This window comes from Clostridium ragsdalei P11, from assembly GCF_001675165.1.
Classification (GTDB): Bacteria; Bacillota; Clostridia; order Clostridiales; family Clostridiaceae; genus Clostridium_B; species Clostridium_B ragsdalei.
Window position 1 is genome coordinate 1 of record NZ_LROS01000013.1, and the last position, 87,224, is coordinate 87,224.

The 87,224-nt window shown below is 30.3% G+C and carries 80 protein-coding genes, 1 tRNA gene, 2 pseudogenes and 2 riboswitches; of the genes and pseudogenes, 54 read left to right on the top strand and 29 right to left on the bottom strand.

Features of this window, described 5'->3' with window-relative positions:
- Positions 1 to 355: 355 nt before the first annotated feature.
- Together CLRAG_RS20485 and CLRAG_RS07295 are read left to right on the top strand one after the other, a co-directional pair.
- Positions 356 to 463, top strand: a pseudogene (locus tag CLRAG_RS20485) (D-2-hydroxyacid dehydrogenase); the annotation flags it as partial.
- Positions 459 to 641 carry an NAD(P)-dependent oxidoreductase gene (locus CLRAG_RS07295; RefSeq protein WP_242872107.1) on the top strand — a complete coding sequence of 61 codons (183 nt, stop codon included), beginning with the start codon at positions 459 to 461 and terminating at the stop codon, positions 639 to 641. The pseudogene CLRAG_RS20485 and the gene CLRAG_RS07295, both read left to right, overlap by 5 nt.
- A 47-nt stretch (positions 642 to 688) precedes the next feature.
- On the opposite strand, the gene CLRAG_RS07300 is transcribed toward CLRAG_RS07295, so the two are convergent.
- The 3 genes from CLRAG_RS07300 to CLRAG_RS07310 are packed head-to-tail and all read right to left on the bottom strand — an operon-like array spanning position 689 to position 1,765.
- Complete coding sequence (locus tag CLRAG_RS07300; protein WP_065077810.1) at positions 689 to 1,261, bottom strand: manganese catalase family protein; 573 nt, start codon at positions 1,259 to 1,261, stop codon at positions 689 to 691.
- A gap of 12 nt (positions 1,262 to 1,273) precedes the next feature.
- On the bottom strand, positions 1,274 to 1,528 hold the full coding sequence (locus CLRAG_RS07305; RefSeq protein WP_065077811.1) for a spore coat protein CotJB: 255 nt from the start codon (positions 1,526 to 1,528) through the stop codon (positions 1,274 to 1,276).
- Positions 1,529 to 1,567: 39 nt separating this feature from the next.
- Positions 1,568 to 1,765 carry a spore coat associated protein CotJA gene (locus CLRAG_RS07310; protein WP_065077812.1) on the bottom strand — a complete coding sequence of 66 codons (198 nt, stop codon included), beginning with the start codon at positions 1,763 to 1,765 and terminating at the stop codon, positions 1,568 to 1,570.
- A 582-nt stretch (positions 1,766 to 2,347) separates the two neighbouring features.
- On the opposite strand from CLRAG_RS07310, the gene CLRAG_RS07315 reads away from it, so the two are divergent.
- Positions 2,348 to 2,824, top strand: a complete 477-nt coding sequence (locus CLRAG_RS07315) for a spore coat protein (RefSeq protein ID WP_065077813.1) — start codon at positions 2,348 to 2,350, stop codon at positions 2,822 to 2,824.
- A gap of 248 nt (positions 2,825 to 3,072) precedes the next feature.
- The gene (gene moaA / locus CLRAG_RS07320; RefSeq protein WP_065077814.1) at positions 3,073 to 4,041 is read left to right on the top strand and encodes a GTP 3',8-cyclase MoaA; all 969 of its coding nucleotides are present in this window, start codon (positions 3,073 to 3,075) and stop codon (positions 4,039 to 4,041) included.
- On the opposite strand, the gene CLRAG_RS07325 is transcribed toward moaA, so the two are convergent.
- Together CLRAG_RS07325 and CLRAG_RS07330 are read right to left on the bottom strand one after the other, a co-directional pair.
- On the bottom strand, positions 4,042 to 4,854 hold the full coding sequence (locus tag CLRAG_RS07325) for a lecithin retinol acyltransferase family protein (RefSeq protein ID WP_065077815.1): 813 nt from the start codon (positions 4,852 to 4,854) through the stop codon (positions 4,042 to 4,044).
- A gap of 34 nt (positions 4,855 to 4,888) precedes the next feature.
- Complete coding sequence (locus CLRAG_RS07330) at positions 4,889 to 5,464, bottom strand: hypothetical protein (protein ID WP_065077816.1); 576 nt, start codon at positions 5,462 to 5,464, stop codon at positions 4,889 to 4,891.
- 147 nt (positions 5,465 to 5,611) lie between these two features.
- Between CLRAG_RS07330 and CLRAG_RS07335 the strand changes: the two genes are divergently transcribed.
- Genes CLRAG_RS07335 through CLRAG_RS07345 form a run of 3 tightly spaced genes read left to right on the top strand, consistent with a single transcriptional unit; the run spans position 5,612 to position 7,411 of the window.
- Positions 5,612 to 6,214, top strand: coding sequence for a DUF2953 domain-containing protein (locus CLRAG_RS07335; RefSeq protein WP_065077817.1), 603 nt, complete (start codon positions 5,612 to 5,614; stop codon positions 6,212 to 6,214).
- A 16-nt stretch (positions 6,215 to 6,230) separates the two neighbouring features.
- On the top strand, positions 6,231 to 6,593 hold the full coding sequence (locus CLRAG_RS07340; RefSeq protein WP_063554087.1) for a GerW family sporulation protein: 363 nt from the start codon (positions 6,231 to 6,233) through the stop codon (positions 6,591 to 6,593).
- A gap of 23 nt (positions 6,594 to 6,616) precedes the next feature.
- Positions 6,617 to 7,411, top strand: a complete 795-nt coding sequence (locus CLRAG_RS07345) for a Cof-type HAD-IIB family hydrolase (protein ID WP_065077818.1) — start codon at positions 6,617 to 6,619, stop codon at positions 7,409 to 7,411.
- Between the two features lie 47 nt (positions 7,412 to 7,458).
- Here CLRAG_RS07345 and CLRAG_RS07350 read toward each other — a convergent pair whose 3' ends face one another.
- From CLRAG_RS07350 to CLRAG_RS07360, 3 genes are all read right to left on the bottom strand, one after another.
- The gene (locus tag CLRAG_RS07350; protein WP_065077819.1) at positions 7,459 to 9,615 is read right to left on the bottom strand and encodes a YhgE/Pip domain-containing protein; all 2,157 of its coding nucleotides are present in this window, start codon (positions 9,613 to 9,615) and stop codon (positions 7,459 to 7,461) included.
- Between the two features lie 649 nt (positions 9,616 to 10,264).
- A complete protein-coding gene (locus CLRAG_RS07355) occupies positions 10,265 to 10,660 on the bottom strand; it encodes a DUF1634 domain-containing protein (RefSeq protein WP_065077820.1) in 396 nt (131 codons plus the stop codon).
- Positions 10,661 to 10,663: 3 nt separating this feature from the next.
- A complete protein-coding gene (locus CLRAG_RS07360) occupies positions 10,664 to 11,500 on the bottom strand; it encodes a sulfite exporter TauE/SafE family protein (RefSeq protein WP_065077821.1) in 837 nt (278 codons plus the stop codon).
- A 131-nt stretch (positions 11,501 to 11,631) separates the two neighbouring features.
- On the opposite strand from CLRAG_RS07360, the gene CLRAG_RS07365 reads away from it, so the two are divergent.
- Together CLRAG_RS07365 and CLRAG_RS07370 are read left to right on the top strand one after the other, a co-directional pair.
- Complete coding sequence (locus tag CLRAG_RS07365) at positions 11,632 to 12,504, top strand: LysR family transcriptional regulator (protein ID WP_065077822.1); 873 nt, start codon at positions 11,632 to 11,634, stop codon at positions 12,502 to 12,504.
- Positions 12,505 to 12,526: 22 nt separating this feature from the next.
- Positions 12,527 to 12,958 (top strand): hypothetical protein, encoded by a 432-nt coding sequence (locus CLRAG_RS07370; RefSeq protein ID WP_065077823.1) that lies wholly within the window; start codon positions 12,527 to 12,529, stop codon positions 12,956 to 12,958.
- Between the two features lie 75 nt (positions 12,959 to 13,033).
- Here the strand turns inward: CLRAG_RS07370 and CLRAG_RS07375 are convergent, their stop codons facing one another.
- On the bottom strand, positions 13,034 to 14,341 hold the full coding sequence (locus tag CLRAG_RS07375; protein WP_065077824.1) for an aminotransferase class V-fold PLP-dependent enzyme: 1,308 nt from the start codon (positions 14,339 to 14,341) through the stop codon (positions 13,034 to 13,036).
- 272 nt (positions 14,342 to 14,613) lie between these two features.
- Positions 14,614 to 16,245 (bottom strand): aspartate 4-decarboxylase, encoded by a 1,632-nt coding sequence (aspD, locus tag CLRAG_RS07380; RefSeq protein WP_065077825.1) that lies wholly within the window; start codon positions 16,243 to 16,245, stop codon positions 14,614 to 14,616.
- A 176-nt stretch (positions 16,246 to 16,421) separates the two neighbouring features.
- On the opposite strand from aspD, the gene sdaAB reads away from it, so the two are divergent.
- Positions 16,422 to 17,105 (top strand): L-serine ammonia-lyase, iron-sulfur-dependent subunit beta, encoded by a 684-nt coding sequence (gene sdaAB, locus CLRAG_RS07385; protein ID WP_065077826.1) that lies wholly within the window; start codon positions 16,422 to 16,424, stop codon positions 17,103 to 17,105.
- Between the two features lie 3 nt (positions 17,106 to 17,108).
- Positions 17,109 to 17,981 (top strand): L-serine ammonia-lyase, iron-sulfur-dependent, subunit alpha, encoded by an 873-nt coding sequence (gene sdaAA, locus CLRAG_RS07390; protein ID WP_065077827.1) that lies wholly within the window; start codon positions 17,109 to 17,111, stop codon positions 17,979 to 17,981.
- Between the two features lie 130 nt (positions 17,982 to 18,111).
- Here the strand turns inward: sdaAA and CLRAG_RS07395 are convergent, their stop codons facing one another.
- On the bottom strand, positions 18,112 to 18,315 hold the full coding sequence (locus CLRAG_RS07395; RefSeq protein WP_013239953.1) for a cold-shock protein: 204 nt from the start codon (positions 18,313 to 18,315) through the stop codon (positions 18,112 to 18,114).
- A 334-nt stretch (positions 18,316 to 18,649) separates the two neighbouring features.
- Positions 18,650 to 19,285, bottom strand: coding sequence for a hypothetical protein (locus CLRAG_RS07400; protein WP_065077828.1), 636 nt, complete (start codon positions 19,283 to 19,285; stop codon positions 18,650 to 18,652).
- A 165-nt stretch (positions 19,286 to 19,450) separates the two neighbouring features.
- Between CLRAG_RS07400 and CLRAG_RS07405 the strand changes: the two genes are divergently transcribed.
- The 3 genes from CLRAG_RS07405 to cbiM all read left to right on the top strand — a co-directional run bounded on the left by CLRAG_RS07405 (position 19,451) and on the right by cbiM (position 22,638).
- A complete protein-coding gene (locus CLRAG_RS07405) occupies positions 19,451 to 20,434 on the top strand; it encodes a lipoate--protein ligase (RefSeq protein WP_065077829.1) in 984 nt (327 codons plus the stop codon).
- 72 nt (positions 20,435 to 20,506) lie between these two features.
- Positions 20,507 to 21,358 carry a lipoyl synthase gene (lipA, locus tag CLRAG_RS07410; protein ID WP_065077830.1) on the top strand — a complete coding sequence of 284 codons (852 nt, stop codon included), beginning with the start codon at positions 20,507 to 20,509 and terminating at the stop codon, positions 21,356 to 21,358.
- 281 nt (positions 21,359 to 21,639) lie between these two features.
- Positions 21,640 to 22,638, top strand: a complete 999-nt coding sequence (gene cbiM, locus CLRAG_RS07415; protein ID WP_065077831.1) for a cobalt transporter CbiM — start codon at positions 21,640 to 21,642, stop codon at positions 22,636 to 22,638.
- A 46-nt stretch (positions 22,639 to 22,684) separates the two neighbouring features.
- On the opposite strand, the gene CLRAG_RS07420 is transcribed toward cbiM, so the two are convergent.
- Positions 22,685 to 23,836, bottom strand: coding sequence for an aminotransferase class V-fold PLP-dependent enzyme (locus tag CLRAG_RS07420; protein WP_065077832.1), 1,152 nt, complete (start codon positions 23,834 to 23,836; stop codon positions 22,685 to 22,687).
- 246 nt (positions 23,837 to 24,082) lie between these two features.
- Positions 24,083 to 24,189, top strand: a riboswitch (TPP riboswitch).
- A 125-nt stretch (positions 24,190 to 24,314) separates the two neighbouring features.
- On the opposite strand from CLRAG_RS07420, the gene thiC reads away from it, so the two are divergent.
- The 5 genes and pseudogenes from thiC (at position 24,315) to addA (ending at position 33,852) form a co-directional block, all read left to right on the top strand.
- Positions 24,315 to 25,628 carry a phosphomethylpyrimidine synthase ThiC gene (gene thiC / locus CLRAG_RS07425; RefSeq protein WP_065077833.1) on the top strand — a complete coding sequence of 438 codons (1,314 nt, stop codon included), beginning with the start codon at positions 24,315 to 24,317 and terminating at the stop codon, positions 25,626 to 25,628.
- Positions 25,628 to 26,850, top strand: a pseudogene (locus CLRAG_RS21380) (amidophosphoribosyltransferase); the annotation flags it as partial. The gene thiC and the pseudogene CLRAG_RS21380, both read left to right, overlap by 1 nt.
- 233 nt (positions 26,851 to 27,083) lie before the next feature.
- The gene (gene thrC, locus CLRAG_RS07440; protein WP_065077836.1) at positions 27,084 to 28,574 is read left to right on the top strand and encodes a threonine synthase; all 1,491 of its coding nucleotides are present in this window, start codon (positions 27,084 to 27,086) and stop codon (positions 28,572 to 28,574) included.
- A gap of 386 nt (positions 28,575 to 28,960) precedes the next feature.
- The gene (locus tag CLRAG_RS07445; RefSeq protein WP_065077837.1) at positions 28,961 to 30,025 is read left to right on the top strand and encodes a sensor domain-containing diguanylate cyclase; all 1,065 of its coding nucleotides are present in this window, start codon (positions 28,961 to 28,963) and stop codon (positions 30,023 to 30,025) included.
- A gap of 104 nt (positions 30,026 to 30,129) precedes the next feature.
- A complete protein-coding gene (gene addA, locus CLRAG_RS07450; RefSeq protein WP_242872105.1) occupies positions 30,130 to 33,852 on the top strand; it encodes a helicase-exonuclease AddAB subunit AddA in 3,723 nt (1,240 codons plus the stop codon).
- Between the two features lie 381 nt (positions 33,853 to 34,233).
- Here the strand turns inward: addA and CLRAG_RS07455 are convergent, their stop codons facing one another.
- Positions 34,234 to 35,946, bottom strand: a complete 1,713-nt coding sequence (locus tag CLRAG_RS07455; RefSeq protein WP_065077838.1) for a methyl-accepting chemotaxis protein — start codon at positions 35,944 to 35,946, stop codon at positions 34,234 to 34,236.
- 193 nt (positions 35,947 to 36,139) lie between these two features.
- Between CLRAG_RS07455 and CLRAG_RS21225 the strand changes: the two genes are divergently transcribed.
- Positions 36,140 to 36,262, top strand: coding sequence for a hypothetical protein (locus tag CLRAG_RS21225; protein WP_275507572.1), 123 nt, complete (start codon positions 36,140 to 36,142; stop codon positions 36,260 to 36,262).
- 18 nt (positions 36,263 to 36,280) lie between these two features.
- Here CLRAG_RS21225 and CLRAG_RS07460 read toward each other — a convergent pair whose 3' ends face one another.
- The 3 genes from CLRAG_RS07460 to CLRAG_RS07470 all read right to left on the bottom strand — a co-directional run bounded on the left by CLRAG_RS07460 (position 36,281) and on the right by CLRAG_RS07470 (position 38,301).
- On the bottom strand, positions 36,281 to 36,919 hold the full coding sequence (locus CLRAG_RS07460) for an amino acid ABC transporter permease (protein WP_065077839.1): 639 nt from the start codon (positions 36,917 to 36,919) through the stop codon (positions 36,281 to 36,283).
- A 20-nt stretch (positions 36,920 to 36,939) separates the two neighbouring features.
- Positions 36,940 to 37,746: an amino acid ABC transporter substrate-binding protein gene (locus CLRAG_RS07465; RefSeq protein ID WP_065077840.1), complete on the bottom strand. Its 807-nt coding sequence runs from the start codon at positions 37,744 to 37,746 to the stop codon at positions 36,940 to 36,942.
- Positions 37,747 to 37,944: 198 nt separating this feature from the next.
- Positions 37,945 to 38,301 carry a winged helix-turn-helix transcriptional regulator gene (locus tag CLRAG_RS07470; protein ID WP_065077841.1) on the bottom strand — a complete coding sequence of 119 codons (357 nt, stop codon included), beginning with the start codon at positions 38,299 to 38,301 and terminating at the stop codon, positions 37,945 to 37,947.
- A 223-nt stretch (positions 38,302 to 38,524) separates the two neighbouring features.
- Here CLRAG_RS07470 and CLRAG_RS07475 point away from each other — a divergent pair, with 223 nt between their 5' ends.
- Positions 38,525 to 39,151, top strand: a complete 627-nt coding sequence (locus tag CLRAG_RS07475) for a flavodoxin family protein (protein WP_065077842.1) — start codon at positions 38,525 to 38,527, stop codon at positions 39,149 to 39,151.
- Positions 39,152 to 39,298: 147 nt separating this feature from the next.
- On the opposite strand, the gene CLRAG_RS07480 is transcribed toward CLRAG_RS07475, so the two are convergent.
- Positions 39,299 to 40,258 carry a LysR family transcriptional regulator gene (locus CLRAG_RS07480; protein ID WP_065077843.1) on the bottom strand — a complete coding sequence of 320 codons (960 nt, stop codon included), beginning with the start codon at positions 40,256 to 40,258 and terminating at the stop codon, positions 39,299 to 39,301.
- Between the two features lie 117 nt (positions 40,259 to 40,375).
- Here CLRAG_RS07480 and uppS point away from each other — a divergent pair, with 117 nt between their 5' ends.
- Entirely contained in the window at positions 40,376 to 41,008 is a 633-nt protein-coding gene (uppS, locus tag CLRAG_RS07485) for a polyprenyl diphosphate synthase (RefSeq protein ID WP_242872106.1), read from the top strand.
- Positions 41,009 to 41,210: 202 nt separating this feature from the next.
- On the opposite strand, the gene CLRAG_RS07490 is transcribed toward uppS, so the two are convergent.
- A complete protein-coding gene (locus tag CLRAG_RS07490; RefSeq protein ID WP_242825683.1) occupies positions 41,211 to 41,645 on the bottom strand; it encodes a MarR family winged helix-turn-helix transcriptional regulator in 435 nt (144 codons plus the stop codon).
- Between the two features lie 398 nt (positions 41,646 to 42,043).
- Between CLRAG_RS07490 and CLRAG_RS07495 the strand changes: the two genes are divergently transcribed.
- The 3 genes from CLRAG_RS07495 (at position 42,044) to CLRAG_RS07505 (ending at position 44,680) form a co-directional block, all read left to right on the top strand.
- Complete coding sequence (locus CLRAG_RS07495) at positions 42,044 to 43,414, top strand: MATE family efflux transporter (RefSeq protein ID WP_065077845.1); 1,371 nt, start codon at positions 42,044 to 42,046, stop codon at positions 43,412 to 43,414.
- 217 nt (positions 43,415 to 43,631) lie between these two features.
- Positions 43,632 to 43,991 (top strand): CidA/LrgA family protein, encoded by a 360-nt coding sequence (locus CLRAG_RS07500; RefSeq protein WP_065077846.1) that lies wholly within the window; start codon positions 43,632 to 43,634, stop codon positions 43,989 to 43,991.
- The gene (locus CLRAG_RS07505) at positions 43,988 to 44,680 is read left to right on the top strand and encodes an LrgB family protein (protein WP_065077847.1); all 693 of its coding nucleotides are present in this window, start codon (positions 43,988 to 43,990) and stop codon (positions 44,678 to 44,680) included. The genes CLRAG_RS07500 and CLRAG_RS07505 overlap by 4 nt, the downstream gene beginning before the upstream one ends.
- Before the next feature lie 122 nt (positions 44,681 to 44,802).
- On the opposite strand, the gene CLRAG_RS07510 is transcribed toward CLRAG_RS07505, so the two are convergent.
- From CLRAG_RS07510 to thiD, 4 genes are read right to left on the bottom strand one after another with little or no spacing between them, the layout of a single operon-like run.
- A complete protein-coding gene (locus CLRAG_RS07510) occupies positions 44,803 to 46,047 on the bottom strand; it encodes an HAD-IIA family hydrolase (RefSeq protein ID WP_065077848.1) in 1,245 nt (414 codons plus the stop codon).
- 33 nt (positions 46,048 to 46,080) lie between these two features.
- A complete protein-coding gene (gene thiE / locus CLRAG_RS07515; protein ID WP_065077849.1) occupies positions 46,081 to 46,692 on the bottom strand; it encodes a thiamine phosphate synthase in 612 nt (203 codons plus the stop codon).
- Positions 46,683 to 47,492, bottom strand: coding sequence for a hydroxyethylthiazole kinase (gene thiM, locus CLRAG_RS07520; RefSeq protein ID WP_065077850.1), 810 nt, complete (start codon positions 47,490 to 47,492; stop codon positions 46,683 to 46,685). Before thiM ends, thiE begins: the two co-directional genes overlap by 10 nt.
- 30 nt (positions 47,493 to 47,522) lie before the next feature.
- Positions 47,523 to 48,326: a bifunctional hydroxymethylpyrimidine kinase/phosphomethylpyrimidine kinase gene (thiD, locus tag CLRAG_RS07525; protein WP_065077851.1), complete on the bottom strand. Its 804-nt coding sequence runs from the start codon at positions 48,324 to 48,326 to the stop codon at positions 47,523 to 47,525.
- A 128-nt stretch (positions 48,327 to 48,454) separates the two neighbouring features.
- A riboswitch (TPP riboswitch) is annotated at positions 48,455 to 48,556 on the bottom strand.
- Between the two features lie 221 nt (positions 48,557 to 48,777).
- On the opposite strand from thiD, the gene CLRAG_RS07530 reads away from it, so the two are divergent.
- The 4 genes from CLRAG_RS07530 to CLRAG_RS07545 all read left to right on the top strand — a co-directional run bounded on the left by CLRAG_RS07530 (position 48,778) and on the right by CLRAG_RS07545 (position 52,296).
- Positions 48,778 to 49,191: a universal stress protein gene (locus CLRAG_RS07530; protein ID WP_013239932.1), complete on the top strand. Its 414-nt coding sequence runs from the start codon at positions 48,778 to 48,780 to the stop codon at positions 49,189 to 49,191.
- Positions 49,192 to 49,452: 261 nt separating this feature from the next.
- Positions 49,453 to 50,475, top strand: coding sequence for a spore photoproduct lyase (gene splB, locus CLRAG_RS07535; RefSeq protein ID WP_065077852.1), 1,023 nt, complete (start codon positions 49,453 to 49,455; stop codon positions 50,473 to 50,475).
- Positions 50,476 to 50,492: 17 nt separating this feature from the next.
- Complete coding sequence (locus CLRAG_RS07540) at positions 50,493 to 51,230, top strand: ABC transporter ATP-binding protein (protein ID WP_065077853.1); 738 nt, start codon at positions 50,493 to 50,495, stop codon at positions 51,228 to 51,230.
- A gap of 4 nt (positions 51,231 to 51,234) precedes the next feature.
- Positions 51,235 to 52,296 carry an ABC transporter permease gene (locus CLRAG_RS07545; protein WP_065077854.1) on the top strand — a complete coding sequence of 354 codons (1,062 nt, stop codon included), beginning with the start codon at positions 51,235 to 51,237 and terminating at the stop codon, positions 52,294 to 52,296.
- On the opposite strand, the gene CLRAG_RS07550 is transcribed toward CLRAG_RS07545, so the two are convergent.
- On the bottom strand, positions 52,291 to 53,025 hold the full coding sequence (locus tag CLRAG_RS07550; protein WP_065077855.1) for a DUF434 domain-containing protein: 735 nt from the start codon (positions 53,023 to 53,025) through the stop codon (positions 52,291 to 52,293). The two genes, CLRAG_RS07545 and CLRAG_RS07550, sit on opposite strands and share 6 nt — an antisense overlap.
- A gap of 178 nt (positions 53,026 to 53,203) precedes the next feature.
- On the opposite strand from CLRAG_RS07550, the gene CLRAG_RS07555 reads away from it, so the two are divergent.
- The 9 genes from CLRAG_RS07555 to CLRAG_RS07595 all read left to right on the top strand — a co-directional run bounded on the left by CLRAG_RS07555 (position 53,204) and on the right by CLRAG_RS07595 (position 60,503).
- Positions 53,204 to 54,457 (top strand): hypothetical protein, encoded by a 1,254-nt coding sequence (locus tag CLRAG_RS07555; RefSeq protein WP_065077856.1) that lies wholly within the window; start codon positions 53,204 to 53,206, stop codon positions 54,455 to 54,457.
- 51 nt (positions 54,458 to 54,508) lie between these two features.
- Positions 54,509 to 55,201, top strand: a complete 693-nt coding sequence (locus tag CLRAG_RS07560) for a response regulator transcription factor (protein ID WP_065077857.1) — start codon at positions 54,509 to 54,511, stop codon at positions 55,199 to 55,201.
- Positions 55,191 to 56,639, top strand: coding sequence for a sensor histidine kinase (locus CLRAG_RS07565; RefSeq protein WP_065077858.1), 1,449 nt, complete (start codon positions 55,191 to 55,193; stop codon positions 56,637 to 56,639). The genes CLRAG_RS07560 and CLRAG_RS07565 overlap by 11 nt, the downstream gene beginning before the upstream one ends.
- Before the next feature lie 50 nt (positions 56,640 to 56,689).
- The gene (locus tag CLRAG_RS07570) at positions 56,690 to 57,040 is read left to right on the top strand and encodes a helix-turn-helix transcriptional regulator (protein ID WP_063554056.1); all 351 of its coding nucleotides are present in this window, start codon (positions 56,690 to 56,692) and stop codon (positions 57,038 to 57,040) included.
- A 62-nt stretch (positions 57,041 to 57,102) separates the two neighbouring features.
- The gene (gene clpP, locus CLRAG_RS07575; RefSeq protein ID WP_065077859.1) at positions 57,103 to 57,687 is read left to right on the top strand and encodes an ATP-dependent Clp endopeptidase proteolytic subunit ClpP; all 585 of its coding nucleotides are present in this window, start codon (positions 57,103 to 57,105) and stop codon (positions 57,685 to 57,687) included.
- Positions 57,688 to 57,879: 192 nt separating this feature from the next.
- Positions 57,880 to 58,212, top strand: a complete 333-nt coding sequence (locus CLRAG_RS07580; protein ID WP_065077860.1) for a PadR family transcriptional regulator — start codon at positions 57,880 to 57,882, stop codon at positions 58,210 to 58,212.
- 1 nt (position 58,213) lies between these two features.
- Positions 58,214 to 58,870: a permease prefix domain 1-containing protein gene (locus CLRAG_RS07585; RefSeq protein WP_065077861.1), complete on the top strand. Its 657-nt coding sequence runs from the start codon at positions 58,214 to 58,216 to the stop codon at positions 58,868 to 58,870.
- Between the two features lie 4 nt (positions 58,871 to 58,874).
- Positions 58,875 to 59,834 carry a DUF4097 domain-containing protein gene (locus CLRAG_RS07590; RefSeq protein ID WP_065077862.1) on the top strand — a complete coding sequence of 320 codons (960 nt, stop codon included), beginning with the start codon at positions 58,875 to 58,877 and terminating at the stop codon, positions 59,832 to 59,834.
- Between the two features lie 54 nt (positions 59,835 to 59,888).
- The gene (locus CLRAG_RS07595) at positions 59,889 to 60,503 is read left to right on the top strand and encodes a methyltransferase family protein (RefSeq protein ID WP_083985595.1); all 615 of its coding nucleotides are present in this window, start codon (positions 59,889 to 59,891) and stop codon (positions 60,501 to 60,503) included.
- A gap of 126 nt (positions 60,504 to 60,629) precedes the next feature.
- Here CLRAG_RS07595 and CLRAG_RS07600 read toward each other — a convergent pair whose 3' ends face one another.
- Positions 60,630 to 62,012 carry an aspartate kinase gene (locus tag CLRAG_RS07600; protein ID WP_065077863.1) on the bottom strand — a complete coding sequence of 461 codons (1,383 nt, stop codon included), beginning with the start codon at positions 62,010 to 62,012 and terminating at the stop codon, positions 60,630 to 60,632.
- Between the two features lie 321 nt (positions 62,013 to 62,333).
- Between CLRAG_RS07600 and CLRAG_RS07605 the strand changes: the two genes are divergently transcribed.
- From CLRAG_RS07605 to CLRAG_RS07640, 8 genes are all read left to right on the top strand, one after another.
- Entirely contained in the window at positions 62,334 to 63,977 is a 1,644-nt protein-coding gene (locus CLRAG_RS07605) for a sigma-54 interaction domain-containing protein (RefSeq protein ID WP_065077864.1), read from the top strand.
- 201 nt (positions 63,978 to 64,178) lie between these two features.
- Positions 64,179 to 65,582, top strand: coding sequence for a sodium:solute symporter family protein (locus CLRAG_RS07610; protein WP_065077865.1), 1,404 nt, complete (start codon positions 64,179 to 64,181; stop codon positions 65,580 to 65,582).
- The gene (locus tag CLRAG_RS07615; RefSeq protein ID WP_065077866.1) at positions 65,582 to 65,818 is read left to right on the top strand and encodes a hypothetical protein; all 237 of its coding nucleotides are present in this window, start codon (positions 65,582 to 65,584) and stop codon (positions 65,816 to 65,818) included. The genes CLRAG_RS07610 and CLRAG_RS07615 overlap by 1 nt, the downstream gene beginning before the upstream one ends.
- A gap of 22 nt (positions 65,819 to 65,840) precedes the next feature.
- On the top strand, positions 65,841 to 66,383 hold the full coding sequence (locus CLRAG_RS07620) for a hypothetical protein (protein WP_065077867.1): 543 nt from the start codon (positions 65,841 to 65,843) through the stop codon (positions 66,381 to 66,383).
- A gap of 13 nt (positions 66,384 to 66,396) precedes the next feature.
- A complete protein-coding gene (locus CLRAG_RS07625) occupies positions 66,397 to 67,977 on the top strand; it encodes an HAL/PAL/TAL family ammonia-lyase (RefSeq protein ID WP_338030854.1) in 1,581 nt (526 codons plus the stop codon).
- Positions 67,978 to 68,144: 167 nt separating this feature from the next.
- Positions 68,145 to 69,293: an MFS transporter gene (locus CLRAG_RS07630; RefSeq protein WP_065077869.1), complete on the top strand. Its 1,149-nt coding sequence runs from the start codon at positions 68,145 to 68,147 to the stop codon at positions 69,291 to 69,293.
- A 175-nt stretch (positions 69,294 to 69,468) separates the two neighbouring features.
- Positions 69,469 to 69,894, top strand: a complete 426-nt coding sequence (locus CLRAG_RS07635; RefSeq protein WP_065077870.1) for a YjdF family protein — start codon at positions 69,469 to 69,471, stop codon at positions 69,892 to 69,894.
- Positions 69,895 to 70,105: 211 nt separating this feature from the next.
- The gene (locus CLRAG_RS07640) at positions 70,106 to 70,318 is read left to right on the top strand and encodes a helix-turn-helix transcriptional regulator (RefSeq protein WP_065077871.1); all 213 of its coding nucleotides are present in this window, start codon (positions 70,106 to 70,108) and stop codon (positions 70,316 to 70,318) included.
- A 50-nt stretch (positions 70,319 to 70,368) separates the two neighbouring features.
- Here the strand turns inward: CLRAG_RS07640 and CLRAG_RS07645 are convergent, their stop codons facing one another.
- The 4 genes from CLRAG_RS07645 to CLRAG_RS07660 form a co-directional block, all read right to left on the bottom strand.
- Positions 70,369 to 71,289: a PfkB family carbohydrate kinase gene (locus CLRAG_RS07645; protein WP_065077872.1), complete on the bottom strand. Its 921-nt coding sequence runs from the start codon at positions 71,287 to 71,289 to the stop codon at positions 70,369 to 70,371.
- Positions 71,282 to 72,682, bottom strand: coding sequence for a purine-cytosine permease family protein (locus CLRAG_RS07650; RefSeq protein ID WP_065077873.1), 1,401 nt, complete (start codon positions 72,680 to 72,682; stop codon positions 71,282 to 71,284). Before CLRAG_RS07650 ends, CLRAG_RS07645 begins: the two co-directional genes overlap by 8 nt.
- A 25-nt stretch (positions 72,683 to 72,707) precedes the next feature.
- On the bottom strand, positions 72,708 to 73,697 hold the full coding sequence (locus CLRAG_RS07655) for an ADP-ribosylglycohydrolase family protein (protein ID WP_065077874.1): 990 nt from the start codon (positions 73,695 to 73,697) through the stop codon (positions 72,708 to 72,710).
- Between the two features lie 167 nt (positions 73,698 to 73,864).
- Positions 73,865 to 74,569, bottom strand: a complete 705-nt coding sequence (locus CLRAG_RS07660; RefSeq protein WP_065077875.1) for a GntR family transcriptional regulator — start codon at positions 74,567 to 74,569, stop codon at positions 73,865 to 73,867.
- A 307-nt stretch (positions 74,570 to 74,876) separates the two neighbouring features.
- Between CLRAG_RS07660 and CLRAG_RS07665 the strand changes: the two genes are divergently transcribed.
- The 8 genes from CLRAG_RS07665 (at position 74,877) to pglX (ending at position 87,116) form a co-directional block, all read left to right on the top strand.
- The gene (locus tag CLRAG_RS07665; protein ID WP_065077876.1) at positions 74,877 to 76,319 is read left to right on the top strand and encodes an MFS transporter; all 1,443 of its coding nucleotides are present in this window, start codon (positions 74,877 to 74,879) and stop codon (positions 76,317 to 76,319) included.
- Positions 76,320 to 76,325: 6 nt separating this feature from the next.
- Positions 76,326 to 77,267, top strand: a complete 942-nt coding sequence (locus tag CLRAG_RS07670) for a hydroxyacid dehydrogenase (protein ID WP_065077877.1) — start codon at positions 76,326 to 76,328, stop codon at positions 77,265 to 77,267.
- A 160-nt stretch (positions 77,268 to 77,427) separates the two neighbouring features.
- Positions 77,428 to 77,514 (top strand) — tRNA-Leu (locus CLRAG_RS07675).
- Positions 77,515 to 77,936: 422 nt separating this feature from the next.
- Entirely contained in the window at positions 77,937 to 78,848 is a 912-nt protein-coding gene (locus CLRAG_RS07680) for an Abi family protein (RefSeq protein ID WP_083985597.1), read from the top strand.
- Between the two features lie 214 nt (positions 78,849 to 79,062).
- A complete protein-coding gene (locus tag CLRAG_RS07685; RefSeq protein WP_065077878.1) occupies positions 79,063 to 79,671 on the top strand; it encodes a DUF1819 family protein in 609 nt (202 codons plus the stop codon).
- Positions 79,672 to 79,751: 80 nt separating this feature from the next.
- Positions 79,752 to 80,336 (top strand): DUF1788 domain-containing protein, encoded by a 585-nt coding sequence (locus tag CLRAG_RS07690; protein ID WP_065077879.1) that lies wholly within the window; start codon positions 79,752 to 79,754, stop codon positions 80,334 to 80,336.
- A 26-nt stretch (positions 80,337 to 80,362) separates the two neighbouring features.
- Positions 80,363 to 83,929, top strand: a complete 3,567-nt coding sequence (gene brxC, locus CLRAG_RS07695; protein WP_065077880.1) for a BREX system P-loop protein BrxC — start codon at positions 80,363 to 80,365, stop codon at positions 83,927 to 83,929.
- 64 nt (positions 83,930 to 83,993) lie between these two features.
- A complete protein-coding gene (gene pglX / locus CLRAG_RS07700; protein WP_083985599.1) occupies positions 83,994 to 87,116 on the top strand; it encodes a BREX-1 system adenine-specific DNA-methyltransferase PglX in 3,123 nt (1,040 codons plus the stop codon).
- Positions 87,117 to 87,224: the final 108 nt, after the last annotated feature.

Below are 87,224 nucleotides of genomic sequence, written 5' to 3' on the forward strand. Positions count from 1 at the left end.
ATTTGAGCATCCTCGATATCTCATAGTAACCACAGCTAATACTAATCTAGTAAATTTAGAATTCGTAGTGTTTTTTAGCTCAATTAAATCTTCAATTTTATAATCATACAGTGATTCTATTTCAAATGATTTTCTTCCCATAATTAAAACTCCTTTCTCCGTACATTTAGTATTTGGAGAAGAATTTTAATTATTCTGTATAAGTTAATATTTTAGTTAGAAACCCTATATAGAGTATCTAAACGAAAAATAAACTTATACGCAAAAATATTTCTGTGTATAAGTTTATTTTTTAGGTTAAAATACTTATAATTATTTTATACTTAGAAAATTTATAATTATGAGGAGAGTTAGCATGAAAATTGTTGTATTGGATGGATATACATTAAATCCCGGAGATATGAGCTGGGAACCCCTTGAAAAGCTTGGAGATTTAAATGTCTATGATCGTACTTCACATGATAACGGTAATAATTGTAGAGGAAGATTTAGCAGAGGCATTAAATAGAGGAAAAATTTCTGGAGCAGCTTTAGATGTAGTATCTACAGAGCCTTATGGACATTGCAGCAGAGAATCTAGAAAAATTTTTAGAAGGAACTCCTGTAAATGTGGTAAACAAATAATAGGTAAAAAAAGTTAGGACATATCTGAAAATAATTTTCAGATATGTCCTCATTTAGGTGAAATTTAGAAACACCTTTTAGAATCCATATTATCTTGTACATGTACAAGAGCTTCACCAAAACGTTGAAAGTGAACAATTTCTCTTGCCCATAAAAATTTAAGCACACCTATTACATCTGGATCGTCTGTTAGAGTTATAAGATGTTCATAAGTTGTTCTAGCTTTTTGCTCAGCTGCCATATCTTCGTGTAAATCTGTTATAGGATCTCCTGTAGCTTGGATGTAAGCGGATGTCCATGGAACGCCATTAGCATCTTGAGGAAAAGTAGCCCTGCCATGTTGGGTATAGTGGGAAGCTAATCCTGCTTCCTTAAGTTCATCTATGGTATCGTCTTTTAGCAGTTGATATATCATGGCAGCTATAATTTCAACGTGGGCTAACTCTTCAGTTCCTATATCTGTAAGTAGTCCTTTAGTACTGCCGCTGGGCATAGTATAACGTTGATTTAAATATCTGATAGCAGCACTTAATTCTCCATCTGGCCCTCCGTATTGAGCAGTAAGATATTTAGCCATTTGAATATCTTTTGTTTTAATTTTTACAGGATACTGTAATTTTTTTTCATAAATCCACATATGCTAAGCCTCCTATTCGCCACATTCCCAAGGCCAGGGTTCGTTTATCCAAGTCCATGGAAACTGGCTCTCGGAATATCCAAAGTTAGTTAAAATACCAAATCTGTCTTCATAGTTCCTTTTTAAACGAATGAGTTGATTTGTGAACATATTGTAATCAGACAGAGCTTTCTTATTATCAGGAAAATTATCTAGATACAAATTTAAATCTACTGTGGAAAATTCAAGCTGGCGAATTTCATCTAATAGCTTTTTACGATCATTCATGTTATTACCTCCTCGTATAATCAGTTAAATGACTGCTATTTAATCTTCGTTTTCAGGGAAAGGCATAACTAAATTTGGGAATATGGTACCTTTCTTTAATGCTATATTTAAAGGAAGCAGTCCAATATAAGGCTGCATAGGAACATAAGCCCTTGCTAATCTTTTACCTGAATTAGGAGGAAAGCTAGTAGATGGCATTGATCTTGAGTTCACATGTGGAACAAATTTTGAATACACTATTTTCACCTCTTAAGTCTCTTTACAATGATAATATATTCAATACCAAATAAATTGTGTTAATATAAACAGAGTTTTTGGTTTCAGGTGGAGTTTTTTCTCCATCTGAAACTTATTAACAGGATTCTTAGTGCTTTAGCACTTAGAAGGCGTTATCCTTTAGGGAAAATCGTTATCCAGGGGCGTAGCAGCCGTAATACCCCCACTTTGTAAGAAGATGGGGGTATTACGGCTGCTAGCCATCGGATAAATTGCTTTGCAAAATTTATAATAAAGGTTTTAAATACTGATGTTTAATGGTATAATCATCTTGTTAATAGTATTAAAATATAGTGACTGAAATTGAATAATCACGTATTTGGTAAACAAGTTTGTGTAAGCTTCTGTAGTATTTTTACTATATAATTTGTGTACCCTCCAATTATATATTTTTGTATTTTATAGGAGTTTGCATAAACCTTCCTATTTATTTAGACGGTTAAAACGTTTTTTTTGCTTCAAATGAAATTATATTTTTTTATTTGAAGCATTTTTGTATAAATTCACTCCTGATTATACAAAATAATTTTGGAGGTGTTTTTTATGACAATAACTTTAAGCAATAAAGAAAGAATGCTTTTAGAAGATGAAAAAAGTCATGAATCCATGTGTATACAAAAATATACAAACTATGCTAATCAAACAAAGGATTCACAGTTGAAACAGCTATTCATAAATAATGCATCAGTTGAGCAAGAACATTTAAATTCTATTAACTGTATTTTGGGCGGTGAGGTACCTAATTTAAACAGTAATCAAGGTACAAATAAAATGAATACAGCAGGTATAGCTAGCTCGTCTATGCCACCTGTAGGTATGTGTGAAGTACGTGACGAGGATATGTGTAAGGATATGCTTATGGCAGAAAAATATATTTCAGGAGCTTATAATGTAGCCATATTTGAATTTAGAGATACGAATGTTCGAAATGTATTAAACCATATACAAAAAGAAGAACAGCAGCATGGGGAATCCATTTATAAATATATGGAAAGCAAGGGCATGTATAAGGTTCAGTAAGAGTACGTTCACCTGATTTTAATGAAGTTGTTCACTAATTTTTTATATACAAATAAAGCTGGAAGTTAATTAAAGTTTAAATCTTTATTAATTTCCAGCTATATAAAGCTCATAAGGAAAGTATAGAGAAATTTTAAATTTGGAGTATAGAACTAACAATTGTAAACAATTTCATGTATAATTGAATTATGCGGTGAAGCGTAATAGATATAAAAAATTAATAATAGTGACTTAGGGGGATTGATTGTATGAAAGATAGCTATGGAAGAAATATAAACTACCTTAGGATTTCACTGACAGATAGGTGTAATTTAAGATGCATCTATTGTATGCCAAAGGAAGGAATAGTAAAAAGGCCTTATGGTGATTTATTAAGATTCGAAGATATATTAAAAATCATTAAAGCAGCAGCAACTCTTGGAATAAATAAAATAAGGTATACTGGCGGAGAACCTCTTATAATGAAAGATATAGAGTATTTAATAAGGGAAACTGCCAGTATAAAAGGAATTACCGATGTGGCCATTACTACTAATGGGATACTGCTCTGTGATATGGCAGATAAGCTAAAAGAAGCAGGATTAAAAAGGGTAAACATAAGTTTAGATACCTTAAAAGCAGATAAGTATAAATTTATAACAAGGTGTGGAAACTTGGATGCAGTGTTAAAATCTATTGACAAATGTTTAAGTATAGGATTGACTCCTGTTAAAATAAATACAGTTTTATTAAAGGGTTTTAATGATACTGAAATTATGGATTTTGTGGAGTTTACAAAGAATTTACCAGTAGATATTAGATTTATTGAACTTATGCCTATAGGAGAAGGAAAAAAATTATACGAGAATGATAACCTTTCTTCAGAAGTTGTTTTAAAGCAAATTGAGGATAATTTTGATGTAATTTCCCAGCCTACTTCTAAAAGTAGTACTGTTTCCTTATATAAGGTGAGAGGATATAAGGGAAACATAGGCTTTATAAGTCCAATGAGCTGTAAATTTTGTAAAGACTGTAATAGACTAAGACTTACTTCTATAGGAGATTTAAAACCATGTCTTCACTCGGATAAAGTTATAAATTTAAAACACTGCTTAAATGACGAAAAACTCCTCTTGGAAGAATTAAAACGAGGAATACTAGGAAAACCTGAGGAGCACAATATGAGTTCTAAACATAAAAGTGAAAGTAAGAAGATGATGTATCAAATAGGTGGTTGATTACTGTAAGTTTATACCCATGGCTGTGAATATTTTGAGTTGGGCTAATTTTTCTTGGGACAGGCTGTCTATCTGGTAGGATCTTGAATAACCTGTTTTAGCCCAAATTACAAAATGTTCACAGTTATTTTGTAATAAATTATAACTTCTTTCACCCTCTCGCATCTCTGCTCTTTTAACGGTTTCTTTTGAATTAAATTGTGAACTACCTTTTATGTTTAAAATAAAGTAATGTCCTTTCCTAAAATAAGGAGATATGTCTGTTTCTCCTATCCTAGCATCTTTAGAGTTACCCGTAGTACTACAGTAATGAATAACTTTATTATTACCTACATATATTCCATAATGTGTATATTGATATCCCATAAAGGTATCTTCAGTGCCTAGTATATCTCCATATTGAGGCTCCTTATGTACCTTGGATAGGGTAATATCATTTCCATTCTTCACCTGAAAATATAACTTCTTTTCTTCCGTCATTTTATAATTTTTAAAATGTAAGTTAGGAGATAAAGTAACACAAATTTTATCATCTTCGTAAAAACCATCTATAGGTGGATTTATAAAAAGAGTTTTGCCATCCACAGATGGAAAAACATAAGTATCCATAGTTTCATTGTTTTTATTTTTTACAGAAATGTTTTTTATAGAGGTGTCATCCCATATAATTTTATCTTTTAAAGGTATTTGAATTTGGCTGTATTTATAAATGGTTGTAGTTTTATTATTTAAAGTATAAATTTTATATCCTAAAAAACTAACAGCAATTATTATAAATATAGATATTAATTTTATAAAAAAGTGATTTTTCATTTAAAACATCCTTTATGCTATTTCTAAATTATTTCTATTTGTCAGGTACAAATAGTTTTATTTTATTAGATATAAGTTTTCCTTCATCATATTGTATATAAATGTTAGCATAAATATCATTTACGGATTTAGGTATTATCCAGTTTCCTTTTAATTTTTTTATAGTGTATTCAGCTACTTTTTCACATTTGGCACTTTCTTTATTAGTAGTTATTATTTCCGTAGATTTACTGTCAAAACTTTGGAGATCTTCTTTAGATGATTCCCCCACATTTACAATATATGATTTAACACCTTTATCGGTTACTTCTTTTATATACTGATTTTTATTATAAGAAGAAATAGGAGATAAAGTGTCAGTTTCTATAATTTTATCTACGACACCTACCTCTTTAGGTGATAATGTCCATATTAAAAGAGGAAGTAGAAGTGATACGATTATTACAACTAAGCACATTATCATTATAGTTCCAATCATTTTTTTTGCAAAGTAGCGTAGTATAAGTTCATCACTATAATTTCTATTTTTTATTTTTTTACTTTGTTTTTGGAATAAGGTTACACCAAGTAACATGGCTAAAATCCCTGATAAATATAAGAAAAAAAGCATAATTAATCTCTCCTAATGTAAGTCACATATAGATTTTAACAAAAAAAATAATAAAAATATATATAAATTTGTTAAACTTTTAAATATTATAGATGTATAGTAGATAATAATGGATAATTTAGAGTTAATCCGGGGGGAATTTTTATTTTGATTATTTTAAAAATAATAGGGATTATAATTTTAGCCCTTATAGTTCTGTTAATCTTTTTATTGATAAGTAATGTAACATATAGGGGAAATTCTACTTTTGAAGAAAATAATATAATATATAATTTTGAAATTGATTTATTTTTTAATATTATTTCTATAATATTAAAAGGGAGTAATAGTGATAGCCATTTATCTGTAAGAATATTGTTTTTTACTAAAAAGTTAAATATAAATTCTAAAAAAGACAAGATACAGGATGAATCAACTTATAAATTCTCTCATATCATACAGGGTATTAAAAAACTTTATGAGTGTAAAGATTCTATAATAAAGATTATTTCTATAACCAAGCCTAAGTATGTTAAGATAGAAGGTAATTATGGATTCGATGATCCTTGTATGACGGGTATGTTGTGTGGAGTTTTTAATGTAATTTATTCGTTTTTCCCCAAAAATTCTATAAGAGTATGCCCAGATTTTTTTAATGAAGTTTTTAATCTGCATTTAGAAGTTAGTGGGAAATGTAGAATAATATTGATTGCAATTACACTATTTAAAGTATTTCACATATCATGTATAAAAAAAGAAATAAGCTATTAAAAATGGAGGTATTTATATGGATATTAAAGAAAATACAGAAGTTTTATTTTCAAAATTGGAAAACTTTTTTAAAACAGAAACTGTTGTAGGTAAACCAATACAGGTAGGGGATATAACACTTGTACCGTTTATAACAGTTACCTTTGGATGTGGAACTGGTGGTGGAGAGGGAACAGATCCGAAAAATAAGCAGGAAGGTGGAGGTTCAGGTATTGGTGCAGGAGCGAAAATAACTCCAAATGCAGTACTTGTAATAAAAGGAGATACAATTCAGATGCTGCCTATAGGTGATAAGAATAACCTTAGTAAACTTATGGAATTGGTACCTAATATAGTTAGTAAGTTGAAAAAGAAAAATGAAAAAAAAGAAAACATATAGAAAACACCTAAGAGGAGATAATCATGTACAAGTTAGTGGCAGCAGATATGGATGGAACCCTATTAAATGAAAAACATACTTTAAACAAGAAAACTATAGATACTATACAGAAAATAAAAAAATTAGGAGTAAAGTTAGTTTTGGTTTCTGGTAGAGGATTCAATAAATTAAAATACTTTGAAAATGAATTGAATATACGTGACTTTGCCATATGCTTAAATGGAGTAAATTTATATAAAGACAAGGAATTAATTTCGGGACAGCATATGGAGGATGATATGCTTTACGATGTTTTGCACATTTGTGAAGGAAAGGATGTATATCCTATATTGTTTGGGGATGATGAGAAAGTTTATGTAGATAAAATAATTGAAAATTATTCATCTATTGAACCCTATATAGGAGAAGCAAAGGCTGTAGGAGAATTAACTAAATTTTGTAGACACAATAAAATTTATAAAATAACAGTTTTTGGCGAACATGAAAAACTTGTAAAAGTGGAAAATGAAGTTCGAAATAAATTTAAGTATAATATAAATGCTTATTTTTCATTACCACAATATCTTGAAATATTCAGTAGTAAAGTTAACAAGGGAAAGATGTTACAAAAGGTTGCAGAGTATTGTAATATAAAAAGAGAAGAGATAATAGCTATTGGAGATTGGGACAACGACATACCTATGCTGAAATATGCAGGGCTTGGTATAGCTATGGATAATGGATCTAAAGCTACAAAAGAAGCGGCAGATTATATAACTAAAAGTAATGTGGAAGATGGAGCAGCTTATGCTCTAGAGAAATTTATATTAAATGTTTAAATATAGGAATGTAGATAAGTACTAAATTCTTATCTACGTTCCTATATTTATTCATTTGAAAGACCACTTTTGCCAAAACTTTCAGAAAACTTTCCTACCAAATTTTTAAATATCCTTTTCCATATAAGTCCCGTAATTAGAAATATAAAGAAATATACAAGGAGTATTAAAGCATCTTTTAGTAATAAGCTAGAAATAATACCACCTACAGTTTCTCTCATGCCTGCTACAGCATGGGTGAAGGGTAGAAGAGGATTTATTATTTGAAAAAATTTAGGAGTTACCTGTATGGGAAAAGTACCACCAGATGCTGAAATTTGCAGCACCAGAAGTATCATTACAAGAGCTTTTCCTACATTTCCAAGTACAGATACAAGAGTATAGATTATCATGGTAAATATAATACTTATAAATATTGCAAAAAGTACAAACACATATTTGTTTGCTACGTAAGTTTTCAATATAAATAAATCTCCTAGAGTCACTATTAAAGCTTGAAAAATTGATATAGTTGCAAAAGTAAGATATCTTCCAAGAAAAATTTGGTTGAGCTTTATATTTTTAATTTTTGTGTTTTTAACTTCCGTAGAAAGCATTGAAACAAGAATGAGGTCTCCTACCCATAGTGATAAAGTGGTGAAGAAAGGTGACATAGCTGAACCATAGTTAGGTATAGAAAAAATTTTATTCATTTTTATATTAACAGGATTTGCTATGAAATCTCCTTCTTTTTTTGCGTTTAAACCAAGTATTTTTATGAATTCATTCAATTTGGAATCCTCATCTAGACTTCTCAGTTTTGAAGCAATGTTGTGAATTGTGTTTTCCACTCCAGGGAGTACTTTTTTAATCTTATCTATATCTTCTACTGCTATTTTTGTATCACTAAATGTATTTTTCAATATGTTTTGTGCTGTTGGAAGGTCACCTTTAGCATCTTTTAGTATTTTCAAAGTATTATTTGCCACCTGGATAGAAGATTTCATTATGTTGTCTACGGTAGGAGCTAAAGATGTATCATAGTTATTTATAATGTTATCCAAAAAAACTGTGATGGAAGCAGCACCTTGTTTTAAATTGCCGAGAGCATCTAGTGAAATTTGTTCTCCGCTGTCTATAGCAGTTATTAGTGAATTTATGTTTTCAATACGACTTTGCATCATATTTTTTATATTGTTTAGTGTTGATGTAAAATTTGATAATACCGTATTATCTTGTTTGTTTAAAGAATTTAAAATGTCTATTATATTGTTAATTCTTGAAATGCTTGATGTATAATGATCTCGTACAGTTGTCAATATTGTTTTTGCTGATTTAGGATCTGTATTTATGAAGGTTATGGACTCATAAATAAGCCCTTCTAGAGTTTTGTTAAGATCCCGTATGGATGTAAGTTCAGATTTAATAAAAGGAGATAGATTAGTCATTGAATCTCTTGCTTTTGTAAGAAAAACTTCTCCACTTGATACCACATTTAAAGCTGTATTTATAGTATTTTCAATTAGAGGAAGTTCATTTTGAATTTTACTGATAAAATCATTTAAATTAGAAGCTTGGTTATAAACATTTTCTATATTTTGATTTATTTCAGGTATTTTACTATCAATGTCAAATATTATACTTATAAACTCTTGTAGTATAGGTTTACTGTTTGTAAGGTCTATTCCTAGCCTATTAAATACGCTAAATATTGATTCATCTACTGTTTGTACAAAGGTTGTAGTTATCTGCTGCTGTATTTTTGTAACTCCTGCTTCAGTTATTTTTGGAGCCACTGCGTTTAATTTTTCATTAACTGAATAAATCAAATCTGCTTTTTGTGGATTTGATTTTAAAAGAGAACTTATTTTAAGGGAAAAATCTTCAGGTACTGTAATACTAGCGTAGTAGCTGCCATATTTTACTCCATTAGCTGCATCATTTTCATTTGTAAATTTCCATCCCATGCTTTCATTTTTCTTTAAATTTTTTACTAAGCTATTACCTATATTTATATTACTGCCATTAAATTTTACGCCTTTGTCCTTATTTACTATTGCCACAGATATTCCACTGGTATTTTCGTAAGGATTCCATAATGATTTTATATTAAACCAGGCGTAAAGTGCAGGAAGTACCATAAGTGCTATTACTACTACTAGAGCCACCCAATTTGTAATTATATTTACTATATCTGTTACATATATGTTTATTATATTTTTCATAAGTTTATCTCCTAGTTTAAATTCCATCTGTGAGTATTAACCGTGATGGTGAGTTCAACTAAGATTATTATGTGCTGATATGAAAAATAATATATAGTATATATTTTACTTCATTGTAACTTGTTAGAAGATACAGAGTTTCTAAACGAAAAATCCTTATACTCCGGATATTTTTTACAACATTCAGCTCGTTAAATATTTTGATAAGGCTAAGCAAAAAATTTTAAAAAAATACTGAGAACTTTTGAAAACTCGTGCCTCAAACAATTCAAAAGTTCTAGATTTTTCAAAAATTTTTTCCTAAGCCTTATATACAAAATATTTAAAAGAGCTTCATTATTGTAAAAATATGCCTGCGTATAAGTTGATTTTTAAGTTAGAATATACGAAGGTTTCTAATTGAAATTTAAACTTATACATGAAATATAATGACAAAGTTGAAATCATACTTAAAAACTTTTATAAATAAGTCTTAGCTTGGTATTTTAGAAAATCTTAGAAACTTAGATATGTTTGAGGTACGAGTTTATCTAAGTTTCTTTAGATTTTCAAAATGCCAAGCTTTAGATTTATTAAAAGTTTTTATGATGATGAAATTTGTCATTATATAATATTGTATAAGTTAACTTTCAAGCTGTAAACTCTATATTTAGCCTACTTTTCCCATGAGAATACTGCATAAAAGTATTACAAGTACCAAGGAAGTAATTTTTACATATAGGTAGTCCCCTTCTTTAAAAAATACTAGTATGGATACTGCTACTCTAAGTACAGGTATTGCCATTAAAATCAAAAGACCGAACAATATGATTGCATAAGGTTTAAAATATGTACAACCTTTTAATATTTCAATAGGTTTAGTTGGATAATAATTTCCAGTATAGCCACTGTGACCAGATATTAAAAACATTAAAAGCCCTGTTAATATTACAATTGAACTTAATATGACACCTATCCTTAAAAATGTGCTTATTATAAGTTCTAGTTCTTCTGCACTTTTTTCATTCTTTTCATTTCTTTCAATAGTATTATTTTGCTGTTGCATTAGTTATCTACCCCCAAATCCCTTTAAGACCATTTCTACAGATATATAAATGAGAAAAGGTATAAATATCTTTCTTATGGTTTTGCTTTTCATATTTTGCATAATTCGAGTGCCTATAGTTGCCCCTGCTAGTACACCTAGAGCAACGGGAGCAGAAATTTTAGGATCTATGTTGCCTCTTAAAAGGTAAACGCCTGCACTGGCAGCAGCAGTAACGCCCATCATAAAATTGCTGGTGGCACTGGATACTTTTAAAGGTAATTTCATAAATAAATCCATAGCCATGACCTTAAAACTACCGCTTCCAATTCCTAGAAGACCAGAAATGACACCAGCACCATACATTACTCCAAAACCACCCGGCACATTGGCTACGTTATAGTGTATATTTTCATCTACAATTTTGTCGTAGTATTCACTGTTTAGTTTAAGTTTTTTTGCAAGAGGGTGAGTTTGTACATCCTGGGGCAATTCGCTTTTAGTCTTTTTAAGCATAGCTAATGCGGAATATAGAAGTAATAGTCCAAATAGAAAGTAAAGATAATTTGGATTTATGATTCCTGAAAGAAAAGCACCGGTTATAGCACCTGTAGTTGTTGCTATTTCAAGAAACATACCAACTCTTAAGTTTGTTATTTTATCCTTTATATAAGCTGCAGCGGCTCCACTTGAAGTGGCAATAACAGATATTAAGCTAGCACCTATAGCGTATTTTATATCTATTCCAAATAAAAGAGTAAGTGCTGGAGTAATTACTGTTCCACCTCCGAGACCTAGTATAGATCCTGCTATGCCTGCAATAACGGATACACTGAGAATTTCTAATGTTAATATTGACAAAATGCCATTCCTCCTATGTTGAATAAATTTTTGTTTTCAAGTATTATTATAGCAAGGAAACTTATATATTTAAAATACATAATTAGTATTCAAAGTATATAGAAATTATATAATAGGAGTGATATCTTTTTATGGATATTAAGCAGCTTAAGTATTTTCTGACTATTGCTAAAGAAGGTAAAATAACTAGTGCAGCTAAAAAACTAAATATGGCGCAGCCACCTTTAAGTTATCACTTAAAACTTTTAGAAGAAGAATTAGGCGTTAAACTTATGGATAGGGGGAGTCATAAGATACATTTAACAAGTGCAGGACAAATACTTGCAAATAGAGCTGAACAAATACTTAAATTAGTAAGCTTTACTGCAAAGGAGCTAAAGGATTTTAAAGAAGGAGCAAAGGGAACGCTTTCCATTGGAACGGTATCTTCTTCAGGTGCTACATTGTTACCAGAAAGAATAAAAATTTTTCATAAAGAATATCCAGAAGTAAATTTTAATGTCTGGGAAGGAAATACCTTTAGAATATTAGAAATATTAAACAGTGGATTGATAGAAGTTGGTATTGTAAGGACCCCTTTTAATACGGAAGGGCTTGAAATAACTGCACTGCCTAAAGAGCCTATGACTGTTGTATTTAACAAGGAGAGTGATTTGTTTGAAGATAGAGAAAGTGTGAAATTAAAGGACTTGAAAGGTAGACCTTTGATTATATACAGAAGATTTGAAAAGTTGATATTTGAGTGCTGCAATAAAGAAGGTTTTGTACCTAATATAATTTGTAACACTGAAGATGCAAGAACAGCACTTGTATGGGCAGAATCAGGTATCGGAATGGCCATTGTTCCAAGAACATCTATTGATGTGGTTAAAAATGTAGATTTGAAAAGAAAAAAAATAGATGAAGTTGATTTGGAAACTAGTATAGCTGCTATATGTGTGAAGAATAGATATATGTCATCAGTAGCTAGAAATTTTTTGCGCATTTTTTCTATGAAAAAGTAGAATATTTTAGGAGACGATTTTAATGAATGAAAAAAATTTTAACTTTAACGTTAAGGTACTGTTTTTTGTTGCTGTCTTAATCACTGCTTATTTTTACATAGATAAATTTCAAATAATTGCACTCGTACCTTTGGCATTATGTGTGTATGATGGATTTTGTATATTTTTTAAATTTAAAAATAGGGACGGGCTTAGAATAATTTTTTTTATGGCTACCGTTTTAACACTTATATTTGTACTTCATGTTTTAGTGGTATATGGAGTATCCAATCCAATCCCTATAATTATTGCCTTTATAGTTACTAATTTGTTTTTTATATATAATTTAATTATCTACAAGTATTTTAAATACAATCTATTAAGCCTTATAATTATAATTTTAGGTTGGATCATATGTGATTGTTTTCCTATACTCATGGTATTTGTATTGTCAGCAGGACTTTTAAACAAATAGTAAATAGAACAATTAAACTTTAGGATAGAATACCTAAAGTTTAATTTGTTTATCTTTACTATATAACATTTTTATTTAAGCTTTGTTTTTAATTATTTCCTTTAAGGTGTCAATTAAAATATCTACTTCACTATAAGTATTGTATAAACCAAAGCTCAATCGAACGAGACCAGGGTGAGAAATATCATTATAATTGTGTTTTAAATAGGTTATATCTTTACGAGAAAGCTTAAGAAGCCTTTGTACGTAGGGTTGAGCACAAAAGCAGCCACTTCTGACTGAAATACCAGATAAATCTGAAAGAAGTTTTGCTGTAATACCATGATAAAGTCCTTTTATGTTAAAAGGAAGTATTGCAACTTTATCGCAATTTGGATTTGGGTCACAGTATAAAGTGATGTTTGGAAGACTAATGATTTTGCTTAAAGCGTAGTTATATATTTTCATTTCACTTTTGTCTATATTGTTTATTCCCAATTTGTTTAACATTTCAATAGAAGCAGTTAGGGCGACTACACCAAGTACGTTTGGAGTACCAGCTTCATTTTTTTCAGGTGGATCATTCCATATTACGCTGTTATCTGTAACTAGTTTTATAGCACCTCCTCCACTATATTCAGGTGATACACTACAGAAAGTCTCCTTGGGGCCTATCAATACGCCTATGCCAAAGGGTGCATACATTTTGTGTGCTGAGAAGGCTAAATAGTCAATAGATTCGTCTTCATAATGCTGCTTCATGTATATAGGATAATGAGGTACAAGTTGGGCACCATCTACTAGAATTTCTGATCCATAATTGTGGGCAATTTTTGCAATTTTATATATAGGATTTTTGTATCCCGTTACATTAGAAGCACCAGTTACACAAACTAACTTAACTTTGCCATCATGTTTTTTTAATTTACGTTTTAAATCTGAAAGAATTAGTTTACCGCTTTCATCCACCTCTAAATAATCTACTTTAAATTTGTTCCTCCAGGGCAAATCATTAGAATGATGTTCCATTCTAGTAGCTAATATAACAGCATCTTTATATAGATAATTAAAAATATAAGATAATTTATTAATAGCCTCAGTAGTGTTTTTTACATAGATTACTGTATTTTTTTCGGAATCACAGTGAACAAAGTTGCATATAAGTTGTCGCGATGTTTCATAGATTTCAGAGGATAATTTAGATTTAAAACCGGTTCCCCGATGAATAGAAGAATAATAGGGTGAAAAACTAATTACTTTTTCCATAACATAATTAAAAGGAGGTGTAGTAGCTGCATTGTCAAAATTTATAGCAGTTACCATCTTCCCATTTTTTAAAGGTATTTTTGTATCTACACCGGTTATTAATTCTCTGTAATTATGATTTATTTTATCATAGGACATATTAAAATCACTCCTATAAGGTACTTATATATAATATGTAGTATGATTTTAAATGTACCAAATAGCTGAAAAGTTTATGAATAAAATAAACGTAGAATTTAAGCATAGACTATATTTATCCGATTGCTACCATTGCTAACACCCCCATCTTCTTCAAAGTGGGGGATAAGCACTGCTACGCACCTGGGTAAGTTCTTCTAAGGTTCAGATGGAGAAAAGGTATTCCTTATAAGCAAACTTCACCTGAACCTAAGAATCACTTGATATTATCCTTATTTGCTGTTTTCCCAAGTATCTTTATATTCTTGTAAAATGTTATGGAGTACATTTCCTATTTTAGAATAGGCACTGTCATTTAAATTTGCAAGTGAAATTCTCACAGACCACTTAGAGGCATAGAAGCCAGATCCACCTAATAATACAATAGAAGATTTTTCGGCTAATTTAAAGAGTATATCTATTGGTTTATAGCTCATGTCTAAATAATCTCCAAAGGATTTTCCATAATGAGTATTTGCCCATTTTAATAGGTCAAATTCTGCATAGTAACTTGCGTCATAAGGATCTTCTGGTATATTTATTTCAAGACTTTTAAATAGCAACTTTTTTCGCCTTTTACATATGCTCTTTATCAGATTTTTGTATTCGTTTTTAGTATCTAGCAGTGAGAATATTGCAAAAAAGGCCATTTGAACCTGCTGGGGCGTTGACAAGCCTGCAGTATGGTGAAGTGCTACCTGACGGCTGTCTGCTGCGATCCTATCTATAAAATTAATTTCCGTTGGATCGGTTGAAATGGATTCATAACGTTTTTTTATAGTACTTTTTTTATCTTCTGGCAGCTCTTTTAAAAGCTTATCAAATACATTATTTTCATGAATGGCTATAGTTCCAAGCCTCCAACCTGTTACACCAAAATACTTTGAAAATGAATAAACTCCTATACAATTGTAGGGGAGAGCTGATACTATAGAATTAAAGTTGTCTGGAAAACTACCATATACGTCATCTGATATAATCATTAAATTTGGATTGGAATCTTTAATAGTTTCTATAAGATACTTAATGAATTCAGGTTCCATGGCTTCTGAAGGTGGATTGCTTGGATTTACTAAAAATAAAGCTTTGATAGTTTTGTCACCTAATCTTTTTAGTTCTGATTTTGGATATTGCCATGGACTACTTCCTTCTTCGGGATCTTCAGAGGCCATTATCTTAACTAAATTAAAATTATATCTTGGAATGATTGGAATTTCTAAATAGGGAGTAAAAATAGGAGTCATAATTGCTACTTTATCACCTTTTTTTAGAAGTTCATTAGCAATTAATGAATCAAATATATAACATATGGCAGCAGTAGCACCTTCTACAGCAAATAATTTAAACTTAGAATCAAACTCTTGTAAGTGATATATTTCCTTGATTAAATACTGAGTTACTATTTTTTCTACATGAGTTAATATTCTGCTTGGGTCTGGGTAGTTATCACCTATAATTCCATCTGTTAGTTCATAAATCCAATCTTCTGCATTGAATCCTTGAGAATTTATACCATAGTCTATAAATTTTTTTAACATATCTATGCCTGGACAAGTTTTGTGAGTTTTAATATAGTTATAAAAGCGTATATGTATATTTTGTTTTTCAGGCATTCCGCCTAAGTTTTTTTCATTCCATATTCGCCGTGATTCTTCTAATGCAAATTGTCCAAAAGCAAAAAAGGCTTCTCGGGGAGAAGTGGCTATCCAGTTAGGATTTCCTCTTCCTGCATCTAAAAGAGCATGTGCACTTTTTACCTTTTGACCGTTAGCAAGATTAATTAGTTTATTTTTTAATTCAAAAGGACTTATTTTACCATAAATGCGCTCTAGTTCTAGTAGTTGAATATTTTTATCTGCATACATTTTATGTACTTCCTCCAAAAATTTTATATATTATAAAATTTATATTCTGCAAATATAAACAAAAATATGCACATAAAAAGTACCAGCCTAGTGCAATTTTTTTAGTTTAATTATATACTAGTTCTTGAATGACCATAATATAATAAAAGCTGCTAAAATGAAAGGATGTGCTTAATATGCGAGAATATAGTGCTTTTGATATTCTAGGACCCATAATGATAGGACCCTCCAGCTCTCATACAGCTGGGGCAGCAAGGCTGGGTAAAATTGCAAGGACTATAGCAGGAGGCAAAATTTTAAAGGTACAATTTCTGCTTCATGGATCTTTTGCTAAAACTTATAAAGGACATGGTACAGACAAGGCTTTAGTTGCTGGAATACTGGGAATGGATCCCTGGGATGAAAATCTAAAAGAATCTATTATTTTGGCAAGGGAAGAGGGAATTAAAATTGAATTTAAAGAAATAGATTTAGGAGACGTTCATCCTAATACAGTCAAATTTATTATAGAAAAGGATAATGGGGAAACTTGTGAAATGGTAGGCTCATCTATAGGTGGAGGAAATGTAATAATAAGTGAAGTAGATGGAGACAAAATAGAATTTACAGGAAATTACCCTACTATATTGATAAATCATATGGATGTACCAGGCATGGTTGCAAAGGTATCTGATATACTTTATAAACATAAAATAAACATAGCTTTTATGAGAGTATATAGAAAAAGTACTAGAGGTTCTGGAGCAACTATGGTGTTTGAAGTGGACGATTTAATTTCCGAGGATGTTGTAAATGAAATAAATGAAATTTCAAATATAAAAAAGATAAGAGCTATAAATCCTATAACAGAGGAGGAATGATAGATGGCTAATACCGGATATGAACTTATAAAAATATGTAGAGAAAAAAGTATGAAAATATGGGAATATACAGTTGAGGAAGAAATTAAAAGGGGAGATTCCAGCAGGAAAGAAATTTTGGGGAAGATGAGAAAGAATCTTAAAGTAATGCAAAATTCTGCAGAATATGGATTGCAAAATAAAGTAAAATCTATAAGCGGACTTATAGGTGGGGATGCTTACATATTAAATAATTATTGTAGGGAAGGAAAAAGTTTAACTGGAGATTTTATGATAAAAGCCATGGCAAGGGCGCTTTCATGTTCGGAAGTTAATGCTGCTATGGGAAAGATAGTGGCTGCACCTACAGCAGGTTCCTGTGGAATAATACCTGCGGCAATAATAAGTGCAGGAGAAAAGCTAAACAAGAGCGAGGATGAATTGATTCAAGCGCTCTTCACAGCAACTGGAATTGGAATGATAATAGCTAAAAACGCCACTATGTCAGGAGCTGAAGGTGGCTGTCAGGCAGAGTGTGGTTCTGCAGCTGCTATGGCAGCAGGAGGAGTAGTTGAGATGATGGGCGGTACTCCAGAGCAAGCTTTAAATGCCAGTGCTATAGTGATAAAAAATGTATTAGGATTAGTTTGCGATCCTGTAGCAGGTCTTGTAGAAGTACCTTGTGCCAAGAGAAATGTTTCAGGAACTGTAAGCGCACTAACTACAGCAGATATGGTTATGGCAGGTGTATACAGTAGAATACCTTTTGATGATACTGTTTCGGCAATGTATAGGGTTGGTAAACAACTTCCCTGTGCACTTAGGGAGACAGCACTTGGAGGACTTGCAGTTACAGAAACTGGACTTAAGTTAAAAAAGCAGGTACTTGGAAATTAAAAAAGGGATATACAAATACTTGTATATCCCTTTTTTTCAAAGGTATAAAAAACCACCTTTTATTCAGAGGTGGTAAAACATTCTATTCATTTATGTTAAGATGTTTTATTCTAATATTGTAAGCTATAAATTATAGTTTTACAACGTTAGCAGCTTGAAGACCTTTTGGTCCTTCTTCAACATCAAATTGAACTTTTTGACCTTCTTCAAGATTTTTTCTTGGTTCATCACTTTGGATTGCAGTGAAGTGTACGAAAACATCATTTTCGCCAGGTACTTCGATAAATCCAAATCCTTTTTCTGAGTTAAACCATTTTACTGTTCCTATTTTCATTTATTATCCTCCTAAAGATAAAACACTTATAATTGATATAGCTTGATTTTGTATATCGGTGTTTATTATTACATTAGTATAACACAAAAATGTAAAATTAACAACAAATCTTAAAATTTCACATTAAATATTGATGTTACCTAATAAACATATTATACATTAATTTGACTCTATAATCAAAGTAATTTTTAAAATAATTTTGCTGCCATTAAAAACTTTTTTATTAGTATTAGTATTTAACATTTAATACTTTTTTATACATTGTTAATTTACGGTAATGCATTAAAAATATTTTTACTTGATCCTTTTAGACATTAGGCATTAAAAGGATCTCTTATGTAAGTTTATTTGAATTGAAAGAGTCATTTATATTGTCCATTATCATAGTTGTTGTATTTGAGATATTGCTTATTATATGTTTATAAGTATGGCTTAATTGAGTCAAAGAAGTTACCATTTGATTATTTCTTTTTTTCTTATAGTATTCTATTTTACGTAGTACTTCTTTATTTTCTTCTCTAAATATCCAGGTTAGGGTTGTACCCGTTTCGTATTGCTTTTGGAATTTAATTAGAGATGAATAAGACATCTTCGTAGTGTTTTTCGTAGTGTTTTTAGTAAGTGATTTGATAAGTGAATTTGAAAAATTATCTAAGGTGTCTTTAAATGCATTGTCAAGCAAACTCATGTACTTTTTAGTATCACTTCCATAAGCACCAGATAAAATTTCTTTTTTTATCTTTTTATATTCTGAAGTATATTTTGATAGTGAAGAAAGTTCAGCGTTGTCTTTACTAGAGCTTTCAATGCGGTTAAAAAAGTTACAGAGTATAGTCCCATCTTTGGATATATTTGAATCATCTTTATCTTTAAAATTTGTAGTATTATTGTGACTAGATGAAGTCTTATTCTCACTGACATTGCACTTGGCTTTACAGGAAATTGATTTGTTAATTGTAATTGAATCCACAATAACCCCTTCTTACATTTTTATCTATATATTACAAGTATCGAAATATAATTTAATTACTGAATAATTACTTTCAAATATTAAACTTATTGTGTATAATTCATTTTAGGTAGCTTTGTAGATAAGCGTTGGTGAAAAGTCTATTCTAAAAAAGGAGTAATGAAAATGTTATTTATTGAGCACCAAAATACGAACCCATATATGAATCATGCAATTGAAGAATATGTAATGCAAACATTCAATGAGGATTGTTTTATCCTTTGGAGAAACAGACCCTGTGTTTTAATAGGCAAAAATCAAAATACCCTTTCAGAAATAAACATAGACTATATAAAAAAACATAATTTATCAGTAGTAAGAAGAATGTCAGGGGGAGGAACTATATTCAATGACCTGGGAACTTTAAATTTTACCTTTATATCTGTAGGTGAAAACAATGCTTTTGCAGATTTTAGTAATTTTACGTATCCTATAATAAGAGCATTGAAAAAACTATCTGTAAACGCAGAGCTTTCTGGTAGAAATGATTTGGTTATAGATGGTAAAAAGATTTCAGGAAATGCCCAATATAAACATGGAAATAAAATTTTGCATCACGGAAGTATTTTGTTTTCTGTTAATATGAAAAATTTGAATGATGCTCTTTACGTAAACCCTATAAAATTTTCAGATAAAGCTGTTAAATCTGTAAGAAGCAGGGTTACAAATATATATGATTATATTAAAAGTGATATGACTATAATTGAATTCAAAGAATTTTTGATGAAATCAGTTATAAGTGAAGATGAAAATCCTAAAATATATACATTTTCAAAAGAGGAATGGAAAAAAATAAAAGAAATATGTTATCATAAATATGAGACTTGGGAATGGAATTATGGACATCTTAAAAAGTTTAATTATTCTAACGAGAAAAAATTTCCAGGAGGAATTGTACAGGTTAATATATATGTAAAAAAAGGTGTTATAGGTAATATAAAATTTTTTGGAGATTTTTTCAGCAGCTGCGAGATTGGTGAATTGGAAAATAAGTTTCTAGGAATTAAGTATGAAAAAGAAGAAATTCTGAAAGCACTTGAAAACGTAGACATGGAAAGATATATGCATAGTATAAACAAAAAAGATATTATGGAGGTTATGTTTAAATAGTAGTATACTAATTTTGTGGAGATGTGTTAAAAAATTAGCATATTTTAAAGAAGAAACGAGGGATTGTATTTTATGTATAAGAGAAAACCTGAGTGGTTAAAAATAAAAATAAGAGGCGGACAAGTTTCTCAGGATGTAAAGGATATACTTAAAAAATATTCTTTAAATACTGTATGTGGTGAGGCAAATTGTCCTAATAGAATGGAATGTTTTAATAAAAGCAGGGCAACTTTTATGATACTTGGGAAAAATTGTACTAGAAATTGTACTTTTTGTAATGTAACTAAAGGCAAACCTGAAAAAGTTGATGAAAAAGAACCATTTAATGTGGCACAAGCAGTGGATAAACTAAAATTGAAATATGCAGTAATAACGTCTGTTACAAGAGATGATTTAGAAGATGGAGGAGCTTCTCATTTTGCTAGTGTTGTAGAGGAAATAAGAAAGCTTAACAAAAATATAACAGTAGAAGTTTTAATACCAGATTTTAAAGGAAGTGAAACTGCACTTAAAAAAGTAGTGAATTCAAAACCTAATGTAATAAATCACAATGTAGAGACCACACCTGCTTTATATAAAGAAGTAAGACCAATGGCAGTTTATAAGCGTTCATTGGAACTTTTAAAAAGAGTTAAGATTATGGATAGCTCAATTTTAACAAAATCAGGATTTATGTTGGGGCTTGGAGAAAAAGAAAAAGATATTATAGAAGTATTAAAGGATTTAAGAAAGGTGGATTGTGACATTGTTACAATAGGTCAGTACTTACCACCTTCTGCAAAGCATCATCCTGTTGTAGAGTATGTTCATCCTGATCTATTTAAAAAGTATAAAGAAATAGCTTTAGAATTGGGTTTTAAATTTGTATCATCTTCCCCACTAGTGAGAAGTTCCTATCATGCAGATGAAATGCTTGAGGGCTAATCTGCTTTCAAGCATTCTAGTTATATCATTTTGATATAAAATTAAAGTATAATCTCATTTTGATATAGATTTTGTATCATTTTGATACCAATGAACTTAGAAAAATTTTTTAGCATAAAATTTTTGAATTAAATATCAGAGCTTGTCCTACTGCTGACGCCTATTAAAAATGTTCTGCAAAAATTATTAAAAATATATAGAAGATTGGCATATATATTGCTATGTATATTAAAGGAATACAAATTTATATATTTTTTTTAAAATTCTAGGAGGTCTTTATTATGCATATTCCAGATAATTATTTAAGTCCATCAACCTGTGCTGTTATGGCAGTGGTAATGCTGCCAGTTTGGGCAAAGGCCGTAAAAAAGGTAAAAAGTGAAATAAGTCCAAAAAAAATGCCTATGCTAGGTGTTTGCGGAGCATTTTCTTTTCTTATAATGATGTTTAATGTACCTATACCGGGAGGAACAACAGCTCATGCAGTAGGGGCAACTTTGATAGCAATTTTACTTGGACCTTATGCAGCCACTATTGCAGTTACTATAGCACTACTTATACAGGCACTTTTCTTTGGGGATGGAGGAATACTTGCTTTTGGAGCTAATACCTTTAATATGGCTTTTATAATGCCTTTTGTAGGATATACTCTATACAGCATTATAAAAGGTAAACTGAAGAGCCCTAAAGGGGAATATATTGCAGCTTTTATAGGATCGTATGTAGGAATTGTGGCGGCATCTTTTATGGCATCTGTTGAATTTGGCCTACAGCCTTTATTATTTACAGATGCAGCTGGAAAAGCACTTTATTGTCCTTATCCTTTAAAAATAACTGTACCGGCAATGGTAGGAACTCATCTTTTAGTAGGAATACTTGAGGGAGCAATAACTGCAGCAGTATATGCTTATGTTAAGAAAATGTCACCGGATGTGATATATGAAAATAAAGGTGGAAGCAAAAAACCACTTTATGGACTTTTGGCAGCTCTTGTAGTTTTATGCCCTTTGGGACTTTTAGCTTCCGGAGATGCATTTGGTGAATGGGATTCAGATGGTATTAAATCTCTTGTAGGATATATACCTAAAGGATTTCAAAATGGAATGCACTATAATGCTATTGCATCGGATTATTCTATAAAAGGAATGAATGACGTTGTAGGTTACATTATTTCAGCAGTGGCAGGAATAGCACTTATAATGATTGTATTTAAAGTAATATCTTCTTTAAGAAAAAACGCCGTAGATGTAGATAATAAAAATACTACTGCTAATAAATAAAATAAGTAAAAACCCCTTTTATACAAAAGTTAAAGGGGGTTTTTACTTATTTTTCAGAAACTATATTTTTTAAAGCATTTACTAATGCATCTATATCTTGCTTTTTATTAAAATATCCAATACCTATTCTAATAGCACCAATTTCATAAGTCCCCATTATCCTGTGGGCTGTTGGAGCACAATGAAATCCAACTCTTATCATTATGTCATATTCCTTATCCAGCTTAAAAGCAATATCTTCACCAGACGTATTCTCTATATTAAATGAAATAACACCTACTATTTTTTTCGCATCTTTTGGGCCATATATATGAATTCCTGGAACTTCCTCTAATCTCTTAAGGGCATACTCAATTATTTCATTTTCTTTATCTCTTATCTTGTGTATCCCTAGATCATATATGTATTTAATTCCTTCTCCTAAACCAACTATTCCAGCTACATTTAAGGTGCCTGCTTCTAATTTATTAGGATAATAATCAGGTTGATATGGATTTTTGGAATCCTCACCAGTTCCTCCAGATTTTAATGGCCTTATACAATTAGTATTGCAATTTATTAAAAGTCCTCCTGTGCCAGTAGGTCCCAAAAGACTTTTATGACCTGTGAAAGCAAGAATATCTATGTTGTCTTTTTGTACATCTATAGGGTAAGCTCCAGCTGTCTGGGCACTATCTACTAAAAATAGAATTTTATGTTTCCTGGCTATAGCTCCTATTTCCCTTATAGGTTGAATAGTTCCAAGCACGTTAGAAGCATGAGTGAATACAATTAGCTTAGTATTTTTCTTTATTAATTTTTCTATATCACAGGCTTTTGATATTCCTTCATTTGTACAGGGAAGCGTAGATATTTCTATACCTATGTCCCGTTCAAGAGTTTTTAAGGGCCTCCATACAGAATTATGCTCCAAGCTACTTGTGATAACATGATCTCCTTGACTTAAGATCCCATTTATTACTAGATTAAGTGAATCTGTTATATTATAAGTAAAGATTATGTTAGATGGGTCTTTACCGTTAAATAACTTACATATATTATCTCTGCAGTTAAATATAAGTCTATCAGCTTCAATAGCTGATTTGTAAGCTCCTCTTCCTGCAGTGGCTCCTATGTTCTTCATAAAATTTGAAATTGCATCTACAACTGCAGGTGGTTTTGGATAAGATGTAGCAGCATTGTCTAAATAAATTCCCAATACGATTATCTCCTTTCTTTAGGTTTCCTAGATTTATAAAATATAATTAATTCAACATTATCAATTTTTAATTAAAATGTTAATGTATATAAATCTGGATCTTTTTATAAACCTTATAATTATATTATAACTTTATTATAAGAAGTTAAAGGGGTATTTGGGTGTAAATCTCCAATTACTTATTGAAGGTATAAAAATGTACAGTTTAAAAAATTAAACATATATGATATAATTTACATGTAAAATTAAATAATCTAGGGGGGTCTATGTTATAGGCTGAGATAGAACTGTTAGTTCTGACCCTCATACCTGATCTGGATAATTCCAGCGTAGGGAAGAGCTTTATATAGTTTTAAAATGCAACTTTATAAGGTTGCATTTTTTTATTTATATAAAGATGAATATGAGGGAGATTTAGAATCACCTCCTTTTTTATTTAACATAGTTTTTGAAAAATATGTTAAGGGAGATGTTTAAAATGAATTACACGACACAAATGGATGTTGCTAAAAAAGGCATAATTACAAAGGAAATGGGAAGGGTAGCTGCTAAAGAAAATATGAAACCACTACAACTAATGGAATTAGTTGCACAGGGTGCAGTTGTAATACCAGCTAATAAAAATCATAAATCATTAGATCCAGAAGGTGTGGGACAATACCTTAAAACTAAGATAAATGTAAACTTGGGAATTTCAAAGGACTGCAATTGCATAGAGGACGAACTAGAAAAGGTTAAGACAGCTTTAGAAATGAAAGCAGAAGCTATAATGGATTTAAGTTGCTTTGGAAAAACTGAAGAATTTAGAACTAAACTAGTAGAAATGTCACCTGCTATGATAGGAACAGTGCCTATGTATGATGCAGTGGGATTTTATGACAAAGAATTAAAAGACATAACTGAAGAAGAACTTTTAGGTGTAATCGAAAAACATGCGCAAAATGGTGTGGATTTTATGACTATTCATGCAGGTATAAATAGAGAGACTGCAGCAATTTTTAAGAGAAATGAAAGACTTATGAATATTGTATCCAGAGGTGGAGCTTTAATATATGCATGGATGGAATTAAATGGAAAAGAAAATCCTTTTTACGAGCATTTTGATAAGGTTTTAGATATATGTGAAAAATATGATGTAACTATAAGTTTAGGAGATGCTTGCAGACCAGGTGCTATAAAGGATTCTACAGATGCTTCACAAATTAAGGAGCTTATGACTTTAGGAGAGCTTGCAAAAAGAGCTTGGAAGAGAAATGTACAAGTTATGATAGAAGGACCAGGGCATATGAGTTTAGATGAAATAAAAGCAAATATGCAGATAGAAAAGAAATTGTGTCATAATGCACCATTTTATGTGTTAGGACCTTTAGTTACAGACATAGCACCAGGTTATGATCACATTACATCAGCTATAGGAGGAGCAATAGCTGCATCTTCAGGAGCAGATTTTCTATGTTATGTAACTCCAGCAGAACATTTAAGACTTCCAAACTTAGAAGATATGAAAGAAGGAATCATAGCTACTAAAATTGCAGCTCATGCAGGAGATATTGCAAAGGGAATAAAAGGTGCAAGAGACTGGGATAATGCTATGAGTAAAGCTAGAAGAGAGCTTAATTGGAAAAAAATATTTGATTTATCTATAGATCCAGAAAAGGCAAGAAGATATAGAGAAGAATCAAAACCAGAAGATGAACATACATGTACTATGTGTGGAAAAATGTGTGCTGTTAGAAATATGAATAAGGTTATGGAAGGAAAAAATTTAAATGTTTTAAGAGATGATGATTGATGTATGAGCTTAAAGGAATTCAAGAAGATAAGCCGAAAGAGGCTTGTGGAATTTTTGGCGTATTTTCCAATGAAGATATTTACTTAGGTAATATCATGTATTATGGCCTTTCGGCTCTTCAACATAGAGGACAGGAAAGTGCAGGAATAGCAATTTCAGATGGAGAACAGATTAACTGCTATAAAGGTATGGGATTAGTTTCTCAGGTATTTGATGTGGAGAAATTACAAGAGCTTAAAGGGAAAATTGCTATTGCACATAATGGAAATATAACTAATGCAGAGGGGCTTAAAGAAAAATTAAAAGCCAAAGGTGCTGTTTTTAAAACTACTTCAGATTCAGAAGTAATTTTAAAGCTTTTGGAAATGGAACCTCATGTAGAAATAAAAGACAAGTTTATTAATGGACTTAAATATTTAAAAGGTTCCTATTCTCTAATTCTTTCTACTAAAGATACATTAATAGCAGTAAGAGATTCTTTAGGCATAAGACCATTATGCATAGGAAAATTAAATGGCAATTATGTTATAAGTTCAGAAAGTTGTGCATTATCTTCTCTGAAAATAGAATTTATAAGAGATGTTAATCCTGGAGAAATGATTATTATAAGTAATAAATCAATGGAAAGTGTTAATGTTTTTAAGAAAAAAATTATGGATTTTGTTCATTTGAATATATATATTTTGCTAGAGGAGACAGTATTATAGATGGAATAAGTGTGTATGAATCTAGAATTAGTGCGGGAAAAAAGTTATATAAAAATCATGCTGTTGAAGGGGATATAGTTATTGGTGTACCGGATTCTGGTATACCTGCAGCTATAGGTTATTCAAAGGCTTCTGGAATTCCTTATGGGCTAGGTTTTATAAAAAATAAATATGCAGTAAGAAGTTTTATATTTCCGCATAAAAATCTAAGAGAAAGTATGGTAGACATAAAGTTAAGTCCTTTGTTTAATGAAATAAAAGGGAGAAGGGTAATAGTTATAGATGATTCTATAGTTAGAGGAACTAGTTGTAGAAAAGTTGTTAAATCTTTATTAAAAAATGGAGCAAAAGAAGTTCATTTTAGAATTGCATCACCTTCTATAAAATACTGCTGTCATCTAGGTATTGATATAGGAATAAAAAAGGAACTTATAGCAGCTTGTAAAAGTATAGAGGAAATAAGAAAAGAAATAGGTGCTACTACTTTAGAATATTTAAGTTTAGAGGAATTTTGCTAAATTTTTAATGAAGAACAAAATTTATGTAAAGGATGCTTTAATGAGAAATATCCAAAAATATAATAACAAAATTGAAATCATACTTAAAAACTCTATATCTATAGATTTTTTGCTTTGAAATCGTTATAGGTTTGTAAATTAATATAACTGTAATTTTCAAGTTATATTTCGTATGTTATTATATAGGTATAACTATTTTAGTAAAAATTATAGAAAAGGGAGAGATACACTTGAAAGAAATTCATTATAACAGTACTAGGGGATTAAATGGAAATTATACTGCATCTCAAGCTATACTAAAAGGAATATCAGAAGATGGTGGATTGTTTGTTCCAGACAGCATACCTTTTGTGAATGAAGAAGAATTACAAAAATTTAAAAATATGACTTATAAGGAATTAGCTTTATGCATAATTGGAAAGTTTTTCACTGATTTTACTGAAGATGAGTTGAAGAAGTGCATAGACCTAGCTTATGACAATAAATTTGAATCAGATGAAATAGTACCTGTAAAGAAAGTTGGGGATGTATTTTATTTAGAGTTGTTTCATGGACCAACTTTAGCTTTTAAAGACATGGCATTGTGTCTTCTACCACATCTAATGCAGGCTGCTGCAAAAAAGCAAAATTTGCATAAAAAGATAGTTATACTTACGGCAACTTCTGGAGATACTGGGAAGGCAGCACTAGAGGGTTTTGCAGATGTAGAGGATACAAGAATAGTAGTGTTTTTCCCTGAAAAAGGGGTAAGTGATATACAAAAAAGACAGATGGTTACCCAGGCAGGCAAAAATACTAAAGTTATAGGAATAAAGGGAAACTTTGATGATGCCCAGACTGAAGTTAAGAAAATTTTTAATGATGAAGAATTAAAAAAAGAATTGGATGAAAAGTCTTATATGTTTTCTTCTGCTAATTCCATAAATATAGGAAGGCTTATACCTCAAGTAGTATATTATTTTCATGGATATATGGAACTTTTAAGGAAGGGGCAAATAAAATTAGGAGAAAAGATAAATTTTGTAGTTCCTACAGGTAATTTTGGAAATATACTTGCAGCCTATTATGCAAAAAAAATGGGTTTGCCTATAAATAGACTTTTATGTGCTTCAAATGATAATAAAGTATTATATGACTTTTTAAAAAGTGGAATCTATGATGCTGAGAGAGAGTTTATAGTAACTATATCTCCTTCTATGGATATACTCATATCCAGTAATCTTGAAAGATTCATATATGATATAAGCGGAAATGATTTTTTAGTTGTACAGGGGTTAATGAAAGATTTAAATAAAAATAGAAAGTATAGTGTAAGTGAAAATATGAAAGAAAAATTAAAACTGCTTTATGGTGGATTTGCAAGTGAAGGAGAAACACTTAATTCTATAAGTGATGTTTTCAAAAGTTACCATTACTTAATGGACACACATACTTCAGTGGCTTATTCCGTGTATAGAAAGTATTTGCAGGATACAGGAGATGACACAAAAACCATTATTGTTTCTACTGCAAGTCCTTTTAAATTTACAAAATCCGTAATGAGTGCTTTAGACGATAAATATAAGAATCAAAAAGATTTTGACCTTATAGAAGTAATGAGCAAAACTGCTTCTCTCGAAGTTCCTAAACCTATAGAGAAACTAATGAAAAGTGAAGTTATTCACAGTACTGTATGTGAAAAACAACAGATGAAAGATGAGATTAGAAAATTTTTATTATAATTAAATGTAAATTCTCCCTTCTTTACAAAAAAATTTTTACATATAATAACAAAAAATATACATCAATATAAGTATAATAGTGAGTCGAATATTGAAAATTAAGAGTATAAATATTCGATATATAATGTATGAAAATGCTAGGATGTATTTATAAACAGTAGTATAATATAAAATTAGAAGGTAGTTGAAAATTAGTGTTAAATTATTTTTTGTAGAGAAACTAATAAAATAGTATGAGCAGTTTATATAAATTTATAATACTATAGTATGAGGAGTTGTTGTATATATTCATGAGGAAAAATTTTCTTGTGAATATATACTTTTATAGACACAATTATAGAAAGTATTTTTAGCTTAGATATGTATTTTTAATAGGGGAGAGTTTTATGTTGACGTCATTATCAGATGAATATAATCAACTTAAAAGTGAGTATGAAGGTTATCAAAAGATGGCTGAAGGAATTATACAAAAACAAAGCATGAAGATTATAGAGTTAGATAAAAAGCTTGATATGTTGTCTCTGATAGTTGAGATAAGTCAGTATATAAACAAAAGAATAGGTAGAGGAGAAATAGTTTCTATAATAAATGATATAATGATAGGAATTCTAGGGGTAACTTATTCAAGCGTATATCTTTTAGAAAATAGAAAACTTCAATTAAAATCTACAAATTTGCCTAATACAAAGCATCATTTTAGTATTAGCGATTACAATAAAGGAAATATAAGTAGTCTAAATGCTAGTATAGTAAATTGTGTTGATAATATATATATATATGATAATATTCAAATTCACTCTTCCATACTCATGCCTATATATTTAAAAGATAATCTTTTAGGTGTTATTGTAGTTGAGCACCATATATATAACTATTTAAATGATGAACATGTAAAGTTATTAACTGCACTTACCAATCAAATAGCCATATGTATAGAGAATAATAAACTTTATAATAAAATAAAGCAAAATTCTCAAAAGGATTTTTTAACGGGACTATTTAACAGAAATTATTTTTTCTCGGTTATAAAAGAAAAAGTAAAAAACTGCGGTAAAGGTTTTGCTATTGTAATGATTGACATTGACGATTTTAAAAGTTTTAATGATAGATTTGGGCATCAATATGGAGATAGGGTTCTGAGAAAAGTAAGTGACATAATAAAAGATAGTATAAGGGACGAAGATATGGTAGCTAGATATGGAGGAGAAGAGATTATAATATATATGTATAATGTTACAGATTCCATGTCTGTATATGAGAGAATGATAAATATAGGAGATATTATAAAAAAGAAAGCTGTAGAGTACAATGAAGCCTCGTCTTATGTAACGGTTTCAATGGGTATAGCAATATGTACAAATAAGAATAAAGACGTTGAAGGTGCAATAAGAAGGGCTGATATGAACTTGTACAGAGCAAAAAATTCTGGAAAGAATAAAGTGGTTTATTAAATAGACAGAGCTCTTGACATCAGATGGAGTTTTGACTCCATCTGATGCTTATTAAACAGGCTTTAGTACTTAGAAAGGCGTTATCCTTTAGAGGGAAATCTTCAATGAATTTTAGTAAGGTGGTAGATATGGATACAAATTGGACAGAATCTCAAAGAGAAGCTATTTTTACCCCCAAATGTAATTTGCTAGTATCAGCAGGTGCAGGAACTGGTAAGACAGCAGTGCTAGTGGAGAGAATAATACAGGAAATAACAAGTATTGATGAAGATGTGGATATAGATAAGTTATTAGTTGTTACCTTTACAAATGCAGCAGCTTCTGAAATGAAAGAGAGAATAGCAGAGGCAATTTCTAAACTGTTAGAATCAAATTATGGATCAAAAAATCTTCAAAAACAGCTTACACTCTTAAATCAGGCTAATATAATTACTATACATGCTTTTTGCCTTAAGGTTATAAAAAGTAATTTTCATTTAATAGATTTAGATCCTAATTTTAGAATATGCGACAGTACAGAAGCAGTTCTTTTAAAACAGGATGTACTTGAGGAACTTTTAGATGAGAAATATGATATGGAAAATACAGAATTTTTAAAACTTGTAGACGGTTTTAAAAGTAAAAATGATATTAAACTTAAAGATATGGTACTTTCCCTCTATGAATTTTCAAAAAGTAATCCATGGCCTGAAAAATGGTTAAGAGAAGCGGTAGAAAATTTTAATGTTGAGGAAAACTTTGATTTTGGAAATACCTCATGGGCACAAATGATTATGCACAGCCTAAAGGTAGAAGTTAAGGGATGCAAGGATAGAATAGAAAGAGAACTTACCATAATCCAAAGCGTAGAAGGACTTGAGCACTATGAAGATACTTTTAAAAAAGATTATGAAAATATAAAGGAATTATCGCTTTTAAATTCTTGGGAAGAACTAAAAGAAAAGTTTTTACAATTAAGTTTTGAAAAGCTTTCCACTAAAAAAGTAAAAGATGACGTTAAAGAAGTGAAGGAAAGGGCTAAGAATGTAAGGGATGAAGTTAAAAAGAAGTTAAATAGTATAAAAGAAGATATATTTTCAGGTTCCGATGATATATATAAAAATATGCAGGAAGTATACCCTATGATGGAGTGCCTGGCTTCTCTTGTAATAGAGTTTGATAAAAATTACAGCTTGAAGAAAAGGGAAAGAGGGATACTGGACTTTAGTGATATAGAACATTTTTGCCTTGAAATATTAACAGATAAAGATGAAGAGGGAAATATAGTTCCTTCAGAGGCAGCTTTAGAATATAGAGGATATTTTGAGGAAATATTTATAGATGAATATCAGGATAGCAATGAAGTTCAAGAAGTTATAATGAATATGATAAGCAGAAAATCAAAAGACTCAAATTTGTTTATGGTAGGAGATGTAAAGCAAAGTATATACAGATTTAGACAATCTAAACCTGAACTTTTTTTGCAGAAATATAATAGTTATTCTGAAAAAAAGACGGCTGAAAACAGAAAGATAAAATTATCTGAAAACTTTAGAAGCAGAAAAGAAATAATAGAAGGTACTAACTATTTATTTAAACAAATAATGTGTAGAGAAGTAGGAGAATTAGATTATACGGATGAGGAATGCTTAAAAAGTTCAGCAGATTATGAAAACTCATCTGTAAACTATAGTGGAGATATAGAGCTTAATATAATAGATAAAAAAGAAGAAAGTGAAGAAATTCAAGAAAATGAAGAAGTTTTAGATAATGTTCAGGTAGAAGCACGGCTTGTAGCAGAAAAAATAAGTGAGCTCATAAATGGTAAAGAAGAAGTAGAGCCACTAAAAGTATATGACAAAAATACGAAGTCCTATAGGAATGTAATGTATAAAGACATAGTAATATTAATGCGTGCCACGCAAAATTGGGCTCCTACTTTTGTAGAAGAACTTAATAGTTTAGAAATACCTGTATTTGCAGATATATCTGCCGGATATTTTGAGAATATAGAAGTAAAGACGATAATATCAGTACTTGAAATAATAGATAACCCACTTCAGGATATTCCACTTGTAGCTGTGCTTAGGTCTCCTATAGAATCATTCTCTCCAGAGGAACTTATAGATTTAAGAATGGTAGATAGAAAAATGCATTTTTATGACATATTAAAGACAATTTCGGAAAATGACTGTGAATCAGATATATCATTAAAGCATGTGGGAAATAGATTGAAATATAAAGTAAGTGAATTCTTGAAAAGACTTAATAATTGGAGAAAAAAAGTAAAGTATATGCCAATAGATGAATTTATATGGCATCTTTATACTGAAACGGGCTATTACGGTTTTATAGGGGCTATGCCTGGGGGAATTCAGAGGCAGGCAAACCTAAGGATGTTATTTGAAAGAGCAAAACAGTACGAGAAGAGCAGTTACAAAGGACTTTTTAATTTTATAAATTTTATGAACAAACTTAAAAATAGCAGTGGCGATTTAGGAAGTGCAAAAATACTAGGAGAAGATGAAAATGTAGTCAGGATAATGAGTGTTCACAAAAGCAAAGGACTTGAATTTCCTGTAGTAGTACTTTCAGGTACAGGAAAAAAGTTTAATTTGATGGATATGAATAAAGGGGTACTTTTTCATGAAAAGTTAGGCCTTGGACCGGATTATGTAAATGTAAAAAGGCATATATGTTATCCTACTGTTATGAAACAGGTACTTAGAAAAAAGCTAAAAGTAGAAACTCTTTCAGAGGAAATGAGAATATTATATGTTGCCTTTACCAGAGCAAAAGAAAAACTTATAATAACTGGAATGGTAAATAATATTGAAAAAACAACTCAAAGATGGTGTGAATGTGCTTCTTATAAAGGAGATAAACTTCCTGAGTACTCGCTTATAAGTGCTAGAAACTTTTTGGATTGGATAGGGGCTGCACTGGCTAAACACCCATGTGGAAAGCCTATAAGAGAAATTTCTAAAGGTGAAGATAATTTAAATCTAGTTATAGGGGATAATTCTACATGGAAGGTAAATATTTATAAGAAAGATGATTTTAGAAGTGTATCTCAAGAAAAAGAAGATGTAGATATACTGGGTAAAATTGAAGAACTTAATTTAGCTGAATATGATGGACAATATATGGATAAAGTTGATAGAAGACTTAACTGGAAATATAAATATGAGGAAGCTTGTAAGATACCTGCTAAATTTTCTGTATCAGAGTTAAAGAGAAGATTTGATTTGACTGATATGGAAGATGGCGTGAATTTGATGGAATCGGTACAATTAAAAAAACCACTTTTTTTAAGAGAAAAAAAAGGTATGACAGCTGCTGAAAGGGGAACTCTTTTGCATTTAATCTTGCAGCATATTGACATAAAAAAAGTTAATTCTTACGATGAAATAAAAGAACAGGTAGATAGATTGGTTCAGAGAGAATTTATAAGGGAAGAGGAAGTTAAGTCAATACCCCTAGGTAAAATATTGAAGTTCTTTTATTCTGAAATTGGAAGCAGAATGAAAGAGGCAGAGAATATATATAGGGAAACTCCATTTTATATGGAAATAGAAAGTAATGAATTATATAAAGAGCTTCCAGATAAAATATATAAGGATGAAAAAATAATTATTCAAGGAATAATAGATTGCTATTTTGAAGAAAATGGAGAATTAGTGCTTATAGACTATAAAACAGATTATGTAGATGATATAGATAATATAAAAGATAAATACAAACCCCAAATTTATTATTACGCAAGGGCACTTGAAAAATTAACTGGTAAGCAAGTAAAAAATAAATATCTCTACTTATTTTTCAACAATAGCTTAATTGAAATGTAAATATACGCTTACCTTTTAGAGGTACAGATTATAGTCAAAATAGATGAAATAATCTGCTCTTTACTCATGCTTTAAGATATGAAACAGTAGGCATTCTACATAAAGTTTTAACTTTATTATATAGAAATTCTGACTAAAAAATAAACTTATGCGTAGAAATATTTTACAATAACCAAGTACATTTAAATATTTTGTATATAAGTCTTAGTAGAAAATTTATGAAAAAGCTTAGGACTTTTGAATTGTCTGAGGTACGAGTTTTCAAAAGTCCTTAGGTTTTTGTGAATTTTTTGCTTAGACTTATCAAAATATTTAACAGTACTTGTGGTTGTAAAAATATTCGGAGCATAAGTTTATTTTTCGTCTAGGAGCTCTATGTGATTATAATTTAAACTTTTGAACCATTTCATTTAAGTTTTGAGCCATCTCTGCTTGACTTTGTGCTGTAAGAGAAATCTGATTTATACCTATTGAGGATTCACGAGTACCTTTTTCTATAGAATCAGTGCTATTAGATGTTTTTAATATATTTTCTGTCATGCTTTGAATGGCAGTGCTTACTTGATCCGTGGTTGCGCTTAATTGTTCTGACATTGCAGCTACCCTTTCAGATATAGAACTTATAAATTCAGAGTCCTTATAATATTCATTACTCATTTCTTCAAAATTTTTAAATTCTGGAGCTATATTACTTTGTACAAAGTCCAATATATCATTGCTGTTATTTGAAAGATTTTTAAAAGCATATTGAACTTTAGAAATTGTATCTTTAATATTTGCCACTGCTTTTGAGGATTGTTCAGCCAACTTTTTAACTTCTTCTGAAACTACGACAAATCCTTTTCCCTGTTCTCCAGCTCTTGCTGCTTCAATAGCTGCATTAAGTGCTAGAAGATTAGTTTGCTCTGCAATTGCAGCGATGGTATCTGCCATGTTATTAATGTTTTCTACTACTTTTCCATCTTCAATGGCTTTAATTATATTTCCTTGTTTTTCATGATATATATTATTTATTTCTATTAAGGAGTCATTTATATGTTTTTTGAATTTAGCAGCTTTATCTTTTGAATTAATAGAAGCTTTACTGCTGTCATCAGCATTTTTTGCTAATTCATTTACACTAGAACCTACTTCCTGAACTGAGGCACTTATTTCTTCACAAGAAGCACTATTTTCTTCAAGTTCATTTAGTATATTTTTTGTATCATTTTCTATACTTTCAAATTTTGCTGTTATTTCTTGTACTGATGCTGAAAGCTCTTCACTTGAGGCACCCATTTCTTCAGAATTGTTTGTGATTTTTAATATAAGATCTTTTACATTTCTTTGAGCTTTATCAAGTTCATTAATAGCTTGTCCAAACTCATCTTTTCTTTTTAAATTGTACACATGTGATAAATCATAATTACAAAGATTTTTGCCTAGAGTTACTATTTTGGATAATGGATCATTTATGTATTTAGCTGTAAATAGACCTATCAATATGGACAATATAAAGCCTATTAAAGATAATGTGATACTTAATATATTTACATAGTTAGATACATTATTGTTATTAACGCTTGTAATCCTTGAGGTTTCGACAGTACTCTTTATAAGGCTGTCAACGCCTTTAAAAGTATTTGTTTCAAGAGTAGACATTTTTTCAACTCCTGATTCAGCATGAGTATAATCTGAGTTAACTGCAAAATTAGTTGCAATTTCAGTAACACTCATATATTGTTTAACTTGATTTTGAACAGAGGACCATTCTTTCTTTTCTGAAGATGTTAAAGACAATTTATTATATTCCTGTATATGTTGATTTATAGTATTTTTAGCTTTTTTCATATCGCTAATTGCAGAGCTTTTTTGATTAGCATTTGTTTCATAAACTAATTTTGTAAGATCTGCACTCATCTTTGTTAAATTTTGTTTTGTATCAGTAAGAAGGTAAATACTTTTAAAATTTTTATCATACATATCTTGACCTTTTGTATTGATTAATTTAATGCTGGATGTTCCTACCATGCCAACTATGAAAATAAACATGGAAATGATTATAAAAGATATAATTAGTCTGGATTTTACATTTAATTTTTGTAAAGTGTTCATTTCTTATCTTCCCTTCTAAGTTACAATAAATTATTGTGTTATATTTTGTTGAGTATATTTTCCAACATGAAACTTAAAATAAACTTAAAGTGAAGATAAATTTTATAAATATAATTTAAATATAAGTATTAACACTTTTTGATATTGTTAATACTATAGTAATATGATATTAAATTGATGTGGAGGGTCAAATTTGGAGGATAATAATAAGTTTGAGATTACTATGGAAGTAATAGAAGAATGTTTACAGGAATGTTTGGAAAATAGTAAAGAAAACAAAGAAAATCAAAAATCAAGTCCTGTTAGTACCAAATAGCAGGACTTGATTTAAATATTAATTAATAGAATATTTTTTTTCTAATTTTCTAAAGGCCATAACTAAAACTGAGGTTAAAATAAGATATAGTATAGCAGCTATTATAAAAGGAGTAATTGTAAAATCACGAGTAACTACTTCTTTTGCTGCCCTTAGAAGATCTCCCACACCTATAGTTGCAACTAAAGCAGAATCTTTTATTAAATTGATACTTTCGTTACAAACAGGAGGAATTACATTTCTAATGGCTTGGGGAATTATTATCTTTATCATAGTTTGACAGTAATTCATACCTAGAACTTTAGAAGCTTCAAATTGTCCTTTGTCTATTGATTCAATGCCTGACCTAAAAATTTCTGCCAGATATGCGGCATAATTTATAGTAAAAGCAATGCTTGCAGCTGCTAAGGGAGATAACCTTATGCCAATTACAGGAAGACCAAAATAGGTGAAAAACAATTGTAAAAGTAAAGGTGTTCCCCTAAAAGCCCAGGTGTATAAGCTGAGTATAGCCTTTATGGGTTTGATTTTAGATATTTTCCCTAGAGCTACTAGGCATCCTAAGGGTATAGAAAAAATAGCCGTTATAAAAAATAGTTGTATAGTTATTAAGCTTCCACTTAGTATAAATCCTGTAATGTCCATGATATCAGACATATAAATCACATCCTAACCAATTATTTTGCAATTATATCTTTACCAAACCATTTTTGAGATATTTTATTTGCTGTTCCATCTTTTTTCATTGAATCCAGTGCCTCATCAAGTTTATTTTTAAAACTTTCATCTGTTTTTCTTATACCAACACCGTAGTCTTCTTTGCCGAAGTTATCTTCAAGTATTTTGTATAAACCAGGTTTCTTTTGCAAATAGTATCTTCCAACTACTTCATCTACAACAACTGCATCTATACGACCTTGGTTTAAATCAAGTAATGCTTCTGTATTATTAGAATATTTTCTAATATTCTTTAGAGATTTTGCTGTAGCAGCGTCTGAATTCAATGCAGTTTCACTGCTGCTCCCCATTTGAAGTCCTACTATTTTACCTGATAAATCTTTTTTATTTTTTATGTTAGAATCGTTTTTTACTACAATTATCTGTTTGTTTTGAAGATATACTTTTGAAAATGCTATTTGCTTTTTTCTTTTATCAGTTATAGTCAAACCATTCCATATAACATCTATGTCTTTGTTATTTAAGCTAAGTATAATGCCATCCCATTCTACTGGTTTAAAAACTACCTTTACTCCCATTTTTTGTGCAGCTGCTTTGGCCATATCTATATCAAATCCTACGATTTGACCTTTTTCATCTCTAAAGCCCATTGGAGGAAAACTATCATCTAAGCCAACTACAAACTGACCTTTTGATTTTATATCATCCCAGGATTTATCGCTTGATTTCTGACCTTGTCCACATCCTGTAAGCATTATTCCAAGCAAAAATATTACCAAAGTTAAAATTCCTAATTTCTTTTTCATTTCACAGACCTCCCAATTTATATTAAATTAATTATAATAAATATTATAGTTTACCGTGCTAAATTTGTAAACTAGTAAATTAATTATAGCTATAAAATATTACGTTTAATAATGATGCTGTAATTGTATTGGAAGTAGTGTTGTCATTAATGAGAAACGTTAGTTTACAAATGGAGGCATACAGATATTTCTGTTAAGTTATTTTGATTTATTGCATGGTATTGGTACGTCATTTAATTGGAAGTAGTCTTCGCCCCATTTACAAAGAGATTTTACTATAGGAACAAATGTCTTACCGAGTTCAGTAAGTGAGTATTCTGTCTTAGGAGGAACCACAGGATAAAGAACACGATTGATAATGCCGTCGTTCTTCAGTTCTTTTAACTGGTGACTGAGCATTTTTGGTGTTGCCTGTGGAATACACTTCTGAATTTCATTGTACCTTAACGTCTTATCAATCAGTTCATATATGATAATGGCTTTATATTTTCCTCCAACAATATCCATTGCCGCTTCTACTGCGCAGTTATAACTTTCTAATTTAGCTTTATCCATCTTATATCTCCTTACTATCCAATAGTATAGTATTAAACCAAAAGTATAGTATATAACAAAAAAGTGCATTATTGCTAAGTTGATCATTTACGATATAATTATAGTTAAACCAAGAAAGGGTGTCAATTCATTGAGAATATGACTATTTGAAGATTAAAAATATAATCTATAGCAGCATGCTGTCTGTACTGACAGTATGGGCATATAGAATAAGGAGGAAAAAATGAAAGTTTTATTATTGAATGGTAGCTCAAGATCTAATGGATGTACTTATACAGCATTAGCAGAAATTACAAAGGTTTTGAGAGAAGAACAAATTGAATGCGAGATTGTCCATATTGGTAATCAGCCAATTCGTGACTGCATTGGCTGCAATAAATGCCAGGAATTACACAATTCTTGTGTATTTGATGATGATGGGATCAATGAGTTATTGAAGAAGGCAGAAGATGCAGATGGCTTCATATTCGGTACACCGGTCTATTTTGCGCATCCTAGCGGACGATTGTTGTCGGTTTTAGATCGATTATTTTATGCTGGATCATCTGTATTTAGACACAAACCAGCTGCTGCTATTTCATCAGCAAGACGTGCTGGAACTACAGCGTCTATAGATGTACTGAACAAGTACTTTACCATTGCAGAGATGCCGGTTGTGTCATCTACTTATTGGAATATGGTGCATGGCTTTACTCCTGAAGATGTGAAGAAAGATTTAGAAGGATTACAGACCATGCGTAACATTGGAAGAAACATGGCATGGCTTCTTAAGTGTATTCAACTTGGTAAGGAACAAGGTATTAACATTCCTACAACAGAAAAATCTGCTTGCACAAATTTCATCCGTTAGTGTTTTTATAAATTTCAATTTATAGTGGGGTATTGAGTATTATCTCAATACAAGAAGTATAATTAAAACTCTCTTTGTACTATAGAATAATCTTTGTTGAGCCGGGTAACACTAGCTCAACAAAATAGTTACTAAAGTAATATTAGCTCAATGGTTAATTTCCCTTCTATAAAATTTAGTAGTGTAATCAATAAAACGCTGAGTTGCTTTGGTAACATAAATCTTTTTGCTATAGGCAATGGAGACTTCCCGTTTTGGCATGGGGCAGTTAAGTTTATAAAAGCGAAGATTTTCTGCATTAGGGGAACACTTGACAAGGGTATCTGAAATAAAAACGGCTCCAAGCCCCTTTGAAGCAAATTCAAAGGAAGTCATCTGTTGATTAAATGACATCTTTACTAATGGTTCAATATGATAATAATTAAAAATTGCCTTTGATCTTCCGAAAATTTCATTTGTTGGCTCTAGCAAAAGAAAAGGAAAATTCCCCATATTATATAGGTCAATGGCTGGTTGATTCTGAGAAAGATGTTTGTTTGCTCTGATTTCTTCGGATGTCATGCCGCAAGCAAAAATTTTCCTATCTATAGAAAGATTCAGAGGTATGCCAAGTAAAACTTGGTTTGTAAATAAAGGAATGGATTGAAAGATTTTTTCTTCAAACCAATTAGTGTCTAAAATTAAATCAATGCTTCCATCTGCTAGCATACTTTTAAGTACTGGAAGAGATGCTTCTTTTGCAGCAATTTCAATTCCTGGATATTGATTAAAAAAACCAACAATAAGTTCAGGAAGTAAGTAGGTCATAGATATAATAGCACCACCAATTGTAACTTTTCCAACTTTGACTTCATTTAAGTTTTGAAAGTAATCAGTGCATTCTTGTTCCATTGATATAATTTTTTCCACTTTCTGCATATATATGCGCCCTGCATCAGTTAACTTAAGTGGTGATGTTTTTCGCTGAAATAAAGGTTGGCCAATTTCTTGTTCCAGTTTACGAATTGCAATACTTAAGGCTGGTTGCGTCATATGTAAATTTTTTGATGCCTTTGAGAAGCTTCCACACTTATAGACTTCATAAACATAATTCATGATTTGAAACAATTTCTTCACCTCTACATAAATCAAATTTATATATTAATTAAAATACATAAATTTGATTATATATCAAAAAAATGATAATATCAATTTATTAGTAAAATTTATGAGGAGATTGAAAAATTGGATGATAACAAAATTAAGATACCAAGGCATATTGCTATAATTTGTGATGGAAATGGTAGATGGGCTAAAAAGAAAGGTTTTCCTCGAACTTTTGGTCATAGAGCTGGTACAAAGCCAATTGAAAGTATTACAAAAAAATGCTTCGAACTGGGAGTTGAAGTACTTACTTTCTATGTTTTTTCTACTGAGAATTGGAGTCGTTCTGATGAAAAAGTAAATTTCTTAATGAAGATTTTTGGGGAATTTTTTATAAAATTACGTAGTAAAGCTGGAGAAAATATTAGGGTAAAGCATATTGGTACTACAAATAATCTTTCTTCTGAATTAATAAATGAAATTAGAAAGACAGAAAACTTAACAGAAAATAATTCAGGTATGATATTAAATATTGCGTTAAATTATGGAGGACGTTCGGAAATAGCAAATGCTGCAAAAAATATGATGTATGATATAGATGGTGGAAACCTTAATGCTTATAAAATAAACGAGGAGTTAATTAGCAATTATATGTTTGCTTCAGGATTGCCTGATGTTGATTTAATTATTAGAACAAGTGGAGAAATGAGGATAAGTAATTTTTTGTTATGGCAGTCTGCTAAGGCGAAGTTGTGGTTTACGAATGACCCTTGACCAGATTTTAAATATGAACATTTAGAAAATGCAATTAAATACTATAATGCAATAAATTCATAGTATTATTAAAGAAACTTTTTTAGGAGTTCGCTTATAGTACATTATCAACACTATTCTTTAACATAGCCTAATTAAAAACATAAGCAGATTTCTAAGCATCAGATGGAGTTTTGACCCTACCTGATGCTTAGAAATCTTTTTATTGTTTTTTCCTTTTGTCAAAAGTATCAATTTTTTCTTCAAGAGAATTTAAAAAATTTTTCAAGAAAGACTTTTCTGTATCGGAAGCATCCTTTAAAATATCATTAACAATGTCATCAAAATTATTATGAATTTTTTTATGGTACATATTGGCTGTTTCACCTTTTGGTGTTAAACGGAGATTCAACCTTGAAGAATTACGAGGATCAACTTCTTTAATTATCATACCCTTTTTTTGAAGTCTCATGATTATTTGGGAAACTGCTCCTTTTGTCACTCCCAGTTTTTCTGCAAGACCACTAACATGAATACCTTCATTTTCTTTTATAGCTCTGATCATATGAATTTCAGCGTAAAAAAGAGGAGTATCTGTTCCATAATAATTAGTTTGTTTATCAAGCTCAGAAAGTTTTACACCTAATCTTAAAAGCATGTAGCTAATTTCTAACTTATTATCAAAATTAAAATTCATCATATTATTAGGGTATAGCATATAAACACTTTTGTCAATATAGGGGTTAATACGAAAGAGAAATTTCAAGTAAAAAAGTTAAGTATTGCTTGACAATAGAGTATAGGTGCTATACACTATCTGTATAGAAAATATGAAACTTCAATTTGTTTAATAAATAATCGAGAAATGAAAAGATGAGGGGGGTGGGTTTTATTATATTTAATAAGAAATTTCTTATATAAGGCGTATAGCACCTATACTTATAAATAATGAAAATTAAGTTTTGAATCTTGGATACTTTAACAGCAAATTGAAGCAACAATATATTTTTAAATATAGCGTATAGTATATATACACTTAAGAAAGGATATGATATTTTGAATTTGAATAATGAAAAACTTAAAATGATGCGTGATGAGAAAATCTCTAAAGTATTATTGAAAATGGGTATACCTACCATGATAGGCATGATGGTTTCTGCACTTTACAATGTTGTGGACGCTTACTTTGTGGGTGGCCTTGGAACCAGCCAGATGGGGGCAGTGTCCATTACATTTCCTATTGCGCAGGTCATAGTAGGACTTGGTATGACATTTGGTAATGGCGCTGCATCTTATATTTCCAGGCTTCTTGGGGAGGAAAATGAAACTAAGGCAAATGAAACAGCTTCTACTGCACTGCTTTCTAGTTTAATTGTTGGTATCATTTCCATAGCTGTATCTCTGTGTTTTCTTGATAATATATTGATAGGTCTTGGAGCTACAAAAACAATATTACCCTATGCAAGAGAATTTGCAGTTATATACATTACAGGTTCAATTTTAAATATATTTAGTGTAACTATGAATAATATTGTAACATCTGAAGGAATGGCAAAACTAACAATGACTTCTATGCTGCTCAGTGGTATTTTTAATATTATATTAAACCCAATCTTAATCTATTCTTTAGGTTTTGGAATCAAGGGGTCAGCTATCTCAACTGTTATATCACAAGCTTTAGCTTCTATTTTATATATCTGGTATATGTTAAGTAAAAAAGGCAGTCTCAGGTTTTCTATATACAACTTTAGATTTGATGGTACAATTTTTACTCAAATTTTTAAAGTAGGAATTCCAATTTTGGTTTATCAACTTCTGTCAAGTGCTTCAATGGGGCTTTCTAATACTGCTGCAAGCAGTTATGGTGATTCAGCGGTAGCAGCCATCGGAGTGGTAACTCGTATTATGGCACTTGGAAGCTATGTTGTGTTTGGATTTATGAAGGGCTATCAGCCGGTTGCAGGATACAATTATGGTGCAAAAAACTATGATAGGTTAAATGAATCCACAAAAGTATCACTTAAGTGGGCAACGATATTCTGTGCTGCAATTGCACTTATTCTGATTATGGTTCCTGATCAGATCGTGTCGCTGTTTTCTAAAAATGATGCAGTGCTCATTAATATAGGAGGCAGGGCACTTAGGGCAAATGGAATTATATTTATTTTGTTTGGATTTGAACAGGTATATATGTGCTTATTCCTTGCTCTTGGAATGGGAAAAGAAGGCGGAATTCTCAGTATTAGCCGTCAAGGAATGTTTTTTATCCCGGCTATTTTGGTTATGCCGCAATTTTTGGGGATCGAAGGCGTAATTTGGGCACAGCCTACAGCAGATTTACTAACTGTTATTTTAACAGCACTATTTATGCTTGGGGTAAACAAAAAATTGAATAATTTTATGAATCAAAAAGAATATTTAAATTAGTGTACAAAATTTAAATTTATTTTAATTACAAATTGAAAGTTGTAATTTGGACTACAAGAAATGCTGTGTATTTAGTGAAATTAGCTGGAATTAGAATAAAAGAAATCAATGAGGTTAGGAAACGTTTTTTAGTACCATTTTTTAAATTTGCTTGACATGGAAAGTTAGGGGTTGTACAATTTTGAATTGTCGTTATCAATTTAGATGAGGTGTTTATATGAAGTATATTTGGCAATTTGGAATTATTATGACAGTTACCTTTATTGGAGAAGTATTAAAATATATCATTCCTTTACCTATTCCTGCAAGTATATATGGTTTGATTCTTATGCTTTTTGCATTAAAGAAAAATATAATTCCCATTGAAGAAGTAAAAGAAACTGGAAATTTTTTGATAGAAATTATGCCGCTAATGTTTATACCTGCCGCGGCTGGTTTATTAGTTTCATGGAAAGCACTAAAGGATATATGTATTCCAGTTATCCTGAGTACGATATTAATTACAGTAATTGTGATGGTAATCGCAGGGAAAGTTACACAGTTTATGATTAGAACTGAGAAAAGGAGCAAAAGTTGAAAGAATTATTATGCAGTTCGGCATTTTTTGGAGTATTAGTTAGTATTATTGGATATGAAATAGGATTATTTCTTTATCAAAAGTTTCATAAGCCAATTTTAAATCCATTGCTTATTTCGATTGTATTTGTAATGGCTATTTTAGTTATTTTTAAGGTAGACTATAAAAGTTATAATGATGAAGCAAAATATTTGAGTTATTTGTTAACTCCTGCTACGGTATGTCTGGCAATACCACTATATCAACAACTTGAACTACTAAAAAGCAACATAAAAGCTATTATGATAGGAGTTTTATCAGGAGTAATATCAAGTCTTGGAAGTATATACTTGTTTTCTACAATTTTTAGATTCACACATGAACAATATGTAACATTATTACCAAAGTCTATTACTACTGCAATTGGTATGGGAATTTCAGAGGAGTTAGGTGGAAATGTGACAATTACAGTAGCAGTTATTATTATTACGGGAATATTTGGAAGCATGCTTGGTGAAGTAGTTTGCAAAGTGTTCCGTATTAATGAACCAATTGCCAAAGGAATTGCTATTGGAACTGCTTCTCATGCTATTGGAACATCAAAAGCAATGGAAATGGGAAGAGTTGAAGGAGCCATGAGTAGTGTGGCTATAGTAGTATCTGGTTTGTTAACAGTAATTGGTGCATCAATATTTGCTAATTTTATGTAGAGATGATACTGATAATAAAACTAATAGTAACTAATTATGAACATGTCAAAAATACCTCAAAAAAATGGTACTTTTGACATGCTGTTTATGATTTTAATTGCATCTGTAGTATAAAACATTAATTAACGTATATATGAAACTTTTTCTTTTTCTAAGGCATCTTTAAGCCATCTTGGGTGCATTGGTAAAAGATTTTTTGGTAAATAGTTAAAATCGAAGTAATTTACATCTAAGGTTTCTTCTCCTTCTTTAATTAAATTACCGCCTACAACTTCACATTCAAAACAAGTTGTAATAAAATGATTAATTTTGCCATTTGGATATGAAAAAACTTGTGAAACAGGATCAGAATATATTCCAATTAATCGATTTACTTTAACTTTTAAACCAGTCTCTTCATTAATTTCTCTTATAATAGCTTCTTCTACAGTTTCTCCAGGTTCAACATGACCTGAAGGGATTCCCCATAATCCATTGTCAGTACGCTTCATCAAAAGAACCCTTTGAGATTTATCAAATATAATACCGGCAACTCCTGCCTTAACACCATCGTTAGGCCATGGAAAATGAGGAGAACTCCATTTTTTAATGGTTATATTATTGTCAAATAAACCTTTTAGGTTTGCAATAGTAGCATCAGCATTATGAAAATCCCTAGCAGATGGAAATTTGTTTGTTTTTTCACTTGATACTAAAATAGCTGATATTCCTGCCTGATGCGCCCCTAAAATATCTGTATATGGATTATCACCTATCATTACTACTTTAGATGATGTTTTTAAACTATCTAGAGCTTTTTTAAACATATATGAATGTGGCTTTCCTATAATGATAGGCTTTTTCTCTACTGCTACTTGAACAGCTTTTACAATTGATCCAACTGCAGGTGATGGACCGTCTATACTTGGAAAATTATTATCACTGTTTGTGCCTATGAATTTGGCACCGTTATTAATTAATTGCACTGCTTTTTTAATATCGCGGAAGCGTAAATCATCGTCCCAACCTATAACAACTGCTTCTGCATTATCTATATCATTAGTATTAATGCTTACCTTATGGCATTCCCATTTTAAATTTTCATCACCAAGAACAAATACATTCTTTATGTTCTTATTTTGTAAATATTGAGTGGTCACCCATCCTGATGTAATCACTTCAGTACTATTTGCTTCTATTCCAAGTGCATTTAATCGTTTTGCTATTTTTTCACGTGTTGTGCATGGATTATTTGTTAAAAATCGAATTATTTTCTGGTTTTTACGAAGTATTTCAAGAGATTGTACTGCTTCTGGAAGAGGCTTATCTCCTACATAAATTACTCCATCTAAATCAAATAGAAATGCATCAAATGCATCAAATATCATATTATTCGCTCCTTAAATTTTATTCCTATAAAGCTATTTACAAAGGGATTTAGCAGCGGCAGTTATATTGCTTTTCCCTAAAATAGCAGATATAACTGAAATACCATCAACTCCAGTTGACAATACTTCTTTAAAGTTAGTTTCATTAACGCCGCCTATGGCAACAGCAGGTATATTTATGCTGCTGTATATTTTACGGAGACCGCCTATACCTATAGGAGTATCTATATCTTTTTTAGTTCCTGTGAAAAAAATTGTACCTATTCCAATGTAATCTGCACCACTTTTTTCTGCTTCTAAGGCCTCATTCACATTGCCTGCAGATATTCCAATTATTTTATTCTTACCTAATATTTTTCTAGCTGTGTTTATAGGCATATCGCTTTGACCAAGGTGAACTCCATCTGCATCTACAGTTTGGGCTATATCAAGTCTGTCATTTATTAAAAAAGGAACTTTATAGTGATCAGTTACTTTTTTAACTTCTTTAGCAATTTCGTAAAATTCTCTTGTGGATGCATCTTTTTCTCTAAGCTGAACCATGGTTACACCACCTAAAATTGCTTCTTCTACAGCTTGCTGCAGGGGCTTGTCTTTTAAAAAACTTCTATTTGTAACAAGATATAAACTATAATCTACTTCCAAGTTATTTTACCTCCTTTCTTTAATTTTTCTTCAGTTAATTCATATATAGAATCTATTAGCTTAACTCTAAAAGTTCCAGGAGCTTTTGCTGCTTTATAGGCTTCTTCGCCAGCTATATTCATTGAAAGTATAGCACTTACAGTAGCTATAAATTTATTCTCAGAGGCACCTATGGCAGCACCACATAATGCTCCAAGCATGCAGCCTGAACCAGTTATTTTAGTTAACATTTCCACCCCGTTTTGAATTACAACACTATTTTTACCGTCTGTTATAAAATCTTCTTTGCCAGTTGCAGCAACTACACAGTTGTACTTTTTGGCTAAAGCTACAGCTGAATCCAAGGCTCCTTCTCCATTATCTAAGGAATCTACTCCTCTTACGTTAGAAGATTGTCCTGCAAGAAATTTAATTTCACCTACATTTCCTTTTATAACATCTACTTTACCAACTTGCATAATTCTATTTATAACTTGAGCTTTCCTTGGTATAGCAGCACAAGCTACAGGGTCAAGTATTACAGGTATATTGTGGATTTTTGCAGAGGTACTTGCTAGGATTACTGCAGCTTCCTGTTCTTTTGTGAGGGTTCCTAAATTTATATATAGGGCAGAAGATATTTTTACAAAATCAAAAACTTCATCATAAGCTTCACACATGGCAGGAGAAGCTCCATAAGATAATAGAATGTTTGCACAGTCATTTATAGTGACACTGTTTGTAATACAATCTACAAGAGGTACTTTATTTTTTACTTGTGTTAACACTTTTGACACACTGTCTAAGTTTAAATTATCCATTTTTCATACTCCTTTATATTAGAACTCTGTTTATTTGAAATCTACATCAGCTTTTTTATATAATTCAATGAAATGTCCCACGGGACCAACGCCGCTTCCTATGGAAAAGGAATTTTCTATAGCCTTAGTTATATACTGCTTTGCAAGATATACGGATTTATCAGTGCTTTCACCTTTAGCCAAGAAGGAAGCTATGGCAGAAGATAAGGTACATCCTGTTCCATGAGTGTTTTTGGTATCTATTCTATGACCGTCTATGTTTAATATTTTGTTTTCATAAAGAAGAACGTCGTTGGCATCATTACACCTGTGGCCTCCTTTTACAAGGACGTTTTTAGCACCTAGATCTTTTATGCTAAAAGCTGCTCTTTCCATGTCGCTGCTATTTTTTATCTTCATTTCGGTTAGAACTTCAGCTTCTGGAATATTTGGAGTTACAACGTCTGCAATGCTTGTAAGATCTTTTATAGCTGTTTGTGCTTCAGGTTTTAAGAGAAAGTAACCACTTTTTGATACCATTACAGGATCAATTACTATGTTTTTAGCTTTGTATTCTATTAAAAGCCTTTTTATTACAGATATGGTTTTGCTGTTTGAAACCATACCAATTTTTACTGCATCTACTTGTATGTCATCAAATATAGATCTTATTTGTGCTTCTACAATTTCAGGAGTTACATCCATTACGTCCTGTACTCCTATGCTATTTTGAGCTGTAACAGCAGTTATGACACTCATACCATATACGCCAAGGGCACTCATGGTTTTTAAATCAGCTTGTATACCAGCTCCACCACAGCTGTCAGAACCTGCAATTGTTAATACCTTTTTCATTTTTATCCCCCTAATTTAGTAACTTTAAAATTAATATCAATTGAATTTTACTTAGTGGGAGTATTACAGTAGGCAGCCATCAGGTCAAAATAAAAGGTATATGCAGAAAAGCATATACCTTTAAAATCAAAAATATGTAAGTTGCTTCCCTACGCCAGTTTTATCTGGATCAGGTTCAAAGGGTTAGAGAAAGATCTCTTCTCAGCCTTGCAGCACCCCCACAAAAGTATTAAGTTTTATACATTAATTTTACTACAGTGATAAAAATTTGCAATATGGAATTTTAATATTTACTTCATTGACTAAGTCTCCCCATATGTACATAAATGGAATGTGGGAGGTGTTAGCAATAGCAGTCGAATAAAAGTTTTTGCAGTACGTGTGATATAATGGCATTAATTGAAGATTTTTGTTACAAAATAAATTAATAAAAATGATAGGATGTGTTGATATGGAAAAGAAAAGAATTTTAGTCCCATTAGATGAAACAGAGAGAAGTATGCATTCACTTGACTGCTTAAAAAAATTGTTTTCCAGAGATGAAGTACAGTTAACTCTTATGTATGTATCTGAAATAGTTATAGTAAATGAAACGGGTGTATCAAATAGCATGGTAGATATGGCAAGGAAAAAAGGTGAAAACATCTTAGATAGAGCTGAAAGAAAGATTCAAGAATATAAACCTGAAAAATATTGTGTTTTTGGACGTGTAGCAGATGAAATACTGAAAAAGGCAAATTGTGATGAATTTGATATGATAATTATGACTAAATCTAATAAAAAGGGTTTGGCTAGAATGATCGGATCCGTAACAAGTAAAGTATTAAAAAATTCACAGGTTTTAGTTATGATTGTTCCAGAATAAAAATAGTTTAAAATAGCCATAATGTTGTACAAGCATTATGGCTATTTTTATCTGCATATTAAAATATTCGCCTGGGACTTGGAATTATAGGTGATTTTATCTGATGCCAAGAACTCTGTTTATTTAGAATATTTTTATTGATTTTTTCACATACTTTAATGAGCATCCTATGAATTGCTTGAGGTACAAGTATTCAAAGGCTCTCAGTATTTAAAAAAAATTTTTTGATTAGAAACTCTATATAAGGAAGGTGTGTGGTCGATGTTTGTTCCTCGTAGAGTTATTTTTGAAAAAGGTGCTCTAGAATATTCTCTGGGAAGTGAGATATACAGTCGATTTAAAAATGATGACCAAGTGGAGATAATAAAATTAACCTCAAATAGAGTTATGTCAGCTGTGCCAGGAAAAGATATATATGAAAAGTACAGGGAAGGTAAAAAGACTTTAGTTGTGGGTGTAAAAAAGAGCTTGAAATTTCAAAGTTGTAAGCCTTCAGCACATTATCAGCTTCCATTAGTTAGTGGCTGCATTGGACAGTGTGAGTACTGCTATTTAAACACACAATTAGGAGAAAAACCTTTTGTGAGAGTTCACGTCAATGTTGATGACATCTTGAAACAGGCTCAAAAATATATAGATGAAAGAAATCCTGAAATAACTGTATTTGAAGGTGCTGCAACCTCCGATCCAGTTCCTGTAGAGCCTTATACAAATTCACTTAAAAAGAGTATAGAATACTTTGGAGATCAAAAGCTTGCAAGATTTAGGTTCGTAACAAAGTACAATGATATAGATGGACTTTTAAACATAAATCATAATGGTCATACGGAAATAAGATTTAGTTTAAATACAGATAAGATAATAAAACAATACGAACATTATACAGCTTCAATGGAAAAAAGAATAGAATCTGCTTTTAAACTTACTGAAGCAGGCTACCCTATAGGTTTTATAATAGCACCTGTATTCATATATGAAAATTGGAAGCAGGAATATGAAAAAGTTTTAGACATGTTATATGATAGAATGCCTAAAAATTTAAAGAATCCTATTGGATTTGAAGTCATATCTCATAGATATACAACTAAGGCTAAAAATATCATACTACAGGTATTTCCTAAAACAACACTACCAATGGAGGATAGTGAGAGAAAATTCAAGTATGGTCAGTTTGGATATGGTAAATTTTTGTACACAAAAGAGCAGATGGAAGAAATTAAAACCTTTTTTGAAAGAGAACTTTCAAGTAGATTCTCAAAAGAAGATATAAAATACATTATATAAACAGGAGAATTTTAATCATGCAGGAATTAGAAAATGTAGTTAAAATAAAGGATGCAGAAGTTAGATATGATAAAAAAGTTGTATTAAGAAATATTAATATGGATATAAAAAGGGGAGAGATAGTTGGACTTTTAGGACCTTCTGGTTCAGGAAAGACCACTATTGTAAAATCTATTATTGGAATGAAAGAATTATCTAAAGGATTTATTGAAGTACTTGGTGAAAAAATGCCGTCCCTTGGTGTAACTTCAAAAATAGGATATATGGCACAAAGTGATGCATTGTATGATGATTTAAGTGCAATTGACAATATACTGTTTTTTGGAGAACTCTACAATATTAAAAAAAGTATTATAAGAAAAAGAGCTGAGGGTGTTTTAAAACTTGTTAACTTGGAAGAGCAGTATAAGAATGCAGTTAAAAACTTTTCAGGTGGAATGAAGAGAAGATTATCACTGGCTATAGCACTAGTGCACAGACCTAGATTGCTCATTTTAGATGAGCCTACAGTTGGCATAGATCCTGTTCTTAGGAAAAAATTCTGGGATGAATTTTATAAAATAAGACGGGATGATGGAACTATAATTATAACTACACATGTAATGGATGAAGCATATAAGTGTGATAGACTTTTTTTGATTAGAAATGGAATTGTAATAGCAGAAGGAAGTCCAGATAAAATAATAAAAAGTTCTGGTGGAAAAACTATTGAAGATGCCTTTCTATACTTTAGTTCTTTAAAGGAAGAGGTGTAGCTATATGAATACTTTTTCTGTAGCAAAAAGAGTTACAAAACAAATTTTAGGAGATAGACGATCGCTTGCATTATTATTTGTGGCGCCAATATTTGTCTTGTATTTGCTAAGTATAATGTTAAATTCAGGTATAGATAAGCCAAATTTGGAAGGAATAAATTTACCACAAACACTTATGGAATCACTTAAAAATGAGACAAATATAGTGGAAGTTCAAGATGAAAATAAGGCCCTTGACAGAGTAAAAAATAATGTTATAGATGGACTAGTTAAATTTGAAAATGATAAAATTATAGTGACTGTTGAAGGAAGTGACATGGCAGCTTCAAATTCAGTTAAAAAAGCAGTTTCAAAAGCTTTTAATGAATATATGCATACTAGTATTGCATCAAATCCAATGCTAAAGCAGCTGGGTTTTAGAATGATTGATAGTGAGTATAACTATATAAATGGTTCTGAGAATATGACAACTTTTGATACGGTTGCTCCTCTGATGATGGGATTTTTTATATTCTTTTTTGTATTTCTCATGGCAGGGGTATCTTTCTTAAGGGAAAGAATTAGCGGTACATTGGATAGACTTATGGCAACACCTATTAAGAGAATAGAAATTGTGTTAGGATATTTTTTAGGGTTTGGTATATTTGTTATGTTTCAAACTCTAGTAATTCAGCTGTTTATGGTATATGGTCTTGGCATTACAATAAAAGGAAGTCCAATTTTAGTTTTACTTGTAAATGTGCTGCTGGCAGCAGGATCATTGACTCTTGGAACTTTACTTTCTGCATTTGCTAAAAATGAATTTCAATTATTTCAATTTATTCCCATAGTCATAGTACCTCAAATATTGTTTTGTGGATTATTTCCCCTTAGAGAAACGCCAATATGGGTAAATGTACTTTCTAAAATCTTTCCACTAACTTATGGTGCAGATGCCCTAAAGGGAATTGTGCTTAGAGGGTATGGACTTTCAAAAGCTTATATGGATATCTTAATACTTTTTGGTTATGCACTATTGTTTATAGTATTAAATTCATTGGCACTAAAAAAATACAGACGGTTATGAAGAAATATCTTTACTTAAATTTATTATATTAGCATCAGGTACATAGTCTTCTATTATTTTTCTTGCAATATTAAACCAGCTTAAACAGCTGTCAAGAACTATGGAGTCACTTGTTACAATTCTGCCCATTTTGGAGAGAAGAGGGTCTGCATTTGGGATTAATTCTATTTCAACTGGAATATCCCATTTAATTGAATGTTCAAGTATAAAATTTTTAAGTCTGCCTGAGTTTGAAACTCCAGAATCAAGAAAAAATTTAACCTTTGGTATACCTAAAGTAGTAAATTCTTGGCCAATTAAATTTAAGGCTAGGTGGGTTTTATCTACAATACTATAAGTTCCCCTAAGTCCAGCTATATCCCTTATGGTACTATCACTGCATAATATTAATATTCCTTTTGAGAGGGCAACTTCTAAGGTTATTATAAGGTTAAATCCGTCTATGTATATGCAGTCCTCAGATATGCATGAAAAAGGCAGACATTTTGATTTCCTTTTTTCGCAGCTTAGTTTAGAAGAGGTTGAACGCTGAAGAGCATTTCTCTGTCTTAGTGAAAACTGGTAATGGTTACCTACCATCTCTATAATTGAATGCATTTTATAACCTCTATCAAGTAACCAGGATACTTCTACCTGTGCTTTTTGAAGTTTCAAAACGGATTCTTTTGAAAACCATCTATTGTCACTGGGATCACTTCCTCTGTTAACTATTCTCAAATTATAGTTCATTTTTACAACCTCCTTTTTGAGACTAATCTTCATAAAATCTTCATAAAATTAATAGATAATTCTTAAAAAATACCTTGTAAAATTAAATTGAAAGTTAAGAATTACAGATAATTTATTTATGTGTATAAATTAAAATTTAATTCAAAGTTTTATATGCATTGAGTACAGGAGGATCATAATGGAAGATATACAAATGAGCAGATATTACAGAAATATGACACTTGCAGCAATGTTAATTAGCATATTGTGGGTTGCTTTAATAAATACCCAGCCCTTTTCAGATTTTGCATATTACAATCAGATTGCAAATCAAGTTGCAAGTGATGGTCAATGGGGAGATACTTATACCTCTGTTGGGTATTCTATTGTTCTTGGATTTATATATAAAGTATTTGGAAACAGCTTAGTCTCAGCAAAAGTTTCTAATTTAGTTTTGACATTTTTAAATTATGGAATGCTTTATATTATACTACAAAAAGTAAATTTAAATGAGAAAAGACGTAAAATTATTTATGGGTTATTTGTATTTTTCCCAAGTAATATTTTCTATAACAGTGTTCTGGCAACGGAAATATTATTTACCACTGTATTACTTCTTATAACACTAATATATTTTTATGATATTAAATACAAATATGTAATAATTGGTGTTTTAACAGCTGCTGATGCTATGGTAAAACCATTTTTTATGGTGTTCTTTTTTGCTATATTCATATTGGAGATATGTTTAAGGATGAAATTTAAAGATGTTTTAAAACATACAGCTGTGGTACTCATAGTTAGCTGCGTTTCTATATCTCCATGGATATATAGAAATACTAAGTTAATTGGTGAGTTTACATCTATATCAAACAATCCTGGAATAGTACTTTATATAAATAACAATTCTCAAAATAAATCTGGTGTTTGGATGGATGCTAAAAATGTTGAAAATTCTATTGTAAGTACTAAAGAATATATAAATGCAAATGCTACAGAAAAAAATAAAATGCTGTCTAAAGCAGCTAAAAAGTGGATATTAAGTCATCCATTATCCTTTGTAAAGTTAGGTTTTATAAGGCTATTTAAGACTTATCTTGATGGAGGTGATTTATTTTACAGTTTAAATGGAACAAATTTAAATTTGTTCTTTAAAATATTATTTGCAGTTTATACTTATATAGCAAGGTATGTAATATTTACTCCTGCAATAATTTTAATGCTTTTGTACAGTGTAAAAGTAATTAGAAATTTGATTAAAAAAAGAGAAATTGATTCATACTCTCTATATAATTTAATTTGCTTTTACATGTTTTCTTGTGTTTACTTTATAACAGAGGGACAGCCGCGTTATTCATTTCCATCTATATTTATAGCTGTTTATTTTTTCTCATATTTAATAGAGAAAATAAGTATACCACTTGTTAAAAAAAGCAAAAGTTTAGGAAAATAAAGTGGTGTATAATAAAAATATCTTATACAATATTAAGAGGAGATATTTTTTATGGATAGTACTATACTAGTAGTTGATGATGATAAGGATATTTTAGATATAATAGAAATTTATCTAAAAAATGATGGATTTAATGTTATCACTGCGGAAGACGGATTGATAGCAATGGACAAGCTTAAAGAAAATAATATAGATTTAATAATACTCGATATAATGATGCCTAATCTTGATGGTATACATGCATGTCTTGAAATTAGAAAAAAAGAAAAAATACCTATAATAATGCTTTCAGCTAAAGATGATTCAAGCAGCAAGATATTAGGATTAAATGTTGGAGCAGATGATTATGTTACTAAGCCATTCAATCCACTAGAACTAGTTGCTAGAGTCAAATCACAAATTAGAAGGTATTCTGAATTCAATGTAGAAAGACCAAAAAGTAAAGAAGAAATTCTTATAAATGATATGGTAATAAACACTGCATCTAGAGAAGTATTTATTGGAGAAAAGTTAATAGAACTTACACCAATTGAATTTTCAATCTTGGAAGTACTTGCAAATAACAGAGGAAGGGTTTTAAGCACGGAAAGTATTTATGAAAGTGTTTGGAAAGAACCTTTTTACAATGCCAAAAACACAGTTGCAGTACATATAAGAAATATAAGAGAAAAGATAGAGATAAATTCAAAGGACCCCAAATACATAAAAGTTGTTTGGGGTGTAGGTTATAAAATTGATAAATAAGATAAAGAAGTTTGCATTTAAGAGCATATCAAGGGAATTTTTGATTATAAATATACTTAGCTTTGTCATACTTATAATTGGTATAAGCGGTGCCCTTAGTGTTATAATGCAGGATGCAAATAACCCTCAAAATATTGTAAACGCATCAAATGACATTTATGTTCAGGTAAATAGGTATGTGCAATCTACAAATACTGAAGTTCAAAGTTATATAAATAATTTGGCTGATGAGAACAATGTAAATATAGCTATTACTGATATCAAAGGCCGCATAATTTTTAAATCAAGTGAAGTAGAAGTCAAGTATATTGATCTGGATAATATAAAAAATATTATACTTAATACCACTCCAAGGGATGGAGATGTAGTATATCAGGTGTATAATATAAATATATCAGGTAATAAATACATACTTGTTACATGGAAAAGCACAGGTATGTATCATAATATTTTTAGATATACGTCAATGATACTAATTCCAATAATTATTTCACTTGGAATTGTATATTTGGTTTCATATAGAAAAACCAGGTATATAAAGTACATCTGTAAGGGAATAGTGAAAATCTCCCATGAGGATTTAAATTATAAGTTGGATAAAAAAGGTATAGATGAGCTCGGAACTTTGGCAGATGAGATAAATAACATGTCACTTAATTTAAATAATATGATAAATCGTGAAAAGTCTGTCCAAAACTTTAAAGATGAGCTTATAACCAACATATCACATGATTTGAGGACACCTCTTACCTCATTAATGGGGTATTTGTATTTGATAAATGATAAGAATGTTTCTATAGAAGATAAGGAAGTATACAGCAAAAAATCTATGGAGAGAGCGGAAAAGCTAAAAGTTTTAATAGAGAACTTATTTGAATACTCAAAACTGGAAAGTGGAGCAATAAATCTTGAAATACATAATGTAAATATAATTGAAATTGTAGAACAAATCATAGGGGAACTTTCTATAATTGCAAGCAGGTATCAAATAAGTTTTGTAAAAAAATATAGCATTACAAAGTTGAACTTAAATATTGACCCATATCTCATCAGCAGGGTATTTCAAAATATTTTATCGAATGCTATAAAGTATAGTGTAAAAAGTAGTGAAGTTTATATAGATATTGTCAATAATGTAAATGATACTATAATTAGTTTTCAAAACTTATCAAGTAGAGAGTTGTCCACTGAAGATATGAATAAAATATTTGACAGATTCTATATGGGGGATAAGTCTAGAAACTCTCATAAAAACAACTCTGGATTGGGGCTTGCTATAGTTAAAAATATTATGGATTTGCATGGTGGAGAAGTTTGGGCCGAAGGTAATGATAATATTTTTAAAATTTATATTAAGTTAAAAAATAATTCATCTAAACTTACTGTTGGCAGTGGCACCTATGGTATAAATGAGCAAAAAAAGACAGGATTTACATGAAAGGTTAATATATAATATAGGAAAAGGTTTAAGGAGGTAGGTATTCTAAAATGAATTACAATGCTTGTATTAGGAAGTCTATTGAGTATATAGAGCATAATTTAAACAATAAAATAGAACTTGAAGATATTGCTCACAAAGTCTTCCTGTCAAAATATCATTTTCATAGAATTTTTCATTCTGTTGTTGGAGAACCTGTAGCTGAATATATAAGAAGGAGAAGGCTTAAAGAGGCTGCAAATGAGCTTTTAAATACAGACAATAAAATTGTAGATATAGCATTAAAGTATCAGTTTAGTTCTCAGGAATCTTTTACAAAGGCCTTCAAAAAACTTTATGGAATGCCTCCAAGAGAATTCAGAAGAAATAGAACTGCAAGTAGTATTTCTATGGCAGCTTAATATTTATACGATGCCAAGAACTTTATTTATTAAGACAATATTTTTATGAGGTGATTTGAATAATGAGTTATGTACCAGTAGTAATTGATCATACAAATGCAGGAGAACGTTCTTACGATATATTTTCAAGGCTTTTAAAAGATAGGATAGTAATGTTAAATGGTCAGGTAACAGATGAAGCTGCAAGTTCAATTGTGGCACAGCTTTTATTTTTGGAATCAGACAATCCTGACAGTGATATCAATTTTTATATAAATAGTCCAGGAGGATCTATTACGGCGGGAATGGCAATATATGATACGATGCAGTATATAAAATCAGATGTATCCACAATATGTGTTGGTATGGCTGCTAGCATGGGTTCATTTTTGCTTGCAGCAGGGGCAAAAGGAAAGAGATTTGCTCTGCCAAACAGTGAAATTTTAATACATCAACCTTCTGTATACGGTGGAATGCAGGGTCAGGCCACAGATATAGAAATTCACACAAAATGGCTTTTAGGAATAAAGAAGAAGATGAATAGATTATACAGTGAAATGACAGGTAAACCTATTGAAAAGATAGAAAAGGATGTTGAGAGAGATTATTTTATGTCAGCTAAAGAAGCTTTAGATTATGGATTAGTGGATAAAATCCTTTCAAAATAATTTTTTAAACAGCAGCTGCATAATGAAGGAAACTTCATTATGCAGCTGCTGTTTTTTATTTGGACATATATTTATGTTATATATATGTCCAAATAAAATATACCTTGACAGGTGAGGTATACTTTTATATAATGTAACTAAATTATTAAAGTAATTTAGTTTACAATTTAATATGCTGTAAGGAGTGAGTAGATGTCTATAACTTCAGATGTTATAAGGGGGCATACAGAAACCATAATTTTGGCGCACTTAGTTGGAAAGGACAGTTATGGTTATGAAATCAATAAATTTATAAAGGAAAAGACGGATAATAAGTATGAACTTAAAGAAGCAACTCTTTATTCTGCTTTTAGAAGGCTGGAAAAAGCTTCTCTTATAACTTCTTATTGGGGAGATCAAAATACAGGAGCAAGAAGGAGATATTATTCTATAACAGAATTGGGAAAAGAAGTACTAAAGCAAAATAGGTTAGATTGGAATGAATCGAAGGAATTAATAGATAAGTTAATTAATGGAGGTAATTAAAATGCATGAAAGATTGAGAAAGAGTGTAGAAGAATTATTTGAAAATGCACCTAAAACTCATAGAGCAACAGAGCTTAAAGAAGAGCTTTTAGCTAATCTTATAGATAAATATGATGATTTGGTGTCTTCAGGAAAAGGTGAAGAAGAAGCTTTTAAAATAGCTATTTCAAGTATAGGTGATGTAGATGAACTCTTAGAAGGGTTAAAAGATAAAAATATGTTTGATTATGATGAGGAGCAAAAATATCGCAGGAAAAATGCACTTGTATTGTCTGTGTCCGTGGGATTATATATTATGAGTGTAGTGATATTGATATTATTAAATCAAGTCTTTATGGTAAATGATGTTGTATCAGTAAGTATTATGCTTACAATAGATGCTGTTGCAACATGTCTTATAGTTTATAATCATGCTTCAAAGCCTAAATATGTAAAAGGAGATGATACTATTGTGGAAGAATTCAAACAGTGGAAATCTTCTAATGACAGCCAAATGGAAATTATTAAATCAATTAAATCTATAGCATGGCTAATTATAGTTGCCCTATATTTTATATTAAGTTTTGTTTTTGATGCTTGGGGATATTCCTGGATTATATTTATAATAGGTGCTGCTGTAGAAAAAATTATAACTTTGAGCTTTAAGTTGAAGGAGTAGGAATATGAATAGAAATAGAAGCTTAATAAAAGTACTAATTGTAATGTGGGCTGTCATTGCAGCAGCAGGCCTATCTTTCTTATTATATGGATTTTCTCACGGAGAGGGTTTTCCAATATTTGAATATGGAAATAAAATAGCAGGTGCTAGGTATGCTGTACAGAAAAGTGAAAGCACATCCGTAAATAACTGTAGTAAGATAAGCTTGGGATTTTCTAGAGGAGATGTAATTGTACAGACAACAGATGAATTAAACTTAAAAGTTGTACAAAGTGCATCTAGAAAGTTAAAGGATGGAGAAAAGTTTGCAATAGAAAAGCAGGGAAATAGCATTGAAATTAAAAGGAAAGATGAAAATAAAGTTTTTCACAATAAATTTATTAATATATTCGATGGATTCAATGGGAATGAGAAAATAGAATTGTATGTACCTAAAAGTTATGCTAAAGATTTAGATATAAGTACAACTTCAGGAGATATCTTATTTAACTCTGATATGAAATTGAATGATATAAATTGTATACAAAGTTCTGGAGACTTTAAGATGAACGGGAGTATTACTGGAAATAATGTTGGTATAAAAACAATTTCAGGAGATATAGATATAGCTAGCCTGGATTCTAAATATTACAATATACAAGTTTCATCAGGAGATATATCTGTAAAGTCTATTTCGGGTTCGGGAAATGCTAAAGCTGTATCAGGTGATATAAAAATGAATTACAAGTCCATTGATGAGTATGCTAAGGCAAATTCTACTTCTGGAGATGTGAAGATGGTACTCCCTCAAAATTTGAGTTTTAAATTTGAAGGAAAGTGTACTTCTGGAGATATAAAGGGAGATTTTCCATTAACCTATGAAAATAATAGAAAAAGCAAGGCATCTGCACAAGTAGGAAATGGCCCATATAAGACAATAAATGTAGGTACAGTATCGGGTGATATAGATATTTCAAGCAAGTGATGAATATGAAGAATAAAGAAAAAGGATCAAATAAAATGTTGGAGGTGGAAGAGTTTGGACATTAGTGACTTCACAAAATTTGCAAATATGTTTGAATATAATATATATATTTGTGCAATTGGATTTATGTTTCTATGTGAATTTATAATATGGATATTTGCTTCAAGCGGAAATAAAAAAAATAGGAAAAAATCTGATAGAGGTTCAATTTGGTTAATAATTTTAGGATATTGGCTAAGTATTTATGTAAGCTATTATTTCACAGGTTCAGAAGTAAGTGAATTTATAAGAAAACTTACATTTCCACACATATTTTATTATATGGGCATTTTCTTAATAATAGCAGGTACGGTAATTAGGGCTTATTCCGTGTGGACATTAAAAAAAGCATTTACATTATCAGTACAAACAACATCTGACCAACATTTAATACAAAAAGGGTTTTATCGATATGTAAGAAATCCTGCTTATACAGGAAGTATACTAAGTCTTTTAGGGATAGCATTTTCATTGAGGAATATATTGGCACCTATAGTTGTTTTGGCCATTTGTGTATTATGTTATGGGATTAGAATAAAAGTTGAAGAAAAGGCATTAAAGGAACAATTTAAAAAAGAATTTGAAGTTTACTGTAAGCATACGTATTGTTTATTTCCATTTGTGTGGTAAGATATGAGGACTTGATTAGTTTACAAAAATTATTTTGCAAACTAATCAAGTCCTCTAAGTGTATTATCAGTACAGGTAACTTTTTAGTATTAGAATGAGTAGATGCTTTGAATAAATTTGAAACATTTATTTACTTAGTATATTAAAATAAATAGGAAGAGATTCACTTTCCGTATTTAATTTTTCAATTAATACAGGATTATTAATTGATTCATAAATTAGTTTAATTGTCTTGGAAAGATCAGCGTCCTCTACTCCTAAAACAATATTGGATTCACAAGATGGCTGCATAATTATCTTTATTTTGATATTTTGGTTAGATAAATTTTCAAAAATTTTATGGATAATTTGCCTAAATTTATTTATATTTCTTATAATTATTCCAACTAAAGATATATTGTGATTTATAGTTATAGAACCTGGGTTAAGCTGAGTTTCTATCTTACTAATAAAAGAATTTTCACATTTACGTAATTGGGAATCTGGTACAATTAATGATACAGAATCTGAATTAAAAGACAAATGTTCTACAGAAATATTATCAGCGTTTATAATTGAAAATAGGTTATTCAAACCATCATTTATTAAATTGAGTTTTTCCAATCTTACTATTGAAAAATTTCCTTTGCCTGATATTCCAGCAATAGTGTCTTTACAATCTTCATCAGGTAAATTATCAGATATAAAAGTACCAATGTCGTTTGGATTATTCGTGTTTCTTATATTTATTGGAATTTTACTTTCTTCAACGGGAATAATTGAGTCTTCATTTAGAACATTTGCTCCCATATGAGAAAGATTTTTTATTTCTTTATATGTCATATTTCTTATATTTTTAGGGTCTTTTACAATGTTTGGATTTGCCATTAACACGCCGGATACATCAGTCCAGTTTTCATATATAGAGGCATTCATAACACTTGATATTATGGAACCTGTTATGTCTGATCCTCCTCTTGGAAAAGTTTTAATTGATCCATCTTTGTTTGAACCATAAAAACCGGGTATTACAGCTTTTTCTACATGGGAAAGTTTGTTTAAAATTAACATTTTAGTAGCTTCTTTGTCTAATTGGCCATTTTGTTTAAATGAGATTATATCTGAAGGATCTATAAACGTAAAATTGATAAACTTTGAAAAAATTAAACCATTTAGATATTCTCCACGGCTTAAAATATAGTCCTTAGAGGCACCGCTAAAAAAATCATTTTTTATATCATATAAGAATTTTTTTATATTTAAATCTAATTTTAAATTATTACATATAGAAACATATTTTCCTTCGATTATATTGAAATAATTTTCAAATAGATTTTTATTATCAACACTACAATAGCATTTATATAGAAGATCTGTGACTTTATAATCTTTTTCAAAAGTTTTTCCTGGAGCGGAAACTACGATATATCGTCTCCTTTTATCTTGCAAAACGATTTCCTTTACTTTTTTAAATTGTTTATCATTAGCTAGTGAGCTTCCTCCAAATTTAGCAACTATTAATTTATTCATTTTTAAGGTCTCCTATGAATTATAATTTATTGAATCAGATTTCCTAATTGTAACTTTATATTTATTATAGTTTAGAATTTTACACTTTTTATTGCTTTTAATGCTGGAAATATTGCTAAAAATGCTTTTGCATAAAGTACTATAATATTTTATGCAATTTAAAGGTAGAAGGTATCTGTAATATGTCCCAAAGTGGTTTTATATTAGTAAAAATGATATAATCATATAAAAATTGAAGACAATATCTATTTAACTAAAAATACAATAATTATTGGTTTTAAGAATTACTAAATATGAAATCAACTTTAAGGGGGTAAAGGTATGATTTCCATTGATATTATGTTATTTATCGATAATGATAATATTCTAAGACATGTGAAATTTGGAGATTTAACGAGAACAGATAAGAGAATATATATTTTAAAAAAATATATAGGAAATGAAATCACTAGTTTTTTAGATGTAGATTTGAAAATAGATAGTGGTTATATAAAATGGGGGGAGCTATTTCTTAGATATTTTAAAACCGAGAATTTTACAGGTAAAGGATACATTTTATACATAACTCAGGCAGAAAGTGATGAAGATCTGTATAGGGCGGCTTTTGACTGCTTATCAGAAGGAATGCAGATATATGATAAAAATGCACATCTTGTATTTTGTAATAAATTTAATGAGAAAATTGAAAAGATGGATAGAAGAAATATAATTGGGAAGCATTTATTGGATATTTATAGTTTGGAGGAAGATTATAGTACAATTTTGAATACAATGAAAAAGGGAGAAGCTATAGTAGATAGGTGTGATAATTTTAAGAATAATAAAGGTGAGATAATTTCAACAATGAATTCAGGCTATCCTTTATTTTTAGGAAATAATTTAATCGGAGCTGTTGGGTTAGTACAAGATGTGTCAGTTTTTCAAAAGTATAGGCAGAAGGCTGCAATTTTTAAGAATTTTACAAACACTAAAAAAAGTAATGAATATTTAAAATCTCCAAAGAAGTACTATGCATTAAAATATTATAATTTTGATGATATAATTGGAAAAGATGAAAATTTTCTTGAAGCAATTAATTTAGCATGTAATGTTGCTGAAAGAGATTGTTCTGTACTTATATATGGGGAGACTGGTACTGGCAAGGAATTGTTTGCACAGAGTATTCACTCTGCAAGTAAAAGAAAATATAAAGAATTCATTGCAGTAAATTGTGCTGCTATTCCTGAAAATTTAGTAGAGGGTATATTGTTTGGTACGGAAAAGGGAGCTTTTACTGGAAGTTGTGATAAGAAGGGACTATTTGAACAGGCTGAGGGTGGTACATTATTTTTAGATGAAATTAATTCAATGAGTCTTCAAATGCAGTCTAAACTTCTTAGGGTTTTGCAGGAGAAAAGTTTTAGAAGAGTGGGAGGGAGCAAAGATATTGAAAGTAATGTAAGAATTATTTCATCTACCAATGAAAAACCATTTTCATTGATTAAAAATGGCAAGATGAGGAGTGATTTATATTATAGAATAAGTACAATAACCATTAACATTCCTCCACTTAGGGAGAGAAAAAAAGATATTGAACTACTGGCACAATTATTTATGAAAAAATTATGCCGTAATTATTCAAAAAATATAAATGTAATGTCGGAGGAAGTTATCAAAGCATTTAAAGAATATGATTGGCCGGGAAATGTAAGGGAGTTGCAGCATTGTATTGAATATATATTTAACACCATAACTGAAAATACTATATACATGAGTGATTTACCCCAATATATGAAAAAGAAAGCTAGCAGGGACTGCAAAAAAGGTTTGCAGCATAAAACACTGGAACAGATACTTAATGAATATGAGAGAGAAGTAATAAAGACTGCTCTTAGAAAAAATAAGAATAATGTTACAAATACAGCGAAATGCCTGGGAATGAAGAGACAAAGCCTACAATATAGAATGAAAAAATATGGATTATAGATGCAGAATGATTTTGCACTTTTGCAAAATTATTTTGCATCTTTTTTTTATTTTAGAATATTAAAATGCAATAAGCCAGAATAAAACCTGATATTTTCAGCATTTTTAATATATTCACGCAATATTGAAGTTGGCATGACTTTTGCTATAAATTATTTTATTAATTAGATACAAAATATAAAATAAGGTAGGTGTTGGATTATGTTATTATCCAGCTTTGACAATGTAGTTATCATTTTATGCTCAATTCTACTAATTTTTATTGGTTGGTATTTTTCAAGAGCAGTAAAAGATATGGAAAGTTTTTATCTAGGTAATAGGAGTCTTCCATGGTCTCTTACTGTTGGAGCACTGGTTGCAACTTGGTATGGTGGGGTTGGAACAATTGGGACAGTTGAATATTCAGCAATGTATGGATTATCTGTTTGGGTTATTTGGTGTGTTACCTCCCATTTAGGACGTATGCCATTAGCACTTTGGGTAGGACCCAAAATACATATTAGAACAGACATTACAGTTCCGGATTTACTGGAGAGTGCATATGGTAAGGGGGTTGCAGTTCTTGGTGCTATATTAATGCTTACATATTGTACTCAAATAGGTCAGTTAACGTCATTTGGATTTATAGGAAAGGTTGCCTGGGGAATTAATAATTTTACAGCAGGTATAGTATGTATTGTAATGGTTATTGTAATTGCAGTTTTAGGTGGACTTATGGGAGTTGCAGTTACTGATATGTTAATGTTTTGGTGTATGTGTTTTGGACTTACAATGGTGCTTCCTGGGCAATGGGACAGTATTGGTGGATGGGCTGGACTTCAGCATGCATTATCTAAAACTCCAGCATTAATGGATCCGTTAGGTGGACTTACGCCTATGAAAGCTTTAATGCTCTGTGTACTTTCATTTGGAGTTTATGCAGATCCAACATTTTACCAAAGATTTTCTGCATCAGATTCACCAAAATCAGGAAGGCGTGCGCTTCTATCATGCTTTGTTTTGTGGGTTTGTTTTGATATTGTATTAACTCTTACAGGACTCATTGTTAAGGTAAAATATCCGAACATGGTACCTGGAGAAGGATATATAAAACTTGTATTAGGAAGTTTACCTCAAGGAGTAAGGGCATTATTCATAATTGGCCTTGCAGGTTCAATAATTTCTGCATTAGATGGATATTATCTTTCAGGTGGAGCAACTCTTGCAAATGATATATACGGAAGGATTAAAGGAAATGTTACGCAGGACAAACTGGTTCTACTTACAAGGATAGGTATAATAGTAGAATCACTAGCAGCATTATCAATTGCATTTAAATTTACTACAGCACAAGATGCATTTATATTTGTAAGCAGTATTTGGATGGCAGCAGGATTTGTTCCAATAGTTGGTGGACTTGTTTGGAAAGGTAGGAAAACTGCATTAGGAGGTTATCTTGGAATACTTGTAGGGGGATTTTCATTTGCATATTTTAAGTTATTTCCTATTAAGGCTTTCAATGTGGAAGCACTTGTTGTTGCACTGCCATTGTCTTTAATAGCATGGATTTTAGGCAATAAGTTTGGCAGATCTATTCCTGAAAAAGTAGCTAAGGAGGTAGTATAATGTCAAAGAAAAATGATAAACTTGAAATTTCCTGGTTTGGAATTGATGGGTTTCTTGTATTGCTTTATTTTATAGTAGTAGGGGTAATTTATTATGCAATTTCAGCTCATAATGACTTTATAGTGGGAAGGTTAATTCCCTATGGGATTATGATTGCTGTAACTTTAATTTTTATAAATTACCTTGGAATAATATTTAAATTTTCTAGAAAGTCTAAAGACAGTAAGAAAAAATAAATTTTTATTAGGAGTAAATATTATGGATATAAAATCATTCCCTATTAAAGTTGAAAAACAAGAAGCAGAGAAAAGAGCTCAAGCTATGGGAGGAGTTTTATGGAAAGTTATATTTTTAAATAAAAAGCTTTCTGAGGTTAGAAAACATTTTGTTGAATTTAAACTTGTGACCCTTGAAATTATCCATAAACCAACAGTTATTGAAAGAATGGTATCAAAAAAAGCAAATGAAAAAAAACAAACAATTACTTTGCTTGCCAATGGATCAACAGGATCTGTTTCATGGGTAGATAGTATGCCTGACATAATTGAATTAAAGGAAGTTGATAGTAATTCTATTCAACTATCTGATAAAGACGATGATTATCTTATATTAAAAGCAAGAAAGCTTGCATTAAAAGTTGTGCACAGGCATGTTGGAGGAATACCGGAATTTAAAGTTTTAAAAATAGAAAGTGTTTTTAGACCATATTGGATTGCTCTTTATGGTGATGTGGCAGAAGGCAATAAGGTTCGATATATGCCTATTGCAGCTGATGGATGTGGATCGCATAGGAGCATGTAACTAAGATGAAGAGGTGATACTGTTGGAATATGAAGATAAGAAAAACTGTGTTCAATATGCAAAAAAGTTAAAGCAGGTAGTTATAGGATGTAAAGATATTACTCTTGAGGAGTTTATAGCAATATCAAGATATAAGGCAACAGTTATATTATCAGATGCTTTTAGAAAAAGAGTTACTAAATCGAGAGGATTGGTAGAGAAATTTTTAAAGGAGAAAAGAGTTATATATGGGTTAACTACAGGATTTGGTGATAACTGTGATAAGATTATTGAGCCTGAAGATGCAATTATTCTTCAGAAAAATATCTTAAGATCCCATGCTTGCTCAATAGGAGAAGCATTAGAAGAGGAGTGTGTTAGAGCAATTCTATTAATGATGACTTTGAATATGGGACAAGGATATTCAGGAGTAAAATTTGATACTATTGAAACTATAGTTAGTGTTCTAAATAGTAATATAGTTCCATTTGCACCCTGTCACGGATCAGTAGGATATCTTTCAGTAGAAGCACATATCAGCTTAGTTCTTATAGGTGAAGGTAAGGCTTTTTATAATGGTAAACTAATAGATGGTTATGAGGCATTACAATTGGAAGGGATAAAACCAGTTGAATTAGGTTGTAAGGAAGGACTTGCTTTGGTTTCCGGAACTACTTCGGTTACTGCCCTAGCTGCATTGGCAATATACGATGGAATAAAGGCTGCAAAAACTGCAGATATTATCGGAGCAATAAGTCTTGAGGCTTTAAGGGGAACTACAAGAGCATTTGACCCTAGGCTGCAGTCTGTAAGACCCCATGAGGAACAGAACATGACAGCTAGAAATATTCTAAGGATACTTGAAGACAGTGAAATTGCCATAAAATATAAAGATTATAGACTTCAGGATGCGCTTTCTTTAAGATGTATACCTCAGCTTCATGGAGCAGCTAAAAAAACTTTAAAAGATGCTGCAAAAACAATAATTATTGAAATGAATTCCTGCTGTGATAATCCTGTTATATATCCAATTAAAGATGATGGCGTTGCACTTATGGGGTGTAATGCAGATGGATCATATGTTGGAATTGAAGCAGATTCTTCATGCATTGCTATGACGAGTATTGCCAAAATGTCGGAAAGAAGAATAGATAGGCTTGTAAATCATCATATCAGTGAACTGCCGGCATTTTTAATTGAGAAGACTGGACTTAATAACGGTTTTATGATTCCACAATATACGGCTGCAGGACTTTTAGGGGAAATGCGTATATTGTCAACACCAGCAAGTATTGATAACACTCCAACATGTGCAAATCAAGAGGATTATGTGAGCATGGGTTATAATGCTTCAAGGAAGGCGTATAAGTGTGTAGGATTATTGGAAAACATATTATCTATTGAGTTATTAAATGCACTTCAAGCTGTTGAGTTCCTAAAACCATTGAAGATGTCTACGGCAACAAAATCGGTGTATGATTTAATTAGAAAAATTGTTCCTAAGATAGAAGATGATGAGCATTTATATCCTTATATTGAGTATATAAATAATCAAATACATGAAGGCAATATTTTAGAAGAAGTTGAAGATGTAATAGGTGTTTTAGAAATTTAAAATATAGACTATATTTTAATTGTTTTTAGGGTATGAAAGTGATCAGTAAACTTTCATGCCCTTATTATATTATAAGAAAAATGTTATAATTCAAAAAGAGATTTATATTAAAAAAAACATAATGGAAAGGTAAAAGTAATTTCAAAACTTTTTGTAGGAGAAATTTAATGGAAAAAAACTTTAAAGCTATGGTAACTATTTTTATAGGATATTTTTTATTGTCACTGTTTTCTAATACATTATCACCTTTTATAACAACTATAAAAAGTACATATAATGTGTCATCATATGTCATTGCATTTATACCATCAGTAGTATACTGTGCCGCACTTATAACAAATATTATAGGAGCAAAATTTATGCCGCGGTTGGGGATTAAAAATGGACTGTATCTGGGAATTGTATTTGAAATTTTTGCAAGTCTTATAATTGTATTTTCCCAATCATTTTATGTTATTTTAACTGGATATTTTATGGCAGGATTGGCAACTGGGATGGCATGTTTGTACTTGAGCACAATGCTTTCACTTCTTCCACAAAAGTATCAAAAATTTAGTTTTGCAAATGCATGCTTTGGATTAGGTGGAATTCTAATTTTGCCAATAGACAGGTTTATATTAAAGATGGGTATAAAATTTAATTACACATATATTATTCATATATTACTTATATCTTTTTATATTATTCTCGTGTTAAAAATGGATAGAAGGACATTTTATAAAAGTAATTCTAAATGTAATACTTCTTTTTCTATATTAAAAAATCCTATGATTTTGTTACTTTGCATTGCAGTATTTTTCTATGTTGGAGCGGAGATCTCAACTACAAATTGGACAGGAACTTTTCTTGAAAAATATTATGGAATTAGTAAAATTGAAGTACCAAATATACTTTTAAGTTTTTGGATACTGTTTACTATAGGAAGGAGTTTAGGAGATAAATTCTTAGAAAGAGTTGGACAACTTAGATTCCTTTCTATATCACCTTTAATATCAATTTTGGGAATTATTATTTTACTATTTGGAAAAAGTAAGATTCAAGCTTTAGCAGGATTTGCAATTATAGGAATATCAATATCAATTATGTATCCTGCACTTCAAGGATATATTGTGCAGCATGTTACTGAAAAAAATATACCTTCTGCATCTGCTGTTACTATGATTTTTAATAACTTGGGAGCTACATTTTTAACCTATATAATAGGTTTTGCAGGTGGTATAAAAATAACTTATGTATTTATAATACAAATATTGTTTTACATATACATAGCATTAATTTCTGTATACTATAGAATTTTTAAACCTGGTAAAGTTTAGGTTTTGAAAAAACATTGCATTTTAGATGATTTTTGCTATTATATTAATAGAGATAAAAACACAGTTTTGGTTGGTAGTCCAAAACCTGGCTTGTACGTTTAAGGCAGCAGTAACCTGCCCTCCTGGGGTTGTCCGTTCTCTAGATTTTTTATTTATTAAACAGGAGGAATAGAAAATGACAGATAATATTAAGTTAACAGTATTTTTTGAAGAGCCATTTTGGGTTGGTGTGTTTAAAAAATGGGATTCTGATACAGTATATCTTTCAAGAGTCGTATTTGGTGCTGAACCAAAAGATTATGAGGTATACGACTTTGTACTAAAGAATTTTAGTAATTTAAAGTTTAATAAACCACTAGATATCAATGATTATGATAAAAACATTGATAAAAAAATAAACCCTAAAAGACTTCAGAGAAAAATTAAAAAAGAGACTAAAGACAATGGTATAGGCACAAAGGCACAAATTGCCATGAAGCAGCAATATGAAGATTTTAAACTAAAAATAAAAAAGGTTTCAAGAGAAGAAAAGGAAGAAGAAAAAGAGAAAAAATTTAAATTAAGGCAGCAGAAAAAATTAATGAAGCACAGGGGACATTAACTAGCATTGCCTAGGCTTTAATGCATTTTGGAGGTTTTTAAAATTATTTTACTGCTACTGCTACTGATACTGATATAGTATCTAAAGAAAGGGTTTGATTTTTTAAAACCCTTTTTTTATAATAATAATGGAAAGCAAGCTTGACATTACAGAAAAACAGTAATATTCTAATATTACAAAGTCGCTTTCTATTGTGATTGGAGGCATTAATTTGAAAAACAGGCTTGAAGAAATTAGAAAACAACATGGTATCACACAAGAAGAGCTAGCACAAAAACTGGAAGTATCAAGACAAACAATTGGATCACTTGAAAATGGACGTTATAATCCATCTATATTGCTAGCTTTTAAGATTTCTAAATTTTTTAATGTGAGTATTGAAGAAATATTTATTTATGAGGAGAATTCACAAAATGAAAAATGAGCATGGATTTGTTATACTCAAATCTATGCTCATATCTTTAAATTCCTATTTTATAAAGTAATTGTACAGCCGCTATTTTGAACTACCTTAGAGGCAACTTCATTTCCAAGTATACAAGATTCTTCTATTGAAAAACCAGATGCAATACCAGACATAAAGGCAGCAGTATGTGAGTCTCCGGCGCCAATTGTATCAACTACATCTACTTTTTTAGAAGGTACTATATTAGTGCCCTGGGATGTACAATATAAAGTGCCATCTCCACCTAAAGTTGCAATAACAGGGTTATTTGTTATATCATATAATTTCCTAGCTGCTTTATCAATATCTTCTTCACCGGATAATAAAATGAGTTCCATTTTGTTTAACTCTAAAATAGTATTCATAGTAAGCAATTTTTTTAAAATTTTTTTATCAATATTTTTAACTCTAGGACCTGGATCAAATATTATGAGACAACTTTCCTTTTTGTTTTCAAGTGCTTTTAAAATAACATTCCCACTGTTGCCGCCTTCTTGAAATTGATATCCTGAAATATAAATATAATCATAATCTTTTATAGTAACTTTATTAAACCATTCAGGTTTCCAGTTTGTTTCAATTCCTTGAATTGTGACAAAAGTTCTTTCACCACCGTTTTCAACAAAAGATAAGCACCATCCATTATCCATACATTCATCTTCTGCAAACAAATTGCGATTATCTTTTAGAAGCTGTTTCTTTATTATATCAGCATGTATTCCAGTACCTATAGGTACAAATAAGTCATGATTAATATTAAGATGATTTAATATTTTTGATATGTTATATGCACAGCCGCCTACATTGGTTTCTTTTTGAATGCCTGTTATATCTTCACCGCTTTTGGGTAAAGTATCTATTTTTATAAGCATATCAAGTATAGCTGAACCCAATATCATAATCTTTTTATTTGAATTCAATTTTTTAATTAGATCTTCACTTTTATTCATTTAATTCACCACCAGTACTTTCAGTATATACTGTTGATTTGCCACTTAGTACTCCAATGAAATAATAAACAGCTCCGCTTACTACAAATGTTAAAAGTACATTTAAGCTATTACCTTTAAAAATACCTACAGCAAATGGCCCATTAAATATGAATGTATTTGAGAATAATAATCCTACAACAAAACCAATAAGCCAGCTTATAACTCCTCTATAATTTATAGGATTGAAATTCTTATCTTCAAGCAACTTCCTTGAATAACCATGTTTTTTTCTTATAAATAGATAATCTATGAAAAATACAGATGACCATGCAGCTAGAAGCTTACCAAGTATTCCTAGAAAACTTTCCAATGTCCCCTGAAAGTCTTGTGCTATAAATAAAATATATGATGGAAGTATAATTATTATAAGAGCCTGAAATATTACTACTGAAGCATTTTTAGCATGAATATTTATAGCATCCAAAAGAAGTTTTGAAGATTTCAAACCTAAGAAACATTGAGGGGTTAGTCCACCTATGGCAGTTAAGTAATATATAATTGCAATCCACCTAGGTAAAGCACCTCTTATTACTTGTGTTGGATTTGATGAATTAGCTAAGTCTGGAACTGCAGTAGATAATAATAAACCTACACCCATTATAATTATTAATGGAACTGCACCACCTAAGGTTACAGAAGCAGCCACTGATCTTGATGAATTTTTAGGATTTTGATGACAGCTATAATCAGCTGATGCACTTGACCAGCTTATTCCTGTCCCTGCCATAACAAAAGCTACAGCTGGTAGAAAGTTACCTATCCAACTTCCACTTTTCATATTCAACAATAAATTCCAATTTGTTTTTGGAATAAGTATTGCAAGTATAATAAGGGTCAATGAACCAAATAAATAAGTGAAAATTGTCTGTATTTTAATCAGAGTTTCATGGCTGAAAAGTACAGAAATAAGTACTAATATTATGAAAATACCAAGGCTGATAGCAGTTAATATATTGTTTGATTTAAATCCAAGAGTTACAAATAAAGATACTGTAGTTAAAGTTCCCGTACATACATTTATTGATAGCCAACCCATATGACCAACTAATGCAATTATTGATGGAATATAATTTCCCTTAAATCCAAAAGGTGCTCTTGATAAGATAAAAGTTATTGCTCCGGTTTCTTTCCCCGCTAGACTCATAATACCAACTAAAATAAAAGAGAGAGAACCTACTATAGTTACTAGAACTGATTGAAAAAAGCTTAATTTAAAACCTATAATTATAGCACCATAGACAAGACCTAGTATACCTATGTTTGCTGCACACCATAGAAAAAATAAATCTAAGGGTTTACCGTTTCTTTCTTCATGGGGTAAAAAAATTGAAGTTTTTTTTGATTCATTCATTTTTAACACTCCTTTAAAATTTTTATTATTTTAACCTTTGTTCAAATATTTTTTGTGAATAGTAGTTAAAGTCAACTTTGTTACTCATATTTATCAAGTTGATCCACTTTGTGCCTATAGCTTTAACTCCAACTTTAGCTCCACAAATAGCAGTAGCCATAGCACCTATAGTATCTGTGTCACCACCTAAATTTGCACACATTAAACTACATTTTTCAGGATTTTTTGTAAAATAAGCTATTGCCAGTGCTGAAGGGACTGCTTCACTTGTCAATGTCCCGCAGCCTATAATATCATATATTTTTTGCCCGAATTTTTCTTCATCATCTTTATATTTCATTGCTATATCAAGGGCAAGTTTTAGTCTTTCCGATAGAGAAGCAGAAAATGTTTCATACCCATAATGTTTAGCAATTTCAAAAACATCTAATGAATCTTTTATAATTGTATTCCAATCCTTATCTTCTATAGCTGAACTTACAGCAGCTGCTATCATGGAAGCACCGCTTATAGCAACATCAGTTTTATGGGTGACTTCACTTATTTTATATACATAATCTACAAGATCTTCTTTATTATCACTTTTAAATAAACACCCAATAGGTGCAATTCTCATGGCAGCTCCATTAGTAAGTGCTTTAGAAGTATAAATTTCAGCATCTTCTCCATTTTGAATTGCATTTAAAGCAGCTTTGGAGCTTGGCCCAAGAATATTTTTGTCAAAGGCATTGGTTTTTATTGCCCAATTTATTAAATTTGAAGCAATTATTTTTTTATCTGGGATGAAGTTATTTTGCATTAATGAATCTAATATTACTAGTGCCTGGGCTGTATCGTCTGTAAATTCACCTTTACTTAATCCTATTGCAGTCTCATTTTCAGATGGACTATCTAGAAAATAATTTATTTTGCCAAAGAAACTTTTTATTTTTCGTCTGCTCCAGAGTTCAGAGGGCATACCCATTGAATCACCTATTGCCATACCATATAAGGTACCAAGAATTTTGTTTTCCATAATTATCACTCCTATAATTTTGAGAACGTTATCATAAACATTAATAACTAACAATAATAATAATATATATGCATATACGGTTATACGTACAAGTTAATTATAATTAACTTGTACGTATATGTCAATGCTAAAATTATTTATACCAGATTATAAAAGTCAATACTGATTTATTCGTTTATATTTGTAACAATTTTCATTTTCATGTTGGGACTGTATAAAATTTCTAATTTTTCAATTTTTAAGTTATCCTCAGCGTAAACAAATCCTGTAACTTTTATAAGAGGTATATCCTCCGTATATTCTAGTATTTCCTTAGTTTTATTATCTCCTATTACGGAATTTAATTCGAGGGAAGCTGTCTTTGGAAATATTTTATATTCCTTTTTCATAACATGATATAATGACTCTTTTGAAAAGTCATGTTTATCTATATTTTTAAAAATTGATAAAGGTATTAAGGAAGAATCTATTGTAAGCCATGATATACCAAGTTCTTTTTTTATTCCTCTTGCTCTTACAAGCTTAAAAAATTTTTTGTTATCTTTTACAATAATATTTTTTTCAAGTACTTTTGATACAGGAATTTCATATTTATTAATCGCATAATCTGTAAATCCTCCGAAATTCCACATATTATGTTTTATATCGCAAAGATTTACAAATGTTCCTTTACCTTGAACTTGTTTTACTAACCCTGCATTGGATAGGTTTGAAATAGCTTTCCTTATTGTTGTTCTAGTTACACAATACTTTTTCATAAGGCTAGATTCAGAAGGTATCATATCACCATTTTTATATTTGCCTGAAATAATATCTTGTTTAATTATGTTTTGTAATTGTACGTATTTAGGAATAGAATAGTTGTCTATCATTTACATTCTCCTTCATTTTGAGTAACTACATAAAGAGATTTCATAATATGTAGAGATTAATATATCATATAATAATTATATCAAATTTCATTCAAATAAAAAATATTTATGATGTACAATATAGTTGACCAATCAGTTATGCAATGCTATTTTATTTATTAATGGAAAGAGCAAATGATATGAATAATAAGGCAGCAACTTTGATCAGACTAACTAGTAACATATATATATGTATACAGGCTTATTTTGATAAAAAACTTGAAAGATTTAAAAAATGGAAAAGCATTTTTAGGAGGATGAGTGAAGGTTGAAGAAAATTGAAAGTGAAATGAACAAAAAAAAGTGGTTGATCCTGATTACAGTTGTTTCTGCTACATTTATGTCAACACTTGACGGCAGCATTGTAAATGTAGCACTGCCGGATATGGCATCTAAATTAAATGTAGGAATGTCAGGTATTACATGGGTTGTTACCAGTTTTTTAATAACTGTTGCAGCAACTATTTTAATATTTGGAAGACTTGGGGATATGATAGGAAAGACAAAAGTTTTTAAATTTGGAGTCGTTCTTTTTACCATAGGTTCGCTGCTGTGCGGGCTCACAAGTTCACTGCCACTACTCGTAACAGCAAGAGTTATACAAGCAGTAGGAGCATCAGCTACAATGGCTACTAATCAGGGAATCATAACTCACGTCTTCCCGGCTAACGAGAGGGGGAGGGCACTTGGAGTTTTAGGTACATTTGTGGCATTGGGTTCTATGGCAGGTCCTCCAATTGGGGGTATTATTGTTTCTGCTGTAAGCTGGGAATATATATTTTTAATAAACATACCTATAGGAATAATTGTATTTATACTTACATTAAAGATATTTCCTAAAGCACATACTACCTCTGATGAAAAACTAGATATAAAAGGAGCTTTACTATTTATAGTAGCTACAGTTTCATTGTTTGGAGCATTGGGACAAGGCCAGGTAAAAAGTTATGACAATATATTTATAATTTCAGCCTTTGTAATTTCATTTATAACTTTCGTATTGTTTATTATAGTAGAACATAAAATAAGCATGCCAATTTTGCAATTGAGCATTTTTAAAAACAGCTTATTTTCAATAAGTATAATATGTGCTTTTATTTCATTTATTGCAATTAGTGCATCAAATATAATACTTCCCTTTTACTTTCAGGACACATTGAAATTTTCACCGGCAGCATCTGGAATTCTCATGATGGTATCTCCTATTGTTTTATCTGTAGTGGCTCCTTTTAGTGGATATATGTCAGATAAAATTGGATCAGAAATACTTACATTATTTGGACTTAGTTTTACGAGTTTGGGGTTGTTCTTCTTATCTAGTTTAAATGAAAGGTCCACTGTACTTTTGATCATAGCTTATATAGGAATTATGACTCTAGGAAATGGAATGTTTCAATCTCCTAATAATTCGCTAGTTATGTCTACTGTTAGTAGAGATAAGCTTGGAATAGCAGGAAGTGTAAATGCTCTTATTAGAAATTTAGGATTTGTTCTAGGCACATCTCTTTCTACTTTATTACTTTACAACAGGATGAGTTATAAAATCGGGTACAGAGTGGTGGATTATATAAAAGGCAGAGATGATGTTTTTATTTATGGCATGAAATCAGTATATATAAGCGTTGGAATTATGTGTTTATTTGGAGTTTTGATAACTGCATTAAGGTTTTACTATAGTAAAAAATCAAAGGGATTATATATGAAAGGGTGATTTAGTATGAGTTATAGAGTTTTGATTACAGAAAATATATATGAAGAAGGCAAGGATTATCTTAGAAGTCATGGGTATGAATTAAAAATGGCTTCTGATATTTCAGAAAATGTTTTGGTAGAGGAAGTAAAAGACTGTGATGCAATATTAGTTAGAATGGCAAACATTACTGAAAAAATTATGAAATCAGGAACAAAGTTGAAAGTCATATCTAAATTTGGTGTTGGAGTGGATAATATAGACGTTGAAGCTGCATCAAGTCTTGGAATAAGAGTTACCAATTCTCCTGAATCCAATAAAAACAGTGTTGCTGAGTATACTATGGGACTTATATTGGCACTTGCCAAAAAATTACTTATTTATGATAGAGAACTTAGAGATGGAAATTTTCAAATAAGAAAAAGTTTTGGAATGGATCTTGAAGGTAAAACTCTTGGAATTATAGGCGTTGGTAATATAGGGAAGCTTGTTGCTTTAAAGGCTTCAAAGGGATTTGGTATGAAAGTCATAGGGTTCAAGAGAAATGCAACTTCAAGACAAATAGATAATATAGAAGTTACTGAGGATTTAGATTACGTACTGAAAAATTCTGATTTTATAAGCTTGCATGTTCCACTTACGGAGAAGACAAAGGGCATGATAGGTAAAAAGGAGCTATCTCTTATGAAGCCTGAAGCATTTCTTATAAATACAGCACGGGGAGAAGTGGTTGATGAAGATGCTCTACTTGAAGCACTTTTGCAAAATAAAATTGCTGGAGCTGCCATTGATGTATTTAAAGGAGAAGAACCATCTGGAGGTAATCCTCTTTTTAAGCTTGAAAATGTAATTGTAACACATCATACTGCAGCACATACAGAAGAAGCAGGTATAAGAATGTCTGTTCATCCAGCCATTGGTATAGATGAAGTGTTAAGTGGCAGAAAGCCTTCCTGGCCGGTAAATTAGCATAATCTTTCTAGGTGTATTCACTTTACATAAAGCAAAATTACTATAAAAAATTTTTTGCCATTTTTTTAAAAAATTTAACTTGACAAATGTGCTAGCACCTGTTATCATATTATTTGTTAACCGCTAAAGTATAGAAATTAACAGCGGATACAAATATGCCGAAGTGGTGGAATTGGCAGACGCAACGGATTCAAAATCCGTCGTTGGTGACAACATGCGGGTTCGACTCCCGCCTCCGGCACCATGAATATCAACGTTTAAGAGCATTTTGGAATTTATTCCAAAGTGTTCTTTTTAGGTTTATGTCCTCCAAATGTCCTCCAAAAAAATATCACAAATTGAAACAGATTAAAACAAAATAACAAAAAAATGATCTCGCGTTAGAACTTAAAAAGATGAAATTAAAGGAGTAATTGAGAGGAGCGTTAAAAGATAAAAAGAAAGATATATCGAGATATATGAATATAATTTAACGCAATTGAAATATTTGAATGAAAAATAAGTATACAAATTTGCAAAATTGTTATACTATAATAGTAACAGAACTTACAGCGCCTCTTAACAATGCGAACCGTGTAAGTCATTAAACTTGTTATATTATTGTAAATCCACCGCGCCTCTTAACAATGCGAACCGGGTGGATTTTTAGATATATGTGGAGGGTTTATGGAAGATGAGATAAAGCTTAAAGAACCTAGGACATTTGAAGAACAATTAGAAATATTAAAAGATAAACATATGAAAATAGGTAATGATGATAAGGCTATTAATGTTTTAAAGATAACAAATTACTACAGATTAACTGCGTATGCATTGCAATTTAATAAAAATGATGATTATGCTTATAAAATTTCTTTCGAGGATATGTACAAACTGTATGAATTTGATAAAGCATTAAGAAGTTTAATTTTAGATATATTGGAAGATATAGAAATAGCATTTAGAACATATATGGCATATAGTTTATCAATTAAATATGGTACTGAGGCATATAAAAACTCAGACTTATTTAAAGATGAAAGATTTTATAATGGATATGACGATGTTGCAGGAAAACATCATAAAGGATTAATTGATGAAATAAAACTTGAAATCCATAATAATAGAAAAGAATTATTTGTAAAGCATCATTTAATTAAATATAAGGGACGTTTCCCAATATGGGTACTAGTAGAAATATTTTCGTTCGGTATGTTATCAAGAACGTATTCTAATTTAAATACAGCTGATCAAAAAGATATATCTAGAAATTGTTTTAACATAAATAATCAGTTGTTGGAAAGTTGGGCTGAAAATTTGTCATACATTAGGAATATATGTGCGCATTATGGTAGATTATACAATAAGAAAATGGCAATAATACCTAAATTACATAATAGATATAACGAATATAAAGAAAGTATAAATTCAAATAGATTATTTATATCTATATTAGGTATAAAAGAACTTACGAAAAATGGTAGTAAATGGGGCATATTTCAGAACAAATTAAAAAAGTTACTTAATGAGTATAAAGATGTTATAGATTTAAGATTGATTGGTTTTCCTGAGAATTGGGTAGAAATATTATCAAAGTAGCATATCAACGTTTAAGAGCATTTTGGAATTTATTCCAAAGTGCTCTTTTTGGGTTTATGTCCTCCAAATGTCCTCCAAAAAAATATCACAAATTAAAACAGATTAAAACAAAATAGCAAAAACCTGTATGTAGTTTAAAAGAAATATTTTGCTTTTTCATATTATGCTATAATAATAGGAAGTATAAATTTTGGGACCGAAGGAATGGTAAAATATGACTAAACAATTAGAATATAAATCCACAATAAAATCGATGCCTTACCTTTATATAGAAACAAAAAAGGCTGCAAGCCTTATTTTAAAAGGATTTAATGATTCTGAAATAAAAAATATGTCTATTAAAGAAAATATTTTTCAGATGAAATCTGAAGCACGAAAAAAAGAAATTGCGTCAATAACATTAAAAAGATTAAAGAGTTTAGATGAATTCCTACTTGATAAATTAGTAAATGGGGATTTGGAAACGAGTAAGCAAATTGCGATTTATATGATTATGAAAACTGATAGGCTATTTTTTGAGTTTATGAGCGAAGTTTATAGGGACAAAAATATCTTGAGGGAAAAATATATTACAGATAGTGACTTTAATGTTTACTTCCAAAGAAAATGTGAACAAAGTGATACTGTAGCATCATGGAAGGAATATACCTTTTATAAACTCAAACAGGTAGTTACTAGAATTCTTTTTGAAGCAGGATTCATTAAAAATCAAAAGGGTGATAAGGAAATAACTATACCAATAGTAGATTGTGACTTAGCACAACATTTAAAAGAAATAGGTGACGGTATATACTTAGAAGTGATGTTAGTACATAAGTCTTAAGTAGAAGTTATATGAAAAACTTGTAAAGGATAACGAGGCGGATTATTAAGTTGTTAAAATGCCTAGAGGAGAGTTAAAAAATGAAAACTATATATCAAAGATTGGATGGAATAATACCTAAGATTACAGATAAATCCTTTAGGGAAAATAAAGGGTTAGGTAATGAGATAAGTTATTATATATTTGATTATGAACCTAAGTATGAACTCTTGGTAAGAGATCATATTGAGTTCATAAAACAAAAGATTAGTGATGAATATTCCGATATTAATATAAAAGAATTTGATTTATATGAAATAATATTAGAGGTAATGAATAAAAAAGGATATCTGCAAAAAAACATTGAAATGGAGAAGAAAAAAGGCAGCAAATATGTTTTTAATGCTATTAGAAAATCACTTAGATTGACTCTTAAAAATGATATGGTTTTGGATTATATAGTAAATAGAGTTGAACCTAATGATATTGTGTTTATAACTGGTGTTGGCAAAGCATGGCCAATTATGCGTTCACATACAGTATTGAATAATTTACATAATGCAGTTGATCAAGTGCCTGTAGTTATGTTTTTTCCAGGGGAATATGATGGCTTAGAATTGATTTTATTTAATGAGATCAAAGATGATAATTATTATAGGGCATTTCAATTAATAGATAAGTATTAAATACTAAGATACGGAGGGGTTTAAGCATGGAACTTAAGAAGATGTTCTTAAAGGATATAGAAAGGGATATAAAAGGAGTTATTAAAGTAGGACAGGATGATGAATCTGATATTTTTCAAGAACTAGATGAATATGTAGTTACAAATGAATTACTAGGACATTTTGGTGACTTCTTTGAAGCATATAAAAAGGGTATATTAGATCATACAGATAAAATGGGAGTTTGGATATCAGGTTTCTTTGGTTCTGGTAAATCACATTTTCTAAAAATATTATCATATTTGCTGGAGAACAGGGTGGTAAATGGCAAAAAGTCTATTGAATACTTTGATAATAAAGTTTACGATCCAATGGTTGTGGCAGATATGAAACAGGCAGGGGATATTACAGCAGATGTTATTTTATTTAATATTGATTCAAAGAGTGAATCAGATTCTAAGGCAGACAAAGATTCCATATTAAAAGTATTTAATAAGGTGTTTAATGAAATGCAAGGCTTTTGTGGTTCGATTGCCTGGGTAGCAGATTTAGAAAGACAAATGGTTAAAGATGAAGTGTATGAGGATTTTAAGGCAGAGTTTGAAAAGATATCAGGGAGCATTTGGGAAGATGCAAGAGAAGATTTTTTCTATGAGGAAGACTCTATTGTAGAGGCATTATCTAAAACTACTAAAATGAGTGAAGAAACAGCAAGAGATTGGTACAACAAAGCAGAAGAAAATTATAGTTTAAGTATAGAGAAGTTTGCTCAAAGGGTTAAAGAATATATTGAAACAAAAGGTAAAAATCATCATGTACTTTTTTTAGTGGATGAGATTGGACAATACATAGGCAGCGATTCTCAGTTAATGCTAAATTTGCAAACAGTCGTTGAAGATTTAGGAACATACTGTGGTGGTAAAGCATGGGTTATCGTTACTAGTCAGCAAGATATAGACTCTGTAACAAAGGTAAAAGGAAACGATTTTAGTAAAATTCAAGGCAGATTTAATACTAGATTGTCACTATCATCTGCAAATGTAGATGAAGTAATTAAAAAGCGTATACTACAAAAAAAACCAGGAGCAGCAGATTCATTGAAATTGCTGTATGAAGATAAGTGTTCTATATTAAAGAATTTAATAACCTTTTCAAATGATACGGCAGAAATGAAAGTATATGAAAACGAAAATGATTTTGCCGAAGTGTATCCATTTATACCTTATCAGTTTAATTTACTTCAATCGGTATTTACAGGAATTAGAATACATGGTGCATCTGGTAAGCATTTAGCTGAAGGTGAAAGATCACTACTTAGCGCATTTCAAGAGTCATCAATTAAATATGAAAATGAAGAAATGGGCGTATTAATACCATTTTCAGCATTCTATGATACCATAGAATCATTTTTAGATGCTAATATAAAAACGGTCATAATTCACGCAAAAAATAACTCGAAACTTAACGAGGAAGATGTAGAAGTATTAAAACTTTTATTTATGATTAAGTATGTAAAAGAAATACCTTCAAATCTTGAAAATATATCTACATTATTAGTTAAGCATATAGATGATGATAAATTAGAGATTAAAAAGAAAGTAGAGGAGTCATTAAAAAAATTAGTAAGACAAACCCTTATTCAAAAAAATGGAGAAGAATATATATTCCTAACTCACGAAGAGCAGGATGTTAATAGGGAAATTAAGAGTATAAAAATTGATATTGGAGAAGTCATACAAAAAGTTGGTGGAACAATATTTGAAGAAATTTATACTGAAAAGAAATATAGGTATTCTTCAAAATATGATTTCCCATACAATGCAATGACAGATGACATACCAAGAGGTCAACAAAATAATGAAATTGGGTTAAAAGTAATTACACCTTATTTTGAAACAGGTGTAGATCTTACCCATCAAGAATTAAAACTGATGTCTGCAAGAGAGAATAATGTAATTATAAAATTACCAAATGATACAGCATTCCTAGAGGAAATGGAAGAAATATTAAAAATTCAAGCATATCTAAGAGTAAAAAGTGGTACTGCATCAACACAGGTCATAGAGGATATAAAAACTAGAAAATCAAGAGAAGTTTCCGAAAGAAAAGATAGAGTTAAAAATCTATTAATTGAAGGGTTAAAAACTGCTGAAATATTTGCAAATTCGGAGCTTTTGGATATTAAAGAAAAGAACCCGGTTGAACGTATAAATGATGCATTTAAGATATTAATAGATACCCTATATAGCAAACTAAATTATATTAAAGAATATATAGATAGTTCAAGAGAGTTACAAGATATTCTATTAAACAATAATGTTCAGGGAAGTTTTATTGAAGAAAAAAATAAGTTAGCAATAGATGAAGTAAATAGTTATATTGAAAGAAATACATCAAGAAACATTCCTATGACCATGAAAGGAATTATAGGATTATATTCAAAAGCACCCTATGGATGGGTAGAACTTGATATTGCAGCAATAATAATAAAATTATTTAAGGCTCAAGAAATAAAGATAGAGTATAATAGTCAATATTTAACTACTGATGATAGGGATGTAGTAAAGTATTTAACAAAGAGGGATTATATAGATAAAGTATTAGTTAAGAAGAGAGCAAAAACTCCAATAAAATATATAACTAATGTTAAAGAATTATGTAAAGAATTATTTAATTATTCTGCTGTGCCTGCTGATGAAGATGGACTTATGAGTAGGTTTAAAGACTTAACACAGGGAGAAATAGCAAGTATAAGAGAACTCCTAGTATATTATAAGCAAGCAAATTACCCAGGTAAAGATATACTTGATGAAGGAAAGAGAATTTTTGATGAGGTAATAAGTATAAAAGATACTATGGAGTTTTATGAAAAATGTTATGAGTTAAAGGATGACTTTTTAGATTATGCAGATTATTCTGAGGATGTAAAAAAATTCTTTAAGAATCAAAAGAAATTCTTTGATGATGCTTTAGAAAAAATTGAAATCTATGATAAAAATAAGACTTATGTTTTAGATGAACAGGCTATAGATTTAATACAAAAGATTAATGAGATAGTTAGAGGTAAAGAACCATATTCTAAGATACCTCAATTGCCAGGATTGATTGAAGAGTTTTCAAATAGATTTACTGATTTACTAGAAGTAGAATGTGAGCCAGTAAGAAAGGTAATTCAATTAGACTGCGAGAAAGTATTAAATGAGCTTAGTTTATATAAATTTAAAGATGAATTAAGTGCCAAGTTTCAAAAGAGATTTGATGATTTGATTGGTAGACTAGATAGAGCTAACAATTTCTATGAAGCAATAGCAATGAAAGAAGAAAGTGATAGATTAAAAATGCGTTCTTTTGAAGAAATATCAAAAGAAGTAGAAAGAAGAAAGCCGGAAGTAGTGCCAAATCCAAAACCAGCTGTAGGTGGCGGTGCTGATATAATAAGGGGAGAAAAGCCTCCAGTATATAAGATAAAGAAAACAAAGAATATAAGCATAGCCAACATACTTCATGGAGCAAAAACTATAGAAACTGAAGCTGATATTGATGAATTATTGAAGGATATAAAAGCAAAGTTAAAGCAAGAATTAAATGAAGATACCAGAATAAAACTTGTTTAAATAGTATTTTATACAAAACATATTGAAGTTTTGTTTTGTATAGATATATGAAGGGAAGATACTTATGGATAAATCTGCAATTAAGAACTTTGCAGTTAATGCAAGGGTTAAATTAAAAGGGCAAATAGAACAAAAGGCATATACTTTTGGCATAACAAAGAATGAAATAAAAAGTGTAGAAACTTTTGAAGATGCATTTGAGGTGAATGGCAATAGGTATGACAAAAGATTGCTTAAACATAGGGAAAGTTTAGTTAAAAAGATAAATGAAAAAGGGTTTGATCAAGTTATTGAAGAAGTCGCATATACCTGGTTTAATAGATTAATTGCCATTAGATTTATGGAAGTAAATGAATATTTACCTAGCGGGGTAAGGGTTTTATCATCTACTGATAGTAATAAAGCAGAACCTGATATCATTCGTGAAGCAGCAAACTTAGATTTTGAAAATTTAAATGTAGATTTAATTTATAAATTGCAGGATGAAAATAATACGGAAGAATTATTTAAGTATTTATTTATAAAACAGTGTAATGAACTTGGAAAAATAATGCCTGTAGTATTTGAAAAAATAGAAGATTATACGGAATTGTTATTACCTGATAATTTACTTCAAGAGGGTTCTATAATAAGAGATTTAGTAACGTCGATTACCGAAGAAGATTGGAAAGAGCAAGTAGAAATTATAGGATGGTTATATCAATATTACATTTCTGAAAAGAAAGATGAAGTTTTTGCAGACTTAAAGAAAAATAAAAAGATAACAAAGGAAAATATACCAGCAGCTACACAATTATTTACACCTGATTGGATAGTAAAGTACATGGTGGAAAATTCATTAGGAAGGCTTTGGCTAGAAAGCCATCCAGATGATGAATTAAAGGCTAAGTGGAAGTACTATTTAGAAGAAGCAAAGCAAGAGCCAGAGGTTATGAAACAGTTACAGGTTATAAGGGATGAAAATAAGGATTTAAAACCTGAAGATATAAAATTTCTAGATCCTTGTATGGGGTCGGGTCATATTCTTGTTTATGCATTTGATGTATTATATGACATTTATAAATCATCAGGATATTCAGAAAGAGAAATTCCTAAACTCATACTAGAAAAGAACCTTTATGGGTTAGATATAGATGATAGGGCAGTGCAATTATCATATTTTGCTGTTATGATGAAGGCCAGAAGTTATAGTAGAAGAATATTTAGAAAAAAAATAGACTTAAATGTGTGCTCTATTCAAGAGAGTAATGGATTTCCTAAAGAAGCCATAGATTTTTTTGCAAGTGGTAATGAATCATTAAAAGAAGATGTAGAGTATTTAATAAATGTATTTAATGATGCAAAGGAATATGGTTCTATATTAGAAGTTAAAGGGATTGATTTTGATGCAATTGAGAGAAGAATTGAAGAGATAAGAAATTGTGATACAACTGATTTATTTGAATTGCAGTATAAAAATATTATTTTAGAGAAGATACCTGATTTAGTTAAACAGGCTAAAATAATGAGTGAAAAGTATGATATAGTTTGTACCAATCCTCCTTATATGGGTAGTAATGGTATGAATAAAAAACTTAAAGATTATGTCGAAAAAAATTATGCTAATTCAAAAAGTGATTTATTTAGTGTTTTTATAGAAAAATGTATCATAATGACAAAAACAGATGGATTTACTTCGATGGTAACTATGCATTCTTGGATGTTTACAGGTTCATTCGAGAAATTAAGAAAAAGAATACTAGGTTGTACTAGTTTATACGCTATAGTACATTTAGGAATGGAAGCATTTGATAATATAATTGGAAAAGTAGTTCAAACAGTTTCGTTCATTGCTAGAAAGCATCATATAAGTGAGTTTAAACCAATAGGCATAAGACTAGTTGATTTTTATGACTCAAGAAGGTATGAAAAAGAAAGTCAATTTTTTAATTTAAATAATAGATATAGTAATGTTAAACAGTTAAGTTTTACTAAGATACCTGGAACACCTATTGCATATTGGGTAAGTAATAAAACTATGAGTATATTTGCTGAAGATAAAATCGATAAGTATGCTAATAGTTGTACTGGTATGCAAACTGGTGATAATGCAAAGTTTACAAGATACTGGTATGAAGTTAATATATACAAGACAAATATATGTACCCAGAATAATAATTGCAAATGGAATATGTACAATGAAGGTGGCAATCTACAAAAGTGGTATGGAAATCATTTAAGTGTTGTAAATTGGGAAAATAATGGGGAAGGAATAAGAAATAATAGAAGTTCAGTAATAAGAAATGAAGCGTACTATTTTAAAGAAGGAATAACGTGGAAAAGAATAGGTTCTTCTGGTATAGGACTAAGATATTTACCAAAGAATTTTATATTTGATCAATCTGGTGATTCATTATTTCCAAAAGATATTAGTAATTTAAAGTATTTTTTAGCATATTTCAATAGCAAGGTTGGGGAAGTATTTTTTAAAATAGTTTCTCCAACAATAAATCTGACTGCTGGAAATATAAAAAATATTCCGATAATTTTTCCAAGTAATATTGGAATTAAAGGACATATTAATGAGTTAGTTGATGAATGTATAGAAATGGCGAGAGATAACTGGGACTTATCTGAAATATCATGGGATTTCAGAAAACATATATTACTTTGCTATAAAAATGATTCATTAACCTTAGAAGAAAGTTTTAATAAGTTTAATTGTTATTCAGAAAATCAGTTTAATAAACTTAAAGAAAATCAAGAGGAAATAAATAGAATATTTATTGAGATTTATGGATTACAAGATGAATTGGATTCAAACGTAGATGACAAAGAGGTTACTTTTAAAAAAGCAAACAGAATACGTGATATTAAATCATTTATATCCTATTCAGTAGGATGTATGTTTGGAAGATATTCACTAGATGAAGAATGCTTAATTTATGCTGGTGGAGAATTTAATTCAGATAGATATAAAACTTTTAAAGTGGATATAGATAATGTAATTCCAATAACTGATGATGAATATTTTGAAGATGATATAGTAAGTCGTTTTGTAGAGTTTGTTAAGATAACCTTTAGTGAAGAAACATTAGAAGAAAATTTAGATTATATTGCTGATACTTTAGGTAAAAAGGGAAATGAAACCTCAAGGCAAACAATAAGAAGGTATTTCTTAAAAGACTTTTATAGGGTTTCTAAGTGATAATTTAACTTATACTAGGAAACTTCTAGCATAAGCTAATGAATGAATCTTAGCAAAATTAGAATTAAGTTCGTCAAAAAGAATTTTAATATCTGATACTAATTCCCA

Excerpts from the sequence above, each read along its gene's own strand:
- CLRAG_RS07370 (WP_065077823.1), top strand. The coding sequence starts at position 12,527 with ATGAATGAAAAAAATTTTAACTTTAACGTTAAGGTACTGTTTTTTGTT.
- splB (WP_065077852.1), top strand. The coding sequence starts at position 49,453 with ATGTTTGTTCCTCGTAGAGTTATTTTTGAAAAAGGTGCTCTAGAATAT.
- CLRAG_RS07555 (WP_065077856.1), top strand. The coding sequence starts at position 53,204 with ATGGAAGATATACAAATGAGCAGATATTACAGAAATATGACACTTGCA.
- aspD (WP_065077825.1), bottom strand. The coding sequence starts at position 16,245 with ATGTATGCAGATAAAAATATTCAACTACTAGAACTAGAGCGCATTTAT.
- CLRAG_RS07585 (WP_065077861.1), top strand. The coding sequence starts at position 58,214 with ATGCATGAAAGATTGAGAAAGAGTGTAGAAGAATTATTTGAAAATGCA.
- CLRAG_RS07500 (WP_065077846.1), top strand. The coding sequence starts at position 43,632 with ATGAAGTATATTTGGCAATTTGGAATTATTATGACAGTTACCTTTATT.
- clpP (WP_065077859.1), top strand. The coding sequence starts at position 57,103 with ATGAGTTATGTACCAGTAGTAATTGATCATACAAATGCAGGAGAACGT.
- CLRAG_RS07355 (WP_065077820.1), bottom strand. The coding sequence starts at position 10,660 with ATGCAACAGCAAAATAATACTATTGAAAGAAATGAAAAGAATGAAAAA.
- CLRAG_RS07620 (WP_065077867.1), top strand. The coding sequence starts at position 65,841 with ATGGATATAAAATCATTCCCTATTAAAGTTGAAAAACAAGAAGCAGAG.
- CLRAG_RS07630 (WP_065077869.1), top strand. The coding sequence starts at position 68,145 with ATGGAAAAAAACTTTAAAGCTATGGTAACTATTTTTATAGGATATTTT.
- CLRAG_RS07580 (WP_065077860.1), top strand. The coding sequence starts at position 57,880 with ATGTCTATAACTTCAGATGTTATAAGGGGGCATACAGAAACCATAATT.
- CLRAG_RS07680 (WP_083985597.1), top strand. The coding sequence starts at position 77,937 with ATGGAAGATGAGATAAAGCTTAAAGAACCTAGGACATTTGAAGAACAA.
- CLRAG_RS07465 (WP_065077840.1), bottom strand. The coding sequence starts at position 37,746 with ATGAAAAAGAAATTAGGAATTTTAACTTTGGTAATATTTTTGCTTGGA.
- CLRAG_RS07545 (WP_065077854.1), top strand. The coding sequence starts at position 51,235 with ATGAATACTTTTTCTGTAGCAAAAAGAGTTACAAAACAAATTTTAGGA.
- CLRAG_RS07635 (WP_065077870.1), top strand. The coding sequence starts at position 69,469 with ATGACAGATAATATTAAGTTAACAGTATTTTTTGAAGAGCCATTTTGG.
- CLRAG_RS07550 (WP_065077855.1), bottom strand. The coding sequence starts at position 53,025 with ATGAACTATAATTTGAGAATAGTTAACAGAGGAAGTGATCCCAGTGAC.
- CLRAG_RS07345 (WP_065077818.1), top strand. The coding sequence starts at position 6,617 with ATGTACAAGTTAGTGGCAGCAGATATGGATGGAACCCTATTAAATGAA.
- CLRAG_RS07305 (WP_065077811.1), bottom strand. The coding sequence starts at position 1,528 with ATGAATGATCGTAAAAAGCTATTAGATGAAATTCGCCAGCTTGAATTT.
- cbiM (WP_065077831.1), top strand. The coding sequence starts at position 21,640 with ATGCATATTCCAGATAATTATTTAAGTCCATCAACCTGTGCTGTTATG.
- CLRAG_RS07690 (WP_065077879.1), top strand. The coding sequence starts at position 79,752 with ATGAAAACTATATATCAAAGATTGGATGGAATAATACCTAAGATTACA.
- CLRAG_RS07610 (WP_065077865.1), top strand. The coding sequence starts at position 64,179 with ATGTTATTATCCAGCTTTGACAATGTAGTTATCATTTTATGCTCAATT.
- CLRAG_RS07590 (WP_065077862.1), top strand. The coding sequence starts at position 58,875 with ATGAATAGAAATAGAAGCTTAATAAAAGTACTAATTGTAATGTGGGCT.
- CLRAG_RS07315 (WP_065077813.1), top strand. The coding sequence starts at position 2,348 with ATGACAATAACTTTAAGCAATAAAGAAAGAATGCTTTTAGAAGATGAA.
- sdaAA (WP_065077827.1), top strand. The coding sequence starts at position 17,109 with ATGGCTAATACCGGATATGAACTTATAAAAATATGTAGAGAAAAAAGT.
- CLRAG_RS07600 (WP_065077863.1), bottom strand. The coding sequence starts at position 62,012 with ATGAATAAATTAATAGTTGCTAAATTTGGAGGAAGCTCACTAGCTAAT.
- CLRAG_RS07615 (WP_065077866.1), top strand. The coding sequence starts at position 65,582 with ATGTCAAAGAAAAATGATAAACTTGAAATTTCCTGGTTTGGAATTGAT.
- CLRAG_RS07510 (WP_065077848.1), bottom strand. The coding sequence starts at position 46,047 with ATGATATTTGATGCATTTGATGCATTTCTATTTGATTTAGATGGAGTA.
- CLRAG_RS07300 (WP_065077810.1), bottom strand. The coding sequence starts at position 1,261 with ATGTGGATTTATGAAAAAAAATTACAGTATCCTGTAAAAATTAAAACA.
- CLRAG_RS07325 (WP_065077815.1), bottom strand. The coding sequence starts at position 4,854 with ATGAAAAATCACTTTTTTATAAAATTAATATCTATATTTATAATAATT.
- CLRAG_RS07365 (WP_065077822.1), top strand. The coding sequence starts at position 11,632 with ATGGATATTAAGCAGCTTAAGTATTTTCTGACTATTGCTAAAGAAGGT.
- CLRAG_RS07650 (WP_065077873.1), bottom strand. The coding sequence starts at position 72,682 with ATGAATGAATCAAAAAAAACTTCAATTTTTTTACCCCATGAAGAAAGA.
- CLRAG_RS07605 (WP_065077864.1), top strand. The coding sequence starts at position 62,334 with ATGATTTCCATTGATATTATGTTATTTATCGATAATGATAATATTCTA.
- thiM (WP_065077850.1), bottom strand. The coding sequence starts at position 47,492 with ATGGATAATTTAAACTTAGACAGTGTGTCAAAAGTGTTAACACAAGTA.
- addA (WP_242872105.1), top strand. The coding sequence starts at position 30,130 with ATGAATTTTAGTAAGGTGGTAGATATGGATACAAATTGGACAGAATCT.
- CLRAG_RS07670 (WP_065077877.1), top strand. The coding sequence starts at position 76,326 with ATGAGTTATAGAGTTTTGATTACAGAAAATATATATGAAGAAGGCAAG.
- CLRAG_RS07560 (WP_065077857.1), top strand. The coding sequence starts at position 54,509 with ATGGATAGTACTATACTAGTAGTTGATGATGATAAGGATATTTTAGAT.
- CLRAG_RS07460 (WP_065077839.1), bottom strand. The coding sequence starts at position 36,919 with ATGTCTGATATCATGGACATTACAGGATTTATACTAAGTGGAAGCTTA.
- CLRAG_RS07350 (WP_065077819.1), bottom strand. The coding sequence starts at position 9,615 with ATGAAAAATATAATAAACATATATGTAACAGATATAGTAAATATAATT.
- brxC (WP_065077880.1), top strand. The coding sequence starts at position 80,363 with ATGGAACTTAAGAAGATGTTCTTAAAGGATATAGAAAGGGATATAAAA.
- moaA (WP_065077814.1), top strand. The coding sequence starts at position 3,073 with ATGAAAGATAGCTATGGAAGAAATATAAACTACCTTAGGATTTCACTG.
- CLRAG_RS07645 (WP_065077872.1), bottom strand. The coding sequence starts at position 71,289 with ATGAATAAAAGTGAAGATCTAATTAAAAAATTGAATTCAAATAAAAAG.
- CLRAG_RS07375 (WP_065077824.1), bottom strand. The coding sequence starts at position 14,341 with ATGTCCTATGATAAAATAAATCATAATTACAGAGAATTAATAACCGGT.
- sdaAB (WP_065077826.1), top strand. The coding sequence starts at position 16,422 with ATGCGAGAATATAGTGCTTTTGATATTCTAGGACCCATAATGATAGGA.
- CLRAG_RS07405 (WP_065077829.1), top strand. The coding sequence starts at position 19,451 with ATGTTATTTATTGAGCACCAAAATACGAACCCATATATGAATCATGCA.
- CLRAG_RS07475 (WP_065077842.1), top strand. The coding sequence starts at position 38,525 with ATGAAAGTTTTATTATTGAATGGTAGCTCAAGATCTAATGGATGTACT.
- pglX (WP_083985599.1), top strand. The coding sequence starts at position 83,994 with ATGGATAAATCTGCAATTAAGAACTTTGCAGTTAATGCAAGGGTTAAA.
- thiD (WP_065077851.1), bottom strand. The coding sequence starts at position 48,326 with ATGAAAAAGGTATTAACAATTGCAGGTTCTGACAGCTGTGGTGGAGCT.
- CLRAG_RS07395 (WP_013239953.1), bottom strand. The coding sequence starts at position 18,315 with ATGAAAATAGGAACAGTAAAATGGTTTAACTCAGAAAAAGGATTTGGA.
- CLRAG_RS07490 (WP_242825683.1), bottom strand. The coding sequence starts at position 41,645 with ATGCTTTTAAGATTAGGTGTAAAACTTTCTGAGCTTGATAAACAAACT.
- lipA (WP_065077830.1), top strand. The coding sequence starts at position 20,507 with ATGTATAAGAGAAAACCTGAGTGGTTAAAAATAAAAATAAGAGGCGGA.
- CLRAG_RS07655 (WP_065077874.1), bottom strand. The coding sequence starts at position 73,697 with ATGGAAAACAAAATTCTTGGTACCTTATATGGTATGGCAATAGGTGAT.
- CLRAG_RS07540 (WP_065077853.1), top strand. The coding sequence starts at position 50,493 with ATGCAGGAATTAGAAAATGTAGTTAAAATAAAGGATGCAGAAGTTAGA.
- CLRAG_RS07330 (WP_065077816.1), bottom strand. The coding sequence starts at position 5,464 with ATGCTTTTTTTCTTATATTTATCAGGGATTTTAGCCATGTTACTTGGT.
- CLRAG_RS07295 (WP_242872107.1), top strand. The coding sequence starts at position 459 with ATGATAACGGTAATAATTGTAGAGGAAGATTTAGCAGAGGCATTAAAT.
- CLRAG_RS07445 (WP_065077837.1), top strand. The coding sequence starts at position 28,961 with ATGTTGACGTCATTATCAGATGAATATAATCAACTTAAAAGTGAGTAT.
- CLRAG_RS07455 (WP_065077838.1), bottom strand. The coding sequence starts at position 35,946 with ATGAACACTTTACAAAAATTAAATGTAAAATCCAGACTAATTATATCT.
- CLRAG_RS07570 (WP_063554056.1), top strand. The coding sequence starts at position 56,690 with ATGAATTACAATGCTTGTATTAGGAAGTCTATTGAGTATATAGAGCAT.
- thiC (WP_065077833.1), top strand. The coding sequence starts at position 24,315 with ATGAATTACACGACACAAATGGATGTTGCTAAAAAAGGCATAATTACA.
- CLRAG_RS07530 (WP_013239932.1), top strand. The coding sequence starts at position 48,778 with ATGGAAAAGAAAAGAATTTTAGTCCCATTAGATGAAACAGAGAGAAGT.
- CLRAG_RS07660 (WP_065077875.1), bottom strand. The coding sequence starts at position 74,569 with ATGATAGACAACTATTCTATTCCTAAATACGTACAATTACAAAACATA.
- CLRAG_RS07685 (WP_065077878.1), top strand. The coding sequence starts at position 79,063 with ATGACTAAACAATTAGAATATAAATCCACAATAAAATCGATGCCTTAC.
- CLRAG_RS07340 (WP_063554087.1), top strand. The coding sequence starts at position 6,231 with ATGGATATTAAAGAAAATACAGAAGTTTTATTTTCAAAATTGGAAAAC.
- CLRAG_RS07470 (WP_065077841.1), bottom strand. The coding sequence starts at position 38,301 with ATGGATAAAGCTAAATTAGAAAGTTATAACTGCGCAGTAGAAGCGGCA.